Raw genomic sequence first — 115,343 nt, forward strand, 5'->3', positions numbered from 1 at the left:
GTGCCTATCCCTAAACGCCCCCCTTCAGAAATGTCGGGGGGCTTTTTTGTGAACAACACTTCCAAACAATAAGGCCAATGACCGAAAATGGCAGCCAGGGGCAGAAGAAAAGCATGACTATCTTATCACCTCCACTGTATAGCGTCATCGCCTTGCTGGCATACTCATTATTAGTTATGCACACGTTTTTATCTATTGCGTATACTCGATTAGAATATGTGATTTGCATCAGGTTTACTAACAATGTTACGGGTATTGCGTTAATAAATTCCTCTAAACCATATAAATTGGTTATCTTTGTCACTTACAAATCACATACACATAAATGAGTTTTTTTGTTGAAAGAAGAAGGGAAGTAATGCAGCATATTGAAAAATATATGCTAGAGATGATGCCTGAATATCTCAAGCCTATTGACGAAATTTGGCAACCATCTGATTTTTTGCCTGACGCAAGTAAAGACGATTTTTTTCAGCGTGTAAAAGATTTACAACAAAGTGCAAGTGAACTGTCTTATGATTTAGTAGCCGTATTAATTGGCGATACCATCACAGAAGAGGCATTACCTACTTACGAGTCTTGGTTAGCAATGGTTGACGGTGTTAGTCGTGATGAAGAAGGCGGATGGATGAAGTGGAACAGACATTGGACTGCTGAAGAAAATAGACATGGAGATTTATTAAATAAGTACTTATATCTTTCTGGACGTGTAGATATGCGCCAAATGGAAATCTCTACACAATATCTGATTGCTGATGGTTTTGATATTGGTACTGGTCACGATCCATATAGAAACTTTATTTATACCTCTTTCCAAGAGTTAGCAACCAATGTATCACACAGACGTGTGGCTTCTTTGGCAAAAAAGGACGGTGATACATTGCTATCTAAGATGTGCGGAGTGATTGCTTCTGACGAAGCTAGACACGCAAAAGCGTATAAGGATTTTATTAAACAAATTTTTGCCGTTGATGCGAATGAAGCAATGCTTGCTTTTGACGATATGATGCGCAAGAAAATTGTAATGCCAGCTCATTTCTTAAGAGAGGTTGGGCTTCCAATTGGTCAGGTATTTGGACACTTTACGGACGCAGCACAGCGTTTGGGTGTTTATACTGCGATTGATTACGTTGATATTTTAAAACAATTGATTGTTGACTGGAATATAGACAGCGTAAAAGAGCTGAATGAAGCTGGTGAAAAAGCCAGAGATTATATCATGAACTTACCTAACCGATTATTACGAGTGGCCGAAAGGATGAAAAACCCTACGATGGACTACAAATTCAAATGGATATTAGCATAGAGAAAAAGCCACGAAGTAATCGTGGCTTTTTCTTTATTGGTTGATTTGGAACTAATTTTTACATATTTCTTCTATACTGCCCACCTACTTCGTATAAAGCTTTACTAATTTGTCCTAAAGAGCAGATCTTACATACGTCCATTAATTTATCGAAGATGTTTTCACCATTAATGGCGGCCTTTTGTAGATTTTTTAGCGCGGCTGTAGCTTTATGCTCATTACGTTTTTGAAAAGCTTCCAAAGTATTGATTTGATATTGCTTTTCTTCTTCTGTGGCACGAATAACTTCTCCTGGAACAATGGTAGGTGAACCATTTTTGTTGAGGAAAGTATTTACACCTACAATTGGAAATTCACCAGTGTGTTTTAATGTTTCATAGTATAAACTTTCTTCCTGTATTTTACCGCGTTGATACATGGTTTCCATCGCACCTAATACACCACCTCTGTCATTAATACGCTTAAATTCGGCTAAAACAGCATCCTCTACCAAATCAGTTAGTTCTTCAATGATAAAAGCACCTTGCAAAGGGTTTTCATTTTTTGCCAAACCCAGCTCTCTGTTGATAATGAGCTGAATGGCCATTGCTCTACGAACAGACTCCTCTGTAGGTGTGGTAATGGCTTCATCATAAGCATTTGTGTGCAATGAATTGCAATTATCATAGATGGCATAAAGCGCCTGTAGCGTAGTTCTAATGTCATTAAAATCTATTTCCTGTGCGTGTAGCGAACGTCCAGAAGTTTGGATATGATATTTTAGCTTTTGTGAACGGTCATTTCCCTTGTATTTGTTTTTGATCGCTTTGGCCCAAATTCTTCTAGCCACTCTGCCAATGACAGCGTATTCTGGGTCGATGCCATTGCTAAAGAAGAATGAAAGGTTAGGTGCAAAATCATCAATATGCATGCCTCTACTCAAGTAATATTCCACAAAAGTAAAGCCATTACTCAGGGTAAAAGCCAATTGCGAAATAGGATTTGCACCCGCTTCGGCAATGTGGTATCCAGATATGGAAACCGAATAAAAGTTACGCACTTTCTCGGTAATGAAATAATGTTGGATATCACCCATCATCCTCAGGGCAAATTCAGTAGAGAAAATACAAGTGTTTTGTGCTTGGTCTTCTTTTAAGATATCTGCCTGCACTGTTCCACGTACTGAACTTATGGCTTTGGCCCTAATCTGTTCATAGATGTCTTTAGGTAGCACCTGATCTCCAGTTACGCCTAAAAGCATTAAACCTAAGCCATTGTTACCTTCTGGTAATGAACCATTGTAAGATGGTCTGCTAAGGCCTTTTGCTTCGAAAATTTGATTGATTTTGGCGGTTACTTCTTCCTCTAGTCCATTTTCGATAATGTGTTTTTCACATTGTTGGTCGATGGCTGCATTCATGAAAAACCCTAATAGCATAGGAGCAGGGCCATTAATGGTCATGGAAACAGAAGTACTAGGCGCACATAAATCAAAACCAGAATATAGCTTTTTAGCATCATCCAAAGTAGCAATGCTTACGCCAGAGTTCCCAATTTTTCCGTAAATATCTGGGCGTAAATGAGGGTCTTCGCCATATAAGGTTACCGAATCGAAAGCAGTAGACAATCGATGTGCTGGCTGCCCCAATGACACATAATGGAAACGTTTATTGGTTCTTTCTGGTCCGCCCTCTCCTGCAAACATACGTGTTGGGTCTTCTCCATCACGCTTTAGAGGGAAAACACCAGCAGCGTAAGGGAATTCACCAGGAAGGTTTTCTGTCAGTAGCCATTTTAAGATATCACCCCATTCTTCGTAGCGCGGAAGCGCCACTTTTGGGATTTTAAGTTTAGATAATGACTCGTAAAACAGTGGCTGTTTAATTTCTTTATCTCGTACTTTGTAAATAAAAAAGTCTTGCTTGTAGTTGTGTTTGGTACTAGGCCACTCTCTTAGTAGTCGTTTGCATTCACCATCTAATTGTTCTTCATATAAAGAATAAAGCTTTTCTAAATCTTGTGTAGATGATTTTTCCTCTGCTTTTAACAAATCGATTACACCATTTAACTGATACATTTTGCGGGCGATACCAACTTGTTTTTCTACCCATTCATTGTACTGCTCACTGGCTTCTGCAATTTCAGATAGATATCGCGTACGTTCAGGTGGGATGATGTAGATCTTTTCAGATTGACTAGAAGTCATTTCCATTTTTGCGGCAAAATCCACACCGGTTCTTTCGTGGACTTTTTGAAGCAAGGCCACAAATAGGTTGTTCATGCCTGGATCATTAAATTGCGAGGCCATGGTTCCATAAACAGGAATTTCTTCATCTCTAGCATCGAAGATGTTGTGGTTGCGTTTATATTGTTTCCTCACATCACGCAAAGCGTCTAATGCACCACGTTTATCGAATTTATTGATAGCCACTAAATCAGCAAAATCCAGCATGTCGATTTTTTCAAGCTGTGTAGCCGCACCAAATTCTGGGGTCATTACATACAAAGAAACATCTGAATGTTGCGTGATTTCGGTGTCCGATTGTCCGATACCCGATGTTTCTACAATAATTAAGTCAAATCCAGCTGCTTTACAGATATCAATACTCTCTTGTACGTTTTTTGACAAGGCTAAATTAGCTTGTCTGGTTGCCAACGAACGCATGTAAACCCTTGAGTTATTGATGGCGTTCATGCGTATTCTATCGCCTAATAAGGCACCACCTGTTTTTCTTTTAGAAGGATCAACAGATATAATGGCAATGGTTTTATCTTTTACTTCAATCAAAAATCTTCTTACCAGCTCATCAACCAAGGAAGATTTACCAGCGCCACCAGTACCTGTAATCCCCAAAACTGGAGGATTTGCGGTGCTTTGTAGTTTCTTTAGTGTAATTTCAAACTCGTCGGCGTTGTTTTCTGCAGAAGAGATTAACCTGGCAATTTTCCTGTTCTCTTTTTCTTGCAGATTTTCTGTTTCATCTTTTAAGCTTTCTATGGTAGCGAAATCTGTTTGTCGCAGCATGTCGTTAATCATGCCTTGCAAGCCCATTTTCCTGCCGTCATCTGGAGAATAAATTTTGGAAATTCCGTAAGCTTCCAATTCCTTAATCTCATCGGGAAGAATTACACCACCGCCACCGCCAAATATTTTGATATGTGACGCACCACGTTCCTGCAGTAAATCATACATGTATTTGAAATATTCAATGTGCCCACCTTGGTAGGAGGTCATAGCAATGCCCTGTACATCTTCTTGAATAGCACAATTCACCACTTCATCTACCGAACGATTATGCCCTAAGTGAATAACTTCGGCTCCGCTAGATTGTAAAATCCTGCGCATTATATTAATCGTGGCATCGTGGCCATCGAAAAGCGCTGCAGCGGTTACGAAACGTATTTTATGGGAAGGCTTATAGATTTCAATTTTTTCCATAGTATGTAAATTCCCAGAGGGGAAAATTGCTTTTGATTAGTATAAAATTGGTTAGAAATTACTGACCAAATGTACATTTTTATAAGGGTTTTGGCAAGGTGTTGCCGTTGAGCTTATCTTAAAAGTAATTACTGTTTGTTGTCTAAATGACAATAAATGTTTGCTTAAAATAAAAATCCTCAATTCGGATGAGTGAATTGAGGATGTATATTATGAATTTAATAATCGCTTATTTCATTGCTTCGATAATCACATTGCCAATACTGCCGCTAGGCTGTTGGATGTGAAGTAATGCAGAGATGGTAGGGGCAATATCGGTCATCGCATATGGTTTGTTGGTTTTGCCTGGTTTAATTCCCCAGCCCATAAATACGGCAGGAATATGGCTGTCGTAAGGATTCCATGCCGCGTGACCTGTACCAGGGTTTAGTGTTGGGTACCAACCCGCATCTAGTATAATGTAAACATCGCCACTTCTACGTGCGTTGTAACCATTGGTGATTTTATTTTTAAGCTCTTGAGGAAGACTTGCATTGCCCAAATTCTTAACGTCTACGGCATTAAGTACTCCTTCTTGTTTAATCAAGTAATCGATACTTAATTGTTTGATTTTGCTATAATCAGCATTTGCTGCTTTAATGGCATCAGTATCAAAAATCAGTTGATTGTTGATTAAAGTGAAGATGGCATCTTTCACCTTGAATTCCTTTAAAATTAAACTATCTAATTCGGTTTTGTATTTCTTTGGATTTAGTCCTCCACCAGGCAATTTATTTTCTTTTGAAAAGCCTGGTACGTGGGTTACACCGTGGTCGGCAGTTAAGAAAAACAAATAATTCCCTTTGCCAATGGTTTTATCCAAGTAGGCAAAAAAGTCTTCTAAATCCTTATCTAATCTTAAGTAGGTATCTTCTAGCTCAATAGAGTTCGGCCCAAACTGGTGCCCCACATAGTCGGTTGAAGATAAACTTACCGCTAGAAAGTCGGTGTTGCCTGTTTGTCCAAGTTGTTCGGCAGGAATAGCGGCTTTGGCAAACTCTAAGGTGAAGGTATTACCATATGGTATACTGGCCATCATGGAATAGTTTTTATTTACATACTGCTTAAATAAGTGCGGGAAAGTAGCGGTTTTTTCACCTTTGAATAATCTTTCATAAGGTTTGTCGTCAGCAGTACTTTCTTTATAGGTTTCAATTGGGTAAAGTGTATGCCAGTCTTTAGCAAAATAGGTGTTAGGTAATTTTCTGGCATTAAACTCATTTACCCAAGTAGGCAATTGCTGCATGTAATGGGTACTGGTGATGAAACTTCCAGTCAGGTCATCATACCAATAAGAACCGTTTGCAGTGTGCCCGCCAGGTAAAATAGCACCTCTGTCTTTAATGGATACACTGATTACTTTACTCCTAAAATTAGTAGCCATACGTAACTCGTCGGTCACGGTGGTTACCAATAAGTTTTTGGGCGACATTAATCCTTCCTTACTGGTACTGCCTACAGTGCTTACGTCTTTATCTTCCACACAATAAACGTCTCTGCCTAATTGCGGGTCGAACCAGTTGTTACCAATAATGCCGTTAATGGCTGGCACTGAACCTGTATACACCGAAGAGTGTCCACAAGCGGTTAGCGTAGGTGTGTATGGAATTAGAGTGTTTTCGGCTGAAAATCCTTCATTAATTAAACGTTTGAAACCTCCTTGCCCATAGCGGCTATAAAAACGATAAAGATAATCCCAACGCATTTGGTCTACCACCATACCTACTACAAGTTTCGGTCTGGCAACGGTTTGTGGATAGTTTGATGTAGAAGTTTTAGCGGTTGATTTAGTGGCTTTTTGAGCGCTTGCACCACTTGCAAATAGAATAGCAATGGATAAGCACAGGAATTTTACTTTCATTGATGATTTTTTTATAAAGGTATCAAATGACTATTAAGTTCATGGAGAAGTATTGTAAATATTTCATCTCATTTACTATGATGAATATTTTATATCGTTTCGGCCACTACGAAAGTGCTTCCGCCAACAAAAATCAAGTCGTTTGCTTTTGCTTTTGACTTCGCTTCGGCTAAAGCTGTTGCCACGCTATGGAAAACTTTGCCACTCAAATTAAAGCTAGCTGCTTGTTCGGCAAGTTCTTTAGCGGATAAAGCTCTTTCTAAATCTGGTTGACAAAAGTAATAAGTGGCTTTTTGAGGTAATAGAGATAGTACGGCAGTAATGTCTTTGTCTTTCACCATCCCAATGACCATATGGAGCTGTTCATGTGGTGTTTGTTGAATGTTTTGTACTACTTCGGCAATACCTGCTTTGTTATGTCCAGTATCACAAATAATCAAAGGATTTTTAGATAAGGTTTGCCATCTGCCTTGTAAGCCAGTGAGTTTTTTTACGCTTTTTAGTGCTTCATAAACAGCTTTGTCTTCAATTTTATAGCCAATTGCTCTCAATGCTCTAACAGATTGTAGCACTGTGATGATATTTTTTCGTTGGTAGTTTCCTGTCAAATCTAAGCTTAATTCAGTAGCGGTACCATCTTTAATTCCTTGGATGTTTAATCGCAGGAAGTTCGATTTTTTAGCAGCACTAGTAATCAATAATTCGTCTTCGGCAAATGTTATGTGGGCATTTTGTTCTTTTGCTTTTTGTATAAAAACTGGATCTGTTTCGGGATGGTGCTCTCCAATAATTACAGGTGTGTCTTGCTTAATGATTCCTGCTTTTTCAAAGGCAATTTCCGCAAAAGTATTGCCCAGCATGTTGGTATGGTCGAGACTGATGTTTGTAATGATAGATAGATCGGGATGGATGATATTTGTAGAATCCAGTCTCCCCCCTAAACCTACTTCAATAATGGCGACGTCTATTTTTTCCTGAGCGAAATAAGAGAAAGCCATAGCTACCGTCACTTCAAAAAAAGAAGGTTCAATTTCTTCTATTAAGGGCTGTTGTTGTTTTACGAAATTGGTTACAAAGCTTTTGGATATCATTTTGCCGTTAATGCGTATACGTTCCCTAAAGTCTTTAAGGTGAGGAGAGGTGTATAAGCCTGTTTTATAATCTGCTTTTTGCAAAATAGCTGCCAACATGTGAGATGTAGAGCCTTTTCCATTAGTACCTCCAATATGAATGGTCTTGTATTGGTTTTGTGGATTATTTAAGGCCGAGCAGAAGGCAATGGTGTTATGCAAATCTTTTTTAAAAGCCACTGCGCCAATTCTGGTAAACATGGGCAAGCGACTGTAGAGATATTCGACGGTTTGGCTGTAGTTCATCATGATGTTTCAAAGATAGGTGAAGTTTTAATTTTTTGCCATGGTTTTGGCTCGAACCTCAGAGGTTTTATTGGTGTATAGGGGGAATACAGAAGGTCGTCATTGCAAGGTAAAACGTAATCTTAAAGCCCAGCATATAATAGTGTTCTAGGGTTTATTCATACCTCGCAATGACGGAATTGATGTGAGGCTGTGCTAGTTTATAAAGTTCGTGTTAACAAGTATTAAGAATTTCTGGTAGCTTATCTTTGTCCAAAGATTTTCTCCGCTCGTTTTACTGCGGTCGAAATGACGGAAGTAGGTTGGGCTTGTGCTACCCCGAAATGACGAGTATTAAGAAAGAGATTACTTTACAATAAATTTGAAAGGCACGTAAAAAATACGGATTTCAGGGCCTTTGGTAATAGGATTTAAAGATGCTTGGAGCATGGCTCTCTCGCATTTATCTTCCAAAGCATTGTTTTTAAAGGTAGTTCCTTTAGCTCCAGCAGTTGCCCTAACAATTCTTCCTGACTTATTTACCTCTATTTTTACCATGATGGTACCCGTTTCTTGTCCGTCATCTTCGGGCTTTACAAAGTTTTTAAAATGACTTAAAGGAAGTGGTTTATTGCCAAATCCTGAACCACCATCACCATAAAAGGGTGCTAGCGGATCCCCATCAGGATCGCCTTGATTGCCAGGTGTTGAACCAGTTCCATCGCCACCACCTGTGGTATTGCTCTTTTTATTAGCAGGGAAAAGTGCTTTAGGATCTGGTTTCCAGTCCTTGTCTTTATTATTTTGAGTATTGCTAGGATTGGCGTTACTTTTGGTTTCCTTAGTATTTACGTTTACAGCCTCTTCATTGTCCTGCGTAGTAATGTTTTTATCGCTAAATTCTGAGGAGGTACTTTTTGTCGTCACATTAGGCGTAATTTCGTCTGGTTTTTTACCATTGGCATCAGGAGCCGTAGAAGGCTCTTCCATGCTGGTATAATCAGTTCCCATCCCTGTAACAGAAGTACCGTAGTTGACCACCATGCCACCCATTCCCAATTCTTCATTGGGTTCGAATTTGCCAATTATCCAGATAAAGCTAAGGGCAATAAAAGAGCCCATCAGTACCGTAGAGATGACTAATGCCTTAGGATAATTATTTTCTTCTTTATGGTTTTGTGCCATGCTTATTTCTTCTGTTCTACAGCAAGAACAACTTTCAATTTCAATTTGTTGGCTACGTCAAAAACCTTCATGGTATTTTCAATAGAAACTCCTCTAGCCACATACAAAACGATGGTTAAATCAGTGTCTTGTTGGATAAAGCTTTGGATTTTACCTTCCATTGCTTCGAGGCTTACGGGCTGTTTGTCTACAAAATAGTTGAGATTTTCATCAATGCTTACCGTAATAGATTTTTGGTTATTGGCCTGTTGTCCTGAAGAGGAGCGAGGCAACAATAATTTTACCACCTGAGGGTTTACTACTGCAGAAGCCAAGAGGAAAAACAACATCAAGAAGAACATAATGTCGTTTAAGGCAGCGGTGTGCACTTCTACATTGCCCTTTTTTCTGTTCTTTAAATTCATTATTTCCCTGGTTCTTCTAATAGGTCGATAAAATCAATCGCGTCGGTTTCCATTTTAAGGATGATTTTCTCTACCATCATATTCAAAATGTGATAAAGTACGTAAGCCATAATCCCGATGATCAGACCTGTTGCCGAAGTAATCATTTTGGTATATAAACCACCAGAGATGGTCCCAATTTCGATGGCTCCCTGTGCAGATACTTCACGGAAGATGGTAATTACACCAATGATGGTACCCACGAAACCAAGCATAGGCGCAATACCCGCAATGATTCCCAAGATACCAATGTTCTTTTCTAGTTTAGAAACTTCTAGCTTACCCGTATTTTCAATAGCCCCTTCAATTTCTTTGATAGGACGACCAATACGTTTTAATCCTTTCTCTAACATACGAGCTAAAGGCGATGCCGTGTTTTTACAAAGTGCAATAGCACTCTCCAATCTGCCATCTTTAATATTCTGTCTAACTTGAAACAACAAATTAGTGTCGCTTTTAGAAGCTTTACGGATGGTTAAATATCTTTCAATAAAAATCACCAAGCCTAAAAAAGCCAATAAGCTTAGCGGAATCATTACCCAACCGCCTTTAAAAAGTAAGTCAATAAAATGAAGGTCTTCTTGTGGTTTTATTGCTGTTGTAGTTACCGCTTGTGCCGTATCTGCTAAGTTTTGTACAGTATCTTGTAAAGTGGTTAGTAATAATATCATTGTGTGCTAATTGTTTTTAATGGTTTGTACGTACATTTTTGGACTATTGAACTGCTTACGAAATTTAACAACGTATTTTTGAGCCGAATCGATATTGTTGTACGATGCAATACTGATTTTTTTATAAAGCTTACCTGGCATTTTAGCTACTTTCGCTTCAAAACCACGCTTTTTCATGTAAGCAATATATTCTTCTACTTCTGAGTCTCGAGCAAAGGCTGCTGCAATAATATCATAGGTTTCTGTTGGCTTTACTTCGCTCTTTTTAGTAGTTACTTTTATGGTATCCTTTGCAGGTTGTACATCTAATCCTACTTTTTCTGCATTTTGCATAATGCTATCCGCAAAATCTAATGAGTCTTTTTGGGTTTGAAGATTACTGCGTTCCATTGGTAGTACCATTTTTTCGTTTGGATTAACGCCGCTTTTGCCAAAGTTTTGGAACAATTCAGGTTTTACAAAATAAATGATGGCAATGATTACTGCCAAAATCAACAAACCAATACTCACTTTCTGATAAAGCGGCATGGTTCTTTTCTCTTCTTCAATAGGCTCTTCTAGTTCGTCATTATCATATTCGCCAATGAGCGTGTTCTCTTCTGAAACTCTGTTGCGAACATTGTCAAAATCCCACTCATGAGTAGTAGAAGTTAGCTTAAAGTCGTCTTTTTCGGTTTTAAAATCATTGCGAGGAATAAAATCACTATCGTTACCAGCTGCATTTTCTGTTCCAGCATGCGTAATGTTTTCCCTTTGTTCAGCATCTTCCTCTTCGTATACGTCATTGTCAGAAATCACGTTTTCGCCTTCAAAGCTCCAAGTTTCACCTACTTTCTTTGCTTCCTCTTCATTGCTTTCGCCTGTTGGATTTTCGGTATTTACTTCCGCTATTTCTTCATATACTTCTTCGTCTGTAGACTCATTACTTTCAATAGAAGTGGTGGTATCTTCAGCTTCTGTTATTTCTTCTTGTACCTCTTCTTCTGCAGATTCGTTACTTTCGATAGGAGTGGTGTTCTCAGATACTTCCTGTACTTCAACTTCCCTTATTTCCTCATGTACTTCTTCGTCAGTCGCTTCATTATTTTCGATAGAAGCAGTATTGTTTTCTGGTTCATCTTGACTTTCAACAATGGTTTCTTCCGCAGGCACCTCAATCTCAACTAAAGGTTGTTCTGTGGCTTCTTCCAATGTAGGCTTTTCTTGAACGTCTTCTTGCGGCGTAGTCTCTTTATCTTCAACAGACTGTACTGTTTCTTCAGTAGCTTCGTCGCCTAGTCTGGCCATTTCATGTTCAAATTCTGGAACTTCTACATGTTCAATGGCTGGTTCTTGAATTTTCGTTGCTTCATTAGGCTTTTCTACTTCTGGTTCAGCAGGCGTAGGCTCTACATGCTGAACATTTGCCGTAACCGTAGGCAGGGCAAAGAAGTCGAAACCAATATTAATATCTTGGTTAGCAGTAAATGTTAATTGGTTTCCTGTTTGCTGAAGTGTGCCTAAATTTTCAAAGCTATATTCACCGTTTTGTAAGCCTTTATGTACCTCTTCAACAAATTGACTGATGAAATACTTGGCCGAATCTTCGGAAATACCTCTTTTGGTTTGGATATATTGCGATAGGTTGGTGTGCTCCAAAACATCTGAGCTGAACTCCAATGCGTAGCTAGGAGGCAAAAACGAATGAGTTTCTGCATCGTACCTTCCTGGTGTTTTCTTTTTGTAAAAAGTACCCACGCCTTCAATTCCTATTTGTTTACGGGTTTTTAAAAGCTCTATCAGGTATTGCAATATATCCATTTGGGTAAAAATAATTATAAAAATTAACCTATTAAAACGAATAGGTTAAGCCGCCAAAGATATTAAAACCATTTTGACGATAATATAAAAATTTACTGTAATTGGTATTTAAAATATTATTAGCTCTGGCAAATGCAGAAACTTTATTGTTGATTTTGTAGCTAGCGCCCACTCCCAAATCAACAAAACCTTTAATGTTTACAATGGTTTCGTTGTCGTAATTAGGAACAGGAGGGTATGTGCCATCTGGGTTTAATGGATTAGCAATGAATACTTTTGCTTTGCTATCATCTTGAACAGCAACAGAGGCATCAAACGTTAGCTTTTTGTTAAATACGTAACTAAAGTTTGAAGTTAAACGTAATTGAGGTTTAAAATAGCTCTCTTTTTCAGCGCCTGCTTTGTAATCTTCCATATTCAGTTTAGCTGTCCATTTTAAGTTATCGCTTACTTGCACCGTCAATTCACCTTCTAATCCCAATATTTTGGTTTTGCCAAAGTCGTAAATCACATCAAATTTGTTGAATGAGCCAAAGCTGTTCACAAATAAAGGCATATCGGTAATTTCTTTACTGTAGAAACGTGCTTTGTAGCCGAAGCCTGGACCACCAGTACCTTTAATACCACCACTGATGCTCAATTTCTCTACACTGTTTTTAATGAAGATGTCTTGGTTCAAGAATGGGTTTTCATCGGTAAGGTCTTTTAAGGTATTACGGTTCACGTCGCCTTTAATTTCACCGAAGATTTGAAGGAAATCAGGGATTAAGGTAAAGTCGGCAGTTACTGCAGGGAAAAATCTAGTGGTTGAATTACTGCCAAATTCTTGTGTAATGTTAGCTCCTGCAATAATTTTTACACCACCAGCTTGTAGTTTGATGTAAGGATTTAAACGTAAAAGGTGGTTAGATACACTGGTATTTACATCTTTGGTATTGCCAAATTCGGCCGATGCCGCTAAACCTAAATTGAAACTGCTAATGCGTTTGTTCAAATATCCCGTTAGGGTAAGCGCTTTTTCTTTGGCGCTGTATTTATCGCTGAAAAAGTAACCATTTACTTTTGCTGCATAGCTAAAAGCATCAGGGTCTGGAGTGAATTTGCTAATCGCTTCACCTTCTAGTTCAAAGAAATTAAGGGTTTGTTTCGCTGGATTTGGATTTAACGTTGGATTGTTATCATCAATGCCATAAAAGTACAAACCGTGTCTTTGGTAGTTTAATTTGCCATTTAGGGTGTTGTTTTCGCCAATACTACGAGCAAACACACTTAATTGTTGCTTGTTTTCATTCTGTTTATTCAACTTGCCTTCATTGCTGAAATGTCTGAAGAATACGCCAGTTTGCAAGGCAGGGTCTTGTCCCATGGCGATGTAAGCTTCGGCCAAAGTGGTTCCTAAGTTACCCGCTCCACCTTTCACGTAATTGTTGGTCAAAGGTGCTTGACGCTCGTCGGCTACTTTTTGGGCTTGTAGTTTCTGGATATCCGTATTGAGTTCAAGCTTTCTGTCCGTAAGTTGGTAGTTGAACTTTGCTCTATAAGTTTTAAGGTTATCCAGATCAGGACTTCTTCTCAACTTTACTGCTTCTGCTAATACAGGTTTGTACGGTCGTATAATCTCGATTTCTTCGCTTAACGTCTTTTCTGTTTTTTCAGGAGGTTTTACGTCCTGCGCATGCAGACCAAATGCCCCTAGAAGTAAGCCAAGCGTAATGTATGTGGTTTTATTAAATCTCATTGTGTGTCTTTCTAGTTGATTTTTGCCAATTTTTCTTTTGCGGTAGGAACAATATCATCCTTGCCTTCGTAATTGTCGATGATACTCAGTAAAGTACTTTTCGCTTGCATCTTATCTTTTAAAGCCAAGTAGTTATCGGCCAAAAGAATAAATGATTTCGCTACCCAATAATCATACGATGGCATATTATTGATGAGGTCAAAACAAGTCTTTTGAGAAGTCTTGTAATCGCCTTTGGCATATTGTAAAGCTGCGATGTTGTATTTAGCCTCGGCAGCTGCCAATGTTTTGGTGGTTGCAACTACTTTGTTAAATGACTTAATGGCTGCCGTGGTATCAGCTTTTAACAAATAAGCTTTACCCGCAAATAGGTCAGAGCTATTTTTTTCTTCTTCTGACGATTTCTCCGAAGTTTTAACAATATCAGCATATTTAATCATTTCATCAGGCATGTTCAAAGCGGTGTAGGCCTTAATCAAATTGTTGATGGCATAACTGTGATGAGCCTTGTAATCGGCAGTAGTCTCCAGTCGTTTTAAATACACAATGGCTTCGTTGTACTTTTTCTCGTCCATTAATACTTTCGAAACACTCATTAACGAACGTTCGGTATAATCACTGGTCCAATCGTTAAGGATGTAGTCGTAATCTTGAATAGCTTCAGATGAACGGCCTAATTTTACCAAAGATTCAGCCCTGATAAATTTAGCTTCCTTATCGTGGATGGGTTTAGGGAACTTCTCTAAATAAGAATTGATGGCCTCATAAGCACCTTTGGCATCGCCACGTAGGTAAATGTTATTGGCCGATTGGAACATGATGTTATCCTGCTCGCTGGTTGAATAATTGCCCAGTGGAGTAGTGGCGGCGTAAGCAATAAACCCATTAGCATCACCACGGTCTACATAAATATTCTTAATCGATTCAAGAGACTGCTTTGCTTCAGGTGTACTTGGATAATCTCTGATTACTTTTTTGAACGACTCTAATGCTGAATCATCTTGGTCTTGGTTGTATTGCACCAAGCCAATGGTTAACAACGCTTTTGGCACATAACTACTACGAGGGTATTGGGCTACTAAACCAACCAAATCCGTTTTTGATTTTTCGAAATCACCTTTGTTGAAATAAGTATAGGCCGTTTCAAAACCTGCATCATCAGCATAGTTGGAAGTAGGGAACTGTTTCAACAAGCTTTGCATGGTACCAATTTTGGCATCGTCTTGTTTCTGCAAACCTTGAATCATACCACGTTGAAACAAAGCGTAATCCTCTCCAGTTTGTTTGCCGCTAATGATACGGTTATAGTAAGAAAGGGCGTCGCCATAGTTTTTGTTCACAAAATACGAATCCGCTAAACGAAGCATCGCATCATTTACTGTTTTGGCATCTTTGTCTGCTCCTTTTAAAAAGCGTTCGAAGTAATTGGCTGCCTTAACGTATTTTTCATCTTCAAAAGCCGCATAACCCAAGGCATAGTTCGCAAAGTTGTACACTTCGGTTTTCTTAGCCTCTTCCATAGCAAGGAACTTTTCGAAAGTTTTAACCGATTCGCCGTACTTTCTCAATTCGTACATCGATTCGGCCATCCAATAAATGCTCAAAGCATAAATTTCGCTGTCTTCTTGGAAATTGCCCGAACGTAAAAACATCGACAGGGCATTAGGAAAAGCTCTTTCGTTGTAAAACTCCAAACCTCTAAAATAGGTCACTTTTTGGTAAGCAGCTTTCGCTTCGGGAGTTTTATTAGGGATAGGTTCTAAGATATCAATGGCCGCTTGGTAGTTTTTGCTGGTCAATAAAATTTCACCTAAAAGCGTTTTTGCCTCGTTAATTCTTTTTGAAGCGGGAAATGTTTTAAGGAAGTTCTGCGTCGCATCCAATGCCTGTTGGTTAAACTCTAGTTCGTAGCTTAATTTGGCATAATTAATCCAAGCCTCTTCCTGTAGGTTTTTATCGAAATCTAGCCTAGAAGCTCTAAAAAAAGCGTTTCTAGCTTTTTCCTTTGCATTTAATTTCAGGGCCGATTTACCCAAGGTAAACATACCGTTCTGCAGGTACACGTCATCGGTGTTCAGTTTTTCTAATACCGTAACCGCTTCTTTGTATTTGCCATTTTGGAAAAGGGCATAACCATATTGGTAAACAAAAAGGTTGTTTTTAGTCTGATTTTGGTCTTTCTCGTAGAAAAGGGCAAAATATTTCTCCGCGTTTTTAAATTCCGATTTAGAGAAATAAGAAGCAGCTACCAAGCTCAGCATTTCAGCTTCATATTTTTGCTTGGTTTTTGCCATCACTGGAATGGCATAGTCAATCACATCATCATAACGCTCATCCAAATAATACATCGAAGTAATGTAGTATGGATAACTAGCCTCATAGGTAGGAGAGCCTTTCAGTTTTTCAAAATTGGCCAGTGCGGTCTTGTATTCTTTATTAAGATAGTTGATATACGCAAAATAGTAAGTGGCACTTTCCTGAAAAGGAGAATCCTCTTTTTTTACAGCTTCAAATAATGGTTCAGCCTTTTCAATATCGTTTTGCTCAAAATAAGCATAACCTTGTTTAAACTGATATTCTACACGTTGTTTTTGCGAAAGCGAACTTGGGTCAGCTTGGTTAAACCATTCTAAAGCCTTGGCATAATCCTTTTTGGCAAAATAAGCCTTTCCCATGTGGAAATAAGCCAATTTTGTATTCGGATTTAAAGGATATTCTCTAATGAATTCTTGGAAAAGTGCTTCGGCATCGTCATTACCCAATTCTATGGCACAAACGGCAGCATAAAACTTGGCATTTTCTTTAATAATCGATAGCTCGGCGCTACTCTGTTGTTGTGTGCTTGTTTTACTACGGTATTGTTCTACTAATTTAAATTGTTGTGCAGCGGCTACATATTTCTCGTTTTTAAGCAGCTCTAACCCGCTCTGGTAATTTTGGTTCAGTTTTATCAATGGACTAGTTTGGGCATGTCCAAAACCGTATCCACTGGCTATAAACAGTGGAACCAATAAGTATCTTTTTTTCATTTGCGTATTTCTTTAAGTAGCTTTTTTACGGCATTACTTGGTTAGCTATGGCCAATTGTCCATTTTGTTGAGCAATGGTTTTAGCTAGGGTTGATACTAAAATAGAATTAATGTGCTTAGCTATCAACATAAGAAATTAACATGTGTTGATAACAGACATTTAACGAAATGGTTGTGAGCTTGGTATGTGCTGTTAAAAAGTTTTTAACACGGCTTTAATCATCGCTTTTGCCGAGGCCTGCTTATCTTTAACAAATGAGATTACTGTAGCTTATTGGTATTTTTCCTTAAAATACTCCAATATCTTCCTTCATTATAATTCCAGTTGGCAAAGCCCGAACCAAAAATAATAACAACAGAAATGATGATGAGGTTGAAGATAAAAGTACCTAAGTGAGAAAAGGTAAAGAAGTCGTATTCGGTATCTCCAATAATGAAATAGTTGACCAAATCAATTAAAATAGATAGGGGTAAAGCAACGGTAATAAAAGTTTGGTAGCTGTGTTTTCTCCAGCTCCATTTTTTCCGTTTTTCAGTCCAATAATCTACAAATTGCTTCTCTTTGGGGGTCATTAGCTATCTTTTTGGCTTGCCAAAAGATAAAGAACAGCCATTCTAACGGCTACGCCATTTTCTACCTGATTTAAAATGATAGATTGCTTGCTATCAGCCACATCACTGGTAATTTCTACCCCACGATTAATAGGGCCTGGGTGCATCACTACAATTTCTTTATCTAAATTATCTAGAATTTGCTTGTTTAAGCCGTACATCATCGAATATTCTCTCCCAGTTGGGAAATATTTGATGTCCATACGTTCAAGCTGTATGCGCAACATGTTAGCCACGTCGCACCAATTGAGTGCCTTAATTAAATCATGTTCTACTTTAACGCCCAACGCACCAATATGCTTAGGAATTAAAGTGGTAGGGCCGCAAACCATTACTTCGGCACCTAGTTTTTGTAAGCAAAGAATGTTAGAAATAGCCACACGAGAGTGCAGAATATCACCCACAATCACCACTTTTTTGCCAGCTACATCGCCAAGTTTCTCTCTAATCGAGAAAGCATCCAATAAAGCTTGCGTAGGGTGCTCATGTGCTCCATCACCAGCATTTACAATTTGTGCATCAATGTGGCGACTTAAAAATTGACCAGCTCCAGCGTAAGGATGGCGCATCACCACCATATCCACCTTCATGGCCAAAATATTATTTACCGTATCAATCAGGGTTTCGCCCTTGCTTACCGACGAAGACGAAGCAGCGAAATTCACTACATCAGCCGAAAGCCTTTTTTCAGCCAGTTCGAAAGAAAGTTTGGTACGGGTTGAGTTTTCGAAAAAGATATTCGCAATGGTGATATCTCTCAAAGAAGGAACCTTTTTAATCGGCCTGTTAATCACCTCTTTAAAATTGTCAGCAGTTTCGAAAATCAATTCAATATCATTCAGGTTAATATCTTTGATGCCTAAAAGATGTCGTGTTGATAATTTGTCTGCTGCCATTTTATTGCTTTTCTGATAATAAAATTACTTTGTCTTCTCCTTCATTTTCCTTCCAGCTCACCTTTACCTTTTGCGAATCAACCGAGTCTACCTGCATACCAATGTAGTTAGCCTCAATCGGCAAGTGTCTCGAAAACCTACGGTCAATTAAAACCATAAGCTCCACACTTTCAGGTCGGCCATAAGCCAAAAGCGCATCCATTGCTGCACGTATGGTGCGTCCAGTCCAAAGCACGTCATCTATTAAAATCACCTGCTTACCTTCAATAATAAAGTCAATGGTATTGCTGCTTGCGGTTACCAAGCCATCTTTTCTTCTAAAATCGTCCCTAAAAAAAGTAATGTCCAAATGGCCCTTTTTAATGGCGCTGCTTTTTAAAATTTCCGAAAGTTCTTGGTGAACCCTGTCTGCAAAGAAAGTTCCTCTTGGCTGTATACCAATTAAAACAGTATTATTAAAATCAATATGGTTCTCAATTAGCTGGTGACAAAGCCGCTTAATTGTGATTTGAAGTTTTTGGCCGCTGAGTAGAGTTCTCTTTTGCATTGCACTAGGATTGCGCAAATATAGGGAAATGTTTTAAATGGGAAAGCCCAAAAATGCCCTAGTTTTCAAAATATTTCCTTGTTGTTGAAAATCAATCAAGTATCCTGTTGATTGGTATTCCCGCTTTTCATTCCAAGTCCGCACTCGTTACACTCGCTTACGGGCTTTCCATTTCAATCGGGTTTATTGTACAACCATCCGTACTTCTATGTTCCAATTTTGTAGCAGACTTACGAAGTTTCTAAAACTTCGTAAGTCTGAAAGCTCTAAGTTTCCAACGGCGCTAAATCAATAAGTTTTAAGCTAAACCGTCATCATGATGTCATGAAAGACAAAAAATCTGCTTAAATTTAATTAGCTGCACAGTGTTTGTAGTTGTTTGTGCAACTATTGTTATGATAACTAATTTGATTTCATTAGAAGATAAGTACAATTTGCTAGGAGGCAGGTTGTTCATGTACGCAAGCAGGGTGCTTACGCAAAAGTTTAAGCTCCACGGCATATCACTCACCAAAGAGCAATGGACCGTATTAATGCAGCTATGGATGAAAGATGGCATTTCGCAACAAGTAATTGCCGATGCCACTGGAAAAGACAAGCCCAGCATGACCAGACTACTGGACAACCTCGAAAGGGATGGCTACATTGAAAGACGCTCGGATGCTAAAGACAGAAGGCTCAATTTGATATTCCTTACTAAAAAGGGACTGGAAGTTGAAAAGCAAGTGATGCCTGTAGCCGAGCAGGTTTTAACCGAATTGACCAAAGGGCTAAGCCCACAGGAGATAGAAACCGTGAAAAACGTATTTAACAAAATCTATCATAACATAAGCCTATTATAATATGAGAAGAATATTTTTAGGGATAGCGGTTTGCCTTATTGCGGGGCTGACACGTTTACATGCCCAACAATTTTATGTGTCCGAAACGCTCAAGCGAGCTATTGATGCCGCAATTACGGAAGACAAGGGACTGGCCAATCACGATTTGGAAATACAAAAGTTAACCCTCGAACGCAAAGGGGTGCTTAACAAGTATATTCCAACCGTAGATGCTACGGCTATGTATGGTTATTTCAACAACACCTTGGGAATTGACCTCCCAACTTTGAATTTACCTATCACAGGAATTTCTTTATTTGATGGCCAACAGAACTTTAAAAATAGAGGTAACCTTTTCTTTGGTGGACTTACTGCAAAGTCGGTGCTTTTTAGCGGTGGACAAATCATTAACGGTGCCAAAGCCATCGAGGCAAAGAAACAAGGAACTGAATATTTGGCCTCTCCTAAAAAAGATTCGGTGATTAGGGATGTGATCCATTCTTTCGACCAAATCCGTTTACTTGCCGAAGCACAAAAGCTGGTAGACGAAAGCGAAATCCGTTTAAATAAAGAAAGGGAGCGAGTGGAAAAGGCCATTGCCAATGGTTTAGCCATTCCTTACGACAGAGATAAGATAAAACTGGCGGTGTTAGAATTGGCTTCTAAAAAGATAGAATTGGAAGGCAAGCGCAAAGTGTTATATCAAAAATTAAAGGTGCTCACCCACTATAACAATGCCCAAATCGATAGCGTGGTGTATCAATTGGAACCTATTGTGCTTTTAGAGCCGCTTAATACCGACAATAGGGCCGAGATTAAAGCCCTTGAAAATTTCAAAACAGCTTATCAATACCTGCTTAAAAAGGAAAAAGGAAGTTTCTTGCCCGTAGTTGGAGCCTTTGGAAGTTACAGCTATGCTTCGGTATTTGATGCCAAAACGACTTTTACTGGGCCAGTAACCAATAACAACTATGCCTTAGGACTTAATAGCGCCAAGCTTTCTCCTAATTTTATTGCAGGGGTGGCCCTGAAATGGAACATTTTTAGTGGTTTCGAACGAAAGCATAAAATTGATGAAGCCAAAATCAATATCCAGCAAATTGAAAATAAACTGGCCGATTCGAGAGAGAAAGTACAGTTACAGTTACAGAATAACAATGTACAATACGAAACTTTGCTGAGGCAAATTGACATTGCAGCACAAAGAGAAAAAATTGCCAAAAACAATTTACTGATTGCCCAAAAGCAATATAACACGGGGTTGATTAACGTGACCGAGCGTTTAACCGTAGAAACGGATATTTATCAAACCTCCCTACAAAAAATTAACAGCATTGTAGAACAAAGAAGATTGGCTTTAGAAACCATCTCGGCTACAGGAAACTTACAAAATTCACTTCAAGTAAAATAAGTTATGAAGAAATATACTTTTATACTATTGGGAATGCTTGCACTAGTATCATGCAGGCCAAAAAATAATATCGACAGCCTTATTCAAGGCAAAGTAGAGCGAGATGAACTTGCTGTAGTAGGCAAAATTGCTGGACGCATTTCAAAAATTTATGTAAACGAAGGAGATTTGGTGAAAGAAGGAGATACCCTTGCCTTATTGGATATTCCTGAAGTGGAGGCTAAGAAAGCTCAAGCACAGGGTGCGGTAAAATCTGCCGATGCCCAATATGCCATGAGTGTACATGGTGCTACGGCTAATCAATTGAAGCAGCTAAACGCCAAAAAAACTGCTTTGAAAGAACAATATGAGTTTGCCAAAAAATCATTGAAACGTATTGAAGCCATGGTGGTTGATTCGTTAGTGCCGCAACAACAATATGATGAAGTGTTTGCTAAATACCAGGGTGCTTTGGCACAGTACACAGCAGTAGAAGCTGAAATTGCTGATGTAAAAAACGGTGTACGTATGGAGCAGCAAACCATGGCTTTGGGACAAAAAGATAGAGCACTAGGCGCTTTGCAGGAAGTGAAAACCGCCGAAAAAGAAAGATATGTAATTGCTCCACAGGATATGGTGTTAGAAACCATTACGCTAAAAGTGGGAGAGTTGGCCCTGCCTGGATATACCTTGTTTACGGGTTCGTTAAACAACACTACTTATTTCCGTTTTACAATACCTGAAAGTGAGTTAAGCAAGTACAAAAAAGGAGAAGAAATTGAAGTGACTGTGCCTTATTTGAAGGATAAAAAAGTAAGCTGCGTGATTAGGAACATTAAGCAAATAGGCGCTTATGCAAACATCGCCACGGCTTATCCTGACTATAATATGCAAGATGCACTTTACGAAATCAACGTGCTGCCTAAACAAGCTACAGAAGCTGCTGAAATATTGACAAAATCTACCGTGACCATAACCAAACGATAATGAGAGTTTTTTTTGAACTATTAAAACGTGAGTTTGCACTGTTTTGGAACAACAGTGTATTGCGCATTCTTTTCATTGGAGCGCCCATTATGTATGGCGTGCTACTAGGTTATGTGTACAATAAAGGTAAAGTGACTGATTTACCTATTGTGGTGGTTGATAAAGACCAGAGCAAGATGAGTAAAAAGGCACTGCAAATGATGGAAGATAATGAAGTATTGACCATATCCGCTTTGCTGCCCAATGAGGATAACCTTACCAGAACGGCGCTTGAAAAAGAGGCGGTATGTATGGTCATCATTCCTGAAGGATTTGAAAAAGGGGTGCTCACCAAGAAATATCCAGAGATAACTACGATTGTTAATACGGCCAATGTGCTGACGGCCAACTACGCTTCAACGGCATTGCAGGTATGTTTAGGGACGCTTAAAGTGGGTGTGCAATTGGAAACGTTGAGAAAGCAAGGCGTACCAGAGAATTTGCTGATGAGTCAATACGAACCTTTCAAAACCACTTTCATCAAGAAAAATAATCGTTCTACCAACTACATGTACTTTTTGTGGCCTGGTATATTGGCTACTGTTTTACAGCAGGTTTTGATGTTGGGCTTGGCGCTATCTTTTGCCTCTGAGTTTGAAAATGGGACGTTTAAGTTTTTAGTGAACAAAACCTCATCTACCTTTAAGCTCATTATGGTTAAGGTAATTCCTTACCTCATTATGAGTTTTGGTATTTGGCTCATCTATTGGTTGTTTACCTGGTGGTTTAAAATTCCATTTTATGAAAATTTGGGCACACTAACCCTTGCTGCAGGGCTGTTTGTATTGTCGGTTTGTTTTATTGGTATTTTGGTGAGTTTATTAATTCCTAGCCAATTGAAAGCTACAGAGGTGTTAATGGTCATTGCTACGCCAAGTTTTATCCTGTCAGGTTTTACTTGGCCATTAAGTCAAATGCCAGAGTGGATTCAATATATTGCTTCCATTATACCGCTAACACATTTTCTACCCATATTTAGGGTTTTAATTATCGAGAATGGTCCAACAGATTTGATTTATCCGTACGTTCAGAATCTATTAATCATTACGGCTGTTGGTTTTGTCCTTTCTTATGTGGCGTTAGCTTATAAAAAAGAAAGCTGCAAAAGGAAACGACTGTTGTAAAGAAAAAGAAATAACCGTTCATTGAGGGATAGCGAGAGATAGGTTGTCCCTCAATGAATTTACTTAGTAATAACTTGGTAACCTGAATTCGATCATTATTTATTTGATTTTTCATCGAATGATACAAACTTTGTTTTGCCGACCCTGAAGTAAATTTGCTTTGCAGCTACTTCGTGGTCAGGGTGACGTCAGATGGGCGATTCGTCATGCTGAATTTATTTCATGATCAGCTTTACGGCTTGTTTTGACAAATTTAATCTTCAAACTGAGATCAATAGTTTTTAATCATCTCCAGCAACTTCTCGTTTAAAGCAGTAGTGATTTTTCCTGGTTTTCCTTTACCAATGGGCTTCCCATCTAGGCTAAGCACTGGCAAAATATTTTTGGTAGAGCTACTGATGAACGCTTCGTCTGCATTAGCGAAATCGTCGAGGGTAAAATCTTGCTCTTTAATCTCTAAACCCTCAAGGTGCATACCCAATATTTTACCACGAGTAATGCCTCGTAAAATGCTTGTAGCTGGTGTAAAAACCTGTTGGTTTTTTATCATAAAAATATTGGCCCTTGGACATTCTCTCACCTCACCATGATTGTGGTACAAAAGGTCATCGGCCTGTTTCAATTTCAGTAGGGGTTGAAGACGGATGGCTTGTAAATAATCGATGGTTTTTACCGAAGCCAGCTGCCTTTGGTAATTGTGCGATAATAAATTTAAACCTTTGTTGAAAATGGCAGGATTGTATTCGAAAGGAGTTTGTACAATCACTAAATTGGGTTTTGCAATTTGGTAGCCATCTTCCGAATAGCCTCCTGTCAAAATTATTTTCAGCCCAGAATTAGCGATGTTGTTTTTTTTCAGAAGGGAGTTGATGGCTGTAAAAAGGTCTGTTCTGTCAAAATCAACTTCAAGGTTCATCTCATTTGCCGAATTAAAAAAGCGGTTAAAATAATCCTCTATAAAAACAGGCTTGCCGTTTACGGTTTTAAGGAAATCGAAAATACCATAGCCACGCTGTACAGCTAAATCGGTTACTAAAAGCTTGGCGTCATTTTCCAGAAGTATTTGACCGTTAACGTAGGTATAGGTGTTGCCCATTTTTTGTTTAATATTTCTTATTTAGAGTTCAAAAGTAACGGTTAGGACCGTATCGAAACCAAAGTTTGAAATAAAAAATAAAAGAACGAAACCAGATTAGAAAAAAGAACAAAATGAATGATACATTCCGCCCGATTATCTAACTTGCAAATAATGGCCAAAAGTGCAATCATATTTTTTGATGGAGTGTGTAATTTATGTAATGGCGCAGTGCAGTTTGTCATTAAACGAGACCGTCATGATGCGTTTAAATTTGCCTCTTTGCAAAGCGATTTTGCAAAAAAAACGTTGAGTAATTCTGCTTTAAAAGTAGCTCATGGTGATAGTTTGGTGCTACTGGAAAATGGAAAATTGTACGAGCAATCAAACGCCGTACTGCGTATTGCCAAAAAACTACCTGATTTGTGGCCATTGCTTTATGTATTTATCATCGTGCCCCCCTTTCTGAGAAATGCCATATACCGATGGGTTGCTCGCCATCGTTACCAATGGTTTGGTAAACAAAATCAATGTTGGGTGCCAACAACTGAACTTAAAAGTAGATTTTTAGATTAACGAGAGTTGAGAATAAGCATTTCGTGATTTTTCATTACTTCCAACCCTAGCAAAGCTTCTTTCATTTGAGCCAATTTGTAGTTTGAAAATTTATAGTTGATGGTTTGAAATTTAACTAATTATCTTTTTCTTTATAGGACCAAACGATGACGCTTTATGAAGGAAAATACCCCCTATGATTTAACGAGCAACGAATTTAAAAAAGCCGCTCGAAAGGCTATTTTTGCCATTATATTTTTTATGCTGTCTTATTTGCTGCTATTCGCCTTATCTATTGGATTAGTGGTTTTGTGTGGCGCATTGGGCGTTGGTTTGATCGCACTTAAACCTAGTGTGATTACCCTTGGTTTGGGAATTGGCTTGATTGGGCTGGGCGTGATTGTCTTCGTTTTTTTGGTGAAGTTTGTCTTTAAAAAGCATAAAATAGATAGATCTCATTTGATTGAATTAAAAGAAGAGGATGCCCCTTTGCTTTATGAGGAAATAAGAGATATTGTAGATAAAGTTCAAACTACTTTCCCTAAAAAGATATACTTATCGCACGAGGTGAATGCTTGTGTGTTTTACGATTCTACTTTTTTGAGCATGTTTTTCCCAGTAAAGAAGAATTTGCAAATAGGTATGGCCTTGGTGAACAGTACTTCCAGAACAGAGTTAAAAGCCATTTTAGCGCATGAATTTGGTCACTTCTCTCAACGTTCCATGAAAGTAGGTAGTTATGTTTATACGGTGAACCAAATTATCTTTAACATGCTGTATGATAATGAAGGATATGGAAATGCGGTTCACCGCTTTGCGAGTGTGAGTGGCTATTTTGCCTTTTTCGTATCTATAGGTGTTAAAATCATTGAAGGTATTCAATGGGTGTTAAAAAAGCTCTATAATGTGGTGAACATCCAACATTTGGAACTTTCAAGAGAAATGGAATTTCATGCAGATGCTATTGCGGTAACTGTGGTAGGTAGCCAGCCTTTCGTATCCTCATTAATGAGATTAGATTTGGCTAATAATGCTTTTGACAGAACTCTTGGCTACTACGAACAGAAGATTTCTGCCAATATCAAACCTAAAAATATCTATCCTCAGCATCGCCACATCATGCATACCTTGGCGCAGGATACTGGGGTAGATTTTGTGAATGGTATGCCGCAGGTGACCAAAGAATACCTGAATCACTACAATAAATCAAAATTGGTGATTAAAAACCAATGGGCCAGTCACCCGAGTACTGAAGATCGGGTAGAAGCCATTACGGCTGGTCATTTCCCACAAGGGGATGATAATGGCGAACCTGCGTTGGTGCTATTTGGAAAAGCGGACGAATTGCAAGCCTCTGTAACGGAGCTGTTGTTTGCCAATGTGGAATATAAGGGCCAAGTAACTTTTGATGAAATGGAAAGTTTTGTAGCCGAATACCAAGAAGACTTTAAGGCGGGAAGTTTCCCTAAGGTATTCAACGCATACTATAATAATTATAATCCTAGTAAGTTCGATGTGGAACAGTCGACACTTACCGAGACGATTTTAACGTTTGATGAACTCTTTGGCGCAGATAAGGTAGACATGATTTATAGTGCAGTATGTTTGGAAACGGATATCCTGACCATCAAACAAATTCACGAAGGAGACACCGAAATCAAAACTTTTGAATATGATGGCGTTAAATATGTGAAAACAGATATTTACGAGTTGCTGCCCAAATTGGAAAAGGAACTGCTAGATATCAAAGCTGCTTTAGCCGTTAACGACGAAAGTATTTATCATTACTTTAAGCAAGAAGCTGCTAAAAATAATTCGGAAGACTACTTTACCGAAAAATATCAAACCTTTTTGGAGTTTGATAAAACTTATGATGAGGCCTTGTCTATCTACAACAAGGTAGCGGATGAAACGAGTTTTATACAATTTACTACGCCGTTTGCAGAAATTAGGGAAAACCTTTTAAAGTTTGCACGAACAGAAAGTCAGCTTAAGATACAAATGGGCAATCTATTAGCTTTGCCATATGTAAAAATTGACGCTGCCTTAAAGGAAAAAGTGGACGCTTATTTGTCCAAACACGCCTTAAATTATTTTGCTGGTAATAGTTATAATGATGATGAACTGGACATTCTTTTTGGTGCCGCAAACGCCTTTAAAGAGATACTGTATCAAAACTATTTTGAAGTAAAAAAAAGTCTTTTAGAAGAAATGGCCCGTTTGCACACTGATAGAATAGCAATTTAGGGCTTTAAGGATATTAGCTTATTTCTCTAAAAGTGCGACATAAAAGAGCCTTTCCACTTCATCACCTGCCTTGCTGGTTATTTTCTCGGTGAACGAAGAAATTTCCTTGATTTTAAAGTGGGCAGCCTCTGCCAAGGCATTTATTCTGTCTTTGCTGTAAAGGTCAAACCCATAGGCGGTAAAAGGTAGGCTTTCCATAAAATCCTTATCTGCAAAACCAATGGCAAAAGTACCACCAGGTTTTAGCACACGGTAAATTTCTTTGATGAAATCTTCGGGGCTTTCCCAAAAATAAATGGTGTTTACCGTTAGTATTTTGCTAAATGTATTGTCGGAAAAAGGAATATTATTGCCGTTGTACAGGTGGAAAGATGCTCTGTTGGCTTCAATAGCTGCATTGTTGGCTACCGAAGCTTGTTTTTGCATCAGTTCCGAAATCTCCAAACCGTAATAAGAAGTGTGTTCGGCTCGGCTTAAGATTTCGGGCAGGTGTTTGCAGTTGCCATGACCAAGTTCCAATATCAAATCACCTTTGGAGATATTTAATCCATCAATGGTTTTTCTGGTCATGCCGATGTTGTTTTCATGCATATTATTGGCCACTTCTATGCCTTCTGTATTTGCAGGACAGCTTAACTGCTTGGCCAATTGTTGTAGGAAATCTTCGTCGTGGTTTTTCATTTTTCTCCTTTCGGTATTGGGCGCCATAACCATAAGCTAGCAATTACCAAAGGAATGGTGATGCTTAAACTTGCTAATTTAAGCTGGCCTCTTTTTGCGGCTATATCAGCATCTGAAGTGGTGAAAATAAAGTAAGTTTCCTTAATAGCCCATACAGCAGCAATGGTAAGAAATAAAGCGATGATTTTGCGCAACATATGAATAAATAGAATTGATGCCCTAATATCCGCTTTTTTGCTCGATTTACGAGGTTAAAAATGAAAAGAAGGTATTGAGATGATAATAAACCACTATGCATATACAAAATAAAGGACGATAATTTAAAAACTGTTTTTTTGCAAAAAATATTGGTTGTCTGAATGCCTTGCACCGTTTCTGAAATACTAGCAGTTAAATCTGAATAAGAAATAAGCCTATTCATGTTTTGTCATATTATGTGCGTAGGTTTTAGGTGTAACCCCTTCAATTTGTTTAAATACCTTGTTGAAAGTAGATTGATGCTTAAAACCTGCAGAGTCATAAACATACAACAAAGAATGTCTTTTAAGTGCATCTTCATTAATTAGCATTTTTACATGTGCCACCCGATAGGTATTTACTAAATGGTTGAAATTACTGCCCGTATTTAGTTTTATAGCTCGTGAGACATAAGATACATTGGTATTTAAGGCGTCGGCTAATTGGATAAGTGAAAAGTCTTTGTTTTTAAATGGTTGCTCTTTTTCAAAATATATAAGTATTGTTTCATAAAGCTTTTTCAACTGCTCCTTTAATCTGTAATTCTCAACGATTCCTCTGGACGTATTTAATATGCTTTGATATTGTTTAACAGTAGTCTCCTTGCTTTCTTGAAATGAGCTTAGCTTATAAACCCTTCTGTTAAAATAGGTTCCTGCTATGAGGAAGTAAAAAATAAAAAGTAGTGAGCAAATATTTATCAAGAGTATATCAGACGAAGAAAATGTAGTTTCTTCAAAAAATACATATAAAAATTTAGAACATATCATGGTAATAATAGCAAGTGCCACGATGCAAAAAATCCACGACACTGTTGTTTTTTGTGAAAATAGACTTCCAGAAGCCAAGGGAATCAGAAAAAGCCAGGCGAATATAATTGGGCTTTTTTCCCACATGCAGAAAGCGTAAACGAGCATATATAAAACAAAGAATATAAAATACAGATTAATGAATGGCCTGATTTTGCACATTGGCATTCGGCATATATAGAAATAAACTATCAGATTAAATATGCCTGCCGTAAGATTATAATAAAAGAAAAAAAGAGAGTTAAAATGATACCCATATAGCCAAGTATAAAAGAATAGAACTATGGAAATTGTTATCATATTGTGGTGAATAATATAATGCTTTAATAGTCTGTCACGATATAGGTTGATGGGTTCCATGATCTATTTTTTATAATAGTAAATTAATTAATCTAAGAAAAAAGCGCATTTTGCTTGATCAAGGAAAATTGATTAATTGGAGGTAAAGAAGTTTTTTTCGGTAAATCGTTGCTTTAAATCATTGTAAATGAGTTTGATGTTCGTTAGCAGCAGAATGTTGTATTGCGCTGTTTCTATTTATGAACGGCAAAATTACTACTGCTAAGTTTGGATTGACATTTACAAAAAACCGAACTCATGAAAATCAAAAAAACATGTTTTATCTTATTTTTAGCATTGGCAGCTTACAGCAGTGCAATTGCTCAATCTGGAATCAATATTAAAAATCCAGATCCTTATACTTCTTTAGATATCTTTACTAAATCTGGTGCGAAATCTGGCGTGTTGATTCCTCGAGTTGAATTAGTTACCTCAACAGATGATTTAAATACTGACGGAGATGGCAATATCAGTAATCAACCCAAAGGACTACTGATTTACAATCCTGATGGAGTAAGCGGTGGGCTGCCACAAGGTTTTTACTATTGGAATGGTAACGAGTGGAGAATAATAGCCAGTAATACTTCTATTCAACCAGGTGTTAATGCCATAATGTGTAGTGAAGCTACGCTGAGCCCAGCTAGTTACGTTAGTGGTCAGGCTTACAACGGAACCCTGACCGTGCCTTACATTGGTGGTAACGGCGGCTCCTACGGACCAGGATCTCCAATTGCTTCAACAGGTGTTACTGGACTCAATGCAACCTTGCAGGCAGGATCACTAGCTTACGGCAATGGCTATCTAACGTATACCATCACTGGTACGCCAAATGCCTCTTCGCCAGCTACAGCAAGTTTCATTATTCCTAGTATGTTTGGAGGTGCTGGCTGTACAGTTACCGTGGGTGCTGGCAGAGCATTAAATATTGGCGAAGCAATTACTGCGATCTACTCGGTACCTGCTGGTACCGCAGGAAATAGCGCTTTTAATTTGGGTACTTATGTTACTGCAAACAACCTTACCCCTTTACCGAAGGTAGATGGCTTAGAAATTAATCTTCAGGGAAATAGTGCTGCCTTTTACGATCCTAGGATTTATAATAGAGCATCTTCCTCACAGCTGATCAGCTATCAGTCTTTTGCTACATCGGTGAATGAAAATGAGACTTCTTTAAATAATACAGTTGCCGCTAACGGTTTTGTACAGGTTGACGCAAATGATATTGTACAGTGGACAACAAGTGCGGCTGAAGTAGAAACTACCAATGTACAGGTACAGATTAATGCTACTACCTACCGGTGGTATGAATTCAAATGGTGGTGCATGGAAGTAGCTGGTGCTAAAAAAATATTTCTTTCAGTGATGAGAAAGGCATAAATACTACTTATGAAAGAAGCCACAGATGCACGGATTGCTAATTAAAAAATTCGTGTACCTGTGGCAAAGAAACTATTCTGCAATTTGTAGTACCATTCTACCTTCAATTTCTGCCTTCTTCATTTTGTCGAAAACGTCATTGATGTCTTCCAGCTTTGCTGCGGTTACATTGGCTTTTACTTTTCCTTCCACTGCAAATTCAATGGCTTCCTGTAAATCTTTACGAGTTCCCACAATAGAGCCTCTAATGGTGATTCGGTTCAATACCGTATCAAATATCGATAAGTCGAAATTTCCAGGCGGCAATCCATTTAAAGCCATAGTTCCTTTACGACGCAAGGTTTCCAATCCTTGCTTAAAGGCAATAGGAGATACGGCAGTTACCAAAGCACCATGCATGCCACCAGTTTCTTTTTTAAGGAACTCGCCGGGGTTTTGCTCTTTTGCGTTTACTACTAAATCAGCACCTAAACGTTTAGCCAAATCCAATTTGTCGTTACCTACATCAATAGCCGCTACATGCATTCCCATAGCCTTGGCATATTGAACCGCCACGTGACCTAAGCCACCAATGCCAGAAATAGCCACCCATTCGCCAGGTTTAACCTCTGTTTCCTTTAAACCCTTATAAACCGTTACACCAGCACAAAGGATAGGCGCCATTTCTAAAAAGTTGGTATTTGCAGGTAGATGACCTACATAACGAGCATCGGCAATGACATATTCAGCGAAACCACCATCTACACTATAGCCACCATTTTGCTGGCTTTCGCAAAGTGTTTCCCATCCCGTAATGCAATGGTCACAACATCCACAAGCACTATACAACCAAGGTACGCCCACGGCGTCGCCTTCTTTTACATTGTTTACATCGGGACCAACAGCCACTACATAGCCTACGCCTTCATGCCCAGGAATTAATGGCATTTTGGGTTTAACAGGCCAATCGCCTTCAACGGCATGTAAATCGGTGTGACAAACGCCGCTGGCAATCACTTTTACCAAAATCTGGTTTCTACCAGGTCTTTTTACCTCAACTTCTTCGATTTGCAGCGGCGCCCCGAACTCACGAACAACGGCTGCTTTCATGGTGTTTGGAAGCATAATTTAATGATTTAGTGAACAATTATTGATGAATAAAAATAGCTAGATTGCTGTTTTTCAAAGCTGATATAAATCAGTTTAAAATGAGATTTAAATAAGTTTTGTTAAACTTATCGGTAAAAAAAAGCCAGCAAGCCAATTGGCTTACTGGCAAATCAAACCAAAATATAAACTAAGAATTATTTTGCAGTAGTAATAGGTTCAAGGTCATTGAGTTCCTCTTCCGTGAACAGCCTGTAATGTATTTTAAACGTTTTGCCGAGGGGAGTTTCCAGCGAAAATCCGCCAACGCCAAAGCCATCCAATACATCTAAAGTAAAGTGCGAGTACTTCCAATATTCGAAAAGGTCTTTGTCTACCCAAAACTCACAATCTTCTACCGTTCCAATACATACATCATGCATGCGCACGTAAAAGCCTCCTTTTTCGAAACATTGTGGTTGTGTGCCTTCACAACAACCGCCCGCCTGATAAAACATCAATTCGCCGTGTTTGGCTTTCAGTTTTTGTATCAATTCTTTGGCTTTCTCGGTACTGTCTAATCGCTTAACCATTTTTTCTCCTTTTTATTGGAATAGTTTTGAGATTGCTTCGCTAAGCTCGCAATGACGTTGAATGAGACGTCTTTGCGAGGAAGAATGACGAAGCAATCTCAAAAGCTTATTAATAAGTTTCTTAAAAGAAGCCTAATTTGTTTTTGTTGTACGAAATCAGCATGTTTTTAGCTTGGCGATAGTGCCCCAACATCATTTTATGGTTCTCTCTACCCACACCTGATTGCTTGTAACCACCAAATGGTGCGCCCGCAGGATAAGCATGGTATTGATTTACCCAAATACGACCAGCTTGTACTGCTCTAGGCACTTGATAAAGCTCGTGAGCATCACGTGTCCAAACACCAGCACCTAAACCGTATAAGGTATCATTGGCAATTTCAATGGCTTCTTCAACAGTTTTAAAAGTAGTTACGGCCAATACTGGACCAAAAATCTCTTCTTGGAAAATGCGCATCTTATTATGTCCCTTAAAGATGGTTGGTTTAATGTAGTAACCACCACCTAATTCACCAGGAAGTTCGTTCACTTCGCCGCCCGCTAAAACTTCAGCGCCTTCTTGTTTTCCTAACTCTATGTAAGTTTTAATTTTTTCGAACTGGATTTTAGAAGCCTGCGCACCCATCATCACTGTTTTATCTAACGGACTGCCTACTTTAATGGCGTTGGTACGCTCAATCACTTTGGCAATAAATCGCTCATAAATGTCTTCCTGTACCAATAATCTTGATGGGCAGGTACAAATTTCTCCTTGATTTAAAGCGAATAAAACTGCTCCCTCAACTGCTTTGTCCAAAAAGGCATCGTCTTCATCCATTACAGAATTAAAGAAGATATTCGGAGATTTTCCGCCTAACTCCAAGGTTACGGGAATGATGTTTTCGGTAGCGTATTGCATCACCAAACGCCCAGTAGGGGTTGAGCCTGTAAAGGCTGCTTTGGATACTTTAGGATTAGTCACCAAGTGACGGCCAAGTTCGGCACCAAAGCCATTCACCACATTCACCACCCCTGGAGGTAGTAAATCGCCAATCAATTCCATTAGTACCATGATGGATGTTGGTGTGCTTTCCGCAGGTTTTAATACCACGGTATTTCCAGCAGCTAGGGCAGGGGCGAGTTTCCATATTCCCATCAATAAAGGGAAGTTCCAAGGGATAATTTGCGCCACTACGCCAATAGGTTCGTGAACAATTAAGGAAACGGTGTGCTCATCCAACTCGGTGTGGGAACCTTCTTCCGCACGAATCACCGAAGCAAAATATCTAAAATGATCTACACCTAAAGGTAGGTCAGCATTTAGCGTTTCCCTAATGGCTTTACCGTTGTCAATGGTTTCTACCGTAGCCAAGTATTCCAAATTGTCCTCCATGCGTTGGGCAATTTTGTTAAGGATAATGCTTCTTTCTGTAGATGATGTTTTGCTCCAAGTTTTGAAGGCTTCAGCAGCAGCGTTAACCGCTAGTTCAAGGTCTTCTGGTGAAGAATGTGCCGCTTTGGTGAATACTTTACCATCAATAGGAGAAATATTATCGAAATATTTTCCATTTACTGGAGCCACAAATTGGCCGTTGATATAGTTGTCGTAGTGCGATTTAAACTCGGGTCTTTTTACAATTTGTTCCATGATTTTAAAATTTGGTTATTACAAACCTACGAGCATGGCCTCTTTGAGGATAGTAAAATAGTTTCAACCGATAGCACTATTGTTTCAGGTAATGTAATAGAATTGAAATAATGATATATTTACTTAACAAAAGAACTAATAACTCGTTATTGGAGTAAAGGGGGCGTAAAATGAACCACAAACTTGATTTGGTAAAGTTAAGCAGCGAATCAAAGCTGCAAACATTGGTAGAAAACAGAACATCGTATAGTTTGGAAAGATGTGAGCTAAGTGTTTTTGAAACCTATACAGAGTCGTACAAAGTGCCCTTAACTTTTAATGATTTTGTAATTACCAGCATGTTGCGTGGCAAAAAGGTAATGCACCTTAATGAAAAGAAGGAATTTGAATACCTGCCAGGCGAAACAGTGATTGTGCCTCCTTCTGAAACCATGCGTATCGACTTTCCAGAGGCCACAGATTTTAATCCAACACAGTGTATTGCTTTGGCCATTGATAATCATCAGATCAAACAAACCATTAGATATTTGAATGAGTATTTTCCTAAAGAAAGTAGTGATGAGGAATGGCAGCTTAATTATGATGAGTACCATTTCTACAACAATGAAGAAATTGCCTACCTCATCAATAAAATCATCAAGGTTTGCTCGGATACTTCTAGAGAAAAAGATGTGTTGGCTGACTTGACTTTGAAGGAGCTTTTGGTGAGGATCATGCAAACCCAAAACCTGAATGTTTTAAATGGAGAAGCTGCTACTCATAACCCATTGGCTTATGTGATTGGTTATATTAAATCTAACCTCAACGAAAAAATCAGTATCGAAAGCTTAAGCAACAAAGCCTGCATGAGTAAGGCTACCTTTTATAGATTGTTCAAAAGAGAATTAGGAATCAGTCCTAACGATTTTATCTTGACGGAGAAGATGAAAAAGGCTAAGGAAATGCTGTTAAAACCTGGAATTAAAATAGCCTCTATTAGCTATGAACTGGGTTTTAGTGATGCCAATTATTTCATCAGGACATTTAAAAAAGTAGTAGGGATGACTCCTGGAGCATTTCAGTCGCAAAGCATGGTGTCGAGGTTAAGCTTTTAAGAAAAAAGCGTAGCATTTACTGCTACGCTCCACACAAATCATTTAGTTCGTTACTAAAATTTTTTTTCTTTTTTAAGGTTTTCTTCGTTCCTATAGTAGTCATAAAGACTCCAGATTAATAAAATGATGCCTAAAGCTAATAATGGAAATTTTACCCAGTCGGCTCCATCGTTAAAGCAAATTACAGTGATGAACAAGACTACTACGCTCAATCTTTCTTTGTTTTCTATGGTTGTCATAATGTGCTGTTTTAAAGTTTATACTGCATTAGTATAAGGAAACAGAAAACGTTACAACATTTTATTTTTTTATGAAAGCTCCTGTATTTTTGCTTTTAAATCCGCTATTGGTTTTTTGAAAATGCTCCTGTTCATCAATCGTCCTAAAATGATAATTAAAATACCTACTGGAATGAGAATATAAACTTGGGTAAGAAAATTGGATTGGGTTATCACATTGTCGAAAGTTTTGTGAACAGCAAGTTGATAGCACAATAGTCCAATAGGAGCGGCAATTGGTGCGGTAACATAGCCCCATAAATTTTCTATTGATAATATTTTGGTAATGGCCTTTAAATTACCTTCCAGTACTTGTTTGGTGCTCGATGAAAAGTCGATGCTGGTTTTGATTTTCCGAAACTGAAGTACTGCAAAAAATCTAAAAATCTCATATAAAACGAAAACGCCTATCAATACAATTTTTAAATCTCTTTCGGCAAAAAGGGCTAAAGCCAAAATGGGTAAGTCAATGATTCTGATCCATCTCAATTTCCATTTGAGTTTAAAAGTTAAATCCTGTAAAAGACTTTTCGATTGGCTATCCAAGTTGAATTTCGAAACTAATTCATTTTGTTTTGCCGCCAGCACCTCAGCCGACATTTGTTGCCATTCTTGTTGTAAATCCATTTTATTTTTGAGTTAAAATAGTAGTCAATTGTTGTTTAATACGATGAAGTTTAACGGTAGTGTTGCCTTTGGATAACCCCATCATTTCGCTGATTTCAGTATTGTCAAAGCCGTCAAGATGTAACATGATGATACTTCGGTCTATTTCTGCCAATTGTTTAATGGCACGATATAAAAAATCAGCTCTTTCCGAGAGTTCTGCTAGTTCAAAAGCTATATGCTCTTGTAGGGTGGTACTCTCTTTGATTTGATTGGCTTTTTTACGCTTGCTCAGAAAGGTGAGTGCTACATTTAGGCTAATTCGGTAAAGCCAAGTTGAAAATTTTGCTTTGCCTTCAAATCTTGAATAAGCACTCCAACTTTGCAGTACAATTTCCTGATAAAGGTCTTTACGGTCCTCAAAATCGTCAGCATATAAGTTGACCACCTTGAGGATAATTCCTTTATGTTCTTCAATCTTTTGGAGATAAGCTTTCTCGGTCATTATTTCTTTGCCTTTGAAATTCGATTGGCTTTAAATTCATGGTATAGTTGAACTGCTACAATGATAAAAGAAATAGTTGCGACTGCCAACATTGGATACTTCAATATTGGTGGCATTTCTGTAGTTGACAGAATAAGGATAAGAAAAGCTGTTAAAGCAATTTTGCTAGGTTTTTTCTCTGTTGTGCTCATGTTTAAACTGTTTAATTTGTACAGTTAGTAAGCAGTAGCACTGAAAAATTACAGAGAATGAAAAAAAATCTAAAAGTAGTAAGGTTGTCTAAATCCGATAACAGGTAGTTTAAGTATTAGATTTTAACCTTTGCGTCACCTTGCGAAACCTTCCAAAACCTTTGCGGTTAAATTTATTTCTCGCAAAGAAAAGAAGAGTAACGCTAAGAGCGCAAAGATTTTTCGTTATGGTGAAAAATAGATTTAATTCGCAGCTGGATTAAGGTATCTTTTACTATAAGTAATCCCCATTAAATCGTAGCGTTTAAACTGAGTTTTCAATCTATTTAAAAAGTCTGCATAGTTCTTTTGCTCTTTTTGTGACCATTGGATTTCGCTTAGTGCATCCATTCTAGGGAACAACATATATTCAACTTTGGCAGGGCTGGCAATATATTCCGACCATAAATTACCTTGGGCACCCCAAATGTATTTTGCCTGCTCTGCATTAAGCTCTGCTGGCACAGGCTCGTAGTTGTAAACGGTTTCAAGTGGTAAGAATTTATTAGCCGCTAAACTATCCTCTTTCATAAATTGCTTATGATTAAGGTATAGTTTTTCTTCAGGGCTCATCACTACTTTTTGTTTAACTTTTGCTGCGGCAATGCCACCTTTTTCGCCACGCCAGCTCATTACCACTGCATTTGGAGCTAGGCCCCCATCTAAAATCTCATCCCAGCCAATAATGGTTTTGCCTTTGCTGTTCACAAATTTCTCAATACGGTGAATGAAATAACTTTGTAACGCCACTTCGTCTTTGAAGCCTTTCTCCTTCATGATTTTTTGGGTTTCGGCAGATTGTTTCCACCACACTTTTGAAGCCTCGTCGCCACCAATATGGATATAGGGAGAAGGGAATAAGTTCATCACTTCAGTAAGCACGTCTTCTAAAAAGGAGAATGTTTTGTCGTTAGGTTGAAAAACGTTGTTGTATTTGTTCATCATTCCCCAGGTTTCAGCCACTTTGTAGGGCTTGTTGGGTTCAGTACCAAACTCAGGATAAGCAGCCAATGCAGCCATGCTATGTGCTGGCATTTCAATTTCGGGGATAATGGTAACATATCTATCGGCCGCATACCTAATCACCTCTTTAATTTCCTCTTGGGTATAGTAACCACCATGACGGATGCCATCTGTTTTAATCACTGCATTGGCAGGAGTAATTTTAACATCATTAGGTAAAACCTGGTATTTAATATTTTCATTTCCCTTTCCAGGCCACAATCCGATAATGCTTCCATTGCGCCAAGCACCAATTTCAGTCAATTTGGGATACTTCTTAATTTCTATGCGCCATCCGTGGTCATCAGTTAAATGCCAGTGGAAATAGTTCATTTTACGCATAGCCAAATAATCGATGTATTTTTTAATGAAATCTATATCAAAAAAATGACGGCTTACATCCAAGTGCATTCCGCGATAAGCAAAACGAGGATAATCGGTCACTATTACAGCTGGTATGGTTAAAGTGGCCGCTTTTGTAACAGGCAATAATTGGATTAAAGTTTGAACCCCATAAAAAACGCCACGGTTCGATGTGCCAGTTAGAGAAATGTTTTGTGAAAAAACACCTAATTCATAAGCATCATCAAATTTGTTGATGCTGGTGTTAACACTTAAAGAAATATAGTTTTCTGTAGGTTTAACTGAGGTAATGGTCAATTTAAATTGCAGATACTGCTCTAGGTAATCATTAAAGAAAACTGCGGCGCTTCTAAGCGAATCGTTCTCGATAACAATTCTGGTTTGGGTATTAATACTAAAACCTTTTTGTTGAGATTCAACTTTCAAGGATACTGGTTTAGGAATGATGTTTACTTGTGCTATTGCGCATACGGAAATCAAGGACATTAATCCTGCTAATACAATTCTCTTCATATTCAAAAATAGTATTTATTTATAAGTCTCCAATTATACACTGAATGTTTTTGAGTTTTTATGCGGTTTTGTGCGTAATTTTTAATTTAACGATTTAGTAGAGAAATATTCAGCAAAAAAATGGAGTAGTTGTTAGCTACTCCGTATATGATGTTTATTTATTAGTTAATACGCTTTCTGTGAATTTAATCCATTCGTTGCTTTTCACGGTATTATCGATGTAATAGTCAGGCTGAAGGCCAATATCATCTACTACCATTCCTGGTATGCGATAGCTTTTAGATAATCCATAGTACAATTCAAAATCTGCACAAGGGAATTTAATGATGTTAACGTTTGAAATATCCAACATGCCAAAAGTAGTGACACCAAATAATTTTACTTTTTGACTTTGTTTTGCGGTAAGTAGGAATTGTTCGGTAGTGCTTCCATTGCCTTCATTGATTAAAATGCCAACTTTTTGAGGGCAGTTGTATACGCTATCTTGCTTGCTGATACTTACGGGTTGTCCGTTAAGACTAACAAATTTCCCTAAAGATTGCTCTAGCAAATCATAAAATCCTTTAAAGCGCTTTCTTGAGGCCTCATCAAAATCTGGATTGTTTGCTAAATCTAGCATCCTTTGATTATTCAGTTTGGTTGAGAGGAACTCAACTCCAACATTGCGTACTGGGTTGGTATATAATAAGGGAAGAATTTCTTTAAAGCTGGCATCGCTACCACCACCGTTATTTCTTACATCAATAATTAAATTGCGAGTGCTCGAAATAAGCGCCTTGTTTGTTTTGATTACACTATCGATAGCTTTCTTTTCACTAATTTCAAAAGAGGGGATACGAAGCACTAAAGTGTTTGCATTAATTTTTTCAAGAAGAGGTTTTTGTGTTTTTAGTAGTTTGAGGTTTAGCTCCGTGTCTGGATCATTTTGTAAGACAGGAAAAGTTCTGGTGAAACTAAATCTGCCAAGCTGCAAGCCATTTTGGCCTTCTAAAATTGGATTGGCAAAGTTTTCTCCATCTTTATTTTTAAGGTAATATATACCGCCTTTGTCGTCAAATTTCGTTTTTAGTTCTTTAATTTTCCAATTGTCGGCGGTAGTTTCAATAATAAAACCAACATATTTATCGCCTATTTTCTTTATTCCGATTTTATAGGGTTCAGAAAACCATATCCCTTCAAAGCCTGGTTCCTTTTTAGTGCTAAGATATTTTTCAAATTGTTTAATATCTACCTTTACGATTTCTAAAGCCTCTGTATTATTTTTTTTAGTAATGTTTGAGCTGTCTGTACCATTAAAGCTCACCCCAATGTGGCCTTGTCTAAAAAACCTTACCCATTGGTTTAAAAGTTGCGCGCAGGCTTTATTGCTGGGTAGGTTTTTGATTTTCTCAAGGTAGGATTTATTATGGAGTTCATATAGATCTTTTCCTTTTTTAGATAAGATGTACTGAAATCCTGCATCGTTTTCTTCGAAAGTTTTTTTCATCCAAAGAAAACTGGTTTCACAATTACAGTTTTGGGCATTTACACTATTGGCAACGAATAGTACGGCTAAAAATAAATATAGTTTTTTCATGATTTTATTTGAGAGCTGCGAATTTAAGGTTTTTAGGAATAAAAAAAATCCCGATAACTTTCGCTATCGGGATTTATATTTATAGGTTGGTTAAAAGAATTAGCCCTTAGCTTTTTTCTCTTCGCCTTCCATTTGTGATTTCAATTGAGCCAATACATCAAGATCACCTAATGTTGATTTCTCTACTGAATCTTTCACTTTTTTAACGGCTGTGTTAGCTGCTTTAGCTTCTTTTTTCTTAGTAGCTCTCTCTTCAGCAACAACCTCAGCTTTAGCTTCTTCCCAGATACGAGCGTGAGAAACTACGATACGTTTAGCATCTTTGTTGAATTCAATGATTTTGAAGTCAGCAGTTTCTTCAGCTTTCAAAGTAGTACCATCTTCTTTAGCCATGTGTTTTGTTGGAACAAAACCTTCAACGCCATATGGTAATGCAATTACAGCACCTTTATCGGTTACTTTAATTACAGTTCCTTGGTGAATTGAATCTAAAGTGAAGATTGTCTCGAAAGTATCCCAAGGGTTTTCTTCCAATTGTTTGTGACCTAAAGATAATTTGCGGTTGTCAACATCAAGTTCTAAAACTACCACATCTAAAGTATCACCAACTTTGGTAAACTCGTTAGGGTGATTGATTTTTTTGCTCCAAGAAAGATCAGAAATGTGAATTAATCCGTCAATTCCTTCTTCAATTTCAACAAATACACCAAAGTTAGTCATGTTTTTAACAACAGCTTGGTGTTTGCTTCCAACTGGATATCTTTCAGCAACATTTTGCCAAGGATCTTGAGTTAATTGTTTAATACCCAAGCTCATTTTGCGCTCATCGCGGTCTAAAGTTAATACTTCAGCTTCGATTTCATCACCAACTTTCAAGAACTCTTGTGGAGAACGTAAGTTTTGTGACCAGCTCATTTCTGAAACGTGGATTAAACCTTCAACACCAGGGATGATTTCTAAGAAAGCACCGTAATCTGCAACAGTTACAATTTTGCCTTTTACCTTAGAACCTACTTGAATAGCAGTATCTAAATTCTCCCAAGGGTGAGCAGTTAATTGTTTCAAGCCTAAAGCGATACGTTTTTTCTCATCGTCAAAGTCTAAAACAACCACGTTGATTTTTTGGTCTAATGCCAATACTTCTTTTGGATGCTCTATGCGGCCCCAAGAAATATCAGTAATGTGTAATAGACCATCTACGCCACCAAGATCGATGAATACACCGAAGTCAGTGATATTTTTAACAGTACCTTCAAGTACTTGTCCTTTTTCTAATTTAGAAACGATTTCTGATTTTTGTGATTCTAGATCGTCCTCAATCAATACTTTGTGCGATACTACCACGTTTTTGAACTCATGGTTAATTTTAACCACTTTGAATTCCATAGTTTTACCTACGTAAACATCGTAATCGCGGATTGGTTTGATGTCGATTTGAGAACCAGGTAAGAATGCCTCAACACCCATGATGTCAACAATAAGACCACCTTTAGTACGGCTCTTAACAAAACCGTTGATGATTGTGTCGTTATCAAGTGCTTCGTTGATAAGCTCCCAAGAACGTTGGGTTTTAGCTCTCTTACGAGATAAGATTAATTGGCCATTAGCATCTTCAGGTGCTTCTACAAACACGTCAACTTTATCGCCAATTTTCAAATCAGGTAGATCTCTGAACTCAGAAGCAGAAACTAAACCGTCAGATTTGAAACCTACGTTTAATACTACGTCTTTGTTGTTGATAGATACTACAGTACCAGAGATGATTTCACCTTGGTTGATTTGATTGAAAGTATCGGTATACATTGCTTCAAACTTTTTACGGTCTTCGTCATTGTAGTTACCAAAAACTTTGTCGTCTGCATCCCAGTCAAAATCTTGATCTGGAGTTGCCAATTGTGATTTGATCTGCTCGATCGATACCGAATCAGCTTCTGACTCGATAGTTTCTTTTTGGTTCAAACGGGCGTCTGCACCTTGCAATTCGGCTGTTTTAGCCTCTAGTTCTTTTTCTGCTACTTGTTTTTTAGCCATTAATTAATTATCTCCTTTTTCCCTGTTAGGGACGGCAAAGGTACGGATATTTTTAAAAAACCAAAACTATTTTGAAATAAATATGGCTGATATTTAATGGATTAAAATTTGCTTTAAGGGTTTTTAGGTCTTTTGCGTGTCCCATCGTCTGGAACTTATTTAAAGATATATTCTTTTTTGGAAAATCAAGTTAGTAATCAATGGCAAATACAGCCCCGCTATCCGCTGCAATCTTTTTGTCAAGCTTTTGCTGTTATTCCGAGGAACGAGGAATCTACTTCTGTAATGCTTTAGTCTGTAGATTCTTCGCTACCGAATAGTCGGTACAGGTGCGCTCAGAATGACATAAAACAAAAAGTATTTTCGCTGCTATCGGGTTTAAATAACTCAAGACTGTATAAAAAGCAAACTTTGCGTTCTTAGCGTAACGCTTATTTTTCTTAGCGGTTATTTTTATCACCGCGAAGGTTTGTAAAGAACCGCTAAGAACGCAAAGACTTTGCAACCTCATAAGTTTTACGAACCGTAGATTTCCCTTTGCGCCATGCCCATTAAACCTATGAGGGTTTATTAACTTCTTGCTGTCATTCCGAGGAACGAGAAATCTTTTTTAAGTGATGCTTTAATATTGAGATTCTTCACTACGCTCAGAATGACAAAACGTTTAAAGGGCAAGCCTTCGAGGTTTTCCTCCAAAAGCCATATTTACTCCAGTTCTATCACCATATCATTCTGGTCCACCATTGTATTCGCGCTTAACACTACTCGCTTCACCTTGCCCGCAGAAGGCGAAGATACCGTACTTTCCATTTTCATCGCTTCTATTACAAACAATGGCGTGCCAGATTTAACCTCGTCTCCTTCTTTAACCATTACACTAGCTAGGCTGCCCTGCAGGGGTGCGCCAATTTGTTTGTTCGGGTCAGTTGCCTTTTCATGGATCGGCTTTAACGAAGTAATCGAGTTGTCCTTTATTTTTATGGTTCGGTTAGTGCCGTTAAGTTCAAATGTTACCGTACGCAAACCCTCTTCATCAGCACTAGATACATAAATAAGCTTCACATGGATCACAATACCTTTCCTCAATTGAATGCGCAACTCTTGTCCAGTTTCTAGCGGATAGAAAAACGCTGGGGTAGGAATTTCAGTCACTACGCCGTAATTCTCTTTATGATGGTAATATTCATCGTATACCTTTGGAAACATCTCATACGAAAGATAATCCAAGAAACTGCTTTCTGGATATTTTTCATAAAACCCATTGCTCGAAGCCGTAATGTCTACATCAGGTAACAGTTGCGCTTTAGGGGCGGGTATTTCTTTTTCATTTCGTAGCACAATATTCCTGAGCTTCTCTGGAAATCCGCCAAATGGCACGCCTAAATCTCCCTTAAAAAAGCCTACTACCGAGGCAGGGAACGAGTGATTTTGGTTTTCGTCAAGCACATCATCTGCACTCAAACTATTTGCAGTCATAAATAATGCCATATCACCAACCACTTTGCTACTAGGCGTTACCTTCACAATATCACCAAACAATTGGTTAACTGTGGTGTAATTCTCTTTAATTTTAGCAATCTGATGCCCTAAACCAACACCTTCCGCCTGTTGACGCAAATTCGAATATTGGCCGCCAGGTATTTCGTTGTCATAAACTTCTGCTGTAGACGATTTCAAATCAGATTCGAAAGGATAGTACATTTCCCTTACCGCTTCCCAATAGTTACTGTAGTCGTTTAAGCTTTTAATGTTCAATTGGTTTTCGCGTACATTTCCTTTCATCAAAGCAGCCATAGAATTTAAGCTTGGTTGCGATGTTGTTCCACTGAAGGAGGCCAAAGCGCAATCAATACTATCAATGCCTGCTTCAATCGCTTTTAAATAGGTGGCAATTTGAGTACCTGCTGTATCGTGCGTATGCAACGCAATAGGAATATTTACATTTTCGCGAAGTGCAGGAATCAATACTTCAGCAGCATTTGGCTTTAATAAACCTGCCATATCTTTGATGGCCAACATATGAGCGCCCGCATCTTCCAGTCTTTTCGCTAAATCTACGTAGTAATTAAGGTTGTACTTATTGTGGTCTTTCCTCAACACATCGCCAGTATAGCATAAACATGCTTGGGCGATGGCTTGCGTATCTTCTGAAACATATTTAATGGCAGGCAACATTGATTCGATGTTGTTAAGTGAATCAAATATCCTGAAAATATCGATGCCGTTTTCCCAAGCTTTGGCCACAAATTGTTGGATAATGTTACGCGGGTAGGCCGAATAACCGACAGCGTTACTGCCTCTAAATAACATTTGTAACAAAATGTTTGGCATGGCTGCTCTTATTTTTTGGAGTCGTTCCCAAGGACATTCATGCAAAAAGCGTAAGGCAACATCAAAGGTGGCACCGCCCCAAACTTCTGCTGAAAAGATTTCTGGATTTTCTAAGGCGAAACCATCGGCGACCGCCAAAATATCTTTAGAGCGCATGCGGGTAGCCACCAACGATTGATGGGCATCCCTAAAAGTAGTGTCAGTATATTGAATTTGCTGACCTTCCCTTATTTTCTGTAGGAAAGCGGTTCTGCCAATCTCTGTCAATAGGTCTTTAGATCCTTTTGGATGCTGCCCTGTAAAATTTGTAGATGGTATGATTGGTGTCCTGAACTTTTTGTTAGGCTCAAAGTTTTTCACATCAGGGTGGCCATTAACTTTGATATTCCCTAAATAGCGAAGGAGCTTGGTTGAGCTATCCTTTAGTTTTTTGACTTTAAAAAGTTGTTGATGTTGGTCGATGAAGTTAACGGTACATTCGCCTTTGATAAACTTCTCATGAGTAATTACATTTTGGAGGAATAAGATATTGGTAGTTACGCCCCTGATTTTAAATTCAGATAGTGAACGATGAAGCCTTTTGGCTACGCTGGATAAAGTTCTACCACTAGCGGTGACCTTTACAATCATCGAATCAAAGAAAGGGGATATTTTCATGCCTTGGTAAGCACTGCCTTCATCCAACCTGATTCCAAATCCACCAGCATTTCTGTAGGCGATTAAAGTTCCATAATCTGGCTTAAAACCATTTTCTGGGTCTTCTGTGGTGATACGGCATTGAATAGCAAAGCCATTGATGTGCACACTCTCTTGATTGGGAATACGTATTTTCGGGTCCGAAAGTGATACGCCTTGAGCAATTAGCAATTGGTTTCTTACAATATCAATCCCCGTAATTTCTTCGGTTACAGTATGTTCTACTTGTATTCGAGGGTTGACCTCTATAAAATATACACGGTTGTCCTGGTCAACTAAAAACTCCACGGTACCCGCATTATTATAATTTACCGCTTTGGCAATAGCAATGGCATAACCGTAAATTTCATCTTTCGTTTCTTGGGGCAGGTTAGGGGCGGGGGCTATTTCTACCACTTTCTGAAAACGGCGTTGCACCGAGCAATCTCTCTCAAACAAATGGACAATATTGCCATAGTTATCGGCCAGTAACTGTACCTCGATGTGTTTGGGCGCTTCAATAAACTTTTCAATAAAAATAGTGCCGTCGCCAAAAGCTTTGAGCGCTTCACTTGAAGCTTCTTTAAATGAGGAAAGCACGGTGTCTCTTTCCCTCACTACACGCATACCTCTACCTCCGCCACCAGCAGCGGCCTTTAAAATGACCGGAAAGCCAATGGCTTCGGCTTTTTTCAACGCACTTTGCTCGTCCTTTGGATCAAGGATGCCATCTTCAATCACAGGAACATTGATGGATCTGGCTAATGTTTTTGCTGCAATTTTGTCCCCCAGTTGTTCCATCACTTCAGGGCTAGGTCCTACAAAGATGATTCCTTCCTCCCTGCACCGCTTGGCAAAAGTTACATTTTCACTTAAAAAGCCATAACCTGGATGTATGGCATCTACATGATTGTTTTTTGCAACATTAATGATAGCTTCAATATCGAGATAAGGTTTTAGCGGCTCATTATCCTTCCCAATCTGGTAAGCTTCATCTGCCTTGTAGCGATGTAGGGAATACCTATCTTCAAAAGTGTAAATGGCAGTCGTTCTAATGCCCATCTCTGAAGCGGCACGTAATACTCTAATCGCAATTTCGCCTCTGTTTGCTACGAGGAGTTTTTTAATGATTTTTTGTTCATTGGTAGTGTTTGTGTTCATGTTTTTTACAGGTTTAATTAAAATGTCTGGCCATTTTTCAATAGCTTAAGTCCAGATTTTAATAGATAAATTATTGGTTAGACGCTGGTTTTTACAGCTTTACAAATTTTATCAATTAAAACGTGAAAAACAATGTTTTTGTAAAAAACTTGTTACCTCTTTTTGGAGTGACGTTTTTGGATTTTTTCTAGAGATAAAAAAGAGCGATAGAATTGAAGTCCATCGCTCTTTTAGTTGGGTTTGAAATTTATGTTTCAAATGAACCACATAGGCACATAGAAAACTTAATAGTATTAACTTACTCAGAAATCAAGCTATTTTAATCAGATTTTTTTCTTCGGGTGTAAGATTTTTTAATTGTACGGTCACATTAGTAGAAGTGAAGCCAGATTCTCCAAATTCAATATATACGTCACCATTAAAAGAATGTAGGTTGAATCTTTTGATGGCACCGTGTCCTAAAGCGATCTTGCTTTCTATGAAGATTAAATTTGAATACAGTTTTTGTTTGCCGATTTTACGAGAAACTATAATTGTTAAGGCGTTTTCAAGAAAAATTAAATCACATTTTGTAAATAAGTATTTGCCATTTTTTAATCCTGAAGTACTCGTTTCACAAGTTACATCAGTTTTTTCGAGGAGTATTTTGTCATGATATTTTTCACGAATAAAGGTGAGCTGTTTTAGAACATCCTTATGGTTATTTTTATATGAAAAGAAAATGAGTAATGCTAGTGTTAAAGGAAAGATGATAATTGGTATTGCTATCATAGCAGTTATTTTCTTAGTTCCTCTAAAACCTTTTCCAGTTTCTTTTTATCACTAACATAAGGTTGCAAATCAAATAATTTCACTACCCTAAATTCAATAGGGTGACTTTCACTTTGTAACGCAATATATCCGCCAGTTAAAGCTTTGCCATCTTGTTTTATTTTTGGATCGAAATTACCCACGCCACCACCGCCAATTTTTGGATGGGTATAAGTTAGGACGGTATCTCCGTTAATGATATGCTTGATGATAGAATCGCCCAATACCAAAAACTCGGCAGTCACCCATTGTTCGCCATGGTAAGTTTTTGAAGTGCTGTTTAAACAGTGTGGCGTAAACAAGCTGTCTCTAATTTCAATCGTAGTTCCAGGGGTGCAAACATTCCCCGTCGGACGTTCGTCTTTGCCATTTCCACCTAAAAACTGACCTTCTATAGAGATGGGAAAATTTTGCTCTTTGAGCATGGTTGCAGGATCTTGAGAATGCAGCATCGCACCACTGTTTCTTAATGCCCATTCTTCACCGCCTTTTGCTTGTTGGCCCACAAATCTGTATTCTACCTTTAAGAGGTAATTGGAGAAGGGCTTTTTGTAGAAAATATGTCCGTATTGCTTATCAAAATTTTCATAACCATCATATTTCACCTTCATCAATCCTTTTTCTACATAAAAAGTGTTGCCAAAATTCTCATTGTATTCATGTTTGGCAATTTTAATGTTCCAATCTTTAAGATCTTTTCCGTTAAAAAGATTGATCCAACCTTTTTGGGCAAAACCATGAAATGAACTGAATAATAAAAAGGTAAGGAGTGGGAGTTGAAATTGTCTAAGCATCTTAATTAGAATTACGTTTAAAATCAGAAGTTTCTAAGATAAGGTAACGATGTTAAACTTACAACAGCTAGTTTACCAGCTGCCGCCAGATCCACCGCCGCTACTACTGCCGCCACCCCAACTGCCCGATGATGAAGAGGACGAAGATGATGAAGATGATGACGAAGACGAGGAGGAGCTTGTACTGCGAACAAGTTTACTGAGGACTACGGCACCTAAAAATATTTTATGCTTGCAAAACTGACAGATTTGTACACGTTCTGCTTGGCCAGCACTGCTATATGTAGCCGCTTTAATGGTTTTTACTTCGGGCTCAGCTAGTGTAGTAAAATGGCATTTTTCGCAACGGATATAGTGAAGCGCTTTTTCCCCTGGCCATTCCACAATTTTTACTTCATTGGGTTTGTTGCCAAGCCAAATTTGATAGGTTTTGGCCTCTATAAGTTCCTCTTTGTATTGGCCTTCGCTCAAATAAGGTTTACCATTGCTGTTTTTGTTGCGGTCTACCCTGTGGTAATTTTCGAAACCCTCTGGCGCAATCAATTGTTGTTTTAGCGCTTTGTTTTTATTGTATTGCTTCAATAGGCCAATCAGTGAAAGTGGTGCAAAAGGGATAAAAAAAAGCATTTTGTTGAGATAGACCTGCATAGCTTCGAGGTAACTGGCCACGTCTACATGCTGACTTTTGATCACTTTTCTGCCAGTGTTAAAACGCATGGTAAGTATTAGTGAGGCAACCAAAGCTAATGTCCAAGGAAGATATTTTAGATCAAATACCTTAAACACATTTAGCTCAAGGGAAACGAAAAAGAAAATGCTAGCAAAAATTGCAAAAAAGATAACAAAGCATCCGATAACAATACTTTTAGCTTCGAAATCATCTTTTTTGATTGGTCTGTTTGCCTTGGGTACAATACGTTTGCTAAACCTAAATAGCCCGAAATATCCTAAAATCACTAAAGCAATGGCGATTAAACTTGTGCTATTTCGATCAATAAAGGTTGGCGATTTAGGTAGGATAGAGTTCAGTTCGGCAACGCCGTCAGGACTACTCAATACTTGCTCAATCACTTTTGAAGCAGCTATAATCCCTTGTCCGTAATCCCCTTCTTTAAAATCTGGGACCAACGCTCTTTCTCCAATTTGTTTTAAGCGAACATCAGGAAGCAGACCTTCAATACCAGAGCCAGTAATGAAACGATATCGTCTCCGATCTTTCGCCACTAAAAGCAATAAGCCGTTGTTAGCTCCTTTTTTGCCAATGCCCCAAGTGTTAAAGAGGGTATAGGCAAAATTAAAATCATCATCCTGAGCGGTAAAATCACTAATGACTACAATGGCATATTCCACTTTGCCTGTGGCTTCTATCCGCCTGGCAATTTGGTTCAGTTCATCAACCTCACTATAGGTTAAAATCCCATCAGGATTGCTTACATATTGATCCTGCCCTTCTTGTTTAGGATCTGGAATTTGCGCTACCGTGTATTGCCTTGCCCAGGCAGTAAGTGTAAGAAAACTTAAAATTACTATCGTATAGATTTTCGTTTTAAGCATCTCAGTAAGAAATTAATGTGGTAAAAAGGGAGTTACTTTTTCTAATGCAAAGTTCAGTTGTTCTTCTTCCGTAATATCGGTGTTGTCAAGAATAATCGCATCTTCTGCACGGGTTAATGGGCTTTCCTCTCTAGTCGTGTCTGCATAATCGCGGTGTGCCAAATTTTCAAACACTTCTTCTAGCGTAATGTTTTGGTCACCTTTGGCCACCATTTCTTTGTATCTGCGTTCTGCCCTGATTTTAGGATCTGCAGTCATGAAGAATTTTACCTGTGCATCTGGAAAAACCGCAGTACCAATATCTCGGCCATCCATCACAATATTTTTGGATTTGCCCATGCGTTGTTGCTGTTTCACCATCTCCTGACGAACTTCTTTAATGGCCGATACAGGGCTCACTGCTTCTGAAACTGGCATTAATCGAATTTCTTCAGAAACTTCCTCGCCGTTAAGGGTAATATGAGACTCGTAATCTTTCGAATGGAAATTTAGCTCAATATGTTGTAGGGCATCAATAATGGCATCGTGGTTTTCCAAATCTACGTGGTTACGTAAAAAATACAAGGTGATTGCCCTGTACATGGCGCCACTATCGATATAAATAAAGCCTAATTTTTTAGCTAAGGCCTTTGCCAACGTGCTCTTTCCACAAGATGAATAGCCGTCGATGGCTATTACCATATTTTTTCTCATACTTGGCAAAGATAATACTGTTGAGTTTACTTAATGAAATTAAAGCTACATTTGTTGATATGTTACCAGATCAGTCAGAAATACTAAAAGTTGTTGGCTTTAAAACATCAAGAAGTGGGGGGAAGGGAGGACAGAATGTCAATAAGGTTTCCAGCAAAGTAGAGTTGATTTTTAATATTGATGATGCCTATTTTTTCTCCGAAGATGAAAAACAACGGTTAAAAGAAAAACTTGCTGCGAGATTAGATAGCGAGGGGCTGCTGCATGTTGTTTCTCAAGAAGATAGGAGCCAGTTATTGAATAAGCAACGCACGATATTCAAATTGATGGCTATTTTAAAAGCGGGATTGGAAGTTCAGAAAGCGAGGAAAGCCACAAAAATTCCTAGAGCCGTTAAAGAAAAACGTTTGGCTAATAAAGCGCAACTTTCACAAAAGAAAGAGGGGCGAAGAAAGCTTAATTTCGATTAATCAGTTTCTCCAGTGCCTCGCGATGACGTGTATAGAATACAATTGAGATCTAAAGTAGCCACAGATACACAAATTATATAAATCAAATCTGTGCATCTGTGGCCAATCAAAAACTTCAAATATTAATTAAATCGATAATACATCGAAATGCTACCATACTGATGTGGCTTGGCACTACTCTTTATTTCTTTCGATTGAAAGATCAAACTATAATCTATCGTAAAACGAGGACTGCTATAATTGAAGCCCAACTGTTGTGAAAACACTAAAGGCTTAGTATCAAAAGTTACAGGGCTTTTGTCGTTAAACAAACTGCCTTTGATGGTAGCATCGTAAGCAACGTAGTTTAACTGAGGCTTGGCATAAAAGTAAAACTCTTTCTTTTTCAGTTTCTCCGTTTTGCTTTTATTAGCAATAGTTGCATTATAATGTGCCGAATTGAAAAGCTGATTAAGGTCTCCAGCTCTAAAAAGAATGCCAACACCTGCACCGTTATAAGTTGTTCCTACGTTGGCATAAGTGTCTAAAGTAAAATCTACAGCGTTGCTACTGTTGCGGTGTAGCAATTTGGCAAACTGAACATTGACATTGGCGGCAAAATCATTGGCAATTTGATATTCCCAGCCCTGTACTTCATAAAATCCGACAATGCTGTGTAGCAAATCTTGAGCTTCTTCACCCAGTGCATCTGGACCAACTACGCCCACATTTAAGCCAACTTTTAAAAGACTTTCCTTCTTGTAAAAAAGACTGGTTTGTACGCCGCCATATAAATAACCAGCAAATGGTCTGTCGTGGGTTTTTGGATCTGGACGGTAGCCTGAATAGGGATTGTACATTTTTTGACCTGCAGAAATTTCATAGGTAACTTTTTCTAAGTTGCCTTTTAGTTTCTCTTGGTCAAGTGCCCTTCTAAAATAGACGAAAAGACCGTTGGTATAATAACGGTCTTGACCATACCACAAATAGGCATCATTATCACTTTTAAAACCAAACTCGTTCTTATACTCTTGCGCAAAAGAACCATAAATAGTAGCTAAAATAGCAAGGGCAGCCAGAACGAGTTTTTTGTACATTTTTTAGTTGGTACTAGGTTTAGTTTTTATGCTTAAATCAATTGGGTTTTTAACCTTGTCTTTGGTTAATGCTAAGTTAATAACTTCTTGCATTTCCGTCACATAATGGAATTTTAAATCTTTGATATAATCTTCTTTGATCTCTAAAATGTCCTTACGGTTAGACTTACATAAAATGATTTCCTTGATGTTGGCACGTTTTGCCGCCAGTATCTTTTCTTTAATTCCGCCAACTGGAAGCACTTTTCCCCTCAAGGTAATTTCGCCAGTCATTGCCAAGTTCGATTTTACCTTACGTTGTGTTAGGGCTGAAGTTAAGGCCGTTAGCATGGTAATACCCGCTGATGGACCATCTTTTGGCGTAGCACCTGCAGGAACATGAATATGGATATCGAAATTGTCGAAAATGTCGTGGTCAATGCCGAATTGTTTAGAATGTGCTCTGATGTAAGCCAATGCAATTACCGCAGATTCTTTCATCACATCACCCAAATTTCCTGTTAAGGTCAATTTGCCCTTGCCAGGACTTAAGCTTGCTTCGATAAATAAGATATCACCACCTACTTGAGTCCACGCTAAACCAGTAACCACACCAGCTACTTCGTTCCCTTCGTAGGCATCTTTATCAAAAATAGGAGCGCCCAATATGCGTTCAATATCTTCGGTATCTAAATTAGGTTCATAAGGTTCGTCCATGGCAATTTTAGTGGCCACACCACGTACTAAGGAACCGATTTTTTTCTCCAAACCACGCACACCACTTTCTCTGGTATAATCTTCAATCACCTTTTCAATCAATGAATTTTTAAGTGTGATTTGTTTTGCTTCTAAGCCGTGTACCTCTTTTTGTTTTGGTAACAAGTATTTTTTAGCAATCTCTATTTTCTCTTCAATGGTATAGCCGTTTACTTCAATAATTTCCATACGGTCTAATAAAGCAGGTTGTATAGTGCTTAATGAGTTTGCGGTAGCAATAAAAAGCACGTTAGAAAGGTCGTATTCTGCCTCTACGTAATGATCGTTAAAAGCACTGTTTTGTTCTGGGTCAAGTACTTCTAGCAAAGCTGATGAAGGGTCGCCACGAAAATCGGAACCTACTTTATCAATTTCATCCAATACAAACACAGGGTTATCGGCACCAGCTTTTTTAATAGACTGAATGATACGTCCAGGCATCGCACCAATGTAGGTTTTACGATGACCACGAATTTCCGCCTCATCTCTTACACCACCCAATGCCATACGAACATATTTACGGTTAAGTGCTTTGGCAATAGATTTACCCAGAGAGGTTTTACCTACTCCTGGAGGGCCAACCAAGCATAAAATTGGCGCTTTCATATCACGTTTTAGCTTTAATACCGCTAAATATTCGATGATACGTTGTTTTACTTTTTCAAGACCGAAATGATCCTTATCTAAAACACGTTGCGCTCTTTTTAAGTCGAAATTATCCTTAGTGAACTCATTCCAAGGAAGGTCTAAAAGTAATTCGAGGTAATTCATTTGAATAGAATAATCAGGCGCTGCAGGATTCATGCGACCTAATTTTTCCAGTTCTTTGTTGAAATGCTGGGTAACGCTGGCGTTCCATTTTTTCTTTTTACCTCGTGCTTGTAATGCTTCAAATTCCAAATCAGAAGAATTACCCAATTCCTCTTGAATGGTTTTTAACTGTTGATTAAGGAAATAATCACGTTGCTGCTTATCCAAATCAGTACGTACCTTAGACTGTATCTGATTTTTAAGTTCAAGCATCTGCAACTCTTGCGTAAGCAATTCCATTACCATTTCGGCACGTTTGCGCAAATTGCCCATTTCAAGCATGCTTTGCTTGTCGGCCATTTCGGCATTCATGTTCGAAGAAATGAAATTGATCAGGAAAGAAGTGCTTTCGATATTCTTTAAAGCAATACCTGCTTCACTTGGAATATTTGGCGAAAGCTGTATAATTTGGCTCGACATCTCTTTGATGGCCGCTACCAAATTTTTAAACTCCTTATCGTTTTTATGCTTTGTTTCGGTAAACTTAGCCACCACCGCTTTAATAAACGGTTCGGTTTGTACTTCCTGTACCAGTTGGAAACGTTGCTTGCCTTGTATAATTACCGTGGTATTCCCATCAGGCATTTGCAGCATTTTAATGATGTTGGCTACCGTACCCACGCTATGGAGCTGGTCAAAAGAAGGATCTTCAATAGAAACATCTTTTTGGGCCACTACACCAATCACTCTATCACCTTTGTAGGCTTCTTTAATCAGTTTTATTGATTTATCTCTACCAACTGTAATTGGAATTACCACGCCAGGAAACAAAACAGTGTTTCTCAAAGGCAGGATAGAAAGTATTTCGGGAGTATCTTCGTTGTTCATGTCGTCTTCATCTTGTTGCGACATTAACGGGAAAAACTCGGTATCTTCGTTTATAATGGGTAAAGTATTAAAATCAAACGGGTCTTGTTTGCTCATTCAGTTTGTATATTAAAATTGGGCGACATTATGACAGCATCGCCACATTAAATTTATCAAATATATTGCAGGGCTAGTAGTTTCAACTCCTGTGCCAAAAATCATATTTGAAGGTCACAAAACAGTTGTCATAAAAAAAGCGGTAAAAAAGTCATGTGAAATAAATCTATTTAATAAAAATCATATTTAGCATAATTGTTCGTTTATTGATATTATTGCACAATAAAAGTAAATTGGTACAACATTTTTAATTTTACAATTGAGTACGTAGATTTACCTAAAACATTTTTAATGAAATTCCTTACAAAATCTTATCTATTATTATTCGCTATTTCATTTGGGCTGCAAGTTCACGCTCAAAGCAATTACGAGAAACAGGGTACACAGGCGTGGATGAAAGGCGATTTTAAAAACGCTGTCGTTTTATTAGAAAAAGCCGAGAGTAAGGACCCTGGCAACATTAATGTACTTAAAATGTTGGGCTATTCTTATTTCCAAAATGCAGATTTTGAAAATGCGATTGCTGCCTATACACGTTTAATTGCCGTAAAACCTACAGATTATTCTGCCTATTACTATCGCGGAAAAGCCAGATTGAATATTGCCAATGCGCCTAAAGAAGCTTTAAACCAAATGCGTGATAGTTTTTATAATGCAGCCATTAAAGACTTTTCAAAGGCCATGGAAATTAGCGGAGAAGAGGACGTTCAAATTTTGCAGAATAGGGGCGTAGCCTACAAGGACTACGGTATTTTTAAATCTTACAAGATTAAAAAGTCAGCAGAAAAAGCTGCTTGTGTAGCACTTTTCAATAATTCTATCGCCGATTTTCAAAAAATCTTGACGATGCAGCCACTTAAAAAGGATGTCATTTCACTGATTGATTATGTGAAGGCGCAAATTTCTAGTTTGAAGTAAGAGGAAAAGGCTACTTGCTGAAAATACCTACTACTCGGTAAACTTTTGGTGCCAGTAGCTTTATTTTTTGAGAACTTTGCACCATGTAAAGACTGTCTGGATAGTAAATAAGCGTATCTACTGCAGTGTAAAGTCGGTTTTCAGAAGATTTATAGATTTTAATGCTGGTGATTTGATTGCCAGCTTTAAAAATCTCAAGCTTTTTTACAGGGATTTTTTCATTTGCCGTGGTGTAAGCTACGCCGTTGTCCATTTGCTTAATAGCAAACTCACCACGCCATGAGGCTTTATTGATATCGGCAGCTTCAAATACCGCCAACTCGTTTTTCCAATTGGTTATTTTGACAGCTTTCTGCTCGGCTTCTCCTTTGGTAAATACTTGTTTACTTACTAAAGGCTTCTTTTTTTGCAAGCGATTTACTTCCTTTTCAAAATAACCTTTTAAATCAAAATATAAAAGTGTACCTGCGCTTTTATGCTCTCGTTTTACACAAGAGAATAAACAAAGCACAAGTACACTTAAAATGTATTTTTTCATCTATTGATAAATGATGGTTGCATTATACCAAACAATTGCCTGTCATAATTTCAGGAGCCGGTATGCCCATGATCTTTAATACCGTAGGGCCAATATCACCCAGTTTACCATCGGCTATTGATTTGTAATCCTTGTCGATTAAAATACAAGGAACCAAATTGGTGGTGTGCGCTGTATTTACCGAACCATCTTCATTTAGCATAAACTCAGCGTTACCGTGGTCGGCAAGAATGATAAATGAATAACCATTTTCAATGCCTGTTTGGATGACTGCTTGTGCACAAGCGTCAACGGTTTCTACGGCTTTAATTACTGCTTCGAAAACACCAGTATGACCTACCATGTCAGGGTTAGCGAAATTTAAACAAACAAAATCTGGCCATTTGCTTTCTAGTTCCCTAATAATTGCCTCTGTAATTCCTGCTGCACTCATCTCTGGTTGTAGATCGTAAGTTGCCACTTTTGGAGAAGGAACTAAGATCCTTTTCTCATTTTCAAATTCCTTTTCTCTACCACCAGAGAAAAAGAAAGTCACGTGAGGATATTTTTCTGTTTCTGCTATTCTGATTTGGTTTTTGCCATTGGCAGCTAAAACCTCCCCCAAAGTATTAGTTAGGTCGTCTTTGGTGAAAACTACGTTTACATTTTCAAAACTCTCATCATAAGTAGTCATGGTTACGTAGTACAAAGGTAATTTGTGCATGCCTTGCTCTGGGAAATCTTTTTGACAAAGTGCCTGAGTAATTTCCCTACCCCTGTCGGTACGGTAATTAAAGCAAATCACTACATCGCCCTCTTTAATGGTCGCTGTTGGATTGCCTAGCTCATCCACAATCACCATTGGTTTGGTGAATTCGTCGGTAATGCCTTCAGCATAGGAATGTTGAACAGCTAACTCTGGATTGGTAAATTTCTCACCAATACCATTTACCATCACATCGTAAGCCAATTTCACCCTTTCCCAACGGTTATCTCTGTCCATAGCGTAATACCTACCCACTATACTGGCAATTTTACCTGTCGATTTTTCTAAATGTCTATCTAATGTATTAATGTAATTTAAACCTCCGTTAGGGTCGGTATCTCTACCATCCAAAAAGGCATGAACAAAAACATCTTTTAAGCCATTCTCCTGTGCAGCATCACAAAGGGCCATTAAATGGTTAATGTGAGCATGTACGCCACCATCAGAAACTAACCCAATAAAATGGACGGCTTTATGGTTGGTTTTGGCGTAAGAGAAAGCATTTAACAAGGTCTCATTACTGTGTAAACTCCTGTCGGCAATGGCTTTGTTGATACGTCCAAGTTCTTGGTAAACGACACGTCCAGCACCTAAGTTCATATGGCCCACTTCCGAATTTCCCATTTGTCCAGCAGGCAAGCCTACGGCTTCACCAGAAGCTTCAAGTTTTGAGTTAGGGTAATTAAGCAGTAGCGAATCGAAGAAAGGAGTGTTGGCGGCATAAGCGGCGTCAGATTTATCTTTACGTCCATAGCCCCATCCGTCAAGAATTAACAGTACCAATTTTTTAGCTTCCATTTATTATCGTTTTGTTTTATCCTATGTTTTACGTTGTTTTGCAAATATACTTGAAATTAAGCCCTAAACCCAATATTTTATATTTAAAAACGGATTAGTGGCATAGTTTTGGCGGTACAAATGTTTTAGTTTTTAAGGATGATGTTTAAATCTATACTTGCGCTCATGGTGATGTTTTTGCATTTTCAGCCTCAGGAGGCTATGCAAGGCGATATTGCTGATGAATTGGCAACGAATTTTAAGCAGGGCAACTCGAAAGAAATTGCCAAGAGCTTTGCGTCGTCCATTGAACTCATCATTATCGATCAGGAAGATGTCTATAATAGAGCACAGGCCGAGCAAATTCTTAAAGATTTTTTTCTGAAAAATCCACCTAGTAAAGCCAGCATTATTCATAAACTCAGCAACAACCCAAATTATAGGCTTACCATTTTGTCTCTCACGACAAAAACTGAAAAGTTTAGGGTAACGGTAACCATGAAAAAGTCTTCTAACACTTTTCAAATCACCGAGTTGAGGATAGAACCCGAGAGATAGTTCCTTATTAATATGCTTTTTTGCTATTTTTGTGGCAAATCATATCACATTGGATAAGAAACTAACTGATCTATTTATAAAAAATGCAATTGCCGAAGATGTTGGAGATGGCGATCACACCTCCTTATCTACTATTCCACAAGGTACACAGGGCAAAGCTAAATTAATTGTAAAGGAAGAAGGGATTTTAGCAGGCATTGAATTGGCGCTAGAAATCTTCAATCAAATAGACAACACTTTAAAGGTAGAAGTTAAATTACATGATGGCGAGAAAATAAAGCCAGGCGATATTGCTTTTACGGTAAGTGGCAGCACACATTCCATTTTATTGGCCGAGCGCTTGGTGCTTAATTGCATGCAGCGAATGAGCGGCATCGCTACCCAAACAAACCGCATTGTAAAACGTTTAGAAGGATACAAAACAAAGGTATTGGATACCAGAAAAACCACTCCTGGACTAAGGTATCTAGAGAAATGGGCAGTGAGAATTGGTGGGGGTGTAAATCATCGTATAGGATTGTACGATATGATTTTAATTAAAGACAACCACGTGGATTATGCGGGAGGAATTAAAAATGCCATTACTCAAGCCAACGATTATCTAAAAACCACTGGGAAAAAACTACAGATAGAAATAGAGGTAAGAAATTTGGATGAATTGCAGCAGGTGTTGGACATTGGTGGTGTAGACAGAATTATGCTAGATAATTTTGAACCAGCTTTACTTAAACAAGCGGTAGCAATCATCGACGGAAAGTTTTTAACTGAAGCATCAGGCGGAATTGTGGAAGAGAACGTGGCAGATTATGCTGCTTGCGGGGTTGATTATATCTCGATGGGCGCCCTAACGCATTCGGTAAAAAGCTTAGACTTGAGTTTAAAGGCTTTTTAAATGCATAGAGATTTTGTAAACATTCCAAAAGCAATTTTTTTAGTATCATTGTAGAAAAATGATTTCAATCTATTCCATTTCTGCGCTTATTGCAGCCTATCTTTTAGGGTCAATTCCTACAGCGGTATGGCTTGGGCAGGCTTTTTACGGTGTAGACGTTAGGGAGTACGGAAGTGGTAACGCTGGTGCAACCAACACTTTTAGGGTGCTAGGTAAAAAACCAGGTATCGTGGTAATGACCATCGATATTTTAAAAGGTTTTACCGCCACTAAACTAGCCTATTTGATAGGCTTGTCTGTTACTGGACCAAAATATTCGGCACAATTTGTTAATTACGAATTAGCACTCGGCGTAATTGCCGTAATGGGACACCTTTTTCCAATTTTTGCTGGTTTTAGAGGCGGGAAAGGTGTTGCGACGCTTTTCGGGATGGTTTTGGCCGTTAATCCTTGGGCAGCATTGTTGTGTGTAAGTGTGTTCGTCACCGTGTTGCTTATTTCTAAATATGTTTCCTTAAGTTCAATTTGTGCTGGATTTACTTTCCCATTGGGCACAGTTTTTGTATTTCAATCCTCTGTAAAAGCCGAAGTACTCTATAGTATATGTGTTTGCGTACTGATATTGGTGACGCATCAAAAAAATATAGAGCGTTTACTTAAAGGGAAAGAGTCAAAAGTCTATCTCTTCAAGAAAAAACAGGGCTAGCACAAATAGCAAAACAAAATCAACCATTAAATAGTTATGCTTTGGGTTAAGACAAATGCGTGAAACCCTTGCGATATCACGGTTTCATTGCCCAAATAAAAATATAAACAGATGAAAAAAACAATGCTTTTTGGAGTGGCAACGGCATTACTTGCCATCTCATCATGCTCTACAGTGCCTTTAACTGGCCGTAGTAGATTAAGTTTGGTAGATGAAAGCCAGTTACAGCAACAAGCCGCTATTGGTTATGCACAATTGTTGAGCGATCCTCAAACCAAAGTCGTTACTTCAAACAATGCCAATGCAGCAATGGTGAAACGCGTTGGGCAAAAGATAGCTGCGGCAGTAACTCAATACATGAACCAGAATGGTTATGGGGATCAAATTAAAAACTACAAATGGGAGTATAATTTGATTGATAGTAAAGAAATCAATGCTTGGTGTATGCCTGGTGGTAAAATTGCGGTTTATACAGGTATTTTGCCAGTCACAAAAGACGAGGCTGGATTAGCTACCGTAATGGGGCATGAGGTTGCTCATGCGATTGCACAACACTCTGCAGAAAGAGCGTCGCAAATGACGGTTGCACAAGGTTTGGGTGCTGCGGTAGGCGTAGCCAGTGCTAACTCAAAATATTCACAATATATTAATGCTGCTTATGGTATTGGTGGACAGCTTACTATTTTAAGCTACGGCAGAAATCAGGAGTTAGAAGCAGATAAAATGGGCTTGTCTTTTATGGCAATGGCAGGATATAACCCAAATAATGCTGTTGCTTTTTGGCAAAGAATGGCACAAGCGAGTGCAGGTTCTCAAAAGCCGCCCGCTTTTTTAAGTACGCACCCTACAGATCAAGCTCGTATTGCACAAATACAAAGAGATTTGCCAGCGGCAATGAAATACTATAAAGGAAAGTAATGCCTTGAATTAGCTAATTGGTCGATGGGCTAGTTAGCTAATTTTTTAATATGCTCATTATTGCCGATGCCTTCAATAGGCATTCTTCATATTCTTTTTCGCTTTCTGATTGATAAGTAATAGCGCCGCCAACTTGAAAGGAAAGGTACTTGTTCGTAGCGTTATAAAGGATACTTCTGATCACTACACTAAAATCAAAATCACCGTTAGGACTAATATAACCTATCGAGCCTGAATAAACTCCACGTTTACTCACTTCATATTGATCAATGAGTTGCATGGCTCGCAACTTTGGAGCGCCTGTCATAGAGCCCATTGGGAAAGTATTTTTAATGGCGTCTACAAAATGTAAATTACTTGAAAGTTCGCAACTAATGCTCGAAATCATTTGATGTACTTGCGGGAAACTATAAATGCCAAAAAGCTCATCAACTTTTACGGTTCCTTTTACGGCACTTTTGGTGAGGTCATTTCTAACCAAATCAACAATCATCACATTTTCGGCCTGTTCCTTTTCGCTGTTTCTAAGTGCGGTTTTGATCTGGTGATCTTCCGTGGGGTTTTCACTTCTTTTGGCCGTTCCTTTAATGGGTTGAGAAGTGAGTTGACGACCATTTTTCGCTAAAAACCGTTCTGGCGTAGCCGATAAAACAAATTGGTCTCTAATTTTAAGGAAACCAGAAAATGGGGTAGGAGAAACGGCTTTGAGTTTATTGTATACCAATAAAGGGTCTATTTCAGCATGGTCATCAAAAAATTCTTGGCAAAAATTCATTTCATAAACATCGCCACGCTTGATATGCTGCTTGATGCTTTCCAGTTTATCTAGGTAAGCTTGTTTGCTTAACCTATTTTTGATGTTTACAGGTGCAGTCAGCGATTCTTCTGCTATTTTAAGTTGAAGGATTTCATCTACAACAGTTTGTTCTCCTTTAAGGACACTGATTTGACTGTCCTTAATGGAAATAAGGTATTGCGGAACGAAAAAATATAAATCGGGAAAGTTCAGTAAATCTGTTTTTGGATCTTCCAGTACCTCTACTTCATTTTTTAGATCATAGCTGAGCAAGCCAAACATCCAATCTTGATGTTGCTCTACAAAAGTTTTTAAGGCAGAAAAAGCTTGGCCCACGCTTGCAAACAACTCTTCCTTTACGCCGAAAGCGATTAAGCAATCGTGCTTGCCATATTTATCAGAATAATGGTGCGAATCTAAATAACTGCAAACTTCAAAACTAGCGGCGTATTGAAGTGCTTTCTGTTTAAAAACCTGAATTTGGGTAGGATTCATCTTTATGCTGCAAAGTTAAAAATGTAAAATGAAGCTTGGTTATTATTTGAAATTAATATCTTGGCAAATCAATTATTAAATCGATTTTATGAGAAAAAAAATGTTAACGCTCTATGTTTTGTTGGGAGCTGCGTTTGTGGTAAAAGCTCAAAATACTAATCAAGGCTACCATGATTTTACAGTGTATAGGACTACCAAAGGCAGTGCAGAGGGTATTGCAAAGATGAAGACGTTGTTGCAGCAACAAGATCAACTTAGTCCTAAGCAGGTAACTAACGTACAGTATCATTTGGGGAGAATGCATGAGGAGATAGGCGATGCTGAAAACGCCCTTTTGTATTATGAACAATCGCTGAAAGGGGAAGCTAATTACACCGTTTTGCGTAGAGCTTTAGGGTTTATCTATTTGAGTAAAACCAAAGCATACGTCAAGCAAATGAATGAGGCTAGTGCTGCTAAGGATGCTGTGGCAAATGCCAATGCTTTTTCAAAATACAAAGAAATGGTTTTAAAGGCACTTCCACATTTGGAAAAGTATCAAGCTTGTGAACCAGATGAAGAAACACTCAATATTATTACTAACCTCTACAAAAGCATCAAAGATCAACAATCGATTGCTAGTTTGCCTAATCGGTTGAAAACGATGGAAGGGAATTGTGTAACCCTTTTGGATGACGAATAAACCAAAAATCCCGTTGCGATTAGCAACGGGATTTTTTGATGAAGATCAACTTTATTTTATTTCAAAGTTAACGTTTGTGTTCTATCTGGGCCAACTGATAAATATTTGATTGGCACTTCTAATTCTTTTTCTAAGAACTCAATGTACGATTTTAATTGTGCAGGAATTTGATCTAAAGAAGTGATCTTTGTCAAATCTGTTTTCCAACCTTCTATCGCTTTTAATACAGGTGTTGGTTGTACCGTGATGATGTCATATGGCATGTAGTCAATGGTTTGTCCATCGTGCTCGTAATGTGTACAAGCGTAAATCGTATCAAAACCATCCAATACATCAGCTTTCATCATGATTAATTCGGTTACCCCATTTAACATGATAGCATATTTCAATGCGGGAATATCAATCCAACCGCAACGACGAGCTCTGCCAGTAGTTGCGCCAAACTCATGACCTACCGCACGTAAAGTTTCGCCAGTTTCATCAGACAATTCGGTAGGGAACGGGCCACCACCAACTCTGGTGCAATATGCTTTAAAAATTCCGTAAACATCGCCAACCTTATTAGGAGCAATACCTAAACCAGTACAAGCACCAGCAGTGGTTGTATTAGATGAAGTTACAAATGGGTATGAACCAAAATCAACATCTAATAAAGTGCCTTGAGCACCTTCTGCCAATACTTTCTTGCCTTCTTTTAAGTAGCCATTTACAAAATGTTCGCTGTCTACGTGAGGAATAGATTTGATGAATTCGATAGCTTCAAAAAATGCAGCTTCTTTTTCCGTTAAATCGTACTCAAACTCGTAATGAGAAAGGATTTCTTTGTGTTTTTGTACCAGCTTCTCATATCTTTCCTTGAAATCAGGAAGGGTAGTATCACCCACCCGGATACCATTACGGCCAGTTTTGTCCATATAAGTAGGACCAATGCCTTTTAAGGTAGAACCAATTTTACCTGCGCCCATTTTCTGCTCATTTGCAGCATCCAATAATTGATGAGTAGGTAAAATTAAGTGAGCTTTACGAGCTAGTACTAATTTCCCAGCACCTACTGGATCTTGACCAGCAGCTTTTAGGTTGTCTAATTCTCTTTTTAAAATGATTGGGTCAATAACTACACCATTACCAATAAGGTTCATGGTTTTGTCGTTGAAAATCCCAGAAGGGATGGTATTTAGAACGAATTTTTTGCCATCAAATTCTAGCGTATGTCCAGCATTTGGTCCGCCTTGAAAACGGGCAATTAAATCATATTGTGGGCTAAGAACGTCAACAATTTTTCCTTTACCTTCATCGCCCCATTGCAGGCCTAGTAGTACATCTACTTGCGTCATTATTTTAAATTAAGAGAATAAGATTGGTTATATGTAATTAATTAGTTTGTGCTTTGTTTTTGATGGTTGCAGCAGCACTGCAATCAAAACACACTCCATAGAGGTTTAAAGAATGGTGTTTGATGTCGAATTTCAAAAGGTCGCCAACCATGCTTTGGATTTGACCAATACGTGGATCGCAAAATTCTACCACTTTACCACAGTCAATACAAATTACGTGGTCATGTTGGTGGTAACCATACGACTTTTCGAACTGCGCCATGTTTTTACCAAATTGGTGTTTGGTAACCAAATCACATGAAACCAATAACTCCAATGTGTTGTAAACAGTTGCTCTACTTACGCGGTATTTTTGGTTTTTCATGTGGATATAGAGGGTCTCCACATCAAAATGATCGTCTCTTGAATAGATTTCTTCTAAAATGGCGAAACGCTCAGGGGTTTTTCTTAAGTTTTTGTTTTCGAGATAGGCTTCGAAAATCTTTCTTACCAACTCGCTTGTGTTCTGTTCAGACATAGTTTTTAAACTCCACTCAAAGGTAACTAATTGATTTCACACATTAAACGATTTGAGGGATTTATGTTGATAAATTACGTTATTGTTAAATTGTTTTGACGAAAGACTTAAAATGATTAATTGTAAATGGTGAATGATTAATGTTTAGAAAAGCATCTGGTAAACTTGTCTGTCATTAACAATTAATCATTGACCATTAACCGTTATTAGCCATTGTTTTGATTGATGTTTGTTTTGGTGGTTTTTATGATAGAGGTAATACAGTTTTATGATTTCAGTTGCATCTAAACATATACTTTCAAATTGTTCATGGGTAAGGTAGTCGGTCTCTTTTAGGAGTTCTAGCCAATAGATTGTTTCATTAATTTCTTTTTGAGCAATTCCCATTTTATGCTTAAAATCTACCTTTGTTTCGGCGTGCTCTGCTTCACGAACCATCGCACCAACACTTGTTCCCGAACGCAGCAATTGCTTGCTCAAAACAAATTCCTTTTTTTGAGCTTGTAAATATTGATAGAGTTTCACAACACGAACGGAAAACTTGAAACTCTTATCTCTTACGATATTCTCCTTCGCCATTGATCACTAATCATTAACCATTAACAATTGTTTAAGCGTCAAACCTTGTCACTCCCGTAACGCCTTTTACTTCCAATAGGTTTTTAATCAGGTTGTCCAAATGCTCTTTGTCATTCACAAATACTTTGATAGAACCATCGAAAATACCATCATTGGTATCAACCGTAATGGAACGCATGTTTACTTTAAAATCGTTAGAAATTACTTTGGTAATGTTGTTGATCAAACCTACATCATCGATACCTACAATGTGCAATCCAGTAAGGAAGGTCAACTCATGCTGGCGATTCCATTTGGCTTTTACTACCCTGTAACCATAATTAGCCATCAGCTGTGCTGCGTTTGGACAATTCGTACGGTGTATTTTAATGCCTTCGTTAACGGTTACAAAACCAAAAACGTCATCCCCAGGAATTGGGTTACAGCAAGCGGCAAGAGTGTAGTCAATTTTCTGAAGATCTTCGCCGATTAGCAAGATATCAGATTCTGGCCCTTTTACCTTCTTCAGTAAAGCATCTATACGCTCATTGTCGCTAACTTTTTCGGTACCTCTGTTTTCAATTTCTTTTTCGCTGGCTACGTATTCCCTTAAATCTTTAAGTTCAATTTTGCCTTGCGCTACCGCGATGAACAAATCTTGAGTAGACTGTAGTTTGAAGAAATAGCTGATTTTGTTGAGGTTATCGGTATTGTAAGTTATTTTAAGCGATTTAAGCTTACGTTCCAATAACTCTTTTCCTTCCTCTGCAATTTTGCGTTTTTCTTCTTTCAGAGAAGACTTGATTTTCGACTTTGCTTTTGCAGTAACTACAATGCTCAGCCAATCTTCTTTAGGGGTTTGCTTGCTCGAAGTGATGATTTCTACCTGATCGCCATTTTGCAGTTTGTATGACAAGGGCACCAATTTGTGGTTCACTTTAGCCCCAATACATTTAGCGCCAATATCGGTGTGGATCTCGAACGCAAAATCTAAAGCTGTAGCACCCAATGGAAGTTGCAACAAGGCACCTTTAGGCGTAAAAATGAAAATTTCATCAGAGAAAAGGTTCATTTTAAAGTCGTCCAGGAAATCCAATGCATTCGATTCAGGATTGCTTAGCATTTCCCTCACCTTTTGGATCCATTGGTCGAGACCATTATCATTAGTGCTCTCCTTGTATTTCCAGTGCGCCGCAAAACCCTTCTCAGCAATCTCATTCATCCGCTGTGTACGTATCTGCACCTCAACCCACTGTCCTTTTGGTCCCATTACTGTGGTATGTAAGGATTCGTATCCATTACCTTTTGGAGAAGAAACCCAATCGCGTAAACGATCAGGGTTAGGACGATATAAATCAGTTACAATCGAATAAGCTTTCCAACAATCGGCTTTTTCGCTTTCTGGTGGACTATCCAAAATAATTCTGATGGCAAAAAGATCATACACTTCCTCAAAAGGAATGTTCTTTTTCTTCATTTTATTCCATATTGAGTGGATCGATTTTGGACGGCCGTAAACATTTGCAGTAAGTCCTTGTTCAGCTAAAATATCATTGATAGGTTCAACGAACGATTTGATAAAAGCATTTCTTTCTGCTTTTTTCTCATTCAATTGAGTCGCAATGTATTTGTAAGTGTCAGGCTCCAAATATTTCATGGATAAGTCTTCTAACTCAGATTTGATGGCATAAAGACCTAAACGATGCGCCAAAGGAGCATACAGATAAATCGTTTCGGAAGCAATTTTCAACTGTTTGTGACGAGGCATGAAATCCATCGTACGCATGTTGTGCAACCTGTCTGCTAATTTGATCAAAATCACCCTTACATCGTCTGCAAGCGTGAGCAGCATCTTTCTGAAATTCTCCGCTTGTAAGGAACTATTGGTGTCGAAAACACCTGATATTTTGGTTAATCCATCGATGATTTTAGCTGTTTTTTTGCCAAATTCACGCTCAATATCTTCTAGGGTGATGTCGGTATCCTCCACTACATCGTGCAAAAGTGCACACACAATAGATGTGGTCCCTAATCCAATTTCTTCTGCAGCAATTTGGGCCACCGCAATAGGGTGGTATATGTAAGGCTCGCCAGATTTGCGACGCATGTCTTTATGGCTCTCTAAAGCCATGTCAAAAGCCTTCCGTATTTCCTTTTTGTCGCCTCGTTGAAGGGTTGATTTACAGGCACGTAGCAATGCCCTATACCTTTTTAGTATTTCTTTTTTCTCGGCTTCTAGATCTATCACTAATGCGTTCTTCATTTGTATTTTCTAGGTAAAATTATAATGTATTTAAACTATAAAATGCTATATTGGGTTGTAGTTAAAGCGAATGAGTAAAAATAGCTTTAACTTTGAACAGGCATAAATTTATGAAATTTTATCGTTTTTTTGCTCTTTCAATTGTCATCATTGCTGGTTTTAGCGCAAAGGCTCAAGACAGCACGGCAAAAGCTATTTGGCCAAAGTTGGGCAAAAATGATACCATTAGGGTAGCTGCTACCAACGATGGCGGATACATGATTCCGTGGATTGGCTTAAACGAAGTAGTGATTGTTGGACAACGTATTTGGAAGTCGCCGCAAGAACAGATGGCTTACAACAGGTTGAGATATAATGTGCTGAAAGTGATGCCTTATGCCTTATTTGCCAAGCGCAGGTACGAAAAACTAGAGCGGGATTTAGCACTGGTTGGTGATAAAAAAGAACAAAAGCGTTTGATCAAAGAATGTGATAACGAAATAAAAAAAATGTTTAATACCGAAATAAAGGAATTAACCATTACACAGGGACAAATATTAACTAAATTAATTGATAGAGAAGTAGGAAGAACCACTTACGATATTGTGAAGCAGACAAAGGGTAAATTTGCAGCTTTTTCATATCAACTGGTTGCAAGAGTAGTAGGTCACAATTTAAAAAATACCTACAGCGTTGAAGAAGATAGAGATATCGAATCCATTATTAGAGGCTCCGGCTACTATCAGTAAGTTTGAGAAAATGAATTTAAAACCAACAGTGTATCCGTTCAAGGCTCGCCTGATCAACGGAACAGAAAAAAACTTGGCCGACTATGATGGTAAAGTATTGTTGATTGTGAACACGGCTTCAGGCTGTGGTTTCACTCCCCAATTGAAAGATCTACAGCAAATCAGAGATGAATTTTCCGATCAAGGTTTTGAAATTTTAGGGTTTCCTTCCAATGATTTTGGAAAGCAGGAGCCTTTGGATGGAAAGGCGATCAATGAGTTTTGCGAAGTCAATTACGGCGTACAATTCCCCATATTTGATAAAATCATGGTAAGAGGTAAGGAAGCTCATCCCTTATTCAAGTTTTTGGCTGATAAAAAACTGAACGGAAATGTGACGTCTACACCACGTTGGAATTTCCACAAATATCTCATCAATAAAAAAGGCGAAGTAGTGGAGTATTTCTTTCCTTTTACTAAGCCAACTTCTTCTAAAGTGAAGAAAAAAATTCAACGTCTTTTAAACGAGAAATGAGAAAATGATGGAGTAGGTAAGTGATAGAGTTATAAAATGTCATTCACTCATTCAAAATTCAGTCATTTAAAACTAATCATATGAAATTAGATTTATTGGTTTTGGCCGTGCACCCCGACGATGCAGAATTGGGATGTTCTGGGACCATTATTAAACATATAGCACAAGGAAAAAAGGTAGGCATTATTGATTTTACGCAGGGCGAGTTAGGTACAAGAGGGACTATTGAAACTCGTGCGGCCGAAGCGGAAGCTTCTTCTAAAATAATGGGATTGCATGCTAGAGAGAATATTCAAATTAGAGATGGTTTCTTTAAAAATGATGAACAGCATCAATTAGAAGTGGTGAAGATGGTTCGTAAATACCAACCTGAAATTGTTTTGACCAATGCTTTGTATGATCGTCACCCTGATCATGGCAGAGCATCTGAATTGGCAAATGATGCGATTTTCCTTTCAGGTTTAAGGAAAGTACCAACTCATTTGGAAGGGGTTGAACAGCAACCTTGGCGACCTCGTTTGGTTTTACAGTATATTCAAGACACCTACATTAAGCCAGATATTATTGTAGATATTTCTGAGCAGATGGAGCAAAAGATTGAAGCCATTAGAGCTTTCAAAACGCAGTTTGATAGCCCAGGCGAAGATGAACCCCAAACTTACATTTCAACCCCAGGGTTTCTGCAGTCTGTGATTGCACGAGCAAGAGAAATGGGTAAAAATATTGGTGCGGAGTATGGTGAAGGTTTTACTTCTAGAAAACTTTTAGGGGTGGATAATTTATTTGATTTAAGATAGAAATGCTGCAATAGCCAACAATTTTGGCCATTTATTGTTGTTTGAAGTATAGAAAAAGCCATTAATGGTTTTTGATTTTTTAACTTTCTACTTTAAACTTAAAAAAATGGCCAATCTATTTTCCTCTTTAAAAAACGCTTACCAACTCTTTAAAAGCGTAGATTTTCAAAAATTGGATGCACTTTCCAAAAAGGTGGACCTGCCAAAAATGGTAGAGACGATTTCTAGTCTCGACGATAAGCAGCTTCAAGGAATGATGAAAATGATGGGTGGCAACTCTCGTAAAAAGGAATTACCACCAATTGAAGGGGATTTTTATCAGTTGGGTGAAGAGGCCCTTAACGAAGAAGACAGAGCGCTACAACTGAAAGTACGTACCTTTCTAGAAAAAGAAGTAAAACCTATTGTCAATCATTATTGGAACAGAGCAGAATTTCCTTTCGAAATCATCCCTAAACTTGCAGAACTTAACATTTGTGGCTTAACTTATAAAGGTTATGGCTGTCCAGGCAAATCTAACTTGATGGAAGGGATTTTGGCCATGGAAATGGCTCGTATCGATACCTCGTTGTCTACCTTTTTTGGTGTTCAAAGTGGCTTGGCCATGGGCTCTATCTACATTTGCGGTTCTGAAGAACAGAAGCAAAAATGGTTGCCATTAATGCAGAAATTTGAGGTGATTGGTGCCTTTGGTTTAACAGAGCCCGAAGTAGGCTCGGCTGCGGCTGGCGGGTTAACCACTACCTGCAAAAAGGTTGGTGATGAATGGGTGTTAAACGGTCAGAAGAAATGGATAGGGAATGCAACCTTTGCCGATATTTTGATCATATGGGCGCGTGACGAAGATAGTGGCGAAGTGAAAGGATTTATTGTAAAAAAGGATAATCCAGGATTTGCCGTAGAAAAAATGGAAAATAAAATGGCGCTGCGTATTGTTCAGAATGGTTTAATCACTTTAACCAACTGTAAAGTTGTAGAAAGTGATCGACTACAAAATGCAAACTCATTTAAAGATACAGCTAAGGTGTTGCAAATGACTAGGGCGGGAGTAGCTTGGCAAGCTGTAGGTTGTGCTCGCGGGGCTTACGAAAATGCCCTTGATTACACGCGTACTCGTAAGCAATTTGGGAAGCCAATTGCTTCTTTCCAATTGATACAAAATCATTTGGTTGAAATGCTGTCTAATTTAACCGCTATGCAGACGCTTTGTTTCCGTTTATCACAATTACAAGATCAAGGTTTGTTGAAGGATGAGCATGCCTCTTTGGCTAAAGTATTTTGTTCGCTTCGTACCAGAGATGTGGTAAGTAAAGCAAGAGAAGTAATGGGAGGTAACGGAATTCTGTTGGAATATAATGTGGCCCGTTTTGTGGCAGATGCTGAAGCCATTTATTCTTATGAAGGCACCAAAGAAATCAATACGTTGATTGTTGGTAGAGCGATTACTGGCTTTTCTGCATTTGTTTAGGCTTATTTAGACTTACGAAGTTTCCAAAACTTCGTAAGTCTGGCAATAGTGCCGTCATTGCGAGCTTTCGAAGCAATCTTTAAGCTAGCTCAAAAACATAACTATTTAAACGGCCATTTGAGTAATCCAACATTTCCCATGGCACTTTTTTCGTACAGCGCAAAGCAATTTTGATTGAAATCTGCATCAAAATTAACATCACCAGGAGAAAGCTTGGTAGGCGCTTCTTTACCTTCTAAAAAATAATAAACTTTAGTGTTGCCATATTTGGTATGTGGCATTAAATCGCCATAAGCTTGTAATTGGGCAGCGGTGGTATCTTTTACCGTAACCGAGTAAATGCGCTGTACAGGACCTGTATTGTTTTCATTTCGATAGCTGGCTATTTCTTTAAATCCGCCTTTCAAATCTTCAATACCCGATTGGGTAAAGGTATCTTTAAGCATCCAGCCGATAAGGAAAATAACTAATACTGCAATAAAAAACTTAGTGCCAACTTTTTTCATGCTCCGAAATTAGCTCAAATAAGCACTTGTTTTGTTGTTGGGAAGTCAGGAAATAATAAACCGTCATTTCGAACGAAGAATGAGGAGAATTGAAAATCAACGGAGTTAAATCTAGCGATTGGTTAAATTAATAACCTACTCAAATTGGTTTCTCAATTTCAAACGTGTCACTCGAAATGACGGCTAGTTCATTTTTTATCTGAGGTAACTATAGTTGGGGCAGTATTTTGCGCATCACTTCAATTCCTTCATCAATATGATGTTTTTCGATGCATAAAGCTGGTCTAAAGCGAATCGTTTGATTACCACAACCTAAAAACATCACGTTGTTAGCCATCCCTTTTTCGATAAACTTGTTGCGCATCTCTTTTTCGGGGAAATCGAAAGAACACAATAAGCCTCTGCCACGTACATTGCTCATTTTTTCGTATTCATTGGCAAGTGTTTGAAGTTGGTTTTTGAGATAATCACCTAAATGAGCAGCATTATCACATAATTTATCTTCTTCTACGATATTTAAAATTTGTGTAGAACGAACCATGTCAACCAAGTTTCCACCCCAAGTGGAGTTGATCCGAGAAGGGACGTTGAAAACATTTCCTTCTACCTCATCAACCTTGTTGCCTACTAAAATACCACAGATTTGCATCTTCTTTCCAAAGGCAACAATATCTGGTCTGGCTTTTTCGCTAAAATGTTGGTGGCACCAGAATTTTCCAGTTAAACCCACACCTGTTTGTACTTCGTCGTAAATCAAGAAAGCCTCGTTTTCATCAGCCAGTTGGCGAAGTTGAATTAAGAACTCCTCTCTGATATGGTTATCGCCACCTTCGGACTGAATTGGTTCAATAATGATAGCACAAATGTCATCTTTATTGTCAGCAAAAGCTTGTTTGATTTGAGCAATAGAGGCTGCCTCGGTTTCCTGGGCCACGTTTAAATTATCACCACTTAGCGGGAATTTAACTTGTGGTGTGCTTACCCTAGGCCAATCAAATTTGGCAAACCATTTGGTTTTATCAGGTAATGTATTGGTTAAGCTTAAGGTATAACCACTACGACCGTGAAAGGCTTTTTCGAAGTGGAGTACTTTAAAACCTTTTTCTTCTTTATAGCCCTTTTTGAAATTCTTCTGCACTTTCCAGTCCATGGCTACTTTAAGCGCATTCTCTATGGCTAAGGCTCCACCAGCAATAAAAAAAGCATGGGGCAAATAATCTGGAATGCCTACTCGAGAGAAAGTTTTTACAAATTCAGCATATTGTTGGGTATAAACATCCGAATTGGAAGGGTTGGCCAGGGCCGCTAAAAATAGGTTGTGTTTAAAGGCTTCGTCGTTCACCATTTTGGGATGGTTGTAGCCCAAAGGAACGGAAGCGAAACAAGTAAAGAAATCTAGTAGTTTACGATCATATTTTGAATCGTAAATGTAGGCTCCGTTACTTTTTTCCATGTCATAGGTAAGATCGTAACCATCGGCAAGAATATGTTTTTTAAGAGCTTGTTTAACCTCACTAGGAGCAACGCTTAGTTGATACATAAATTTAAGTTTTGGTATATCTCAAATTTAGATAAATAGGCCAAATTATCAAATTTAGGCGGTTTTTGAACTCTGAGTCTAAAAACTAGGTTTAAACAGTTTAAACTTAGTTTTTGCCTGAAACTTTAACAATAATTAAAAAATGTGGAAAAAATATTTTGATAAAATTTAGCTGAACTGGTCAATTTTTCCCAAAATTCCGAAGATTCCGCCAGTATGAAGCATTAAAACTTTGGCATCTTTCTTAATTATTCCTTTTTCTATTAAATCAAAGATAGCATAACACATTTTAGAAGTATAAATTGGATCTAGTAGAATACCTGTGCTACTTGTAAAGTCTTTAATGAAATTAATAAGTTCAGGAGTTGTTTTGGCATAACCGCCAAAGTGATAATCAGTATGTAGCTGTAACTTGTTGAGATCACTTTCATACATCGCTATTTCATCGCTAATAAATTCGCCTCCCTTTAAAACTGGAATAACATGGAGAGTGGTCTGTAATTGAAGCTTATTGATTCCTTTTAATAATCCAGCGGCAGTAGTTCCAGTTCCCGCAGCGCAAAATATATGATCAAAACCCTCTTTCAGCTCCTCAATAATCTCTGCGCAACCAATCAAAGCTTCTTTACTTGCGCCGCCTTCGTTCACAAAATAGACATTGCTGTCATTAGCGTAGTGTTCTTCAAATAAAGCTTCTTTGTGCTGATAACTTTGTCTGTCAATAAAACGGAGCTGCATGCCAAAGAGTTTACATAGTGTAAGCATGGGGTTACTTACCTCTTCACCACGAACAAATGCGGTAGCTTTTAAATGATTTTTTGCGGTAGCGGCTGCGATAGCTAGTAAATGGTTGGAATAAGCTCCACCAAAGGTAATGAGGTGCTTTTTGTTTTTTTCAGCAGCGTCTTGCAAGATATATTTTAGCTTTCGCCATTTATTGCCCGAAACGAAAGGGTCTATCAAATCATCTCGTTTAACGAAAAGGGATTTTCCTCGAAAGGAAACCTGATGTATGGGACTGGGCAATAGCATAAAATAAAAAAGCTTCCCCAAAGAGAAGCTTTTTTATGCTTTTTTGAAAATTTTAATTACCTATTCCAAAGCCAATACCTGCATTTACATAACCATATTTAGCTTGGGTATACGACCCATATAACCTAAAGAAGGCTAAGTGTAGCTGAAAACCTAATGAGGCTTTCATACCGCTAACATCCGTTCTCTTGATCTCAAAAGGATTAGTATAAGTCTGGCTAGGATCTGTATCGTCAAAACTATAAGTTCCCAAAGCTCTAATGTGGGTGTTAGATTTGTTGTAGCCAAGGCTAAAGAACGGGGTGAACATCGCTATTTTCTTAGAGATGATCGCATCCACACTAACACCTTTTAACTTTACATCAATGTTCTGGTTAGGGTTAGGATTTTGACCTACTTCCAATGGGATATTCCATTTGAGTTGTGTGTAACCAAAGGCAACCGCTAAATCGAAAGGAAGCATTTTTCCTGTTTTGCCCAAAACTAAAGGCAATACCTCTACTTTAGCACCCACACCAAAAAGATCAACTTTTCCAAAATCGCTTAAATCGATGGTAGGCGTGTAGCGCACAGATACGTCTATGTTCTTAGGAAGACCTACCGTTAATTGAACTTGAGGAGCTGGTACCAAACCAACGCCAATACCTTCAGGTAAGTTAAATTGTTTAGATGGATTATTGCCTACTTGCATTCTAGTGCCGTCTTGCTCTGGTCCAGCAATGGTAGGTGTATTTACATTAGAGCCCGCTACAGGAGCCATACTGGTAAGTCCCAATTTGGTCACATCAAATGTCTTGTCGCTTGAAGGGACAAAGGCACCAGAAGCGGTGATCCTTAAATCAAAGCGTAAAAAGTTTTTTGCTTTTGCAGAAGTGTACCACATTGAATTTAAGCCTAAACCAAATCCAGTAGTTGCAGGTAAGAGGTAAGCACCAGCTAATTTTCCAGCATCCGCTGGAGTTCCTTTAAAAACGCCACCAACCTCATCTTGCGCCATTAAATTAAAAGGCAATAAAAAAGCGCTAAGAACAATTGTGTTTCTTAGCGCTCGAAATTTTTTTTCCATGTTTATTTGTTTGATTTTCAGACACGAAAATATATTTTTCTAATTAAATAAGGAAAAAAATTTATTACAATTCTGAGGTTTTGAGTAAAGATTTTCATACGCACAACTTAATTTCTACACCTACACTACAATAAATAAGCCAATTTGTTTTCAAATAATGTCGATTTGATAATTTATTTTTGCAGCATGGAAAATTTCGCAATAGGGCAAGAGGAAGAGGAACAGGATTTGTTTGAGCATTTTAATATTGTCGTTGATAAAGGACAGTCGCTATTACGAATTGACAAGTTTTTGATGCACCGCATAGAACATGCTTCTAGAAATAGGATACAAAATGCTATTGATGCAGGCAATGTATTGGTGAATAAGCAAATGATTAAGGCGAGCTATAAAGTGAAGCCTCTGGATGAAATTTCCATTGTTTATGCTCAGCCACCTCGTGATACAGAGGTTTACCCAGAGGATATTCCTTTGGATATTGTTTATGAGGATGATGACCTGCTAGTAGTGAATAAACCAGCGGGTATGGTAGTGCACCCAGGTTATAATAATTATACGGGGACTTTAGTAAACGCATTGGCTTTTCACTTTGATCAATTACCTACTTTACCTGGTAATGATGGTCGACCAGGTTTGGTACATCGTATAGATAAGGATACTTCGGGGCTGTTGTTGATCAGTAAAAACGAAATCACCATGACTAAATTGGCGAAACAGTTTTTTGACCACAGTATTAATCGTAAATACCTTGCTTTGGCTTGGGGAGATATTGAAAATGATGGTAGAATAGAAGGGTACATCGGACGTAGTATGAAAAATCGTATTATTCAAGATGTGTATGATGATGAAGAAAAAGGCAAGTGGTCAGTAACGAATTATCAAGTACTGGAGCGATTGAATTACGTTACTTTGGTGAGCTGCCAATTGGAGACGGGACGTACACATCAAATTAGAGCGCACATGAAGCATATTGGTCATCCGCTTTTTAATGACGCGAATTATGGCGGAGATAAGATTTTAAAAGGAACTACGTTCTCTAAATACAAGCAATTTGTGACCAATTGTTTCGACATCATGCCGCGTCAGGCTTTACATGCGAAAACTTTGGGCTTTATACATCCGACTACGAAACAATATATGGAGTTTGAGGCACCTTTGCCAGCAGATTTTGATGCGGTTTTAACCAAATGGCGTAATTACCTAGTACAACCTCAATCGTAGATGCCGCAATATATTTTATTTAACGACCAGTTTTATGAGAGTGATGCACCACTTTTGCAAGCCCAAAACAGAGGCTTCAAATTTGGGGATGGCTTGTTTGAATCGATGCGGATGTGCGGTGGAAAATTGAAATTCCCTGAACTTCATGCGGATAGGCTGCATGCGGGCATGAAGACGCTCAAAATGGACGGCTATACTTTATTGGACGAGTACTTTTTAAAGCAAAAAGCAACCGAATTAGCAAAGAAGAATAAAATTAATGGCAATGCTCGTCTGCGTTTAACCATATATCGCAACGGAGAGGGCCTTTATACCCCACAAAGCAATAAAGTGGGGTATTTATTGGAGGCATCAGCCTTACCCAATGCCGAATATGAGTTAAATGCCAAGGGTTTGATTATTGATGTGTATGATGAAATCCCTAAACCGATCAATAAGCTTTCAAACTATAAAACCACCAATGCCTTGTTGTATGTAATGGCAGGGTTATACCAAAAGCGCTACAGTTTGGATGAAGCTCTGTTACTTAACCAAAATGGTTTCCTTTGCGAAAGCACCAGTTCGAATGTTTTTGTGGTGTATCAAGGACAAATTTATACTCCCGCACTTTCTGAAGGTTGCGTGGCTGGTGTGATGAGGAATGTAGTGATGAAACTGGCTAAACAACACCAATTGCCATTGATAGAAGCACAAATTAATCCACAGATATTAAATGAAGCTGAAGAGGTTTTTGTAACCAATGCAGTTAGCGGTATCAGATGGGTGATGGGCTATGGCAGAAAACGTTACTTTAATGAAGTCGCCAAAGCCTTGAGCGCCAAATTAAACTTGCTGTAAATTTCATAGCATTTAGTTTTATCGCCAATAAATTACATTATTGTTTGTTTTTTAGTGGATTTTTCAGAGTAAAATTTTTGTATCTTGTTTTTACACACACAAATGTAAATCGATATGAAAAAACTACTCATGATCGTCATGGCATGCTATGCCCTGAACGCTCGTTCGCAAACGGACGAATCCAGAAATTTTATTTACCTCAATTCCGATTCTGTAATTCATGCAGATAGGATCAGATTACGAACCGATTTTGGAGGTTCTTTGGTGTTAAGGGCCGATTCCAGAAGGGTTCCTCTGGAACAGGTGAAATTCTTTAACAATGAAGATGGCTTTTTTGCGAATACTCGAAAGACCAACCTTTTTGCTGGCAACTCTTTTTCGGAAAGGATTGTGAAAGGAAAAATTAACCTTTACCAAGAGGTAGCCTATGATCCTGTACCTTATGAATTGGGCTATCATCGATTTAGAGACAGAGCGCCACGTGCCATTTCAACTAGCATGTTCTATAACAAAGGCTTTTCAGATGTGAAAAAAGTAAGTTATGCTAGTTTAAAAATGGATATGGCCGACAATCCCGAAAGTCTTGATTTTTTAGAGAGCTATAGAAAAGGCAAGCAAGCGGGAACCGTTTTTTACGTCGCTGCGGGTGCAGCAATTGTCGCTGGTTTGGTCAATTTCGCCATTGCAGGCAATAATCAAAATTTTTCCATAAGTAGTTTTGAAAGAAGCTATTTGGGAAGCCTTTTGTTGATTGGGGCAGGTGCTGGTTTAAGTTTAGCAGGTTACCTAAAGCAAGCTTCTGCTAATAGAGAAATAGAAAAAGCGATAGATGCTTATAATCGTAACTAAATCTTAAATGGATTAAGGTGCCCTATAATAATTGGGGGCACCTTATTGTATTGTTAAAGTCTAACGCCTCTTAAAAATTCGTCAACCAGCATTCTTTTTTTGCCTTCAAGTTGTAATTCCAACAATTTGATATATCCATTATTGCTGGCAAATTTCAAGAAAGTCTTTCCATCTGTTTCATATTCTCCAGCATTTACGGTGGGAGTAACATTTTCCTTTTCCACCTTGAAAATTTTTAACGTCTTATCGTTTAAAAATGTAAATGCAGTAGGGTATGGGCTTAAACCTCTGATGTGATTAAACACGGTTTGGTTATCTTGATTCCAATTGACCTCACAAAAATCCTTGAAAATTTTCGGGGCCATTTTCAGTTCGGTATTCATGGGCTGCGGCACCTCTTGATAATTGCCGCTTTCAATGGCCTTAACCGTTTTCACGATCAGTCCCGCTCCAATGTTCATCAACTTATCGTGTAGTGTGCCAGCCGTATCATCCTCTGTAATTGGTGTGCTTTCTGAAAAAATCACGTCACCCGTATCAATTTCTTGTTTTAGGAAAAACGTAGTGACCCCGCTTTCTTTTTCTCCGTTAATAATGGCATGATTGATTGGTGCAGCGCCTCGGTATTGAGGCAATAAAGAGCCATGGAGGTTAATGGTTCCCTTTTTAGGCATATTCCAAACCACTTCGGGTAGCATTCTAAAAGCTACTACCACCTGCAAATCTGCATTTAAAGCCTGTAGTTCTTCAATAAATGCGGGGTCTTTGAGCTTCAAAGGCTGAAGAACTTTTAATCCGTGTTCAATGGCATATTTTTTAACGGCACTTTCACTTAACTTTTGACCACGACCAGCAGGTTTATCGGCTGCTGTGACTACACCTACAATATCAAATCCCGCATTTTTGAGCGCATCTAAAGAGGCTACTGCAAAATCAGGCGTACCCATAAAAACTATTTTCATGTTTGTCTTAATTACTGGATGATGGAATTTTGAATGATTGAATAAGAGAATGGTGAAATCATCGCATGCTCCAATTAAGTCATTATCAAATTAAAACTTCATTGCTCGGTCTAACTCCCGTTTACTTTCTCTTTCCTTAATCGTATCGCGTTTGTCAAATTCCTTTTTACCTTGAGCTAAAGCTATTTCTATCTTGGCAAAACCGCGTTCATTGATGAAAATGCGCAAAGGGACAATGGTAAAACCTTTTTCTTCCCCTTTTAGTCTTAATTTCCTTAACTCCTTTTTCTGTAGTAATAGCACTCGGTCACGCTTAATATCATGATGATAAAAAGAGCTGTGGCTATATTCAGAAATATGGAGGTTACGAATGTAAAGGCTATTGTTAATGAACATGCAAAAGGCATCGGTTAGATTAGCCTTCCCTTGTCTAATTGATTTTATCTCGGTGCCAAGCAAAGCAATGCCTGCCACATACTTATCTAAAATGTGGTAGTCAAAATATGCTCGCTTATTCTTTATCTGTATATCGTTAGGCATAACTGCAAATATCAACAATTGTGGGCTATAAGTAACAGCATCTTTTAATATTTGTTTTAATGCAATAGTGTTGCATTTTTAAATGCTAATCCTATATTTGCAATAGTGTTGCGTTTGTAGCTGTTTTTAGATTTTTTTAATTTTATTATGTTGTTTTTCTAAACTAATTTTTAGATTTGTCTAAAATTATATTTTTGTATAGCTAACCCATTTTCAAAATGAAGAATATTTTACTTTTTCTTGCTGTTTTATTGTTGTTTTCAAAAGCTAACGCTCAGGATATTGTGCTGAAAGGAAAAGTGGAAAGCAATGGCTCGCCAGTGGTAAAGGCCAGCTTGCGTATTTTAGAGTTACAGCGCTCTTCACAGACGGATGCCGAAGGAAATTTCGGTTTTGTGGCTCTCAATGCTGGTAAATATCAAATCAGAATATCTGCATTAGGTTATCAAACACAGGTAAATACTGTTCAGGTACTGTCGGATACTGTATTACATTTCGATTTGGTAGAACAAAAGGAAAACTTGCGGGAAGTAGTGGTTACTGGAACACAAAAGGAGGTCAATCGTTTGGAAAGTCCAGTGCCCGTAGAGATTTATACCGCCAAGTTTTTTCAGAAAAATCCTACCCCAAGTATTTTCGATGCTTTGCAGAATATCAACGGCGTTCGTCCACAGCTTAATTGTAATATCTGCAATACTGGAGATATCCATATCAACGGTTTGGAAGGCCCATATACCATGGTGATGATTGACGGAATGCCTATTGTCAGCAGCTTATCTACGGTTTATGGTTTGTCAGGCATTCCAAATTCGCTGGTGGAAAGAATAGAGATCGTGAAAGGCCCTGCATCTTCCTTGTACGGTAGTGAAGCGGTAGGTGGGTTGATCAACATCATTACCAAAGAGGTAGGTAAGGCCTCCAAATTTACCGCTGATTTAATGACCACTAGCTATTTGGAGCATAATATTGATTTAGGTTTTAAAGCCCGTTTGTCTCCGAAGGTAAGTTTTTTAACTGGGGTGAATTATTTTAAATATGGAAACAAGGTAGATGATAATCATGATGGCTTTACGGATGTAACACTGCAAGATAGGATTTCGATTTTTCAGAAATGGAACTTTAATAGGCGGGAAAATAGGCTGTTTTCTTTAGCGGGAAGGTTTTTGTATGAAGATAGATGGGGTGGAGAAATGAACTGGACAAAACAGTATAGGGGAGGGAATGAAGTATATGGCGAAAGTATCTATACCAAACGTTTTGAATTGCTGGGGAACTACCAATTGCCATTAAAGGAAAAGATGTTTTTGGCCTTTTCTTTAACGAGCCATAACCAGGATAGCAGGTATGGGGAGACTTCTTACATTGCCAAACAGAATATTGCATTTTCGCAGTTGACTTGGGATAAAAAAATAGGTAGCCACGACCTACTTTTTGGTACGGCTTTCCGTTATACTTATTACGATGACAATACCCCAGCTACGATTCTGGCCAATCAAAACAACCCTGAAAATGTGTATTTGCCAGGGGTATTTGTACAGGATGAGATTAAATTAACCCAAAAGCATTCGGTTTTGCTGGGCATGCGTTACGACTACCATTCTACACACGGAAATATCTTTACGCCTCGATTTGCTTATAAAATCAATTTTGATGAAACCAGTATCCTAAGATTAAATGCTGGAACTGGATTTCGGGTGGTCAATATTTTTACGGAAGATCATGCGGCGTTAACCGGGGCTAGGGAAGTGGTGATAGAAGAGAATTTGAAACCTGAAAAGAGCTACAACGTGAACCTTAACTATCTTAAAAAATTGCATGATTTAAATGGAAATACTTTCACTTTTGATGTTTCGGCTTTTTACACTCGTTTCAGCAACCGTATTGTAGCTGATTATGAAACCAATACTAATCAAATTAGATACAATAACCTTACTGGTTATGCGGTAAGTAGGGGTTTAACTGGAAATTTTGATGTCACGTTAAATTTTGGACTGAAATTGAATGCTGGGATTACCTTGCAGGATGTAGGTTTGGTACAGAACGGGAACAAAACACAGCAAATATTAACTGAAAAATGGATGGGTACTTGGTCGGTTTCTTATCTTATCAATAAGCTGAATTTGGGAATTGATTATACGGGAAATATTTATGGACCAATGCGATTGCCTTTGTTGAATGATTTGGATCCTCGTCAGCCTTTTTCACCAGTATGGAGTTTACAGAATATCCAATTTACTTATCGTGGGTTTAAAAATTTAGAGGTTTATACGGGTGTAAAAAACCTGCTTAATTTTAAGCCTACCAGAAATAATCCTTTTATTATTGCCCGTGCTAATGATTCTTTCGACAAGCAAGTGCAGTTTGATGCTAACGGAAATGCGATGGCCACGCCAAATAATCCTTATGGTTTAACTTTTGATCCGAGTTATGTTTATGCGCCAAATCAAGGGATAAGGGGTTTTTTCGGACTAAGATATACTTTGAAATAGTTTAGGCGATAAAATTAATTAGTTTTTCCCAGATTGCAATTGAGTAATGAAAACTCAATTAGCAGTCTGGGAATTGTTTTAAAAGTCGGTTATTCTTTTACTGATATAAAAGTTTCTACTTCGGCTTGATCACCCAGATAATATTTTTTTCCGTGGATAGTAAAGTCAAATTTATAGGCTCTATTTAAGGTTTTGTTTTGCCATATTTCCATCCATGTGTTGAAAACGGCTTCGGGCATTTTTCCTTTTGATACAAATTTTTGATAGTTCGCTTTTTCAATGGTTATGCCTACAAACCCTTCGGGGATATTGGCTAATGAATTCACCTGTGATCCGATGATGGTGGTATATGGCCCCGTGTGGTCTGTTTCGTAAGCAGTGTATACGGCGTAGATGTCGTCATTTACTTTGTTAGGAATTTGTTTTTGAATCTCTTCTCCCCAGAACTTCTTCCATAATGTTTCAATGTCTTGGGCTGATTGTCCATTTTGATTGGTAGTTCTTACCGAAATTCCGATGACGTAAAATTGTTGAATGGTTTGTTTTTTCATTGTTTTTGTTTGTGATTGAGCAGTGAAGGGTAAAATTGTAAATGCCGTGAGCATGAACTGATGCAATTTTTTCATTTCCATTTTAATTATTGCATAAAGCTAAAATGGGATAGTGACAGCCCTATGGCAGTGGGTTAAAAAAGTTAAAAAAATAGAAAGTTATTGAATATTAAATTTCAGTCTTTGTATAGCTATGAGATCTTTTACTAACTGTAAAGATTTGTGAAGTTTAGCAGAGAACGCAAAGTTGATAGTGGTAGTTGTATTTGGGATTGCACGCTAAGTTTTGGGCAGTAGCTTTTGTTTGTTAAACCCGATTGTAGTGGAAATACTTTTTGTTGCAGGGAAAAACCTCATAGGTTTCCTTTGGATCATGTGGATAAACCTATGAGGTTTGGGAATTGGCCCAACAAAAAGATTGGAGTGGAAAGCGGGGCTGCCGTAAATAGTTGCTGTTGTATTGCTTTTCTAATTATCTTACAATGAGCACTGGGATATCTACTTTGTGTCTAACTGAATCGACAGTAGTTCCAAAAATTAGGTCTTTAAGGCCTTTGTGCCCATGTGCACCCATTACCAAAAGTTCCAATTTGTTGGTGTTGCTAATTTCGGCGATGGCTTTTGCGGTACCACCAAAACCAATATGCGGCGTAGATTGATAGCCTAATTCAGCCAGGTTCTCTTGGTATTTTTTGAGATTGTCGATATCAGATTGCGTCTCATGGTCCATAACGGTTTTGCCATGGTAGCGTGCCGCCGCGGTTTCTACTACGTGGATAAGGTAATAGTGTGCATCTTTTCCGCCTTGAATTAACGCATGGCGAATGGTTTTCCGATCGTTCTCTGAAAAATCTACGGTAATGCCAATCTTCTCATAATTGATTTTCTCGATTTGACCTATGGCAAGTGCATCACCATGAGGTACATTGCTAATCAACTGTTTTTTACCCACAAACGGATACACAAAAATATAAAGTAATAGCAAGGCAACAAGGATGGCTACTGGCAACACAATGACATAGATATACCAAGCGTTGTTTGATTCTTTTATCCAGCCCCCAATTTCTTCAATTACTAATTTGATGTTTAAGGCTACAATGACCGCTGCACTTAACCAAGCCAAAATTTTCACCCAAAGTTTGATGGTGAATTCCTTCATTTCTTTTTTATCGGAGTTGAGGTGAATGAGCGGAATAATGGCAAAGCCTAGTTGTAAACTTAATACTACCTGACTTAAAATCAGTAAGCCACCTAGGGCGTCATCACCGAAGTAAAGAATGGTGAAAAATGCGGGAACAATAGCTAAAAGGCGAGTAATTAGACGGCGCAGCCAAGGTTGTATCCTTAGGTTTAAGTGACCTTCCATTACAATTTGACCAGCTAAGGTACCTGTTACGGTAGAGCTTTGTCCAGCAGCAATAAGCGCAATGGCGAAGAGGGCAGGGGCCACATCACCGAAAATATTACTCAGTAATTCGTGTGCATCCTGTATTTCGGCCACTTCGTGAAAGCCGTTTTTAAAGAAAGCTGCTGCGGCCAGAATTAAAATGGCGGCATTGACAAAAAAAGCCAAGTTGAGCGCTACAGCAGTATCTATAAAATTGAACTTGATGGCTTCTTTAATTCCTTTGCTGTCTCTCTCGAATTTTCGGGTTTGCACCAATGAGGAATGTAGGTAAAGGTTATGCGGCATTACGGTAGCGCCAATGATACCAATGGCAATATAAAGTGCCTCTCCACCAAGCATTGAGGGTTCAAAACCCTTGGCAATTTCACCTAGGGAAGGCTGAACGATGAACATTTCTGCTAAGAAGGAAATCCCAACGATGAAAACCATGGAAACAATAAACGCTTCCATTTTTCGCATGCCTTTGTTGAGTAGAAATAGTAGTAATACGGTATCGAAAATGGTGATGGATATTCCCCATATTAAAGGGAGCCCGAAAAGTAAGTTTAAACCAATGGCCATCCCAATAATTTCGGCCAAATCGCAGGCGATGATGGCTGTTTGTGCCAAAACGAACAAGGGGAAATTCACCCATTTGGGGTAGGTATTTCGGGATGCTTGTGCTAAATCCAATCCTCTCACAATGCCTAAACGGGCACTTAATGATTGAAGCAGTAGTGCAATCAAATTAGACATGAGGAGCACCCAGATAAGTTGATAGCCAAATTTACTGCCACCTGCAATATCCGTTGCCCAATTACCTGGGTCCATATAACCTACACTTACCAGATAGGCGGGACCTAAAAATGCCAGTATTCTTCTCCAACCTTTTCTTTGATGGGTAGCTACGCTTTGGTGTACTTCGCTTAGGGATTGTTTTTCGGCCATTAGTTCTTCGTGATTAGGATGTGTTTGGCTACTTCTCTACTGATATTTAGTTTTTCCTGCTCTAATAATAATTCTACGGAGCCATCAAATTCTACCACGTCAATTACTTCTACTCGTTTGCCAAGCGTAAGACCCAGTTTTTCTAAATGTTTTAAAAAAGGAGAGGAGTGTTCACTTACTCCTGTGATGTTGCCTTTATCGCCATTTTTAAGCTTACTTAGTTTCACGAAAGTCATTTCAGCGAAATTGCCATTTTTGTCGGGAATGGGGTCGCCATGTGGGTCAACTTTGGGATAATCCAAGAATTCGTCTAGGCGTTCGATGAGTAAGTTAGATTGGATGTGTTCTAATTCTTCGGCTACTTCATGCACCTCGTCCCACTTGAAATTTAATTTGTCTACCAAAAATACTTCCCAAAGCCTATGTTTTCTAACGATGTTAATGGCGGTTAGCTTTCCTTTTTCGGTGAGGGTTACGCCTTGGTACTTTACATAGTGCACCAATTCTTTCTCCGATAACTTTTTAATCATATCCGTTACAGAGGCCGCCTTGGTTTGAATACGATCCGCAATGGCATTGGTTTGCACGGGATGGCTTATTTCCGATAGGTGATAAATGACCTTAAGGTAGTTCTCTTCTGTGTATGATTGCATTTTTGGTTTTCTAATTCTTAATTTAGACAAATCTAAAAATAATTGTATAAAATATTCGCTAATTTTTTACATTAGTTTTAGAATAAAATTTTGTGGATTGCCCTTACTGTTATACCTTTGGGTAATTCAAACAAAACATATGGCACTAGAACTCGACAAGATAGATTTCAAGATTTTGAAGTTGTTGCAAGAAAACGGAAGGATCACCAACCTATTGTTATCGCAAGAAATTGGTCTTTCTCCAGCACCTACTTTAGAGCGAGTAAGAAAACTGGAAATGTCTGGTTATATCAAAAGTTATCATGCTTTGGTTGATGAAGAAAAACTAGGTCTTGGTATCAAGACTTTCATTCAAATTCAGTTAGACTTCCATAAAAACAATACAATCCAGATTTTTTTGGATGAGGTGAACCAAATTAAGGAAGTAACGGAATGCCACCACGTTACTGGTCAGGCAGATTTTCTACTCAAAGTTTATGTAAGCGACATCAAGTCCTACGAGCGTTTGATTATGGATAAAATCAGTAAGATTTCTGTAGTGAAAACTTTCCAAACGATGATGATCATGTCGACAACGAAGAAGGAGCCGATTGTGCCGTTGGAGTACTAGTACTTTTTACCACCTAAGACACCTTAGTTCATCTTAGAGCAAATCTCTATATAATTCATTAACGAAAGTTTTCTTTCCGTTGTGAATAATATTTGTACAATTGAAATTTATAAGTAATCCCTTAGGGACATTAAGCAATTTCATATATGTGAGTATTTGGGCTTCATAGATTGGATGAATAGTTTCTACTGATTTCAATTCCATTATCAAGCAGTTCTCTACCAATAAATCTACTCTTAAAGCGGTGTTTATGCTAACGCCTTTGTATTCTATATCAATGATATGTTCTGAAACATAAAAGATATCTCTTAACTGTAATTCTCTTTCTAGGCAACGGTGGTAGACACTTTCTAATAATCCAGGTCCAAGATTTTTATGGATTTCGATGCATGCACCTGTTACTTCGTATTCCAAAGCGCTGATAAGCTTTTTATTTATGTCGTTTTCCATTAGATATACTTTGAAGATGTATCTAAATATACTAATAGAACGATATATAAAAAACTAAAATGTACTAAGGTGTCTTAGGTGGTTAATTAAATTAGGTATTAGTGTTCAGCTATGTGATGCTGTTGTGGTTATTAGTTAAACGATTTGCCAATCAATAGGCTCTTTTCCTTCCTTTTTAAGGATTTCATTGGTCTTTGAAAAGGGCTTGGAACCGAAAAAACCGTTGTAAGCAGAAAAAGGAGAAGGGTGTGCAGACTTAATGATGAAGTGCTTGCTCTGATCAATCAAGCTTTCTTTTTGTTTGGCGTAGTTGCCCCATAGGATAAATACCAATCCGCTTCTTTTTGCAGATAATTCAGAAATGACTTTGTCGGTAAATTGTTCCCAGCCTTTGTTTTGATGTGATCCAGCGGTATGCGCTCTAACTGTTAATGTTGCGTTTAAGAGCATTACGCCTTGATCGGCCCAACTGGTGAGTTCTCCGTGGCTGGGGGGGTTAAAATCAGGGAATTCATCCGCCAGTTCTTTATAGATGTTTTTAAGTGATGGGGGAGGAACTATTCCTTTTTGCACAGAGAAGGAAAGACCATGCGCTTGTCCTACACCGTGATAAGGATCTTGACCCAAGATCACCACTTTTACTTTTTCAAAAGGCGTGTGCTTAAAGGCATTGAAAATATCGGAACCCTTAGGGAAAATAGTGAAACCAGCTTGTTTCTCCTGCTGAAGAAAATTTTTTAAACTCTTCATGTAAGGTTTTTCAAACTCGTCTTTTAGTACTTCAAACCAACCAGGTTCCAAATCAATAGCCATATTATTTTTTTGCGGTCAATATTTCAATAAGGTCCAGTTCTAAGCTCTTTTTTGGAAACTCAGTAATGCGTCCAATTTCGGTACCTTTTTTATCCGTAACAATGAAGGTAGGAACACGTGTGATGTTTAGGTTATCTATTAGGCCGTTTTCTGCTTTCTTGGCACCGTCTACTGCAATAAAAGCGACATGGTCTTCTTTTACCTTAGCTGCATCAGCAACTTTTAGGAAGTTTGGTACTTGAAATTTGCTATCGCCACACCAAGTTCCTAGTACTACCTTGATTTTTTTATCCTTTAGTAGTTTGGTTAATTGGGCCATTGAAGCTGAGTCTACTTTGTAGTTCTCATAATTGGCATCGTAGCTTGCTTTAAATTCAGGAAAGGTCACCAAACCTTCTCTTGAGCACTCGTTTAACATGATTTGTTTATGTTTAATCTGATCTTCTAGTTTTTTATTGATTTCTTGTGCATTGGCCGAAATGAAAAACAGGCCCAGCACCATTGTAAATAAGTACTTCATTGTTATCTAATTTTTGTTGAAATTATAAATTAAATCGCTATTTTCTGCTATATAAAACCGATATTTGCAGAAATATTGAAAAACTATGTCAAATTTGGTACGCCTAATTATAGGCTTTGCTTTACTTGGTGCGGCAGTTGCACTTTTTATTTTCGGTCACTGGGGTTGGGGTATACCAGCCGTTTTGTTTAGTATATTTATTTTCATCACGTATTTTTACAATGAGAATATGCTGATTGCACAATGGTATTTGCGTAAAGATAATATGCCTAAAGCGGAAGTGTTTTTGGGGAAAATTACCAATTACGAGAAGCAGTTGAACAAAATGCAATACGGATATTTCCATCTTTTGGTGGGTCTAATCGAATCGAGAAAAGCACCTTTGAAATCTGAGAAGTACTTTAAGAATGCTTTGAGTTTAGGTTTGCATATGGATCACAACGTAGCAATGGCCAAGTTAAGTTTGGCGGGTATTGCCATGGCTAAACGCAACAAACGTGAAGCGCAAATGTATTTGGCAGAAGCTAAAAAAGCGGATAAAAATAAACTATTGGCTGATCAGATTAAACAAATGAAAGACCAGCTTGGCATGTTAGATAAGCAACAACAAGTGCGCTACAGCCATAGATAGGATTTTAAAAGGCATAAAAAAAGGTCTGGTTGCTTCACAGCGGCTAGACCTTTTTTATTTGTCGCAAAGGCGATCAAAGTTTTCTTCGAATGCTGAATCTGTCCTACTTATCAGGTCGTCTTCTTCTTCCATTCTTTTCTTGCTGAAAAACAATTCCTCAGCTTGGATTCGCTTAATTAATTGACGAATAAGCGATAAATCAAACGTCTCTCTGCTTAACTTGATGCAGTATTCGTTTTCTGTGATTTCGATACTTGAACTATTCATCTTATTTAGATTTTAATACAGGTCTAAAATAGAAAAGCCTTTTTAAGCGTAGGGTAACATGCTTTTAACTTTTTGTTATGTTTTTGTTAAGGAAGAAGGTTTTTATTTTACAACCTTCGACATTTTAGAGCATTTTAGTTTTTTGGCATGAATGGTGAAATGTTTTTAAAACACCTTAGACAACTTAGTTCATTTTAGCTTCTGAACCATTAAGGAATTAAGGGACATTAAGATTTTTTATGAGACATAGTCTTAATTGTCTTCATTTCTTAATGTTTTGTTTTTAAAACACCTTAGATACCTTAAGTTCATTTTAGCTTCTGAACCATTAAGGGATTAAGGGATTAAGGGGCATTAAGATTTTTTATAACGCCTGGTCTTAATTGCTTTCATTTCTTAATGTTTTGTTTTTAAAACACCTTAGATACCTTAAGTTCATTTTAGTTTTTTAACCATTAAGGGATTAAGGGACATTAAGATTTTTTATAAGGCCTGGTCTTAATTGTCTTCATTCCTTAATGTTTTATTTTGAAATAGCCACCGCATTTCTGCCTAAGGTTTTAAGACGATCGCCATTTTCTTGTACAACAGTAATGGTTAGGTGTCCTGTTTTACTGATGTTGAAGTCTGTGGCAGTACCTGTTTTACCTTTGTGAGTGCCATTTACAACTTGACAAAAGTCACCATCTTTAAGCTTTGTTTCTTCTTTCATTGATTTGGCTTTTGTTAAAAATAGAGAAAAGTTTGAGAATAATCACGTCATTGCAAGGTTGCTTTATCTCACCTTCAAGCAATAACGAAAAGAGTAGGCAAAAAAAAATCCTCAACTGTAATAGATGAGGATTTATATGTTAATAAAAAGATGTCTTATTTATACTCTAGGAATAAACCATCATCGGTTTTGCTTACTTTTAGGATGTTTTTGCCAGTAAGTCCTTTAAGGGTGGTATCCCATTTTTTATTGCTCCAGTCTGCTAATTGTGCTCTTACATCACTTAATAGCTGTTGTTCGCCTTCTTTTACCAAACCAAACAATTCACTTTCTTCGGCGGTAAGCTCAACTTTCTTTTTCTCTGGACGCATCTGAGGGAAGAACAATACTTCCTGAATTGTTGATTGGTCAGTCATTAACATCACCAATCGATCAATGCCAATACCTAAACCAGAAGTAGGAGGCATACCATATTCCAAAGCACGCACAAAATCGTCATCCATAGCCATGGCCTCATCATCGCCTCTGGCAGCCAATTTCAATTGCTCTTCGAAACGCTCTTTTTGGTCAATTGGGTCATTCAGTTCTGAGTAAGCATTGCCAATCTCTTTACCCATTACAAATAGCTCGAAACGTTCTACTAAGCCTTCTTTGCTACGGTGTTTTTTAGCCAAAGGAGTCATCTCAATTGGATAATCGGTAATGTAAGTAGGCTGAATTAGGTTGGCTTCTACTTTCTCACTGAAAAGCTCGTCCACCAACTTGCCGCGACCCATGCTGTCGTCAATCTCGATGCCTAAATCTTTACAGGTTTTTGCCAATTCGGCTTCGGTCATTTCAGAAACATCAATGCCTGTATATTTTTGAATGGACTCGTACATGGTCAATTTCTCGTAAGGACCCGCAAAATCAATTTCGTGTGCACCCACTTTAACGATAGGTGAACCGTGAATAGCTACCGCAATTTTCTCTAAACATTCTTCTACCATACCCATCATCCATACGTAGTCTTTGTAGGCTACATAAATTTCCATCGAGGTAAACTCAGGGTTGTGGGTCCTGTCCATTCCTTCGTTACGGAACATTTTGCCAAACTCATATACGCCATCAAAACCCGCAACAATTAGCCTTTTTAAGTAAAGCTCATTGGCAATACGTAAAAACAAAGGCATGTCTAAGGTATTGTGGTGGGTGGCGAACGGACGAGCCGCTGCACCGCCATGAACCGCTTGTAGAATAGGCGTTTCTACTTCCATCCAGCCTTGGCTGTCGAAATAGTTACGCATGGTGTTGATGACCTTGCTGCGGTTAATGAAAATTTGTTTGTATTCTGGGTTTACCGTTAAATCTACATAACGCATACGGTAACGTAACTCGGGATTGGTAAAACCATCAAAAACGTTTCCTTCATCGTCGCGTTTTACAATAGGCAACGGACGGATGGATTTAGAAAGCACCGTTAACTTGTTGACGTGTACCGAAATTTCACCAGTTTGAGTGGTAAAAACATAACCCTCAACACCAACAAAATCGCCGATATCTAATAATTTCTTAAATACAGTATTGTATAAAGTCTTATCATCACCAGGGCAAAGCTCATCACGCTTCAAATAAATTTGGATACGACCAGTAGCGTCTTGAAGTTCAGCGAAAGATGCTGCCCCCATAATGTTGCGGCCCATAATTCTGCCTGCAATCTTAATGGTCTTGTATGCCGTTTTATCTTTTTCGTAGTTAGCTAAAATGTCTGCTGCATTAGCATTGATTTCGTAAGCCTCTGCAGGATATGGGTTAATACCCAGCTCGCGAAGCTGTTTTAACGAATCGCGGCGTAATAATTCCTGTTCTGATAATCCTATACTCATTAATTGAATTTTTTGCAAAAATAGCAAAAAACTTGGCTTTTACGAGGCGTAAAGGGGACGAATAATAGCGATTTTGTTTTAGGGAAAGTCTTGATGGAAAACACAGACCCCGAAGGTTTTAAGGCCTTCGAGGTTTATTTATTAGGGCTTAAGTGGCAAATGCACTTCTGCGAGCATGCATCTGGCACTGCCGCCGCCATTTTGTTCGATGGTGTAAAGTGGAGCAGTTACAATTTTGGAGAATGCTGATAAGGCTGTAATCTGCGTACCATGTAAAGCTTTCAATGCTTGTTCTGACATTACTAATAGGCTGTGTCCTTCTTTATTTTTTACTTCGAGCATGTTGCCCGCAAAGTGGTTCATCTGGTCAAAGGAAATATCAATTACTGTTTTTTTGGTGGCTTTAAAGCTTTCTAAAATGGCAATTTTATCTTCGGTGTATTTAATGCTATCCAAACAAACCACAGCAAATTTTTCGCCGATGCACATCATCACATTGGTGTGGTAAATAGGGAAGCCGTGCTCATCTACCGCGTCAAAAGCGACCACTTCATAACCGCTTAACATGGCAAAATTTTCCAGTACTTCTTTATCCGTGCGGACACTTAAGCAAGCGTAAGCTATTTTATGGGTTCTATCTAAAACCATGCTACCCGTACCTTCCAGAAATAGCTGTTGCTGCTCAAAAAAGCTTAAATCAGTGAGGTGGCTTACTTCAAAGGTTTTTCCTAGGTTATCAATAATGTCCTTCCTGCGCTCTTCTCTTCTGTTGGGCGAGTGCATAGGGTATAAAAATACGGAGCCATCCTCATGAAAAGACACCCAGTTATTCGGGAATATCGAGTCGGGAGTTGCTGGGTCTAAGGTGTCGCTAATTACGGTAACGTCTACGCCATTTTCTCTCAATATGTTTACAAAGCCATCAAACTCTGCTAAAGCTTGGTGCTGCACATTTTCCTGTTCGCCAGCTACCTGAAATTTATTATCGCCAGCCGTTTGCTCGTTGAACTTGAAGTCAACGGGGCGTATCATTAATAGGTGTGAAGTTGTTTGCATTTTTTGGTTTTTTAGTTTTTTGGCTGTTTGGTTTTTTAGTACCATTGGCTAAATCCTTATTCTTTACTCCTTGCTCCTTTATCCTAATCCATCTCTCAGAATAGGCAGGCTCATACAATGGAAACCACCTCGAGCTCTTGATAGTTCCGCCGATGGCATTAACACCAAAGTATCGTTTAAGGTTTCCGCATCTACTTTCCCGCTTTCCAAATCTTGAATCAAATCCTGTACCTTAACCACATCAAATCCACTTGCTTTAAAGGCTTCCACGGTTTTGTCGTTGCGATCGTAGCCTAAAACTACACCCTCTTTAAGTGCCAAAAGATTGCAGGAATCCGTCCATTGCTCACGGCTATCGTAAGGGAAGGTGTTGCCACCGCTATAAATCACTTTGGTAGTCGTGGTGCTGCCCAAATCATTTCTGCTAATATCGTCTAACAAAGCCTCCACATGCTCATAATATTTAGGTTGTCCAGGCTTATCCTTGTGGAATTGGATAGCCGTAGTCGCTTCCAGTTTTTCAGGCTCTTTTAAAAAATGGATGGGTTCATTGGCATCATAAGCTGGGCTGTGTGCAATACTGTGTAAAATTACCCAAGTGTCACGTTTTACTTGCGTAAAAACCGTGTCTAGGTGCATGTAGTCGCGTTTGGCTGGAATTTTTACCACGGTTACTTTATCCAGCACATTGTTCTCGAACAACAGTTTGATGGCTTCGTTAGCACCCTCTTCGGAAGTACGCTCGCTCACGCCAATTAACAAATGATTAGGACTTACCATCATCACGTCGCCGCCTTCCAAAGTTGTACGAAAAGCAGGCTCATCACCTGGCCTTAAAAAATGTTGGGTAGGGTCAGGAATTTCGATGATATTGTTTTGGTATGCTTCAAAAAACGGATGGTTAAAGAAGATGTAACGCATCAACATGGTTTCACGAACACGAGCTTTTTTGGCAGGTTTGTTCAGTAAAATATGGTTGTTGATGGTGGTGCCCACATCGCGGGTAAAAATGAGGTTGGGCACTGGGGCAAAAATCATGGTGTCATCAGCCATGGTGCCTGATATAAAAATCTCTGCCAGCTCTTTAGGGTCGGTAGCGGCAAGTTTTAATTGTAATTGATAGGTACAGCCTTCAATGGCACAAACGGCAGCAGTTAGTTTTTTACGGATGTACTCATCGGCCAAAATATCCGAAAGCAAATTTTGTAGTTCTATTACATTTTCGGAGTTGTGAAACTGCGGATGGTTGGGTTTGTAAAAGCCACGATTAGCTTCCACAGAATCTATTTCAGCGAGCTTGCCCTTGATTTTATCAGGGTCCAAAAAATACATCAATAGTTTGGTGTAGTAATCGTATTCGTCCTTTCTAATGGTGTCAAGGTGCACAATATCTTCAAATAACCAGTCTTGTGCTTTAGAAGGCACCACTTTGCCTAGTCCGCTATCAGGGCTATGTACCAGTAGCTTCCTTAATCTTCCAATCTCTGTAGTTACGCCTACTTTAAATCCGTTTCGCTGCATGTTCATATCATTTTGGTGTTGCCACAAAGCTATTCTTTTTTTTGAAAGAGACAAGGGGAAGTGGCTAGGGGTTAGGGATTAGTTGGTTCATTGGTTCACTTGTTCATTAGGCAGCTCCATTCCTAGCACGTCATCTCGACCGCACCCGTACCGACACTTCGGTAGTGGAGAGATCTTTGGATTTTGCTATGCTACTGTACATGTCATCCAGAGCGCACCTGTACCGACTATTCGGTAGCGAAGGATCTCTTTAATTGGTTGCTTGGTTCATTAGCAGCTCCATTCCTAGCACGTCATCTCGACCGTAGTGGAGAGATCTTTGGACTTTGCTATGCTATTTTACATGTCATCCAGAGCGCACCTGTACCGACTATTCGGTGGCAAAGGATCTCTTTAATTGGTCGCTTGGTTCATTAGCAGCTCCATTCCTAGCATGTTATCTCGACCGCACCCGTACCGACACTTCGGTAGTGGAGAGATCTTTGGACTTTGCTATGCTATTTTACATGTCATCCAGAGCGCACCTGTACCGACTATTCGGTAGCGAAGGATCTCTTTTGAGTGTTGGTTAATCAATTAACTGTTTAGTTCTTTCTCGCAGATTGCATTGATTTTTCTACAGATGGACTGGTTCATTATTCAATTGTTCACTTAGTTCTTTAAACCCGATTGCAGTGGAAAGCCCGCAAGGGAGCGAAGCGAGTGCGGACTTGCAACGGAAAGCGGGGCTGACGATAATAGTAGTGCTGTAGGTGCTTTTCTAAATAATGAATTAGCAATTAACAATATTCAATTTTCAATAAATCAATAATCAACGGAAAATAAACCAATGACTACTAATCACTAATTACTAACCACTAACTACTAATTCCTAAAAAACTAAACATTCCAACAATTAGTGTATTTTTGCGATTATGAATTTTATTGTTGCTGGCGCAGTTAAGGCCATTAAAGAGTTGTATGGGCAAGATATTGCCGAAGATGTAATTAACCTACAGGAAACACGTAAGGAATTTGAAGGACAGGTAACCATTGTGGTATTCCCTGTGGTGCGGTTCTCTAAAAAATCTCCTGAGGAAACGGGTAACGACATTGGTAGCTTTTTGCAACAAAACGTAGCCGAAGTAGTTGGTTTTAACGTAGTGAAGGGTTTTTTGAACTTGAGCATTACCGAAAATTACTGGATAAACTTGTTTAACGATACTTTATTGGCATCAGACTTTTTGGTAGTTAAGCCAAATGGACAAAAGGTGATGGTAGAATATTCGTCGCCAAATACCAATAAGCCTTTGCACTTAGGCCACGTACGTAACAACTTATTGGGCTACTCGGTATCCGAATTGTTAAAGGCTGATGGCTACGAGGTGATTAAAACCAATTTGGTGAACGATAGAGGCATCCATATTTGTAAGTCAATGTTGGCTTGGCAAAAATGGGGCAACGGCGAAACTCCTGAAAGTACTGGACTTAAGGGGGATAAATTGGTTGGAAACTACTATGTGGTTTTTGATAAGGAATATAAAAAGGAAATAAATGCTTTGGTGGCTACTGGCCAAACTGAAGAGGAAGCAAAAAAGAATGCTCCACTGATTAAAGAAGCACAACAAATGCTTTTGCAATGGGAGCAGGGCGATGCTACAGTGGTAGGTTTATGGGAAAAAATGAACGGCTGGGTATACAGCGGTTTTGACGTGACCTACAAAAAGCTGGGTGTTGATTTTGATAAATACTATTACGAAAGCAATACTTATTTGCTTGGAAAAGATACCATTGAAGAAGGATTGGCAAAAGGAGTTTTCTTTAAAAAGGAAGATGGCTCGGTATGGATTGATTTAACGGCCGATGGTTTAGACCAAAAATTGGTACTACGTTCGGATGGTACTTCGGTGTACATTACCCAAGATTTGGGTACGGCCCAAATGAAGTACGACGACTTTAAAATGGACAAATCTATTTACGTGGTGGGCAACGAGCAAGATTATCACTTTAAGGTGCTTTTCTTGATTTTAGAAAAACTAGGCAAAAGTTGGGCTAAAGGTTTGTATCACTTATCGTATGGCATGGTTGATTTACCGAGCGGAAAAATGAAAAGTAGGGAAGGTACGGTAGTGGATGCGGATGACCTGATTGCCGAAATGGTAGATACTGCCAAGCAAAAAACAGAGGAGTTGGGCAAAACTAACGAGTTTACCGAAGCAGAAAAGGCAGAATTGTATGATACCATTGGCTTAGGTGCTTTAAAATACTTTTTGCTAAAGGTGGAACCTAAAAAGCGTTTGCTATTTGACCCTGCGGAGTCGATAGATTTTCAGGGCAATACAGGACCATTTATTCAATATACCCACGCTCGTATCAAATCGTTGTTGGGCAGGGCTTCGTACCAATTTGCACAGGCTGATTACGCCAGCATTAAGCTAACTCCAACAGAGTTGGATATGATCATGTTGTTGGCTAAATACCCAACCGAGATTTCGAATGCGGCGAAGGCTTACAGTCCAGCATTTATTGCCAACTATTTGTACGAAGTGGCCAAGTTGTTCAATAAGTTTTACCACGAAGTTCCTCCAATTATTAAAGAGGAGGATACATCAGTAAAACAACACCGATTAAATATCTGTAAAATTACCGCTGATGTGATTAAATCGGGAATGACCATATTGGGCATTAAGGTACCAGAAAGAATGTAATTTTGTTATGAGTTGCGGGTTTTTAGCTATTGTGCCTTAACCTACACCCGCAACTCACCACCTATAACCCACAGCTTATACCTCGCAACTGGTAACTCATAACCTGCAACTCCCAACCTGCAACTCAATTGGATCAAATCATTCATTTTATCACTACCAATAGCACCGACTTAGCATTGCTTTGTTTGGCGGCTTTTGCGGCAGGTTTTATTGATGCCATTGTGGGTGGAGGTGGTTTGTTGCAAACACCAGCGATCTTGCTTATTTTACCTCAATATCCAGTGGCAACGTTGTTTGGTACGGTAAAAATTCCGTCGCTTGCTGGAACTGCCGTTGCGGCGGTAAAGTATGCTAAACAAGTAAAGTTTAAAGCGGCTATTTTAGCAGGATGTACCATAGCTGCTTTTATGGCTTCGTTGTGCGGGGCCTACTTGGTAAGCACCATTAACAACCAGCACATTAAACCCGTTATTTTAGCAGTGCTTGTAGCGGTAGCACTTTATACTTATTTTAATAAAAAATTTGGAGAGCAGCAACACAAAAGCCATACTTTGGGCAAGCAAATTTTACTGGCTTGTTTGTTTGGTTTAATGATTGGCTTTTATGATGGCTTGATCGGCCCAGGTACAGGTTCTTTCTTGATCCTGGCTTTTGTGGGCATCCTGGGTTTTGATTTTGTAGGCGCCAGTGCAAATGCCAAAATTGTCAACGTAGGCACTAACTTGGCTGCACTCATTTATTTCAGTTCAACGGGCCACGTATTATTTCAATATGCCATTCCTATGGCTATTTTCAATGTGCTAGGTTCCTTTTTAGGAGCTAGACTTGCTTTGCTTAAAGGCAATAAGTTCGTCCGTATCTTTTTCTTGATCGTTGTATTTGGTACCATTTTGCGTTTCGCGTACGATGTGTTTTTGAAAAACTAGGAACTAGTGGTTAGGAATTAGGAATTAGTGGTTAGTTGCTAGTGGTTAGTTAGGAAGTTAATGGGTAGCACTAGTCATCTATAAACAAGTGAGCCAATAACCAATGAACTATTATATTATCGGCACCCTGTCATCCAGAGCAACACTTAGGCTGCGAAAAGGGCTCCTTGAATAGTAGCTTAAAATTAGCTCATTATCTAATTTTCCAAAGATCAAATAAAAGGTTAGGTTATTAATTAGTCCTGTCCATTAAAGTCTCGAGATGATGGAGTAGAAACGGACTGAACAATAATTGATGCCAAATAAACAGTTAACCGATTAAACGAATAATCAACTAACCACTAATTCCTAACCACTAGTTCCTAGCTCCTAAAAAACTACTTCTTATCTATCGTCCCCGATTTGGTTTTCACCGTACCCTTTTTCCTATAAATAGCAAAGCTCATAGGGCTTTTGGCTGGACGTTCATCGCCGAACAACACGCCCCAGTGTTTAAAGCCTTCACTTCTATCGAAAATAACTTTAAGTACTGCAATAATAGGCATTGACAAAAACATGCCCGAAATACCTGCCACTACACCACCAATGACGACACCCAAAATGGAGACCAGCGCATTGATTTTTACTTTAGAACCTACAATACGTGGCATTAAGATGTTGTTATCGAAGAATTGAACGACGGCAATTACCAACAAAACGGTAATCACTGGGCCTAATTCTGGAGAAGAGGTTAGCGTAATCAGCACACCCAAAATGTTACCAATTAAGGCCCCCACATAAGGGATTAGATTTAAGATGGCGAAAATAACCCCAATCAACAAAGCATGTTTAATGCCAAACAACGTAAGCGTTCCGCCAAGTAAAATAGTCATGTAGGTAATTTGGATGAGCAAGCCCACTAAATAATTTTTGATGATGGCCTCCGCTTCATAAGAAGCCTCTTTCACCTTCGGATGGTGTTCGACCTTGAACCACATGAACAAAAAGCGCAATAAAATATCCTTATAAAAAAGGATCAGGTAAATATAGATAGGAATAAGGCCTAAAAACACGAAAATACTACTCAAGGTCACGGCCGCACCACTAGCTGCTTTCCCAGCCATATTTAACAAATCATCACTCTTTTCAGTAATGAATTTCTTTTGTTTGCCAATAGAGAAATCGGTAAAGCTGCTGATCCATTCTTGTAACGACTGCAAATGCTTAGCCACGTTAGATTTAATTTGTGGAAAATCGTTCACCAAAATGCCAATCTGGGCCGAAAAAAACCAGATAATTCCTGCGATAAAAATAAATACCAACAAAATGGGCAAGATGATGGCCAGTGCTTCTGGAAATTTATATTTCCTTAAAAAACGATAAATAGGCAATAGTAAAATACTAATGAAAAACGCCATGATTACAGGCATGATGATGTCGCTGGCAATGGCAAAAATACCGATACATAAACATAGGCCAAGCAACTCAATAGAACGCTTTACGGTTAAGGGTAGTTCTTTCATAATTAAAGATGGTATAAAATTTAATCCCTAACACTAAAGTAGGCAAATTGTTTGGATGAAGGGGTGGTTAATTGGTTCATTAGCTCATTTGTTTATTGGGTTAATCACTTAATTGTTCACCCCGCTCATTATGTCATCCTGAGTACGCGAAGGATCTCTTTATAGGTTATTTGTTTAATAGCTCTTTGGGGCTAGGAACTAGTGGTTGGTATTTAGATGAGTAGTTCCCAAAATTCCCCTCTTTTAGAGGGGTGCCCAACGGGCGGGGTGTTGTTTACTTGTTAATCGTTTACTTGTTCATCCCGCTCATTATGTCATCCTGAGCGAGCGAAGGATCTCTTTATAGGTTATTTGTTTAATAGCTCTTTGGGGCTAGGAACTAGTGGTTGGTATTTAGATGAGTAGTTCCCAAAATTCCCCTCTTTTAGAGGGGTGCCCAACGGGCGGGGTGTTGTTTACTTGTTAATCGCTTAATTGTTCATCCCGCTCATTATGTCATCCTGAGTACGCGAAGGATCTCTTATTGGTTGTTTATTCACTTTACTCCACTCACAACTCATAACCCGTAACTCGCAACCCATTTCCATAACCCAAAAATCCGTACTTTTGCGGCATGATGTTCACCAACGATACCATTATTGCTTTATCAACACCTCCAGGCAGCGGCGCCATAGGCGTCATCCGTCTTTCCGGACCTGAGGCCATTAGCTTAACCAACAGTGTGTTTAGCGGTAAGGATTTAGCTAAGCAGGCTACCCATACCTTGCACTTTGGCTTAATCAAAGATGGCGAGGTAGTAGTTGATGAAGTAGTGGTGTCTTTATTTGTGGGCCCAAAATCATACACCAAAGAGCATGTGGTTGAAATCTCTTGCCATGGTTCCAATTACATCATTCAACAAATCATCAGCTTGTTGATCCGTAAAGGAGCAAGGGCTGCCAAACCTGGAGAATTCACCCTACGTGCTTTCCTTAATGGCGCTTTCGATTTAAGCCAAGCAGAAGCCGTGGCCGATTTGATTGCTTCAGATAGCAAGGCATCGCATGAAGTGGCCATGCAGCAAATGCGTGGTGGCTTTTCTAACGAGCTGAAAGATTTACGCGAACAGCTGATCCACTTTGCCAGCATGATTGAACTCGAACTCGATTTTGCAGAGGAAGATGTAGAATTTGCCAACCGTGATCAGTTACGTGACCTCGTCAACCGCATCAACAAAGTATTGCAAAGGCTCATCCATTCCTTTGAAGTAGGTAATGTGATTAAAAATGGCGTTCCAGTGGTCATTGCAGGAAAACCTAACGTAGGCAAATCTACCTTACTCAATGCGCTATTGAATGAGGAACGTGCCATTGTGAGTGATATTGCAGGGACCACACGCGATACCATTGAAGATGAGATTAACATTAACGGTGTAGTATTTAGGTTTATTGATACCGCTGGGATCCGCGAAACCGCTGACGTGATTGAAGCCAAAGGAGTGGAGCGCAGCTTAGAGAAAATGAAACAGGCCAAATTGATCATTTATATGGTTGATGCGCAAGAAGAACAAGCCGAAGTGTTGAAACAATTACAAGATTTAGCGCTACAACAAACACCTTATCTGTTCATCGTGAACAAAGCAGAATTGTTAACGGCCGAACAAAAGGAATTTTACTTGGAGCATGGCGCTTTACTCATTTCTGCCAAAACCAAGCAGGGAATGGATGTGTTGGAGAATGCTTTATTAGAAAAAGTGAATTTAAGCCATATCAATACCAGCGAAACTTTGGTAACCAACATTCGACATGTGGAGGCTTTAAAGCAAACGCAAAATTCCTTAAACCGAGTATTAGAAAACATTCATAACCCTGTAACTTCCGACTTTCTGGCGATGGACATTAAACAGGCCTTGCATTATTTGGGAGAGATCACTGGTACGGTGACCACGGATGACTTGCTAGAAAATATCTTTACGAAGTTTTGCATCGGTAAATAACCCCTGTTAAGGGAGTTGTAGGCAAAATTACCGTTAGTGAGCATTTTTTGTAGTATATCGATGGAATGAGGTCGTTCGTCGCTATGGATTGTATATACCATCATCTTCATCTTTCTTTAAATGAAAAAGATGAAAGTGAAATACTTTAAAAAGATAACCATTGCGTGTTTAGTCATGCTTGCTATATCCGTTAAGGGACAACAACGACCTCAAACTCCAATAGCCCCTTTTCCCTATGACGTAGAAGAGGTATTTTACAAAGTAGCCAGTGATACTGCTGTAAAGCTGGCCGCCACAGTAACTATCCCTAAAGACCAAGGTCCTTTTCCAGCTATTTTAATTATTGGAGGATCTGGGCAAACTTCTAGAGACCAACCATTTTTTAATCACAAACCTTTGTGGGTCCTTGCTGATTTTCTTACCAGACTTGGATATGTTACACTGCGTTTTGATGATCGTGGAGCTGGAAGTTCTACTTTGGGAAGCAAGAAAATTCACGAATTACAAGAAGAAGACTACTTGGCTGATGCTTCGGCTGGAATCGATTTCCTTAAAAAACATCCATCAGTTGATCCAAAAAAAATAGGGGTGATAGGCCATAGTGCTGGTGCTGGGCAAGGCCTGGCATTACTGGCCGACAAAAGCAAGCAATTAGTTTTCTCGATCATGTTAGCTGGCTATGTTAACAATTATCCGCATATGGTGGTGGCACATCAAAGCAAAATGATGGCAAAAGCAGCGGGCTGGCCGCTTTCATGGCAACGTGCGGATAGTAGTTTTGTAAGCAGGAGCATCTATTATACCAAAAACGAAAATAATTATGAACAGCGTTACAAAGCAATCAAGGCAATTGCCGACGAGGAATTGACAAAGCTAGGCAAACTTGAAACTGACGAGCTCCAGAAAAGGATAAACACCAGAGTGTATATTTTGGCCAGTGAGCAATTTCACAAGGCTGCCCAAGTAGAACCAAAAGATAATTTGCTGATGATCAAATCGCCAGTGTTAATTATCAACGGAGACCTTGACCTGAATGTGGATGCCGCTTATCACAGTCCGAGGATGGCCAGCTCGCTCCAGAAGAACTTCAATAGCAAATCAAAGATTGTAGTACTAAAGGGCATCAACCATATGCTACAAGGGGGCGGACGCACGGGATTAATGGAAGAATCAAAAGATATCAATGAAACGATTAGTCCCCTTATACTCGAACAGATAAGTAAGTGGTTAAGTACTTTAAGTAAGTAGGCTCCAATTTAGATATTATTAAATGTTCGATGGTATTTTGCGATTGACCAACCATAAAAAATCATGAAAACTATAAATAAGTTAACTGCGCTGGTTCTTTTATCGACCACCTGACCATTTGCTCACAATCTTTCTAACAAAAGCAATGATTGAGGCAGTAATAAATCGCGATTGCCTGCTAAATATCATGGGGAGCCGAGATCGAGTGCGTTATAAATATCAGAACCTTAAACACCTAAAATTGTCGATTATAAAATGCAAGAGGTTCCAATAAATAGGTGTTCCCTTTAACATACTTGCATTTCGTCTACGATTTGTAGGCTTCGGTCGACAAAGTGTAACCTGAACCAAGTTTGATAGTCTTTTCTGTAAATGAATAATATGCACAAAAATCTTTTATTGATCTTTTTGATCATACCTACCTTGCTCAAAGCACAAAATATCCCAGTTCAGGCAGATTCATTGCTGACTAACTATTTCCGTCAGGGACTTTTTTCTGGAAATGTCTCCATCATCAAAAAAGGCAAAATCCTGTTTTCCAAATCTTACGGCTATAGCAATGCCAAAACCAGGATACCTAATGACAAAGAAACGCAATTCCGTATAGGTTCTATCACAAAAACTTTTATTGCGGCCCTAATTCTTCGCCTACATGAACGTGGTAAACTTTCACTGAATGAAAAGGTTTCGAAATATCTGCCAAACTACCATTATGGAGATTCGGTCACCATCTGGAACCTCTTGAACCATACTTCAGGTATCAAGAGTTTTACATCCATCGAAAAATTCCAGAAGGAAAAAATGGAGATGACCAGTACTTCAGAAGTGATGAGCACGTTTGCGCAAATACCACTGCTATTTTCGCCTGGTAGTAACTTTCAATATAGCAACTCCAACTATCTTTTACTCGCCTACATCGCAGAGAAAATTACTAAAAAGAACTTATCCCAACTATTAAGAGACGAAATTACCCAGCCATTGGGAATGAAAAATACTGGAATCGATAGTGACGGAAGGAAATCCGACAACAAGGCCTTAGGGCACGAGGCGTCTCTCCTAAGCGACCATGATATTTCTCCGAATAACAACATAGGCCTGCTATCGGGAGCTGGAGCAATGTACAGTACCGCTGAAGATTTGCTGCGGTGGGAGAGGGCAATGTATGGCAATACGATACTTAGCGACAGTAGCAAGTCAATAATGTTTCGCCCTTACTTAAAAAATTACGGTCTGGGTTGGCAGGTTAGCCAAAACAATAGCCGTTTAAGCTATGCTCATTCTGGTTCCATCGACGGATTTAAATCAAATATCCAATTATTTCCGCAAACAGAAACCGCAATCATTTTCTTGTCGAACTATTTCAACACGCCAGGTCCCGAAATATGTGCTGCTTTAGAGGCCATCACCTTTAATGAACCTTTCCAAATACCAACCGAACGACGTGCAATTACACTTCCCCAGGAACAGCTTGCTGCTTATATAGGAAATTACGATTTCCAAGGTAAATTAGAAATGAGCATTGTTATCGAAAACGGAAGACTATTAAGTAAAATTAAAGGACAGCCTACGGTGAGTTTAAACCCAATTGGCGACCATAAGTTCTATGTTCCAATGAACGGCGTATACATTCAATTCAAAATGTCGACCAGTAAAAATGCGGCTTCCTTGCAAATCATGGATGGAAAGAGAGGGCTTGAATTCATTAGAAAAGAATAACATGGAAGACAGTTAGCAGCCAATCAGTTTAGAACATTTGAACAGTTAACAAAATGAGATGAAAAAGTATTCCCTATTTATTTTTTTACTTTTTACGGTGGTAACAAGCAGTTATAGCCAAAAACAATGGCCTACCCAACCATTTATCGACTCCTATATAAAAGGCGAGATGAAGACCTTAGGCATTCCAGGCATGGCGGTAGCGGTTATCAAAGATGGAAAAGTATTGCATGCTAACACTTACGGCATCGCTAATATAGAGTATGATATTCCCGTTTCAATGAGCACATCCTTCCAAATCGCTTCGGTAACAAAATTATTTACTTCTACTTTAATGATGAAATGGTTACAGCAGAAGAGGATATCCCTCGATGATTATGTGACAAACCATATTCCTAATGCCCCTGAGACTTGGAAGAAAATTACGATCAGGCATCTGCTGGCTCACGAAAGCGGGGTGCCTTGGCCAGCGTCATTGGGCGGTACAATAGGGATCACCGCTTCCGAACCTTTTAAGGTCGACAGTATGGCTTTGCTCATAGAAAAGTTAAAAGCCCAGCCGCTAAAGTTTGAAACTGGATCAACACAGGCATATGTAAACGGTGATTATTTTCTGCTTCAGTATATCATCGAGAAAATAGGAGGTCTTCCTTTTGAACAAGTTTTAAAAAAGGAAGTATTTGATACGATTGGAATGACAGACAGCGGATATGATGTAGAACAGCGTGATTTAAGAATATTGACCATGTTTCCGTTGAAACGTAAATCCCAAAATTTTACGACTGGTAAAAATGGCCCTTTAATATTCAAAGGTTTTTATGCGCCAACAAGCTATAATGCTGGTGGGATGCATTTGTCTATACACGACGCCATGAAGTGGGCGATCTCCCTTGATTCAGCTACTTTAATTACAGCAGCGATGCAGAAGGAAATGGCAAAACAAACGCTGTTAAAAGGTGGGTTCACACAACTAGGTTGGACTACCCAAATAAACAATGGCTACCAGGTAATTGGACATAGTGGTGGTCCAGGATTGGGAGACATTTTAAGAGTGCCTTCTGAAAAGCTAACGATTATTGTGCTTAGTAATTTTGTGGATATGTATCCCTATATGGCTGGCAATATCCTAAAGCATTATCTTGCCAACTTTAACCCACAGCAAATGCCAAAAACCTTAAAAAGAGATTTGATTAGATGATGTGAACCGTTTTTGGAGATCCTTTGCGCTAAATGTTGCAACAGGTAATGATTTGAAGCAGAGAAATAGTTAATAACTTTGCAAGCAAACTCTTGTTGATATGATTAATATCTTTGTCATTAACGGTAGTGCCAGCGAACAGTCTTCCAACCAGCAGCTTATTCGAACAATCGAATTATTGGCTAAGGATAAATTTAAGCTTACCATTTGTACTAGCTTAAAAACACTGCCGCATTTTGATCCCGATCTTACCATCAACGAAACTCCACAATCCATTCTTGATTTGAGGAAGAACATTGAAAGCGCCGATGGTTTAATCATTTGTACACCAGAATATATTTTCAGCATTCCCAGTGGTTTAAAAAATGCTATCGAATGGTGCATCTCAACGACTATATTTTCTGAAAAGCCAACAGCATTGATTACCGCTTCGTCTCAGGGAGAAGCTGCTCATGAACAGTTACAGTTAATCATGAAAACAGCAATGGCAAGGTTCACTCCTGAAACAACATTGCTCATTCAGGGGATCAAAGGTAAATTTGATCTACAGGGCCAGCTTATTGATCCAACACTCCAAGGTTCGTTAAACATGCTGATTTCTGCCTTCACTAAGCTCTTGAAATAGTAAAAAAACAATGCTTGTTACGCTCTTACTAATTAAAGTGATGTAGCCGAAGAGGTTATATGAAGTTAGATGGTAAGCTTACTTTATGTAGATGGAATTGGGGTTTCACCATAGACAGCCAAATTTATAGACTAACTGCTGATATCCTTGGATATTATTGTACCATATGGAATGGTTTGATTTAAAGAAGTCGTCACCACATCCATGATGACGACTTTTTAATTAACTATTAACTATCCTAAACTTCTACTTTTAGGTTCTCAAAATTAAAAGCTATAAATGAGCTAAAATGTTCCTACAACACCAAATTCCAATTTAAAGTCAATTCATTTCAGAAGATTAAAAGTAAGGGATAATGATAGGCAGATTTTAGATATACATATCCGAAGATATTGATGCGAGGAAATCAAATACCAATATTGGGCTGAAAAAATGTTGTTCGTCTACAAACTGCTGCTTTCTGCGCTTACTATTTATTAACGGCTATTTGTATGCTCATATTTGAGTTCTATCAGTAAACTCACATATAATGATTAAGATTCTTAAAATATCGCTATGGGTATTTATGATAACCACGAATGCATATGCCCAAAATGTGATAAAGGTACAATTAGATACCTCATTAAAAGGACCATATACAGGAAGGCTCATCGTGTATCTACAGTCAGATACGAGTAAGGCTTTTGGCGCATCTAAAGAAGAATGGCCTTCTTATGCCATCAACGTCATAAATTGGAAAACAGGAACACTACAAGTCTTAGATAAGACATCCGATAGCTATCCTAAGGTGATGGATGCACTTCCAAAGGGTTATTACAAAATGGTCGCCACTTTGGATACGAATACTAAAGAAAGGTCTTATAGTGCTCCTGGGAACTTATATACCAAATTTGAACTAGTGGCCAAGCTCGATAGTGGCCAAACTAAAGCACCAGTGCTAACGTTGACCCACGTCACCAAAGAGAGAAAGTTTGTAGAAAGCACGTTGACCAAAGAAGTCGTTCTAAAATCAGAGCTGTTAACTAAGTTTAGAAAGGAAGCCATTTTTATGAAAGCAGGTATAGTCTTGCCTGCTTCCTATGAAAGTCAACCACAACGTAAATTCCCAGTGGTATATGTCATTCCAGGTTGGACGGGTAACCACCATCAGGCCAACAGCAAATCTCAACATCAAGCTTATGGCGTAGGTGAGGGGCAGGAAAAGATCTTTGTATTCCTCAATCCCGAAACCCAAACTCCTTTTGGCTTACATGCTTTTGTCGATTCAAGAGTGAACGGACCTTGGGGTTCAGCATTAATCAATGAACTTATCCCATATTTAGAAAGTCAATTTAGAATAAGTAAAACGCCTGAACATAGATTAATCACTGGACAAAGCTCAGGTGGTTATGGAGCCATTTGGTTAGCTTTACATTTTCCCGAAAAATTTGGCGGCTGTTGGGCCACGTCACCTGATCCTGTTGATTTTAGCAGTTTTACAGGCGTGGATATCTATCAAGATGAAAACTATTTCTATGACCGTAACAAAATGGAGCGAGGCATTGATATCTTTAACGGAAAGCCCAAAACTACCTTGCGGAATACCTTTGTAAAGGAACAAGTAGATGGTGATGGTGGCCAACAACAATCATTCGAAGCAGCGTTTGGCTTGCCAGATCACCATGGAAGGCCACAAGCCCTTTTTGATCCAACTACGGGTAAAATCAATAAAATGGTTGCTAATTCTTGGCGGCCTTATGATCTTGCACTTTATGTGCAACAAAACTGGCCTAAGATCAAGCACTATGTTGATCAAAAAATTAGAATCTATGTGGGCGAAAATGACAACTATTTATTACAGCATTCAGCCTTGATGTTTGAGAAGAAAATAAAAACCATAGGCGCAGGAATACAAGTGCAAATGATTAAAAATGCGGATCATTTTAATACACGATTGATGGTCACGCGGACCATTCAAAAAGAAATGGACGAAACGATTGAAAGCATAAAATAAGACTTCGGTATCAGGAAACATCAATCAAGGTTGGCTTTCCCCAACCATCATATACAAGGTCAATTTGTTTAGCAAGTTGACCTTTTCTTTTGAAAGATCCTTCATGATGTGTTTTGATAGCTTCATTATTAGCATGCGCTAAATAGACTTTCCTTACTCAAAAAGGTGGTATAGGAACATTTTAGATTCATTTATCCCTTTACCTTTCGATCATCAATTAATTCAATTTATTAAACAGTATGAAAAGAAAAATACTATTACTAATGGTAATGGTCGCTCATGCACTGTTATTGTCTGCTCAACAGCGGACCATTACTGGCCGGGTGACTACAAGTGAAGATGGAAAGCCCTTTCCAGGAGCTTCAGTGCGTGTGGTAGGCTCCACTGCTGGGGTACAAACAGATGCCCAGGGGCAGTTTACTTTGGTGGTGAATGCTGAAGCAAAAAGCTTAGAATTTTATGCCATTGGCTATGTTCGACAAACCAAAGCAATTAATGCTAGCGGAGTAGTGAATGTCGCTTTGGAATCTGATGTAAAGAGTTTAACAGAAGTGATGGTGGTAGGCTATGGCACAAAAGCTGTAAAAGATTTTAATGGTGCCATTTCCAAAGTTAAAGGAACGGATATTGCCTCACAACCAGTAGAAAGCTTTGATAAGGCCCTATCTGGGAAAACAGCTGGGGTTCAAATTTCAAGTACAGGAGGAACACTAGCTGACGGTGTTTCTATTCGAATTAGAGGGGTAAACTCTATTTCTACCAGCTCACTTCCGTTAGTGGTAATTGATGGTATACCCGCCAATTCAAGAGAGAATCTTAACGTATTGAACGGTGGAAACGGGACCAGGTTTGACCCTTTGGCATTAATCAATACGGCAGATATCGAGTCAATTGAAATATTAAAAGACGCTGGGGCATCGGTATTGTATGGCTCTAGGGCAGCCAACGGCGTAATTTTAGTGACCACTAAAAAAGGTAAAGCAGGTACATCTCATGTAAGCATCAATTCTAAAAACAGTTTTGCCACAGCTTCAAATCTGCCAAATTTAACTAATGGCGATCAATTTAATCTCATTAACAATGAAAAGGCATTTAATAGATATGGTGCCGCAGTAGGTACTATTGCTAAGGATAGTGATGTAAATAAAGATGGCATTCCTGATAGAACAGATTGGAACGATTACGTTTTTAGAACTGGAAAAACTTCTGATAACTCACTTGCGATCTCGGGGGGCAGTGAAAAAGCGACCTATTATGCATCGTTGCGTTATGCAGATCAAAATGGGATTTTATATGGTAATAAACTTCAAACAGGTTCGGTACGAGCAAATGTAGAAGTTAGGCCTGTTAACTGGTTAAAATCGGGTATTGAACTTTCTTATACCAAAACAAGAAACGTTGGGGTATTAACAGACGGGTATCTTGCAGGCCTTTCGGTTTCTGGATATAATGCCGCGCCAACAGTTTCCCCTTTTAATCCTGATGGTCCAAAAGGCTATAATCTTACCACTACTGGTGTGGTAGGTTATCTTGGATTGGGTAATAACATCACTTCTTATCAAGGGGTAAGTTTCATCGGAAATAGGGTGTATAATCCGCTTCCTACGGTAGATTTTCAGCGAAATCAAAATACGCCAGAAAACATTACGGGTAACATCTACTTAGAAGTACAACCTATCAGCGGACTTAAATTGACTTCTAAATTCGGTATCGATAACCAAAGTAATTTTGAAGACCAATATTCTCACCCACAAATTGCAGGTTTGGGTGCTACCTTTAATGGTTTAGTACAGGATGTGCACTTAACCGTTAACCAGTGGGTATGGCAAAACTACTTAAACTACGATAAAACAATCGCTGGGCAACACAGGATTAGCATTGGTGCAGGTACAGAATATCAATATACCCGTCAACGTTCGATGTATACCTACGCCGCAGATTTCGCTGATCCATTTTTCAATGAGATCATCTCAGGTACATTTGCGGCTACTGATCTAGGGTCAGATGGTAATATCATTTCAAACGGATTAGAATCATATTTCGGTCGCTTATCATATATCTATAACGACAGATACTTTGTGGAAGGTGCAGTAAGATCAGATGCGTTCTCAGAGTTTGGCATAGACAAGAGATGGGGCACTTTCCCTAGTGTATCCCTCGGATGGATAGCTAGCCAGGAAGGATTTCTTAAAGACAGTAAGTACATCAATTATTTAAAAATCAGAGGTAGCTACGGAAAAGTGGGTAACTCCAGAGGTGTACCTTCCTATGCTTCGTTAACACTATATGGTGGTGCTAACTATGCTAGCTTAAACGGATTTGGAAGTGCTCAAGTGGGTAACCCAGGTTTGCATTGGGAAACCTCTAAAAAATTCAATATCGGCTTTGACGCCAATATGATTACGAGTAGGATAGGGCTTACTGTCGATTATTTCAATACCAATATCTCAGGCCTTATTTTGGCCGCCCCAGTATTACATACGGCGGGTGTTCCAGGTTCATCAGTGGTAACCAATATTGGTTCTATGAAAAATTCAGGGATCGAAATTACATTGAATACCACCAATATCAAAAAGGAAAATTTTTCATGGACCTCTTCGCTCAATTTTACAGGTATCAGAAACAGGGTAACGGGTTTAGTAGCTAGTAACAATAATGCCGATATTGTTTCTTCTTCAACAGTGGCCAGTATTGGCAGAGCCTTGGGAACTTATAAAATGATCCAGTGGGCAGGGGTAGATCCAGCAACAGGTTACCCAATGTGGTACGCGGCCGATGGGAAAACCAAGAAAATATGGAACCAGCAAACGCAAAAGTACATGCTTGAGAATGGAACTACAACTTCATTAGGCGCTGCCGATCAAGTGTATTTGGAAGGAAAAACAGGAGTGCCTAAATGGTATGGTGGTTTTGATAACACTTTTACCTATAAAAACTGGGATCTGGGGCTTTCCATGGTATATCAGGGTGGAAACTACCTGTACAACACCACTTATTCTTCAATGATGACCAATACCTTTCAGAATAACGATGCCAGAATTCTTGAACGCTGGACGGCTCCTGGACAGATTACTAATGTACCACGCTTGTACATGTTGGATCAAACCGCGAACCAAACTTCAACCAGATTTTTGGAGAAAGGAGATTTCTTAAGAATGAGAACCATTTCATTAGGCTATAAATTAGAAGACAGGTGGGTAAAGAAAATGGGCTTTGGTAACATACGCGTATCTGGTCAGGTCTACAACGCATTCATCATCACCGGCTATAGTGGGATAGATCCAGAAGTAAACTATAATAGGAACAATTCTAACCTAGCGGTAGGTTTTGATAACAGAGGTATTCCACAGCCAAGAACCTACACCATTAATCTATCCGCAACACTTTAATAACACAATCATGATCAAAAAATATTTTAACACAAAAATCGGTTTCGGTTTAGTTTGTGGGATACTGGTTTTAACGAGCTCATGTCAAAAGGAAATTTTTGAGGACCCCATTAACAGTTTGTCTCCACAAGCGGCTTTTGAAACGGCCGAACGCGTAGAGAAGTCAGCCATTGGCATGTACAATGCACTACAAAATGCCAACTTTTTTGGGGGACGGGTTTTAATTTATGCAGATATCAGAGCAACTGACGTCAATCCGCCAACCTACTTCGGAAGCCTTCCACAGTTTACTTCGGTAACTTCTTCAGAAACCAATACACAATTGGCTTGGCAGGGAGCCTACGCCAGTATCGGTGAAGCTAATCTCTTCATGAAAAATTTAGAGGCCGCAAAAAATGTAGTATCGGCAAATAAGGCTGAACAATATATTGGAGAAGCCAAGTTTATCAGGGCGCTTTGTTATTTCTATTTGGTGAACCTATGGGCGCAGCCTTACAAGTTCACCGCAAATGCCACACACTTAGGTGTTCCTTTGGTACTCAAATCTGTAGAAGATCCCTTTAGTGCTGAAAATCAATTGCCTCGCGCTACGGTGGCAGAAGTATATACTCAGATAGAAAATGACCTGCTAGCTGCCGAAAATCAATTGCCAAACGATTACGGAGATCCTAGTTTCTCGGACATCACCAGAGCAACCAAAGCGGCAGCACGAGCATTATTGGCCAGAGTGTATCTTTATAAAGGTGATTACACTAAAGCCATAACCTTTGCCGATAAAGTAATAACCGCCAATAAATATGGGCTAAATGATGATCCAGCGACTACTTTCAAAACCTATAACAGCAAAGAAAGTATCTTTTCAATAGGGATGAGCGTATCAGATAATCCCAATACCAACAATGCCCTTGGTCAACATTATGGAGCTACCAAAAGAGGGGATATCAATATCAGTGCAGAATACATAGGCCTTTTAGATCAAACGAAAGATTTACGCTTCAAAAATCTTGTTCAACAAGTTGCGGGCTCTTATTGGACACTTAAATATCCTGCTACCGAAAGCTGGGTGCCTGTATTACGATATGCAGAAATTTTGCTGATTAAAGCGGAAGCGCTGGCTTATCTTGCCACCACGGTCGATCCTAATGCGGTAGCGCTGGTGAACGTCATCAGAGGTAGGTCGCTTGCCGATATCATCGCACCAACAACGAAGGCAGATTTGATTGAGCTTATTCTTAAAGAAAGAAGATTGGAGCTTGCTTTTGAAGGGCAAGGCATATTCGATTTTTTGAGGACAGGAAGAGGAATTCCTGCACATAGCATCATTGCCGAACAACCTTACGGTTCTGACTACGTAATACTACCGATTCCTTTATATGACTTGCAGAAGAACCCTAAGTTAGTTCCAAACAAAGGATATTAGAAGAGAAAAATCAATATAGTAAATGGCCAAACAGTCTCTTAAGTGGGCGTTTGGTCATTTCTTTTTTAAAGGATTGGCCAAGTTTGGTTAGTAAAGGTGAATTTAATTAACACAAAGAAATGAATAAAAAAGAAATCGTTTTAACATTTATCGAAAACGTATGGAATAGAAACAAGGTGGAAGAATTGGAAAGTTATCTGAGTCCCCATTTTGTAGATCACTCACTGCCCAAAGGCTTTCCTAACAATATGGAAGGTACTAAAAAGTGGATCAAAGCAACTGGTATGTCGTTTCAGCACCGAACAATGGTAGAAGATATGATCGCAGAAGACAATAAAGTATTCATCAGAATTACCATGAAACTGAAACATGTAGGGGAGTGGAGAAATTATCCAGCTACTGGGTTAGAAATATCCACTACAGGCTATAGATTTTTTGAATTTCTAGAAGATAAAATCATTAATCAATGGGCATCAATAGACGGTAATGTAATTGAGCAGGCTATTGCCGGCACTACGCATACCTGTAATAAGTAATGATGATTGCTGTTGATATGATTTAAAAAATACAGTATTTTTCAATAAGCTGTTGGTCGATTTCCTTCCATTGGGCAGCTTTGTTCAATAAAGTCATTAATGGAGATAATAGCGATAAGATACCCGCTTGGTTCATGTCACTCATTTTACTCACCACAGCAAGTTCAACTAGGCTAAGAGGGATACCTTTTTGATTTGTTTTTCCGTCTGATGCTAATCCGTAAAGAATGGAAAGCGCATTTTCAAAACCTTCATGCCCAGGTTTGATAATTGTAGTAAAATGTACTGGATGATCGGACTCATTAATGAATCGATGTACTTTTCCTTTTTTCACGACAAACTGCTCACCAGCTTTCAGTTTGATTTTTTGATTGCGAAGGCATAAAGTAAGTTCACCTTGATGCACAATGAATTGTTCATCGAAATTTCGATGGTAATGCATGGGCGTTCCGCCTTTAGGCATTAGCTTAACTTCTAGTTCACTAAATTCTCCGTTAGTCTCACTTGAAGTCTGTATAAAGGTGACCTCATCTTTTATAATGGGATTGATAATCGTTCTATTCATAACGTTGGGAATATTAAGACTGGTAATGATAGGAGAACAATAAGCTGTTTATCACTTCTGTAGACATACAGCCCAAATATGAAGGCAGATAGCAAATATGATGAGGTGAACAAAGTACTGTCCACATATTAAATACCTTATGGCATCTGGTAGCTTTTTAACAGCTGTCTATCTATTTATATGCACCATCTGTCTACCATTACGAATCAAGAGTTTAATAGTCATCAGTTTTGTAGGCTGTTTTAAAAGACAGTGATCAAATACGTTGATGTAAATGTTTTGAAAATAAAGCAAAGAATGACAAGATGAAAAAGAGAGTAAACTGGATTTTTATATTGCTGATGGTGGTAGCAATATCCGCGTGTAAAAAGAAGAATGAAAAACCTAATGATCCATTACCAGATACTGAAATTCCAGGAGCGGTAAAAACCAAGCATGGCGAAGTTGTAGGTACAGCTACACAAAAAATAATAGGAGCGGCGGGTGGTGAAGTAACCGTGCCCAACACCACGGTGAAGTTGGTGATCCCAGCAGGAGCAATTGACGGAGATGTAAATTTCAGTGTCCAAGAAGTATCCAGAACTTTGGCTGACGGAGCGGTTGGCACTACTTACAGATTTTTGCCAGAAAATGTGACGTTTAAGCAGGATGTCCAAATCACTATGCCTTATTATAGTAGTAGTAACATGATTCCTTCTAGATTGCGTTTAGCTTATCAAGACAAAAATGGATATTGGCATAAAGCGAAGGATGCGATAGTTGACTATTACAAGGAAACGGTTACCGTTAAAACTCGCCATTTTAGTGATTGGGTAGCCATTTCAGATATTTACATTAAAAATACAGGTAAAGAAAATTTAGAAAAGGGCGAAAGCACTGAGTTGCAAGTTTGTTTTATGCCGACCAAAGAAAGTCCCGATAATGATGATTTATTGGCTCCAACTGTAAAAATAGAAGATGTAAAGGTAAAGGAGTGGCGTTTTTGGGGAACTAGCACACTTGATAGGGGTAAATTAGTGGGAGGAGCTGCAGCTTCGAATACCTATGTTGCACCTGCGGCGGCGCCTAAATCATTGATGAGGATTTACGTAGAGGCCGTATTATTTCCGCTTGAACCAGGAAAAACGGAAACGGTGTTAAGATTTAGCGATATTGTGGTGCTTTCCGAAGAGTATTGCATATATCAAATCGGAAATAGCTCAAGTTGGGCTGGTGATGAAAAAGTAGATGTTTGGAGTGGTGGTGGAATGTACGTTAATTTTTATGGAAGTTCAGGTGGGGCCAGAGTACACTTCGAAGCCCCAGATGAAAATACTGGATTGAAGGTGTTTGGAGAGAAAGTATTGATTACTTTCAACTCGGGGAGTCAGTATTTTTCTTCTACCTATACCGCATGCAATTCGACTGAACCATTGTACGAAAAAGGCGATATTGTAGTGATAGGTACAAAAGATGGATTAGTTTCTGGAGATGCTAAAGGCAACTTGCGTCCCAAAACTGCTGGCACTGCCTATTGTTTTGGGAATGCAATACCGTTTAGCGCTAAATTTAGATACAGGAAAAAATAAAACGAATCTTGAATAATAAGTGATCCAGGCAATAACATTTAGTAGATGGATCATGAACTCGCAAAAGCAGTCTGTTATATATAATAGGCTGCTTTTTGTATAGATAAGCAACGAATAAATACATTGAAAATAGCGGCCTCTTGCGGCAAAAATGTTCTTGTAACACCAGATCTTTTTACTTCTCGGGATTGAATTAGAGCCCCTCGGTCGATCTTTATATGCCTTTTGTCTACGTTTCTTGGCCCGCCTGTTTGGTCAATTTAATTTTGCATAAATAACAACGGAAGAAATATGAAAAGGAAAGAAATAGCCAGAATAAGTTTGGTGTTACTGGTTTTTGGAATAGCAATGGTTACCTGTAAAAAGGAAAAGGGCACAGTAGTGTTAAAAGAAGCAGACAAAAATAGTTTTGTGCCTCGCTTGAATACTAAATATACCTATAGCATCATCAATGATGACGTGAACGTAGGTACGGCAACCAAATGGATTGATGGTGGAAAAGACTCAGCTGGAATACAAGTTTATAACCTACATACCAATGTGAGCGCAGCGGGGGGCGATATGGCGCTGGATAACGGCCTGTATGTAGCCAACGGAAAAACCTATACGAGCTTTAACATGCCTGACGCATGGTACCTCTTGGTAGAAGGGCTAAGGAAAATACCTAA

98 protein-coding genes (1 of these 98 running past the window's edge) are annotated in these 115,343 nt (G+C 38.7%); 39 read left to right on the forward strand and 59 right to left on the reverse strand.

Going from position 1 to position 115,343, the window contains the following annotated elements; translation table 11 throughout:
* Positions 1 to 325: 325 nt before the first annotated feature.
* Positions 326 to 1,306, forward strand: a complete 981-nt coding sequence (locus DUT70_RS00005) for an acyl-ACP desaturase (protein WP_113645206.1) — start codon at positions 326 to 328, stop codon at positions 1,304 to 1,306.
* Positions 1,307 to 1,364: 58 nt separating this feature from the next.
* On the opposite strand, the gene DUT70_RS00010 is transcribed toward DUT70_RS00005, so the two are convergent.
* The 12 genes from DUT70_RS00010 to pyrR all read right to left on the reverse strand — a co-directional run bounded on the left by DUT70_RS00010 (position 1,365) and on the right by pyrR (position 18,900).
* Positions 1,365 to 4,724 carry a methylmalonyl-CoA mutase family protein gene (locus DUT70_RS00010; RefSeq protein ID WP_113645207.1) on the reverse strand — a complete coding sequence of 1,120 codons (3,360 nt, stop codon included), beginning with the start codon at positions 4,722 to 4,724 and terminating at the stop codon, positions 1,365 to 1,367.
* Positions 4,725 to 4,953: 229 nt separating this feature from the next.
* Positions 4,954 to 6,624 (reverse strand): alkaline phosphatase PafA, encoded by a 1,671-nt coding sequence (gene pafA / locus DUT70_RS00015; RefSeq protein WP_113645208.1) that lies wholly within the window; start codon positions 6,622 to 6,624, stop codon positions 4,954 to 4,956.
* An 89-nt stretch (positions 6,625 to 6,713) separates the two neighbouring features.
* Complete coding sequence (locus DUT70_RS00020; protein ID WP_113646510.1) at positions 6,714 to 8,000, reverse strand: bifunctional folylpolyglutamate synthase/dihydrofolate synthase; 1,287 nt, start codon at positions 7,998 to 8,000, stop codon at positions 6,714 to 6,716.
* A 345-nt stretch (positions 8,001 to 8,345) separates the two neighbouring features.
* Entirely contained in the window at positions 8,346 to 9,164 is an 819-nt protein-coding gene (locus tag DUT70_RS00025) for an energy transducer TonB (protein ID WP_113645209.1), read from the reverse strand.
* 2 nt (positions 9,165 to 9,166) lie between these two features.
* Complete coding sequence (locus tag DUT70_RS00030) at positions 9,167 to 9,568, reverse strand: ExbD/TolR family protein (protein ID WP_113645210.1); 402 nt, start codon at positions 9,566 to 9,568, stop codon at positions 9,167 to 9,169.
* A complete protein-coding gene (locus tag DUT70_RS00035; protein WP_113645211.1) occupies positions 9,568 to 10,278 on the reverse strand; it encodes a MotA/TolQ/ExbB proton channel family protein in 711 nt (236 codons plus the stop codon). The genes DUT70_RS00030 and DUT70_RS00035 overlap by 1 nt, the downstream gene beginning before the upstream one ends.
* Before the next feature lie 6 nt (positions 10,279 to 10,284).
* A complete protein-coding gene (locus DUT70_RS00040) occupies positions 10,285 to 12,078 on the reverse strand; it encodes a hypothetical protein (RefSeq protein ID WP_113645212.1) in 1,794 nt (597 codons plus the stop codon).
* Between the two features lie 31 nt (positions 12,079 to 12,109).
* Positions 12,110 to 13,816 (reverse strand): TonB-dependent receptor, encoded by a 1,707-nt coding sequence (locus tag DUT70_RS00045; RefSeq protein WP_113645213.1) that lies wholly within the window; start codon positions 13,814 to 13,816, stop codon positions 12,110 to 12,112.
* Between the two features lie 11 nt (positions 13,817 to 13,827).
* Complete coding sequence (locus DUT70_RS00050; protein WP_113645214.1) at positions 13,828 to 16,845, reverse strand: tetratricopeptide repeat protein; 3,018 nt, start codon at positions 16,843 to 16,845, stop codon at positions 13,828 to 13,830.
* 261 nt (positions 16,846 to 17,106) lie between these two features.
* Positions 17,107 to 17,418: a hypothetical protein gene (locus DUT70_RS00055; protein ID WP_113645215.1), complete on the reverse strand. Its 312-nt coding sequence runs from the start codon at positions 17,416 to 17,418 to the stop codon at positions 17,107 to 17,109.
* Positions 17,418 to 18,353, reverse strand: coding sequence for an aspartate carbamoyltransferase catalytic subunit (locus DUT70_RS00060; protein ID WP_113645216.1), 936 nt, complete (start codon positions 18,351 to 18,353; stop codon positions 17,418 to 17,420). Before DUT70_RS00060 ends, DUT70_RS00055 begins: the two co-directional genes overlap by 1 nt.
* A gap of 1 nt (position 18,354) precedes the next feature.
* Positions 18,355 to 18,900: a bifunctional pyr operon transcriptional regulator/uracil phosphoribosyltransferase PyrR gene (gene pyrR, locus DUT70_RS00065; protein WP_113645217.1), complete on the reverse strand. Its 546-nt coding sequence runs from the start codon at positions 18,898 to 18,900 to the stop codon at positions 18,355 to 18,357.
* A gap of 395 nt (positions 18,901 to 19,295) precedes the next feature.
* Between pyrR and DUT70_RS00070 the strand changes: the two genes are divergently transcribed.
* Genes DUT70_RS00070 through DUT70_RS00085 form a run of 4 tightly spaced genes read left to right on the forward strand, consistent with a single transcriptional unit; the run spans position 19,296 to position 23,261 of the window.
* On the forward strand, positions 19,296 to 19,742 hold the full coding sequence (locus DUT70_RS00070) for a MarR family winged helix-turn-helix transcriptional regulator (RefSeq protein WP_113645218.1): 447 nt from the start codon (positions 19,296 to 19,298) through the stop codon (positions 19,740 to 19,742).
* 1 nt (position 19,743) lies between these two features.
* A complete protein-coding gene (locus DUT70_RS00075) occupies positions 19,744 to 21,132 on the forward strand; it encodes a TolC family protein (RefSeq protein ID WP_113645219.1) in 1,389 nt (462 codons plus the stop codon).
* A 3-nt stretch (positions 21,133 to 21,135) separates the two neighbouring features.
* Complete coding sequence (locus tag DUT70_RS00080) at positions 21,136 to 22,098, forward strand: HlyD family secretion protein (RefSeq protein ID WP_113645220.1); 963 nt, start codon at positions 21,136 to 21,138, stop codon at positions 22,096 to 22,098.
* Positions 22,098 to 23,261 carry an ABC transporter permease gene (locus tag DUT70_RS00085; RefSeq protein WP_113645221.1) on the forward strand — a complete coding sequence of 388 codons (1,164 nt, stop codon included), beginning with the start codon at positions 22,098 to 22,100 and terminating at the stop codon, positions 23,259 to 23,261. Before DUT70_RS00080 ends, DUT70_RS00085 begins: the two co-directional genes overlap by 1 nt.
* Before the next feature lie 271 nt (positions 23,262 to 23,532).
* Here DUT70_RS00085 and DUT70_RS00090 read toward each other — a convergent pair whose 3' ends face one another.
* The gene (locus DUT70_RS00090; RefSeq protein WP_113645222.1) at positions 23,533 to 24,357 is read right to left on the reverse strand and encodes an aminotransferase class IV; all 825 of its coding nucleotides are present in this window, start codon (positions 24,355 to 24,357) and stop codon (positions 23,533 to 23,535) included.
* A 153-nt stretch (positions 24,358 to 24,510) separates the two neighbouring features.
* Between DUT70_RS00090 and DUT70_RS00095 the strand changes: the two genes are divergently transcribed.
* Both DUT70_RS00095 and DUT70_RS00100 read left to right on the forward strand, forming a co-directional pair.
* The gene (locus DUT70_RS00095) at positions 24,511 to 24,912 is read left to right on the forward strand and encodes a thiol-disulfide oxidoreductase DCC family protein (RefSeq protein WP_113645223.1); all 402 of its coding nucleotides are present in this window, start codon (positions 24,511 to 24,513) and stop codon (positions 24,910 to 24,912) included.
* Between the two features lie 156 nt (positions 24,913 to 25,068).
* A complete protein-coding gene (locus DUT70_RS00100; RefSeq protein WP_113645224.1) occupies positions 25,069 to 27,138 on the forward strand; it encodes a M48 family metalloprotease in 2,070 nt (689 codons plus the stop codon).
* 18 nt (positions 27,139 to 27,156) lie between these two features.
* On the opposite strand, the gene DUT70_RS00105 is transcribed toward DUT70_RS00100, so the two are convergent.
* From DUT70_RS00105 to DUT70_RS00115, 3 genes are all read right to left on the reverse strand, one after another.
* Positions 27,157 to 27,819: a class I SAM-dependent methyltransferase gene (locus DUT70_RS00105; protein ID WP_113645225.1), complete on the reverse strand. Its 663-nt coding sequence runs from the start codon at positions 27,817 to 27,819 to the stop codon at positions 27,157 to 27,159.
* Positions 27,816 to 28,016: a hypothetical protein gene (locus DUT70_RS00110; protein WP_113645226.1), complete on the reverse strand. Its 201-nt coding sequence runs from the start codon at positions 28,014 to 28,016 to the stop codon at positions 27,816 to 27,818. Before DUT70_RS00110 ends, DUT70_RS00105 begins: the two co-directional genes overlap by 4 nt.
* Positions 28,017 to 28,232: 216 nt before the next feature.
* Positions 28,233 to 28,952 carry a helix-turn-helix domain-containing protein gene (locus DUT70_RS00115; protein WP_162926543.1) on the reverse strand — a complete coding sequence of 240 codons (720 nt, stop codon included), beginning with the start codon at positions 28,950 to 28,952 and terminating at the stop codon, positions 28,233 to 28,235.
* A gap of 510 nt (positions 28,953 to 29,462) precedes the next feature.
* Here DUT70_RS00115 and DUT70_RS00120 point away from each other — a divergent pair.
* Complete coding sequence (locus DUT70_RS00120; protein WP_113645228.1) at positions 29,463 to 30,581, forward strand: hypothetical protein; 1,119 nt, start codon at positions 29,463 to 29,465, stop codon at positions 30,579 to 30,581.
* Between the two features lie 72 nt (positions 30,582 to 30,653).
* Here DUT70_RS00120 and adhP read toward each other — a convergent pair whose 3' ends face one another.
* The 3 genes from adhP to DUT70_RS00135 form a co-directional block, all read right to left on the reverse strand.
* Positions 30,654 to 31,685, reverse strand: a complete 1,032-nt coding sequence (adhP, locus tag DUT70_RS00125) for an alcohol dehydrogenase AdhP (protein ID WP_113645229.1) — start codon at positions 31,683 to 31,685, stop codon at positions 30,654 to 30,656.
* A gap of 179 nt (positions 31,686 to 31,864) precedes the next feature.
* Positions 31,865 to 32,239 carry a DUF779 domain-containing protein gene (locus DUT70_RS00130; RefSeq protein ID WP_113645230.1) on the reverse strand — a complete coding sequence of 125 codons (375 nt, stop codon included), beginning with the start codon at positions 32,237 to 32,239 and terminating at the stop codon, positions 31,865 to 31,867.
* 121 nt (positions 32,240 to 32,360) lie between these two features.
* Entirely contained in the window at positions 32,361 to 33,866 is a 1,506-nt protein-coding gene (locus DUT70_RS00135) for an aldehyde dehydrogenase family protein (RefSeq protein WP_113645231.1), read from the reverse strand.
* Positions 33,867 to 34,036: 170 nt separating this feature from the next.
* Between DUT70_RS00135 and DUT70_RS00140 the strand changes: the two genes are divergently transcribed.
* A complete protein-coding gene (locus DUT70_RS00140; RefSeq protein ID WP_113645232.1) occupies positions 34,037 to 34,960 on the forward strand; it encodes an AraC family transcriptional regulator in 924 nt (307 codons plus the stop codon).
* 53 nt (positions 34,961 to 35,013) lie between these two features.
* On the opposite strand, the gene DUT70_RS00145 is transcribed toward DUT70_RS00140, so the two are convergent.
* From DUT70_RS00145 to cmk, 12 genes are all read right to left on the reverse strand, one after another.
* Positions 35,014 to 35,199, reverse strand: coding sequence for a hypothetical protein (locus tag DUT70_RS00145; RefSeq protein WP_113645233.1), 186 nt, complete (start codon positions 35,197 to 35,199; stop codon positions 35,014 to 35,016).
* Between the two features lie 69 nt (positions 35,200 to 35,268).
* Positions 35,269 to 35,865, reverse strand: a complete 597-nt coding sequence (locus DUT70_RS00150) for a hypothetical protein (protein ID WP_113645234.1) — start codon at positions 35,863 to 35,865, stop codon at positions 35,269 to 35,271.
* Between the two features lies 1 nt (position 35,866).
* Positions 35,867 to 36,349, reverse strand: coding sequence for an RNA polymerase sigma factor (locus tag DUT70_RS00155; protein ID WP_113645235.1), 483 nt, complete (start codon positions 36,347 to 36,349; stop codon positions 35,867 to 35,869).
* On the reverse strand, positions 36,349 to 36,540 hold the full coding sequence (locus tag DUT70_RS00160; protein ID WP_113645236.1) for a hypothetical protein: 192 nt from the start codon (positions 36,538 to 36,540) through the stop codon (positions 36,349 to 36,351). The genes DUT70_RS00155 and DUT70_RS00160 overlap by 1 nt, the downstream gene beginning before the upstream one ends.
* A 243-nt stretch (positions 36,541 to 36,783) precedes the next feature.
* The gene (locus DUT70_RS00165; RefSeq protein WP_113645237.1) at positions 36,784 to 38,457 is read right to left on the reverse strand and encodes a beta-N-acetylhexosaminidase; all 1,674 of its coding nucleotides are present in this window, start codon (positions 38,455 to 38,457) and stop codon (positions 36,784 to 36,786) included.
* Between the two features lie 154 nt (positions 38,458 to 38,611).
* Entirely contained in the window at positions 38,612 to 40,033 is a 1,422-nt protein-coding gene (locus tag DUT70_RS00170) for a S41 family peptidase (protein WP_113645238.1), read from the reverse strand.
* A gap of 99 nt (positions 40,034 to 40,132) precedes the next feature.
* A complete protein-coding gene (gene rpsA / locus DUT70_RS00175) occupies positions 40,133 to 42,064 on the reverse strand; it encodes a 30S ribosomal protein S1 (protein WP_113645239.1) in 1,932 nt (643 codons plus the stop codon).
* 705 nt (positions 42,065 to 42,769) lie between these two features.
* Positions 42,770 to 46,231 carry a pyruvate carboxylase gene (locus tag DUT70_RS00180; RefSeq protein ID WP_113645240.1) on the reverse strand — a complete coding sequence of 1,154 codons (3,462 nt, stop codon included), beginning with the start codon at positions 46,229 to 46,231 and terminating at the stop codon, positions 42,770 to 42,772.
* A 309-nt stretch (positions 46,232 to 46,540) separates the two neighbouring features.
* A complete protein-coding gene (locus tag DUT70_RS00185) occupies positions 46,541 to 47,002 on the reverse strand; it encodes a hypothetical protein (protein ID WP_113645241.1) in 462 nt (153 codons plus the stop codon).
* A 5-nt stretch (positions 47,003 to 47,007) separates the two neighbouring features.
* Positions 47,008 to 47,835 (reverse strand): 3-keto-disaccharide hydrolase, encoded by an 828-nt coding sequence (locus tag DUT70_RS00190; protein WP_113645242.1) that lies wholly within the window; start codon positions 47,833 to 47,835, stop codon positions 47,008 to 47,010.
* A gap of 72 nt (positions 47,836 to 47,907) precedes the next feature.
* On the reverse strand, positions 47,908 to 49,389 hold the full coding sequence (locus DUT70_RS00195; RefSeq protein WP_113645243.1) for a TPM domain-containing protein: 1,482 nt from the start codon (positions 49,387 to 49,389) through the stop codon (positions 47,908 to 47,910).
* A 12-nt stretch (positions 49,390 to 49,401) separates the two neighbouring features.
* On the reverse strand, positions 49,402 to 50,082 hold the full coding sequence (cmk, locus tag DUT70_RS00200; protein ID WP_113645244.1) for a (d)CMP kinase: 681 nt from the start codon (positions 50,080 to 50,082) through the stop codon (positions 49,402 to 49,404).
* Between the two features lie 2 nt (positions 50,083 to 50,084).
* Between cmk and arfB the strand changes: the two genes are divergently transcribed.
* Positions 50,085 to 50,552 carry an alternative ribosome rescue aminoacyl-tRNA hydrolase ArfB gene (gene arfB / locus DUT70_RS00205; protein ID WP_394342335.1) on the forward strand — a complete coding sequence of 156 codons (468 nt, stop codon included), beginning with the start codon at positions 50,085 to 50,087 and terminating at the stop codon, positions 50,550 to 50,552.
* Between the two features lie 122 nt (positions 50,553 to 50,674).
* Here arfB and DUT70_RS00210 read toward each other — a convergent pair whose 3' ends face one another.
* A complete protein-coding gene (locus DUT70_RS00210; protein ID WP_113645245.1) occupies positions 50,675 to 51,628 on the reverse strand; it encodes a lipid A deacylase LpxR family protein in 954 nt (317 codons plus the stop codon).
* A 3-nt stretch (positions 51,629 to 51,631) separates the two neighbouring features.
* The gene (gene lon / locus DUT70_RS00215) at positions 51,632 to 54,097 is read right to left on the reverse strand and encodes an endopeptidase La (protein ID WP_113645246.1); all 2,466 of its coding nucleotides are present in this window, start codon (positions 54,095 to 54,097) and stop codon (positions 51,632 to 51,634) included.
* Positions 54,098 to 54,388: 291 nt separating this feature from the next.
* Between lon and DUT70_RS00220 the strand changes: the two genes are divergently transcribed.
* On the forward strand, positions 54,389 to 55,015 hold the full coding sequence (locus tag DUT70_RS00220; protein ID WP_113645247.1) for a tetratricopeptide repeat protein: 627 nt from the start codon (positions 54,389 to 54,391) through the stop codon (positions 55,013 to 55,015).
* 10 nt (positions 55,016 to 55,025) lie between these two features.
* Here the strand turns inward: DUT70_RS00220 and DUT70_RS00225 are convergent, their stop codons facing one another.
* Both DUT70_RS00225 and gpmI read right to left on the reverse strand, forming a co-directional pair.
* The gene (locus DUT70_RS00225) at positions 55,026 to 55,553 is read right to left on the reverse strand and encodes a hypothetical protein (protein WP_113645248.1); all 528 of its coding nucleotides are present in this window, start codon (positions 55,551 to 55,553) and stop codon (positions 55,026 to 55,028) included.
* A 22-nt stretch (positions 55,554 to 55,575) separates the two neighbouring features.
* Positions 55,576 to 57,096: a 2,3-bisphosphoglycerate-independent phosphoglycerate mutase gene (gpmI, locus tag DUT70_RS00230; RefSeq protein WP_113645249.1), complete on the reverse strand. Its 1,521-nt coding sequence runs from the start codon at positions 57,094 to 57,096 to the stop codon at positions 55,576 to 55,578.
* 138 nt (positions 57,097 to 57,234) lie between these two features.
* On the opposite strand from gpmI, the gene DUT70_RS00235 reads away from it, so the two are divergent.
* The 4 genes from DUT70_RS00235 (at position 57,235) to DUT70_RS00250 (ending at position 60,149) form a co-directional block, all read left to right on the forward strand.
* On the forward strand, positions 57,235 to 57,633 hold the full coding sequence (locus DUT70_RS00235) for a DUF4783 domain-containing protein (protein ID WP_240431983.1): 399 nt from the start codon (positions 57,235 to 57,237) through the stop codon (positions 57,631 to 57,633).
* Positions 57,634 to 57,682: 49 nt separating this feature from the next.
* Positions 57,683 to 58,525, forward strand: coding sequence for a carboxylating nicotinate-nucleotide diphosphorylase (gene nadC / locus DUT70_RS00240; RefSeq protein ID WP_113645251.1), 843 nt, complete (start codon positions 57,683 to 57,685; stop codon positions 58,523 to 58,525).
* A 58-nt stretch (positions 58,526 to 58,583) separates the two neighbouring features.
* Positions 58,584 to 59,231, forward strand: a complete 648-nt coding sequence (plsY, locus tag DUT70_RS00245) for a glycerol-3-phosphate 1-O-acyltransferase PlsY (RefSeq protein ID WP_113645252.1) — start codon at positions 58,584 to 58,586, stop codon at positions 59,229 to 59,231.
* 111 nt (positions 59,232 to 59,342) lie between these two features.
* A complete protein-coding gene (locus DUT70_RS00250) occupies positions 59,343 to 60,149 on the forward strand; it encodes a M48 family metallopeptidase (RefSeq protein WP_113645253.1) in 807 nt (268 codons plus the stop codon).
* 37 nt (positions 60,150 to 60,186) lie between these two features.
* Here DUT70_RS00250 and DUT70_RS00255 read toward each other — a convergent pair whose 3' ends face one another.
* Positions 60,187 to 61,440 (reverse strand): anthranilate synthase component I family protein, encoded by a 1,254-nt coding sequence (locus DUT70_RS00255; RefSeq protein WP_113645254.1) that lies wholly within the window; start codon positions 61,438 to 61,440, stop codon positions 60,187 to 60,189.
* Between the two features lie 88 nt (positions 61,441 to 61,528).
* On the opposite strand from DUT70_RS00255, the gene DUT70_RS00260 reads away from it, so the two are divergent.
* On the forward strand, positions 61,529 to 62,122 hold the full coding sequence (locus DUT70_RS00260) for a hypothetical protein (protein WP_113645255.1): 594 nt from the start codon (positions 61,529 to 61,531) through the stop codon (positions 62,120 to 62,122).
* Positions 62,123 to 62,178: 56 nt separating this feature from the next.
* Here the strand turns inward: DUT70_RS00260 and DUT70_RS00265 are convergent, their stop codons facing one another.
* The 4 genes from DUT70_RS00265 to DUT70_RS00280 form a co-directional block, all read right to left on the reverse strand.
* Positions 62,179 to 63,456, reverse strand: coding sequence for an adenylosuccinate synthase (locus tag DUT70_RS00265; RefSeq protein ID WP_113645256.1), 1,278 nt, complete (start codon positions 63,454 to 63,456; stop codon positions 62,179 to 62,181).
* 37 nt (positions 63,457 to 63,493) lie between these two features.
* Positions 63,494 to 63,973 (reverse strand): Fur family transcriptional regulator, encoded by a 480-nt coding sequence (locus DUT70_RS00270; RefSeq protein ID WP_113645257.1) that lies wholly within the window; start codon positions 63,971 to 63,973, stop codon positions 63,494 to 63,496.
* A 186-nt stretch (positions 63,974 to 64,159) separates the two neighbouring features.
* Positions 64,160 to 64,552: a four helix bundle protein gene (locus DUT70_RS00275; protein WP_113645258.1), complete on the reverse strand. Its 393-nt coding sequence runs from the start codon at positions 64,550 to 64,552 to the stop codon at positions 64,160 to 64,162.
* 31 nt (positions 64,553 to 64,583) lie between these two features.
* Positions 64,584 to 66,794: a RelA/SpoT family protein gene (locus tag DUT70_RS00280; RefSeq protein ID WP_113645259.1), complete on the reverse strand. Its 2,211-nt coding sequence runs from the start codon at positions 66,792 to 66,794 to the stop codon at positions 64,584 to 64,586.
* Positions 66,795 to 66,904: 110 nt separating this feature from the next.
* Here DUT70_RS00280 and DUT70_RS00285 point away from each other — a divergent pair, with 110 nt between their 5' ends.
* The 4 genes from DUT70_RS00285 (at position 66,905) to DUT70_RS00300 (ending at position 70,301) form a co-directional block, all read left to right on the forward strand.
* Positions 66,905 to 67,522: a DUF4294 domain-containing protein gene (locus DUT70_RS00285; protein ID WP_113645260.1), complete on the forward strand. Its 618-nt coding sequence runs from the start codon at positions 66,905 to 66,907 to the stop codon at positions 67,520 to 67,522.
* 10 nt (positions 67,523 to 67,532) lie between these two features.
* The gene (locus DUT70_RS00290) at positions 67,533 to 68,036 is read left to right on the forward strand and encodes a glutathione peroxidase (RefSeq protein WP_113645261.1); all 504 of its coding nucleotides are present in this window, start codon (positions 67,533 to 67,535) and stop codon (positions 68,034 to 68,036) included.
* Between the two features lie 80 nt (positions 68,037 to 68,116).
* A complete protein-coding gene (bshB1, locus tag DUT70_RS00295) occupies positions 68,117 to 68,833 on the forward strand; it encodes a bacillithiol biosynthesis deacetylase BshB1 (RefSeq protein WP_113645262.1) in 717 nt (238 codons plus the stop codon).
* Positions 68,834 to 68,939: 106 nt separating this feature from the next.
* Positions 68,940 to 70,301, forward strand: coding sequence for an acyl-CoA dehydrogenase family protein (locus DUT70_RS00300; protein ID WP_113646512.1), 1,362 nt, complete (start codon positions 68,940 to 68,942; stop codon positions 70,299 to 70,301).
* 101 nt (positions 70,302 to 70,402) lie between these two features.
* Here DUT70_RS00300 and DUT70_RS00305 read toward each other — a convergent pair whose 3' ends face one another.
* The 4 genes from DUT70_RS00305 to DUT70_RS00320 all read right to left on the reverse strand — a co-directional run bounded on the left by DUT70_RS00305 (position 70,403) and on the right by DUT70_RS00320 (position 74,445).
* Positions 70,403 to 70,807, reverse strand: a complete 405-nt coding sequence (locus DUT70_RS00305; protein WP_113645263.1) for a hypothetical protein — start codon at positions 70,805 to 70,807, stop codon at positions 70,403 to 70,405.
* Positions 70,808 to 71,015: 208 nt separating this feature from the next.
* Positions 71,016 to 72,347, reverse strand: a complete 1,332-nt coding sequence (gene lat, locus DUT70_RS00310; protein WP_113645264.1) for an L-lysine 6-transaminase — start codon at positions 72,345 to 72,347, stop codon at positions 71,016 to 71,018.
* Between the two features lie 168 nt (positions 72,348 to 72,515).
* Positions 72,516 to 73,379 (reverse strand): 1-aminocyclopropane-1-carboxylate deaminase/D-cysteine desulfhydrase, encoded by an 864-nt coding sequence (locus DUT70_RS00315; RefSeq protein ID WP_113645265.1) that lies wholly within the window; start codon positions 73,377 to 73,379, stop codon positions 72,516 to 72,518.
* A gap of 52 nt (positions 73,380 to 73,431) precedes the next feature.
* Entirely contained in the window at positions 73,432 to 74,445 is a 1,014-nt protein-coding gene (locus DUT70_RS00320) for a DUF6588 family protein (RefSeq protein ID WP_113645266.1), read from the reverse strand.
* Positions 74,446 to 74,631: 186 nt separating this feature from the next.
* Here DUT70_RS00320 and DUT70_RS00325 point away from each other — a divergent pair, with 186 nt between their 5' ends.
* The 3 genes from DUT70_RS00325 (at position 74,632) to DUT70_RS00335 (ending at position 77,352) form a co-directional block, all read left to right on the forward strand.
* On the forward strand, positions 74,632 to 75,666 hold the full coding sequence (locus DUT70_RS00325; RefSeq protein WP_113645267.1) for an RluA family pseudouridine synthase: 1,035 nt from the start codon (positions 74,632 to 74,634) through the stop codon (positions 75,664 to 75,666).
* Positions 75,667 to 76,503, forward strand: coding sequence for an aminotransferase class IV (locus DUT70_RS00330; RefSeq protein ID WP_113645268.1), 837 nt, complete (start codon positions 75,667 to 75,669; stop codon positions 76,501 to 76,503). It begins immediately after the preceding gene.
* A 114-nt stretch (positions 76,504 to 76,617) separates the two neighbouring features.
* Entirely contained in the window at positions 76,618 to 77,352 is a 735-nt protein-coding gene (locus tag DUT70_RS00335) for a hypothetical protein (RefSeq protein ID WP_113645269.1), read from the forward strand.
* A gap of 53 nt (positions 77,353 to 77,405) precedes the next feature.
* On the opposite strand, the gene fmt is transcribed toward DUT70_RS00335, so the two are convergent.
* Positions 77,406 to 78,314, reverse strand: a complete 909-nt coding sequence (gene fmt, locus DUT70_RS00340) for a methionyl-tRNA formyltransferase (RefSeq protein ID WP_113645270.1) — start codon at positions 78,312 to 78,314, stop codon at positions 77,406 to 77,408.
* A 90-nt stretch (positions 78,315 to 78,404) separates the two neighbouring features.
* A complete protein-coding gene (gene smpB, locus DUT70_RS00345; protein WP_113645271.1) occupies positions 78,405 to 78,854 on the reverse strand; it encodes an SsrA-binding protein SmpB in 450 nt (149 codons plus the stop codon).
* Between the two features lie 218 nt (positions 78,855 to 79,072).
* Here smpB and DUT70_RS00350 point away from each other — a divergent pair, with 218 nt between their 5' ends.
* Positions 79,073 to 81,343: a TonB-dependent receptor gene (locus tag DUT70_RS00350; RefSeq protein WP_113645272.1), complete on the forward strand. Its 2,271-nt coding sequence runs from the start codon at positions 79,073 to 79,075 to the stop codon at positions 81,341 to 81,343.
* Between the two features lie 89 nt (positions 81,344 to 81,432).
* Here the strand turns inward: DUT70_RS00350 and DUT70_RS00355 are convergent, their stop codons facing one another.
* The 3 genes from DUT70_RS00355 to DUT70_RS00365 form a co-directional block, all read right to left on the reverse strand.
* Positions 81,433 to 81,894 (reverse strand): GyrI-like domain-containing protein, encoded by a 462-nt coding sequence (locus DUT70_RS00355; protein ID WP_240431985.1) that lies wholly within the window; start codon positions 81,892 to 81,894, stop codon positions 81,433 to 81,435.
* A 472-nt stretch (positions 81,895 to 82,366) separates the two neighbouring features.
* Complete coding sequence (locus DUT70_RS00360; protein ID WP_113645273.1) at positions 82,367 to 84,229, reverse strand: Nramp family divalent metal transporter; 1,863 nt, start codon at positions 84,227 to 84,229, stop codon at positions 82,367 to 82,369.
* Positions 84,229 to 84,882, reverse strand: coding sequence for a metal-dependent transcriptional regulator (locus tag DUT70_RS00365; RefSeq protein WP_113645274.1), 654 nt, complete (start codon positions 84,880 to 84,882; stop codon positions 84,229 to 84,231). The genes DUT70_RS00360 and DUT70_RS00365 overlap by 1 nt, the downstream gene beginning before the upstream one ends.
* Before the next feature lie 139 nt (positions 84,883 to 85,021).
* Here DUT70_RS00365 and DUT70_RS00370 point away from each other — a divergent pair, with 139 nt between their 5' ends.
* Positions 85,022 to 85,492, forward strand: a complete 471-nt coding sequence (locus DUT70_RS00370; RefSeq protein ID WP_097127375.1) for an Lrp/AsnC family transcriptional regulator — start codon at positions 85,022 to 85,024, stop codon at positions 85,490 to 85,492.
* Positions 85,493 to 85,525: 33 nt separating this feature from the next.
* Here DUT70_RS00370 and DUT70_RS00375 read toward each other — a convergent pair whose 3' ends face one another.
* The 3 genes from DUT70_RS00375 to DUT70_RS00385 all read right to left on the reverse strand — a co-directional run bounded on the left by DUT70_RS00375 (position 85,526) and on the right by DUT70_RS00385 (position 87,275).
* On the reverse strand, positions 85,526 to 85,942 hold the full coding sequence (locus DUT70_RS00375) for a GxxExxY protein (protein WP_113645275.1): 417 nt from the start codon (positions 85,940 to 85,942) through the stop codon (positions 85,526 to 85,528).
* Positions 85,943 to 86,077: 135 nt separating this feature from the next.
* Complete coding sequence (gene ung / locus DUT70_RS00380; protein WP_113645276.1) at positions 86,078 to 86,755, reverse strand: uracil-DNA glycosylase; 678 nt, start codon at positions 86,753 to 86,755, stop codon at positions 86,078 to 86,080.
* A 1-nt stretch (position 86,756) separates the two neighbouring features.
* Complete coding sequence (locus tag DUT70_RS00385) at positions 86,757 to 87,275, reverse strand: thioredoxin family protein (protein ID WP_113645277.1); 519 nt, start codon at positions 87,273 to 87,275, stop codon at positions 86,757 to 86,759.
* 85 nt (positions 87,276 to 87,360) lie between these two features.
* Here DUT70_RS00385 and DUT70_RS00390 point away from each other — a divergent pair, with 85 nt between their 5' ends.
* Positions 87,361 to 87,906: a DUF2892 domain-containing protein gene (locus tag DUT70_RS00390; RefSeq protein WP_113645278.1), complete on the forward strand. Its 546-nt coding sequence runs from the start codon at positions 87,361 to 87,363 to the stop codon at positions 87,904 to 87,906.
* Positions 87,907 to 87,960: 54 nt separating this feature from the next.
* On the opposite strand, the gene DUT70_RS00395 is transcribed toward DUT70_RS00390, so the two are convergent.
* The 5 genes from DUT70_RS00395 to DUT70_RS00415 form a co-directional block, all read right to left on the reverse strand.
* The gene (locus DUT70_RS00395) at positions 87,961 to 88,173 is read right to left on the reverse strand and encodes a hypothetical protein (RefSeq protein WP_113645279.1); all 213 of its coding nucleotides are present in this window, start codon (positions 88,171 to 88,173) and stop codon (positions 87,961 to 87,963) included.
* 523 nt (positions 88,174 to 88,696) lie between these two features.
* Complete coding sequence (locus DUT70_RS00400; protein ID WP_113645280.1) at positions 88,697 to 88,885, reverse strand: RNA-binding protein; 189 nt, start codon at positions 88,883 to 88,885, stop codon at positions 88,697 to 88,699.
* Between the two features lie 155 nt (positions 88,886 to 89,040).
* Positions 89,041 to 90,750: a lysine--tRNA ligase gene (gene lysS, locus DUT70_RS00405; RefSeq protein WP_113645281.1), complete on the reverse strand. Its 1,710-nt coding sequence runs from the start codon at positions 90,748 to 90,750 to the stop codon at positions 89,041 to 89,043.
* Positions 90,751 to 90,891: 141 nt separating this feature from the next.
* Positions 90,892 to 91,806, reverse strand: coding sequence for a citrulline utilization hydrolase CtlX (ctlX, locus tag DUT70_RS00410; protein WP_113646514.1), 915 nt, complete (start codon positions 91,804 to 91,806; stop codon positions 90,892 to 90,894).
* Between the two features lie 78 nt (positions 91,807 to 91,884).
* On the reverse strand, positions 91,885 to 93,327 hold the full coding sequence (locus DUT70_RS00415) for an arginine deiminase family protein (RefSeq protein WP_162926544.1): 1,443 nt from the start codon (positions 93,325 to 93,327) through the stop codon (positions 91,885 to 91,887).
* 914 nt (positions 93,328 to 94,241) lie between these two features.
* On the opposite strand from DUT70_RS00415, the gene argS reads away from it, so the two are divergent.
* On the forward strand, positions 94,242 to 96,014 hold the full coding sequence (argS, locus tag DUT70_RS00420) for an arginine--tRNA ligase (protein ID WP_113645283.1): 1,773 nt from the start codon (positions 94,242 to 94,244) through the stop codon (positions 96,012 to 96,014).
* A gap of 128 nt (positions 96,015 to 96,142) precedes the next feature.
* Positions 96,143 to 96,940 carry a sulfite exporter TauE/SafE family protein gene (locus tag DUT70_RS00425; RefSeq protein ID WP_240431986.1) on the forward strand — a complete coding sequence of 266 codons (798 nt, stop codon included), beginning with the start codon at positions 96,143 to 96,145 and terminating at the stop codon, positions 96,938 to 96,940.
* 377 nt (positions 96,941 to 97,317) lie between these two features.
* On the opposite strand, the gene DUT70_RS00430 is transcribed toward DUT70_RS00425, so the two are convergent.
* Positions 97,318 to 98,442, reverse strand: coding sequence for an AI-2E family transporter (locus tag DUT70_RS00430; RefSeq protein WP_113645284.1), 1,125 nt, complete (start codon positions 98,440 to 98,442; stop codon positions 97,318 to 97,320).
* Between the two features lie 616 nt (positions 98,443 to 99,058).
* Between DUT70_RS00430 and mnmE the strand changes: the two genes are divergently transcribed.
* From mnmE to DUT70_RS00475, 9 genes are all read left to right on the forward strand, one after another.
* Positions 99,059 to 100,417 (forward strand): tRNA uridine-5-carboxymethylaminomethyl(34) synthesis GTPase MnmE, encoded by a 1,359-nt coding sequence (mnmE, locus tag DUT70_RS00435; RefSeq protein WP_113645285.1) that lies wholly within the window; start codon positions 99,059 to 99,061, stop codon positions 100,415 to 100,417.
* A 120-nt stretch (positions 100,418 to 100,537) separates the two neighbouring features.
* Positions 100,538 to 101,665, forward strand: coding sequence for an alpha/beta hydrolase family protein (locus DUT70_RS00440; RefSeq protein ID WP_113645286.1), 1,128 nt, complete (start codon positions 100,538 to 100,540; stop codon positions 101,663 to 101,665).
* Between the two features lie 381 nt (positions 101,666 to 102,046).
* A complete protein-coding gene (locus DUT70_RS00445; RefSeq protein ID WP_162926545.1) occupies positions 102,047 to 103,381 on the forward strand; it encodes a serine hydrolase in 1,335 nt (444 codons plus the stop codon).
* Positions 103,382 to 103,439: 58 nt separating this feature from the next.
* Entirely contained in the window at positions 103,440 to 104,579 is a 1,140-nt protein-coding gene (locus tag DUT70_RS00450; protein ID WP_113645288.1) for a serine hydrolase domain-containing protein, read from the forward strand.
* Positions 104,580 to 104,679: 100 nt separating this feature from the next.
* A complete protein-coding gene (locus DUT70_RS00455) occupies positions 104,680 to 105,204 on the forward strand; it encodes an NADPH-dependent FMN reductase (protein ID WP_113645289.1) in 525 nt (174 codons plus the stop codon).
* A gap of 529 nt (positions 105,205 to 105,733) precedes the next feature.
* Positions 105,734 to 107,197 (forward strand): alpha/beta hydrolase, encoded by a 1,464-nt coding sequence (locus tag DUT70_RS00460; protein ID WP_113645290.1) that lies wholly within the window; start codon positions 105,734 to 105,736, stop codon positions 107,195 to 107,197.
* Between the two features lie 239 nt (positions 107,198 to 107,436).
* The gene (locus DUT70_RS00465; protein ID WP_113645291.1) at positions 107,437 to 110,586 is read left to right on the forward strand and encodes a SusC/RagA family TonB-linked outer membrane protein; all 3,150 of its coding nucleotides are present in this window, start codon (positions 107,437 to 107,439) and stop codon (positions 110,584 to 110,586) included.
* Positions 110,587 to 110,596: 10 nt separating this feature from the next.
* The gene (locus DUT70_RS00470) at positions 110,597 to 112,006 is read left to right on the forward strand and encodes a RagB/SusD family nutrient uptake outer membrane protein (protein ID WP_113645292.1); all 1,410 of its coding nucleotides are present in this window, start codon (positions 110,597 to 110,599) and stop codon (positions 112,004 to 112,006) included.
* 119 nt (positions 112,007 to 112,125) lie between these two features.
* Complete coding sequence (locus DUT70_RS00475; protein ID WP_113645293.1) at positions 112,126 to 112,542, forward strand: ester cyclase; 417 nt, start codon at positions 112,126 to 112,128, stop codon at positions 112,540 to 112,542.
* Positions 112,543 to 112,564: 22 nt separating this feature from the next.
* Here DUT70_RS00475 and DUT70_RS00480 read toward each other — a convergent pair whose 3' ends face one another.
* Positions 112,565 to 113,107, reverse strand: a complete 543-nt coding sequence (locus DUT70_RS00480; protein WP_113645294.1) for a cupin domain-containing protein — start codon at positions 113,105 to 113,107, stop codon at positions 112,565 to 112,567.
* A gap of 305 nt (positions 113,108 to 113,412) precedes the next feature.
* Here DUT70_RS00480 and DUT70_RS00485 point away from each other — a divergent pair, with 305 nt between their 5' ends.
* Positions 113,413 to 114,675, forward strand: a complete 1,263-nt coding sequence (locus DUT70_RS00485) for a hypothetical protein (RefSeq protein ID WP_113645295.1) — start codon at positions 113,413 to 113,415, stop codon at positions 114,673 to 114,675.
* Positions 114,676 to 114,966: 291 nt separating this feature from the next.
* On the forward strand, positions 114,967 to 115,343 hold the beginning of the coding sequence (locus tag DUT70_RS00490; RefSeq protein WP_113645296.1) for a TapB family protein. It continues 436 nt past the right edge of the window; the window shows 377 of its 813 coding nt (coding positions 1–377); its start codon is at positions 114,967 to 114,969; the stop codon falls past the right edge of the window.

The sequence above is a fragment of the Pedobacter chitinilyticus genome, from assembly GCF_003313385.1.
Taxonomy (GTDB): Bacteria; Bacteroidota; Bacteroidia; order Sphingobacteriales; family Sphingobacteriaceae; genus Pedobacter; species Pedobacter chitinilyticus.

Bases quoted from the DNA above. Each gene is read 5' to 3' on its own strand.
- DUT70_RS00195 (WP_113645243.1), bottom strand. From the start codon at position 49,389: ATGCTTAAAACGAAAATCTATACGATAGTAATTTTAAGTTTTCTTACA.
- DUT70_RS00385 (WP_113645277.1), bottom strand. From the start codon at position 87,275: ATGAAGTACTTATTTACAATGGTGCTGGGCCTGTTTTTCATTTCGGCC.
- DUT70_RS00180 (WP_113645240.1), bottom strand. From the start codon at position 46,231: ATGAACACAAACACTACCAATGAACAAAAAATCATTAAAAAACTCCTC.
- DUT70_RS00025 (WP_113645209.1), bottom strand. From the start codon at position 9,164: ATGGCACAAAACCATAAAGAAGAAAATAATTATCCTAAGGCATTAGTC.
- DUT70_RS00085 (WP_113645221.1), top strand. From the start codon at position 22,098: ATGAGAGTTTTTTTTGAACTATTAAAACGTGAGTTTGCACTGTTTTGG.
- DUT70_RS00365 (WP_113645274.1), bottom strand. From the start codon at position 84,882: ATGCAATCATACACAGAAGAGAACTACCTTAAGGTCATTTATCACCTA.
- adhP (WP_113645229.1), bottom strand. From the start codon at position 31,685: ATGCTTCCAAACACCATGAAAGCAGCCGTTGTTCGTGAGTTCGGGGCG.
- DUT70_RS00050 (WP_113645214.1), bottom strand. From the start codon at position 16,845: ATGAAAAAAAGATACTTATTGGTTCCACTGTTTATAGCCAGTGGATAC.
- DUT70_RS00115 (WP_162926543.1), bottom strand. From the start codon at position 28,952: ATGTGGGAAAAAAGCCCAATTATATTCGCCTGGCTTTTTCTGATTCCC.
- DUT70_RS00265 (WP_113645256.1), bottom strand. From the start codon at position 63,456: ATGACGCAAGTAGATGTACTACTAGGCCTGCAATGGGGCGATGAAGGT.
- DUT70_RS00040 (WP_113645212.1), bottom strand. From the start codon at position 12,078: ATGGATATATTGCAATACCTGATAGAGCTTTTAAAAACCCGTAAACAA.
- plsY (WP_113645252.1), top strand. From the start codon at position 58,584: ATGATTTCAATCTATTCCATTTCTGCGCTTATTGCAGCCTATCTTTTA.
- DUT70_RS00300 (WP_113646512.1), top strand. From the start codon at position 68,940: ATGGCCAATCTATTTTCCTCTTTAAAAAACGCTTACCAACTCTTTAAA.
- cmk (WP_113645244.1), bottom strand. From the start codon at position 50,082: ATGAGAAAAAATATGGTAATAGCCATCGACGGCTATTCATCTTGTGGA.
- DUT70_RS00400 (WP_113645280.1), bottom strand. From the start codon at position 88,885: ATGAAAGAAGAAACAAAGCTTAAAGATGGTGACTTTTGTCAAGTTGTA.
- DUT70_RS00075 (WP_113645219.1), top strand. From the start codon at position 19,744: ATGAGAAGAATATTTTTAGGGATAGCGGTTTGCCTTATTGCGGGGCTG.
- DUT70_RS00220 (WP_113645247.1), top strand. From the start codon at position 54,389: ATGAAATTCCTTACAAAATCTTATCTATTATTATTCGCTATTTCATTT.
- DUT70_RS00445 (WP_162926545.1), top strand. From the start codon at position 102,047: ATGCACAAAAATCTTTTATTGATCTTTTTGATCATACCTACCTTGCTC.
- DUT70_RS00035 (WP_113645211.1), bottom strand. From the start codon at position 10,278: ATGATATTATTACTAACCACTTTACAAGATACTGTACAAAACTTAGCA.
- ctlX (WP_113646514.1), bottom strand. From the start codon at position 91,806: ATGCAAACAACTTCACACCTATTAATGATACGCCCCGTTGACTTCAAG.
- DUT70_RS00135 (WP_113645231.1), bottom strand. From the start codon at position 33,866: ATGGAACAAATTGTAAAAAGACCCGAGTTTAAATCGCACTACGACAAC.
- rpsA (WP_113645239.1), bottom strand. From the start codon at position 42,064: ATGGCTAAAAAACAAGTAGCAGAAAAAGAACTAGAGGCTAAAACAGCC.
- lat (WP_113645264.1), bottom strand. From the start codon at position 72,347: ATGTATCAACTAAGCGTTGCTCCTAGTGAGGTTAAACAAGCTCTTAAA.
- DUT70_RS00080 (WP_113645220.1), top strand. From the start codon at position 21,136: ATGAAGAAATATACTTTTATACTATTGGGAATGCTTGCACTAGTATCA.
- DUT70_RS00055 (WP_113645215.1), bottom strand. From the start codon at position 17,418: ATGACCCCCAAAGAGAAGCAATTTGTAGATTATTGGACTGAAAAACGG.
- DUT70_RS00430 (WP_113645284.1), bottom strand. From the start codon at position 98,442: ATGAAAGAACTACCCTTAACCGTAAAGCGTTCTATTGAGTTGCTTGGC.
- DUT70_RS00235 (WP_240431983.1), top strand. From the start codon at position 57,235: ATGATGTTTAAATCTATACTTGCGCTCATGGTGATGTTTTTGCATTTT.
- DUT70_RS00460 (WP_113645290.1), top strand. From the start codon at position 105,734: ATGATTAAGATTCTTAAAATATCGCTATGGGTATTTATGATAACCACG.
- gpmI (WP_113645249.1), bottom strand. From the start codon at position 57,096: ATGGAAGCTAAAAAATTGGTACTGTTAATTCTTGACGGATGGGGCTAT.
- mnmE (WP_113645285.1), top strand. From the start codon at position 99,059: ATGTTCACCAACGATACCATTATTGCTTTATCAACACCTCCAGGCAGC.
- DUT70_RS00090 (WP_113645222.1), bottom strand. From the start codon at position 24,357: ATGGGCAACACCTATACCTACGTTAACGGTCAAATACTTCTGGAAAAT.
- DUT70_RS00155 (WP_113645235.1), bottom strand. From the start codon at position 36,349: ATGACCGAGAAAGCTTATCTCCAAAAGATTGAAGAACATAAAGGAATT.
- DUT70_RS00290 (WP_113645261.1), top strand. From the start codon at position 67,533: ATGAATTTAAAACCAACAGTGTATCCGTTCAAGGCTCGCCTGATCAAC.
- DUT70_RS00060 (WP_113645216.1), bottom strand. From the start codon at position 18,353: ATGGCAGCAGACAAATTATCAACACGACATCTTTTAGGCATCAAAGAT.
- pafA (WP_113645208.1), bottom strand. From the start codon at position 6,624: ATGAAAGTAAAATTCCTGTGCTTATCCATTGCTATTCTATTTGCAAGT.
- DUT70_RS00165 (WP_113645237.1), bottom strand. From the start codon at position 38,457: ATGAAGAGAATTGTATTAGCAGGATTAATGTCCTTGATTTCCGTATGC.
- DUT70_RS00350 (WP_113645272.1), top strand. From the start codon at position 79,073: ATGAAGAATATTTTACTTTTTCTTGCTGTTTTATTGTTGTTTTCAAAA.
- DUT70_RS00250 (WP_113645253.1), top strand. From the start codon at position 59,343: ATGAAAAAAACAATGCTTTTTGGAGTGGCAACGGCATTACTTGCCATC.
- DUT70_RS00450 (WP_113645288.1), top strand. From the start codon at position 103,440: ATGAAAAAGTATTCCCTATTTATTTTTTTACTTTTTACGGTGGTAACA.
- DUT70_RS00145 (WP_113645233.1), bottom strand. From the start codon at position 35,199: ATGACAACCATAGAAAACAAAGAAAGATTGAGCGTAGTAGTCTTGTTC.
- bshB1 (WP_113645262.1), top strand. From the start codon at position 68,117: ATGAAATTAGATTTATTGGTTTTGGCCGTGCACCCCGACGATGCAGAA.
- DUT70_RS00045 (WP_113645213.1), bottom strand. From the start codon at position 13,816: ATGAGATTTAATAAAACCACATACATTACGCTTGGCTTACTTCTAGGG.
- DUT70_RS00440 (WP_113645286.1), top strand. From the start codon at position 100,538: ATGAAAAAGATGAAAGTGAAATACTTTAAAAAGATAACCATTGCGTGT.
- smpB (WP_113645271.1), bottom strand. From the start codon at position 78,854: ATGCCTAACGATATACAGATAAAGAATAAGCGAGCATATTTTGACTAC.
- DUT70_RS00485 (WP_113645295.1), top strand. From the start codon at position 113,413: ATGAAAAAGAGAGTAAACTGGATTTTTATATTGCTGATGGTGGTAGCA.
- DUT70_RS00330 (WP_113645268.1), top strand. From the start codon at position 75,667: ATGCCGCAATATATTTTATTTAACGACCAGTTTTATGAGAGTGATGCA.
- lysS (WP_113645281.1), bottom strand. From the start codon at position 90,750: ATGAGTATAGGATTATCAGAACAGGAATTATTACGCCGCGATTCGTTA.
- DUT70_RS00415 (WP_162926544.1), bottom strand. From the start codon at position 93,327: ATGCAGCGAAACGGATTTAAAGTAGGCGTAACTACAGAGATTGGAAGA.
- DUT70_RS00395 (WP_113645279.1), bottom strand. From the start codon at position 88,173: ATGAATAGTTCAAGTATCGAAATCACAGAAAACGAATACTGCATCAAG.
- DUT70_RS00360 (WP_113645273.1), bottom strand. From the start codon at position 84,229: ATGGCCGAAAAACAATCCCTAAGCGAAGTACACCAAAGCGTAGCTACC.
- DUT70_RS00375 (WP_113645275.1), bottom strand. From the start codon at position 85,942: ATGGAAAACGACATAAATAAAAAGCTTATCAGCGCTTTGGAATACGAA.
- DUT70_RS00110 (WP_113645226.1), bottom strand. From the start codon at position 28,016: ATGTTGCGCAAAATCATCGCTTTATTTCTTACCATTGCTGCTGTATGG.
- DUT70_RS00070 (WP_113645218.1), top strand. From the start codon at position 19,296: ATGATAACTAATTTGATTTCATTAGAAGATAAGTACAATTTGCTAGGA.
- DUT70_RS00095 (WP_113645223.1), top strand. From the start codon at position 24,511: ATGGCCAAAAGTGCAATCATATTTTTTGATGGAGTGTGTAATTTATGT.
- DUT70_RS00280 (WP_113645259.1), bottom strand. From the start codon at position 66,794: ATGAAGAACGCATTAGTGATAGATCTAGAAGCCGAGAAAAAAGAAATA.
- DUT70_RS00455 (WP_113645289.1), top strand. From the start codon at position 104,680: ATGATTAATATCTTTGTCATTAACGGTAGTGCCAGCGAACAGTCTTCC.
- fmt (WP_113645270.1), bottom strand. From the start codon at position 78,314: ATGAAAATAGTTTTTATGGGTACGCCTGATTTTGCAGTAGCCTCTTTA.
- ung (WP_113645276.1), bottom strand. From the start codon at position 86,755: ATGGCTATTGATTTGGAACCTGGTTGGTTTGAAGTACTAAAAGACGAG.
- DUT70_RS00120 (WP_113645228.1), top strand. From the start codon at position 29,463: ATGAAAATCAAAAAAACATGTTTTATCTTATTTTTAGCATTGGCAGCT.
- DUT70_RS00225 (WP_113645248.1), bottom strand. From the start codon at position 55,553: ATGAAAAAATACATTTTAAGTGTACTTGTGCTTTGTTTATTCTCTTGT.
- DUT70_RS00010 (WP_113645207.1), bottom strand. From the start codon at position 4,724: ATGGAAAAAATTGAAATCTATAAGCCTTCCCATAAAATACGTTTCGTA.
- DUT70_RS00140 (WP_113645232.1), top strand. From the start codon at position 34,037: ATGAACCACAAACTTGATTTGGTAAAGTTAAGCAGCGAATCAAAGCTG.
- DUT70_RS00005 (WP_113645206.1), top strand. From the start codon at position 326: ATGAGTTTTTTTGTTGAAAGAAGAAGGGAAGTAATGCAGCATATTGAA.
- DUT70_RS00285 (WP_113645260.1), top strand. From the start codon at position 66,905: ATGAAATTTTATCGTTTTTTTGCTCTTTCAATTGTCATCATTGCTGGT.
- pyrR (WP_113645217.1), bottom strand. From the start codon at position 18,900: ATGCAAAAGAGAACTCTACTCAGCGGCCAAAAACTTCAAATCACAATT.
- DUT70_RS00325 (WP_113645267.1), top strand. From the start codon at position 74,632: ATGGAAAATTTCGCAATAGGGCAAGAGGAAGAGGAACAGGATTTGTTT.
- DUT70_RS00105 (WP_113645225.1), bottom strand. From the start codon at position 27,819: ATGAAAAACCACGACGAAGATTTCCTACAACAATTGGCCAAGCAGTTA.
- DUT70_RS00320 (WP_113645266.1), bottom strand. From the start codon at position 74,445: ATGGAAAAAAAATTTCGAGCGCTAAGAAACACAATTGTTCTTAGCGCT.
- DUT70_RS00170 (WP_113645238.1), bottom strand. From the start codon at position 40,033: ATGAAAAAACTATATTTATTTTTAGCCGTACTATTCGTTGCCAATAGT.
- DUT70_RS00370 (WP_097127375.1), top strand. From the start codon at position 85,022: ATGGCACTAGAACTCGACAAGATAGATTTCAAGATTTTGAAGTTGTTG.
- DUT70_RS00255 (WP_113645254.1), bottom strand. From the start codon at position 61,440: ATGAATCCTACCCAAATTCAGGTTTTTAAACAGAAAGCACTTCAATAC.
- DUT70_RS00315 (WP_113645265.1), bottom strand. From the start codon at position 73,379: ATGCTATTGCCCAGTCCCATACATCAGGTTTCCTTTCGAGGAAAATCC.
- DUT70_RS00100 (WP_113645224.1), top strand. From the start codon at position 25,069: ATGAAGGAAAATACCCCCTATGATTTAACGAGCAACGAATTTAAAAAA.
- DUT70_RS00210 (WP_113645245.1), bottom strand. From the start codon at position 51,628: ATGTACAAAAAACTCGTTCTGGCTGCCCTTGCTATTTTAGCTACTATT.
- DUT70_RS00480 (WP_113645294.1), bottom strand. From the start codon at position 113,107: ATGAATAGAACGATTATCAATCCCATTATAAAAGATGAGGTCACCTTT.
- DUT70_RS00150 (WP_113645234.1), bottom strand. From the start codon at position 35,865: ATGGATTTACAACAAGAATGGCAACAAATGTCGGCTGAGGTGCTGGCG.
- DUT70_RS00185 (WP_113645241.1), bottom strand. From the start codon at position 47,002: ATGATAGCAATACCAATTATCATCTTTCCTTTAACACTAGCATTACTC.
- DUT70_RS00355 (WP_240431985.1), bottom strand. From the start codon at position 81,894: ATGAAAAAACAAACCATTCAACAATTTTACGTCATCGGAATTTCGGTA.
- DUT70_RS00275 (WP_113645258.1), bottom strand. From the start codon at position 64,552: ATGGCGAAGGAGAATATCGTAAGAGATAAGAGTTTCAAGTTTTCCGTT.
- DUT70_RS00470 (WP_113645292.1), top strand. From the start codon at position 110,597: ATGATCAAAAAATATTTTAACACAAAAATCGGTTTCGGTTTAGTTTGT.
- lon (WP_113645246.1), bottom strand. From the start codon at position 54,097: ATGAGCAAACAAGACCCGTTTGATTTTAATACTTTACCCATTATAAAC.
- DUT70_RS00030 (WP_113645210.1), bottom strand. From the start codon at position 9,568: ATGAATTTAAAGAACAGAAAAAAGGGCAATGTAGAAGTGCACACCGCT.
- DUT70_RS00190 (WP_113645242.1), bottom strand. From the start codon at position 47,835: ATGCTTAGACAATTTCAACTCCCACTCCTTACCTTTTTATTATTCAGT.
- DUT70_RS00260 (WP_113645255.1), top strand. From the start codon at position 61,529: ATGAGAAAAAAAATGTTAACGCTCTATGTTTTGTTGGGAGCTGCGTTT.
- DUT70_RS00465 (WP_113645291.1), top strand. From the start codon at position 107,437: ATGAAAAGAAAAATACTATTACTAATGGTAATGGTCGCTCATGCACTG.
- DUT70_RS00335 (WP_113645269.1), top strand. From the start codon at position 76,618: ATGAAAAAACTACTCATGATCGTCATGGCATGCTATGCCCTGAACGCT.
- DUT70_RS00305 (WP_113645263.1), bottom strand. From the start codon at position 70,807: ATGAAAAAAGTTGGCACTAAGTTTTTTATTGCAGTATTAGTTATTTTC.
- DUT70_RS00130 (WP_113645230.1), bottom strand. From the start codon at position 32,239: ATGGTTAAGCGATTAGACAGTACCGAGAAAGCCAAAGAATTGATACAA.
- DUT70_RS00475 (WP_113645293.1), top strand. From the start codon at position 112,126: ATGAATAAAAAAGAAATCGTTTTAACATTTATCGAAAACGTATGGAAT.
- DUT70_RS00160 (WP_113645236.1), bottom strand. From the start codon at position 36,540: ATGAGCACAACAGAGAAAAAACCTAGCAAAATTGCTTTAACAGCTTTT.
- DUT70_RS00270 (WP_113645257.1), bottom strand. From the start codon at position 63,973: ATGTCTGAACAGAACACAAGCGAGTTGGTAAGAAAGATTTTCGAAGCC.
- argS (WP_113645283.1), top strand. From the start codon at position 94,242: ATGAATTTTATTGTTGCTGGCGCAGTTAAGGCCATTAAAGAGTTGTAT.
- DUT70_RS00390 (WP_113645278.1), top strand. From the start codon at position 87,361: ATGTCAAATTTGGTACGCCTAATTATAGGCTTTGCTTTACTTGGTGCG.
- DUT70_RS00020 (WP_113646510.1), bottom strand. From the start codon at position 8,000: ATGAACTACAGCCAAACCGTCGAATATCTCTACAGTCGCTTGCCCATG.